This window comes from Corynebacterium sp. HMSC063G05 (genome assembly GCF_001810555.1).
GTDB lineage: Bacteria > Actinomycetota > Actinomycetes > Mycobacteriales > Mycobacteriaceae > Corynebacterium > Corynebacterium jeikeium_D.
The window spans coordinates 1-89,564 of record NZ_KV801843.1 but is presented as its reverse complement, the minus strand read 5'-3'; the positions used below and the strand labels follow the sequence as shown (position 1 = coordinate 89,564).

Annotated in this window: 87 protein-coding genes and 1 tRNA gene; 41 read left to right on the top strand and 47 right to left on the bottom strand. The window is 58.8% G+C overall.

Annotation, left to right across the window (positions count from 1 at the left end):
- The first annotated feature begins 254 nt into the window (after positions 1–254).
- Complete coding sequence (locus HMPREF2751_RS10690; RefSeq protein WP_016423247.1) at positions 255–650, top strand: DUF3887 domain-containing protein; 396 nt, start codon at positions 255–257, stop codon at positions 648–650.
- 28 nt (positions 651–678) lie between these two features.
- Here HMPREF2751_RS10690 and smpB read toward each other — a convergent pair whose 3' ends face one another.
- On the bottom strand, positions 679–1,182 hold the full coding sequence (gene smpB / locus HMPREF2751_RS02900; RefSeq protein WP_038626299.1) for an SsrA-binding protein SmpB: 504 nt from the start codon (positions 1,180–1,182) through the stop codon (positions 679–681).
- Between the two features lie 178 nt (positions 1,183–1,360).
- Between smpB and HMPREF2751_RS02895 the strand changes: the two genes are divergently transcribed.
- From HMPREF2751_RS02895 to HMPREF2751_RS02885, 3 genes are all read left to right on the top strand, one after another.
- Complete coding sequence (locus tag HMPREF2751_RS02895) at positions 1,361–3,004, top strand: AbgT family transporter (protein WP_083304396.1); 1,644 nt, start codon at positions 1,361–1,363, stop codon at positions 3,002–3,004.
- A gap of 163 nt (positions 3,005–3,167) precedes the next feature.
- Positions 3,168–3,935, top strand: a complete 768-nt coding sequence (locus tag HMPREF2751_RS02890; protein WP_048733555.1) for an alpha/beta hydrolase family protein — start codon at positions 3,168–3,170, stop codon at positions 3,933–3,935.
- Positions 3,936–3,955: 20 nt separating this feature from the next.
- Complete coding sequence (locus HMPREF2751_RS02885; RefSeq protein ID WP_016423250.1) at positions 3,956–4,930, top strand: cation diffusion facilitator family transporter; 975 nt, start codon at positions 3,956–3,958, stop codon at positions 4,928–4,930.
- Between the two features lie 29 nt (positions 4,931–4,959).
- Here the strand turns inward: HMPREF2751_RS02885 and HMPREF2751_RS02880 are convergent, their stop codons facing one another.
- The 6 genes from HMPREF2751_RS02880 to metG form a co-directional block, all read right to left on the bottom strand.
- Positions 4,960–6,789: an ABC-F family ATP-binding cassette domain-containing protein gene (locus HMPREF2751_RS02880; RefSeq protein WP_070595363.1), complete on the bottom strand. Its 1,830-nt coding sequence runs from the start codon at positions 6,787–6,789 to the stop codon at positions 4,960–4,962.
- Complete coding sequence (locus HMPREF2751_RS10580) at positions 6,773–7,288, bottom strand: NUDIX hydrolase (RefSeq protein WP_083304397.1); 516 nt, start codon at positions 7,286–7,288, stop codon at positions 6,773–6,775. Before HMPREF2751_RS10580 ends, HMPREF2751_RS02880 begins: the two co-directional genes overlap by 17 nt.
- A gap of 32 nt (positions 7,289–7,320) precedes the next feature.
- On the bottom strand, positions 7,321–8,226 hold the full coding sequence (gene rsmA / locus HMPREF2751_RS02875; protein WP_070595362.1) for a 16S rRNA (adenine(1518)-N(6)/adenine(1519)-N(6))-dimethyltransferase RsmA: 906 nt from the start codon (positions 8,224–8,226) through the stop codon (positions 7,321–7,323).
- A 65-nt stretch (positions 8,227–8,291) separates the two neighbouring features.
- Positions 8,292–9,443, bottom strand: coding sequence for a resuscitation-promoting factor (locus HMPREF2751_RS11005; RefSeq protein ID WP_287535645.1), 1,152 nt, complete (start codon positions 9,441–9,443; stop codon positions 8,292–8,294).
- A gap of 165 nt (positions 9,444–9,608) precedes the next feature.
- Positions 9,609–10,433: a TatD family hydrolase gene (locus HMPREF2751_RS02865; protein WP_070595358.1), complete on the bottom strand. Its 825-nt coding sequence runs from the start codon at positions 10,431–10,433 to the stop codon at positions 9,609–9,611.
- Positions 10,434–10,449: 16 nt separating this feature from the next.
- The gene (gene metG, locus HMPREF2751_RS02860; RefSeq protein WP_070595356.1) at positions 10,450–12,276 is read right to left on the bottom strand and encodes a methionine--tRNA ligase; all 1,827 of its coding nucleotides are present in this window, start codon (positions 12,274–12,276) and stop codon (positions 10,450–10,452) included.
- Between the two features lie 126 nt (positions 12,277–12,402).
- Here metG and HMPREF2751_RS02855 point away from each other — a divergent pair, with 126 nt between their 5' ends.
- Positions 12,403–13,668: an aminodeoxychorismate synthase component I gene (locus tag HMPREF2751_RS02855; RefSeq protein ID WP_070595353.1), complete on the top strand. Its 1,266-nt coding sequence runs from the start codon at positions 12,403–12,405 to the stop codon at positions 13,666–13,668.
- Here HMPREF2751_RS02855 and HMPREF2751_RS02850 read toward each other — a convergent pair.
- Positions 13,665–15,341: a BCCT family transporter gene (locus HMPREF2751_RS02850; RefSeq protein WP_083304395.1), complete on the bottom strand. Its 1,677-nt coding sequence runs from the start codon at positions 15,339–15,341 to the stop codon at positions 13,665–13,667. The two genes, HMPREF2751_RS02855 and HMPREF2751_RS02850, sit on opposite strands and share 4 nt — an antisense overlap.
- Positions 15,342–15,501: 160 nt before the next feature.
- Complete coding sequence (rsmI, locus tag HMPREF2751_RS02845; protein ID WP_187269939.1) at positions 15,502–16,356, bottom strand: 16S rRNA (cytidine(1402)-2'-O)-methyltransferase; 855 nt, start codon at positions 16,354–16,356, stop codon at positions 15,502–15,504.
- Positions 16,357–16,438: 82 nt separating this feature from the next.
- Between rsmI and HMPREF2751_RS02840 the strand changes: the two genes are divergently transcribed.
- Positions 16,439–17,995: a dolichyl-phosphate-mannose--protein mannosyltransferase gene (locus HMPREF2751_RS02840; RefSeq protein ID WP_070595350.1), complete on the top strand. Its 1,557-nt coding sequence runs from the start codon at positions 16,439–16,441 to the stop codon at positions 17,993–17,995.
- Here the strand turns inward: HMPREF2751_RS02840 and HMPREF2751_RS02835 are convergent.
- The 6 genes from HMPREF2751_RS02835 to HMPREF2751_RS02810 form a co-directional block, all read right to left on the bottom strand.
- Complete coding sequence (locus tag HMPREF2751_RS02835; protein WP_049193057.1) at positions 17,992–18,774, bottom strand: zf-HC2 domain-containing protein; 783 nt, start codon at positions 18,772–18,774, stop codon at positions 17,992–17,994. The two genes, HMPREF2751_RS02840 and HMPREF2751_RS02835, sit on opposite strands and share 4 nt — an antisense overlap.
- Before the next feature lie 51 nt (positions 18,775–18,825).
- Complete coding sequence (locus HMPREF2751_RS02830) at positions 18,826–19,230, bottom strand: DoxX family protein (RefSeq protein ID WP_038629133.1); 405 nt, start codon at positions 19,228–19,230, stop codon at positions 18,826–18,828.
- Positions 19,231–19,466: 236 nt separating this feature from the next.
- Complete coding sequence (glpR, locus tag HMPREF2751_RS02825; protein WP_070595348.1) at positions 19,467–20,759, bottom strand: divisome protein SepX/GlpR; 1,293 nt, start codon at positions 20,757–20,759, stop codon at positions 19,467–19,469.
- Positions 20,760–20,932: 173 nt separating this feature from the next.
- Positions 20,933–21,565, bottom strand: a complete 633-nt coding sequence (locus HMPREF2751_RS02820; protein ID WP_049171292.1) for a GNAT family N-acetyltransferase — start codon at positions 21,563–21,565, stop codon at positions 20,933–20,935.
- Between the two features lie 30 nt (positions 21,566–21,595).
- Positions 21,596–22,867, bottom strand: coding sequence for a molybdotransferase-like divisome protein Glp (gene glp / locus HMPREF2751_RS02815; RefSeq protein WP_005511382.1), 1,272 nt, complete (start codon positions 22,865–22,867; stop codon positions 21,596–21,598).
- Between the two features lie 78 nt (positions 22,868–22,945).
- Positions 22,946–23,920, bottom strand: a complete 975-nt coding sequence (locus tag HMPREF2751_RS02810; protein WP_070545940.1) for a UTP--glucose-1-phosphate uridylyltransferase — start codon at positions 23,918–23,920, stop codon at positions 22,946–22,948.
- A gap of 132 nt (positions 23,921–24,052) precedes the next feature.
- On the opposite strand from HMPREF2751_RS02810, the gene HMPREF2751_RS02805 reads away from it, so the two are divergent.
- The 3 genes from HMPREF2751_RS02805 to mscL all read left to right on the top strand — a co-directional run bounded on the left by HMPREF2751_RS02805 (position 24,053) and on the right by mscL (position 26,046).
- Entirely contained in the window at positions 24,053–24,727 is a 675-nt protein-coding gene (locus tag HMPREF2751_RS02805) for a 5-formyltetrahydrofolate cyclo-ligase (RefSeq protein WP_070595346.1), read from the top strand.
- Between the two features lie 189 nt (positions 24,728–24,916).
- The gene (locus tag HMPREF2751_RS02800) at positions 24,917–25,378 is read left to right on the top strand and encodes an SAF domain-containing protein (protein ID WP_241486314.1); all 462 of its coding nucleotides are present in this window, start codon (positions 24,917–24,919) and stop codon (positions 25,376–25,378) included.
- Positions 25,379–25,629: 251 nt separating this feature from the next.
- Entirely contained in the window at positions 25,630–26,046 is a 417-nt protein-coding gene (gene mscL, locus HMPREF2751_RS02795) for a large-conductance mechanosensitive channel protein MscL (RefSeq protein WP_049193054.1), read from the top strand.
- A 280-nt stretch (positions 26,047–26,326) separates the two neighbouring features.
- Here the strand turns inward: mscL and HMPREF2751_RS02790 are convergent, their stop codons facing one another.
- The 6 genes from HMPREF2751_RS02790 to HMPREF2751_RS02765 form a co-directional block, all read right to left on the bottom strand.
- Positions 26,327–26,872 (bottom strand): MogA/MoaB family molybdenum cofactor biosynthesis protein, encoded by a 546-nt coding sequence (locus HMPREF2751_RS02790; protein ID WP_040361719.1) that lies wholly within the window; start codon positions 26,870–26,872, stop codon positions 26,327–26,329.
- 96 nt (positions 26,873–26,968) lie between these two features.
- Positions 26,969–28,288, bottom strand: a complete 1,320-nt coding sequence (locus tag HMPREF2751_RS02785) for a S1C family serine protease (RefSeq protein WP_070549887.1) — start codon at positions 28,286–28,288, stop codon at positions 26,969–26,971.
- A gap of 158 nt (positions 28,289–28,446) precedes the next feature.
- Positions 28,447–30,003: a sensor histidine kinase gene (locus HMPREF2751_RS02780; RefSeq protein WP_016423272.1), complete on the bottom strand. Its 1,557-nt coding sequence runs from the start codon at positions 30,001–30,003 to the stop codon at positions 28,447–28,449.
- Entirely contained in the window at positions 30,003–30,695 is a 693-nt protein-coding gene (locus HMPREF2751_RS02775) for a response regulator transcription factor (protein WP_005511429.1), read from the bottom strand. Before HMPREF2751_RS02775 ends, HMPREF2751_RS02780 begins: the two co-directional genes overlap by 1 nt.
- A gap of 242 nt (positions 30,696–30,937) precedes the next feature.
- Positions 30,938–31,111, bottom strand: a complete 174-nt coding sequence (gene rpmF / locus HMPREF2751_RS02770; protein ID WP_005511439.1) for a 50S ribosomal protein L32 — start codon at positions 31,109–31,111, stop codon at positions 30,938–30,940.
- Between the two features lie 21 nt (positions 31,112–31,132).
- Positions 31,133–31,399, bottom strand: a complete 267-nt coding sequence (locus HMPREF2751_RS02765; protein WP_005511390.1) for a type B 50S ribosomal protein L31 — start codon at positions 31,397–31,399, stop codon at positions 31,133–31,135.
- A gap of 456 nt (positions 31,400–31,855) precedes the next feature.
- Between HMPREF2751_RS02765 and rpmB the strand changes: the two genes are divergently transcribed.
- The 7 genes from rpmB to HMPREF2751_RS02730 all read left to right on the top strand — a co-directional run bounded on the left by rpmB (position 31,856) and on the right by HMPREF2751_RS02730 (position 36,373).
- On the top strand, positions 31,856–32,092 hold the full coding sequence (rpmB, locus tag HMPREF2751_RS02760) for a 50S ribosomal protein L28 (protein WP_016423274.1): 237 nt from the start codon (positions 31,856–31,858) through the stop codon (positions 32,090–32,092).
- Between the two features lie 3 nt (positions 32,093–32,095).
- On the top strand, positions 32,096–32,260 hold the full coding sequence (rpmG, locus tag HMPREF2751_RS02755) for a 50S ribosomal protein L33 (RefSeq protein ID WP_005511413.1): 165 nt from the start codon (positions 32,096–32,098) through the stop codon (positions 32,258–32,260).
- 3 nt (positions 32,261–32,263) lie between these two features.
- Positions 32,264–32,569 (top strand): 30S ribosomal protein S14, encoded by a 306-nt coding sequence (gene rpsN / locus HMPREF2751_RS02750; RefSeq protein WP_005511414.1) that lies wholly within the window; start codon positions 32,264–32,266, stop codon positions 32,567–32,569.
- A 14-nt stretch (positions 32,570–32,583) separates the two neighbouring features.
- Positions 32,584–32,835 carry a 30S ribosomal protein S18 gene (gene rpsR, locus HMPREF2751_RS02745; protein WP_005511410.1) on the top strand — a complete coding sequence of 84 codons (252 nt, stop codon included), beginning with the start codon at positions 32,584–32,586 and terminating at the stop codon, positions 32,833–32,835.
- Between the two features lie 165 nt (positions 32,836–33,000).
- Complete coding sequence (locus tag HMPREF2751_RS02740; RefSeq protein WP_049189712.1) at positions 33,001–33,936, top strand: AEC family transporter; 936 nt, start codon at positions 33,001–33,003, stop codon at positions 33,934–33,936.
- Positions 33,937–33,983: 47 nt separating this feature from the next.
- On the top strand, positions 33,984–34,709 hold the full coding sequence (locus tag HMPREF2751_RS02735; RefSeq protein WP_049171307.1) for a TIGR03089 family protein: 726 nt from the start codon (positions 33,984–33,986) through the stop codon (positions 34,707–34,709).
- Between the two features lie 53 nt (positions 34,710–34,762).
- A complete protein-coding gene (locus tag HMPREF2751_RS02730; protein WP_070595344.1) occupies positions 34,763–36,373 on the top strand; it encodes an FMN-binding glutamate synthase family protein in 1,611 nt (536 codons plus the stop codon).
- A 20-nt stretch (positions 36,374–36,393) separates the two neighbouring features.
- Here HMPREF2751_RS02730 and purE read toward each other — a convergent pair whose 3' ends face one another.
- The 4 genes from purE to HMPREF2751_RS02710 all read right to left on the bottom strand — a co-directional run bounded on the left by purE (position 36,394) and on the right by HMPREF2751_RS02710 (position 39,633).
- On the bottom strand, positions 36,394–36,870 hold the full coding sequence (gene purE / locus HMPREF2751_RS02725) for a 5-(carboxyamino)imidazole ribonucleotide mutase (RefSeq protein WP_049171375.1): 477 nt from the start codon (positions 36,868–36,870) through the stop codon (positions 36,394–36,396).
- A 117-nt stretch (positions 36,871–36,987) separates the two neighbouring features.
- A complete protein-coding gene (locus tag HMPREF2751_RS02720) occupies positions 36,988–38,277 on the bottom strand; it encodes a 5-(carboxyamino)imidazole ribonucleotide synthase (protein ID WP_083304393.1) in 1,290 nt (429 codons plus the stop codon).
- A gap of 30 nt (positions 38,278–38,307) precedes the next feature.
- Complete coding sequence (locus tag HMPREF2751_RS02715; RefSeq protein WP_069359648.1) at positions 38,308–38,769, bottom strand: YdbT family protein; 462 nt, start codon at positions 38,767–38,769, stop codon at positions 38,308–38,310.
- A 6-nt stretch (positions 38,770–38,775) separates the two neighbouring features.
- Positions 38,776–39,633 (bottom strand): biotin--[acetyl-CoA-carboxylase] ligase, encoded by an 858-nt coding sequence (locus HMPREF2751_RS02710; RefSeq protein WP_048733626.1) that lies wholly within the window; start codon positions 39,631–39,633, stop codon positions 38,776–38,778.
- Positions 39,634–39,759: 126 nt separating this feature from the next.
- On the opposite strand from HMPREF2751_RS02710, the gene HMPREF2751_RS02705 reads away from it, so the two are divergent.
- The 3 genes from HMPREF2751_RS02705 (at position 39,760) to HMPREF2751_RS02695 (ending at position 43,391) form a co-directional block, all read left to right on the top strand.
- On the top strand, positions 39,760–41,400 hold the full coding sequence (locus HMPREF2751_RS02705) for an acyl-CoA carboxylase subunit beta (RefSeq protein ID WP_070595343.1): 1,641 nt from the start codon (positions 39,760–39,762) through the stop codon (positions 41,398–41,400).
- Between the two features lie 105 nt (positions 41,401–41,505).
- Complete coding sequence (locus tag HMPREF2751_RS02700; RefSeq protein WP_016423283.1) at positions 41,506–43,134, top strand: acyl-CoA carboxylase subunit beta; 1,629 nt, start codon at positions 41,506–41,508, stop codon at positions 43,132–43,134.
- Positions 43,131–43,391, top strand: coding sequence for an acyl-CoA carboxylase epsilon subunit (locus tag HMPREF2751_RS02695; protein ID WP_016423284.1), 261 nt, complete (start codon positions 43,131–43,133; stop codon positions 43,389–43,391). Before HMPREF2751_RS02700 ends, HMPREF2751_RS02695 begins: the two co-directional genes overlap by 4 nt.
- Before the next feature lie 136 nt (positions 43,392–43,527).
- Here the strand turns inward: HMPREF2751_RS02695 and HMPREF2751_RS02690 are convergent, their stop codons facing one another.
- Complete coding sequence (locus tag HMPREF2751_RS02690; RefSeq protein WP_049193052.1) at positions 43,528–44,070, bottom strand: hypothetical protein; 543 nt, start codon at positions 44,068–44,070, stop codon at positions 43,528–43,530.
- 2 nt (positions 44,071–44,072) lie between these two features.
- Positions 44,073–44,285, bottom strand: a complete 213-nt coding sequence (locus tag HMPREF2751_RS02685) for a helix-turn-helix transcriptional regulator (RefSeq protein WP_048733637.1) — start codon at positions 44,283–44,285, stop codon at positions 44,073–44,075.
- Positions 44,286–44,444: 159 nt separating this feature from the next.
- On the opposite strand from HMPREF2751_RS02685, the gene HMPREF2751_RS02680 reads away from it, so the two are divergent.
- Positions 44,445–45,047, top strand: coding sequence for a Maf family protein (locus tag HMPREF2751_RS02680; protein ID WP_016423286.1), 603 nt, complete (start codon positions 44,445–44,447; stop codon positions 45,045–45,047).
- Between the two features lie 66 nt (positions 45,048–45,113).
- Here HMPREF2751_RS02680 and HMPREF2751_RS02675 read toward each other — a convergent pair whose 3' ends face one another.
- Positions 45,114–46,172, bottom strand: coding sequence for a Cj0069 family protein (locus HMPREF2751_RS02675; RefSeq protein WP_070595342.1), 1,059 nt, complete (start codon positions 46,170–46,172; stop codon positions 45,114–45,116).
- Positions 46,173–46,535: 363 nt separating this feature from the next.
- Here HMPREF2751_RS02675 and HMPREF2751_RS02670 point away from each other — a divergent pair, with 363 nt between their 5' ends.
- From HMPREF2751_RS02670 to HMPREF2751_RS02660, 3 genes are all read left to right on the top strand, one after another.
- Positions 46,536–47,420, top strand: a complete 885-nt coding sequence (locus HMPREF2751_RS02670) for a sulfurtransferase (RefSeq protein WP_049189714.1) — start codon at positions 46,536–46,538, stop codon at positions 47,418–47,420.
- Between the two features lie 420 nt (positions 47,421–47,840).
- Entirely contained in the window at positions 47,841–49,628 is a 1,788-nt protein-coding gene (locus HMPREF2751_RS02665) for an acetyl/propionyl/methylcrotonyl-CoA carboxylase subunit alpha (RefSeq protein WP_042388874.1), read from the top strand.
- Positions 49,629–49,744: 116 nt separating this feature from the next.
- Positions 49,745–50,146 (top strand): hypothetical protein, encoded by a 402-nt coding sequence (locus HMPREF2751_RS02660; RefSeq protein ID WP_042388876.1) that lies wholly within the window; start codon positions 49,745–49,747, stop codon positions 50,144–50,146.
- A gap of 30 nt (positions 50,147–50,176) precedes the next feature.
- On the opposite strand, the gene cobF is transcribed toward HMPREF2751_RS02660, so the two are convergent.
- Together cobF and HMPREF2751_RS02650 are read right to left on the bottom strand one after the other, a co-directional pair.
- The gene (cobF, locus tag HMPREF2751_RS02655) at positions 50,177–51,025 is read right to left on the bottom strand and encodes a precorrin-6A synthase (deacetylating) (RefSeq protein WP_070595341.1); all 849 of its coding nucleotides are present in this window, start codon (positions 51,023–51,025) and stop codon (positions 50,177–50,179) included.
- A complete protein-coding gene (locus HMPREF2751_RS02650) occupies positions 50,976–51,257 on the bottom strand; it encodes a cg0963 family protein (RefSeq protein ID WP_016423292.1) in 282 nt (93 codons plus the stop codon). The genes cobF and HMPREF2751_RS02650 overlap by 50 nt, the downstream gene beginning before the upstream one ends.
- A 275-nt stretch (positions 51,258–51,532) precedes the next feature.
- Here HMPREF2751_RS02650 and HMPREF2751_RS02645 point away from each other — a divergent pair.
- Positions 51,533–51,605, top strand: a tRNA-Arg gene (locus HMPREF2751_RS02645).
- A 239-nt stretch (positions 51,606–51,844) separates the two neighbouring features.
- On the opposite strand, the gene HMPREF2751_RS02640 is transcribed toward HMPREF2751_RS02645, so the two are convergent.
- The 3 genes from HMPREF2751_RS02640 to HMPREF2751_RS02630 form a co-directional block, all read right to left on the bottom strand.
- Positions 51,845–53,800 (bottom strand): hypothetical protein, encoded by a 1,956-nt coding sequence (locus HMPREF2751_RS02640; protein ID WP_070595339.1) that lies wholly within the window; start codon positions 53,798–53,800, stop codon positions 51,845–51,847.
- Positions 53,801–53,899: 99 nt separating this feature from the next.
- Positions 53,900–54,883 (bottom strand): site-specific integrase, encoded by a 984-nt coding sequence (locus HMPREF2751_RS02635; protein WP_070595337.1) that lies wholly within the window; start codon positions 54,881–54,883, stop codon positions 53,900–53,902.
- Between the two features lie 185 nt (positions 54,884–55,068).
- Positions 55,069–56,412 (bottom strand): hypothetical protein, encoded by a 1,344-nt coding sequence (locus tag HMPREF2751_RS02630; protein ID WP_070595335.1) that lies wholly within the window; start codon positions 56,410–56,412, stop codon positions 55,069–55,071.
- Between the two features lie 86 nt (positions 56,413–56,498).
- Between HMPREF2751_RS02630 and HMPREF2751_RS02625 the strand changes: the two genes are divergently transcribed.
- From HMPREF2751_RS02625 to HMPREF2751_RS02595, 5 genes are all read left to right on the top strand, one after another.
- Positions 56,499–56,837: a helix-turn-helix domain-containing protein gene (locus HMPREF2751_RS02625; protein WP_070595333.1), complete on the top strand. Its 339-nt coding sequence runs from the start codon at positions 56,499–56,501 to the stop codon at positions 56,835–56,837.
- Between the two features lie 36 nt (positions 56,838–56,873).
- Positions 56,874–57,170 (top strand): helix-turn-helix domain-containing protein, encoded by a 297-nt coding sequence (locus HMPREF2751_RS02620; protein ID WP_083304392.1) that lies wholly within the window; start codon positions 56,874–56,876, stop codon positions 57,168–57,170.
- Positions 57,171–57,466: 296 nt separating this feature from the next.
- Positions 57,467–57,826: a VOC family protein gene (locus tag HMPREF2751_RS02615; RefSeq protein WP_070595330.1), complete on the top strand. Its 360-nt coding sequence runs from the start codon at positions 57,467–57,469 to the stop codon at positions 57,824–57,826.
- Between the two features lie 208 nt (positions 57,827–58,034).
- On the top strand, positions 58,035–58,802 hold the full coding sequence (locus tag HMPREF2751_RS02610) for a LuxR C-terminal-related transcriptional regulator (RefSeq protein ID WP_070595326.1): 768 nt from the start codon (positions 58,035–58,037) through the stop codon (positions 58,800–58,802).
- A gap of 1,108 nt (positions 58,803–59,910) precedes the next feature.
- Complete coding sequence (locus tag HMPREF2751_RS02595) at positions 59,911–60,771, top strand: siderophore-interacting protein (RefSeq protein WP_016423293.1); 861 nt, start codon at positions 59,911–59,913, stop codon at positions 60,769–60,771.
- A 14-nt stretch (positions 60,772–60,785) separates the two neighbouring features.
- Here the strand turns inward: HMPREF2751_RS02595 and HMPREF2751_RS02590 are convergent, their stop codons facing one another.
- A complete protein-coding gene (locus HMPREF2751_RS02590; RefSeq protein WP_016423294.1) occupies positions 60,786–61,361 on the bottom strand; it encodes an RDD family protein in 576 nt (191 codons plus the stop codon).
- Positions 61,362–61,642: 281 nt separating this feature from the next.
- Here HMPREF2751_RS02590 and HMPREF2751_RS02585 point away from each other — a divergent pair, with 281 nt between their 5' ends.
- Positions 61,643–62,278, top strand: coding sequence for a hypothetical protein (locus HMPREF2751_RS02585; protein ID WP_070595321.1), 636 nt, complete (start codon positions 61,643–61,645; stop codon positions 62,276–62,278).
- 185 nt (positions 62,279–62,463) lie between these two features.
- Here HMPREF2751_RS02585 and gcvT read toward each other — a convergent pair whose 3' ends face one another.
- The 6 genes from gcvT to HMPREF2751_RS02555 all read right to left on the bottom strand — a co-directional run bounded on the left by gcvT (position 62,464) and on the right by HMPREF2751_RS02555 (position 70,350).
- Positions 62,464–63,636, bottom strand: a complete 1,173-nt coding sequence (gene gcvT / locus HMPREF2751_RS02580) for a glycine cleavage system aminomethyltransferase GcvT (protein ID WP_016423296.1) — start codon at positions 63,634–63,636, stop codon at positions 62,464–62,466.
- Between the two features lie 279 nt (positions 63,637–63,915).
- Positions 63,916–65,568, bottom strand: a complete 1,653-nt coding sequence (locus tag HMPREF2751_RS02575) for a solute symporter family protein (RefSeq protein WP_070549884.1) — start codon at positions 65,566–65,568, stop codon at positions 63,916–63,918.
- 2 nt (positions 65,569–65,570) lie between these two features.
- On the bottom strand, positions 65,571–65,948 hold the full coding sequence (locus HMPREF2751_RS02570; protein WP_016423298.1) for a DUF485 domain-containing protein: 378 nt from the start codon (positions 65,946–65,948) through the stop codon (positions 65,571–65,573).
- A 226-nt stretch (positions 65,949–66,174) separates the two neighbouring features.
- The gene (locus tag HMPREF2751_RS02565) at positions 66,175–68,628 is read right to left on the bottom strand and encodes an HAD-IC family P-type ATPase (RefSeq protein WP_070595320.1); all 2,454 of its coding nucleotides are present in this window, start codon (positions 68,626–68,628) and stop codon (positions 66,175–66,177) included.
- 41 nt (positions 68,629–68,669) lie between these two features.
- Positions 68,670–69,422, bottom strand: a complete 753-nt coding sequence (locus HMPREF2751_RS02560; protein WP_016423300.1) for an enoyl-CoA hydratase — start codon at positions 69,420–69,422, stop codon at positions 68,670–68,672.
- Positions 69,423–69,483: 61 nt separating this feature from the next.
- Complete coding sequence (locus tag HMPREF2751_RS02555; RefSeq protein ID WP_016423301.1) at positions 69,484–70,350, bottom strand: aldo/keto reductase; 867 nt, start codon at positions 70,348–70,350, stop codon at positions 69,484–69,486.
- A gap of 133 nt (positions 70,351–70,483) precedes the next feature.
- Here HMPREF2751_RS02555 and HMPREF2751_RS02550 point away from each other — a divergent pair, with 133 nt between their 5' ends.
- From HMPREF2751_RS02550 to HMPREF2751_RS02535, 4 genes are read left to right on the top strand one after another with little or no spacing between them, the layout of a single operon-like run.
- Positions 70,484–70,747 (top strand): helix-turn-helix transcriptional regulator, encoded by a 264-nt coding sequence (locus HMPREF2751_RS02550; protein ID WP_042388879.1) that lies wholly within the window; start codon positions 70,484–70,486, stop codon positions 70,745–70,747.
- A gap of 2 nt (positions 70,748–70,749) precedes the next feature.
- Entirely contained in the window at positions 70,750–71,319 is a 570-nt protein-coding gene (locus tag HMPREF2751_RS02545; RefSeq protein ID WP_049189717.1) for a hypothetical protein, read from the top strand.
- A 59-nt stretch (positions 71,320–71,378) separates the two neighbouring features.
- Entirely contained in the window at positions 71,379–72,284 is a 906-nt protein-coding gene (locus tag HMPREF2751_RS02540) for an ABC transporter ATP-binding protein (protein ID WP_069359659.1), read from the top strand.
- Positions 72,281–73,546 (top strand): ABC transporter permease, encoded by a 1,266-nt coding sequence (locus tag HMPREF2751_RS02535; protein ID WP_070595318.1) that lies wholly within the window; start codon positions 72,281–72,283, stop codon positions 73,544–73,546. Before HMPREF2751_RS02540 ends, HMPREF2751_RS02535 begins: the two co-directional genes overlap by 4 nt.
- Before the next feature lie 113 nt (positions 73,547–73,659).
- On the opposite strand, the gene HMPREF2751_RS02530 is transcribed toward HMPREF2751_RS02535, so the two are convergent.
- Positions 73,660–74,646, bottom strand: a complete 987-nt coding sequence (locus tag HMPREF2751_RS02530) for a ribokinase (protein ID WP_070595316.1) — start codon at positions 74,644–74,646, stop codon at positions 73,660–73,662.
- Positions 74,647–74,755: 109 nt separating this feature from the next.
- Between HMPREF2751_RS02530 and HMPREF2751_RS02525 the strand changes: the two genes are divergently transcribed.
- Positions 74,756–76,237: a carboxyl transferase domain-containing protein gene (locus HMPREF2751_RS02525; RefSeq protein WP_070595314.1), complete on the top strand. Its 1,482-nt coding sequence runs from the start codon at positions 74,756–74,758 to the stop codon at positions 76,235–76,237.
- Positions 76,238–76,474: 237 nt separating this feature from the next.
- Here HMPREF2751_RS02525 and HMPREF2751_RS02520 read toward each other — a convergent pair whose 3' ends face one another.
- Together HMPREF2751_RS02520 and HMPREF2751_RS02515 are read right to left on the bottom strand one after the other, a co-directional pair.
- On the bottom strand, positions 76,475–76,834 hold the full coding sequence (locus HMPREF2751_RS02520) for an FKBP-type peptidyl-prolyl cis-trans isomerase (protein ID WP_005511805.1): 360 nt from the start codon (positions 76,832–76,834) through the stop codon (positions 76,475–76,477).
- Positions 76,835–77,049: 215 nt separating this feature from the next.
- Positions 77,050–78,345 carry a citrate synthase gene (locus tag HMPREF2751_RS02515; RefSeq protein ID WP_016423307.1) on the bottom strand — a complete coding sequence of 432 codons (1,296 nt, stop codon included), beginning with the start codon at positions 78,343–78,345 and terminating at the stop codon, positions 77,050–77,052.
- Positions 78,346–79,069: 724 nt separating this feature from the next.
- Between HMPREF2751_RS02515 and serC the strand changes: the two genes are divergently transcribed.
- The 3 genes from serC to HMPREF2751_RS02500 all read left to right on the top strand — a co-directional run bounded on the left by serC (position 79,070) and on the right by HMPREF2751_RS02500 (position 82,393).
- Positions 79,070–80,206 (top strand): phosphoserine transaminase, encoded by a 1,137-nt coding sequence (gene serC / locus HMPREF2751_RS02510; RefSeq protein WP_069359661.1) that lies wholly within the window; start codon positions 79,070–79,072, stop codon positions 80,204–80,206.
- Between the two features lie 141 nt (positions 80,207–80,347).
- Complete coding sequence (gene sepH / locus HMPREF2751_RS02505) at positions 80,348–81,472, top strand: septation protein SepH (RefSeq protein WP_083304391.1); 1,125 nt, start codon at positions 80,348–80,350, stop codon at positions 81,470–81,472.
- 15 nt (positions 81,473–81,487) lie between these two features.
- Complete coding sequence (locus HMPREF2751_RS02500; RefSeq protein WP_070595312.1) at positions 81,488–82,393, top strand: DUF6928 family protein; 906 nt, start codon at positions 81,488–81,490, stop codon at positions 82,391–82,393.
- Between the two features lie 3 nt (positions 82,394–82,396).
- Here the strand turns inward: HMPREF2751_RS02500 and HMPREF2751_RS02495 are convergent, their stop codons facing one another.
- From HMPREF2751_RS02495 to HMPREF2751_RS02485, 3 genes are all read right to left on the bottom strand, one after another.
- A complete protein-coding gene (locus HMPREF2751_RS02495; RefSeq protein WP_070595310.1) occupies positions 82,397–83,269 on the bottom strand; it encodes a TrmH family RNA methyltransferase in 873 nt (290 codons plus the stop codon).
- Positions 83,270–83,278: 9 nt separating this feature from the next.
- Entirely contained in the window at positions 83,279–84,793 is a 1,515-nt protein-coding gene (locus tag HMPREF2751_RS02490; RefSeq protein WP_016423312.1) for an NCS2 family permease, read from the bottom strand.
- A 158-nt stretch (positions 84,794–84,951) separates the two neighbouring features.
- Complete coding sequence (locus HMPREF2751_RS02485) at positions 84,952–85,644, bottom strand: DUF3027 domain-containing protein (RefSeq protein WP_224433761.1); 693 nt, start codon at positions 85,642–85,644, stop codon at positions 84,952–84,954.
- Between the two features lie 23 nt (positions 85,645–85,667).
- Between HMPREF2751_RS02485 and HMPREF2751_RS02480 the strand changes: the two genes are divergently transcribed.
- Both HMPREF2751_RS02480 and HMPREF2751_RS02475 read left to right on the top strand, forming a co-directional pair.
- Positions 85,668–86,828, top strand: coding sequence for a glutaminyl-peptide cyclotransferase (locus HMPREF2751_RS02480; protein ID WP_070549878.1), 1,161 nt, complete (start codon positions 85,668–85,670; stop codon positions 86,826–86,828).
- Positions 86,829–86,950: 122 nt separating this feature from the next.
- Positions 86,951–87,445, top strand: a complete 495-nt coding sequence (locus tag HMPREF2751_RS02475; protein WP_049193037.1) for a DUF2771 family protein — start codon at positions 86,951–86,953, stop codon at positions 87,443–87,445.
- Positions 87,446–87,517: 72 nt separating this feature from the next.
- Here HMPREF2751_RS02475 and HMPREF2751_RS02470 read toward each other — a convergent pair whose 3' ends face one another.
- Positions 87,518–87,949, bottom strand: a complete 432-nt coding sequence (locus HMPREF2751_RS02470; RefSeq protein ID WP_070545904.1) for a cold-shock protein — start codon at positions 87,947–87,949, stop codon at positions 87,518–87,520.
- Positions 87,950–88,819: 870 nt separating this feature from the next.
- Here HMPREF2751_RS02470 and HMPREF2751_RS02465 point away from each other — a divergent pair.
- Entirely contained in the window at positions 88,820–89,440 is a 621-nt protein-coding gene (locus tag HMPREF2751_RS02465) for a transglycosylase family protein (RefSeq protein ID WP_016423316.1), read from the top strand.
- Positions 89,441–89,564: the final 124 nt, after the last annotated feature.

Genomic DNA, 89,564 nt, shown 5'->3' with positions numbered 1-89,564 from the left:
CCCCCCCCCCCGAATGTCAACTCCGGGTTGACACTGACGTCAACCAATGGTTGACTGCAGTCATGGATCCATTGACGACAATCCGTCACCGACTGCAAGCAACGAACATTGCCGAACAAGAACTTGAAGATGCCGTGGCGCAGGCTCGCGCAGCGGGCCATTCATGGGCAGAGATTGGAAATGTACTCAATATCTCCCGGCAAGCGGCATTCAAGCGGTTCGGAAGTGTCCAAAACCCCGTTTCAGGAGAATTGATGACTGCCACAAAAACTACACATATCGCCGAGCTCGGCGAAAAATTCCTTCGCCACATCATCAACGGCGAAGAAGCAGAAACCGTAAGCATGATTTCCCCAAAGCTCCGGAAGGATCTCCCCTGGTCCACTATCTACTCTGTCTGGGAAGATGTTCTCACCGAGACTGGGGCGTTCGAATCTTTCGACGACACCCAAGTCACCAGCCTCGGGGGAACCAGGACTAAGGAACCGACCTCGCAGAAACTCCTGTCGAAGATTCTCGGCACAAGTCTCGTCATCACCACCCTCAAACATGAGGCTGGCGAATGGATGGCTCGAGTTGCCTTTGACCGTCACGAAAACGTCATTGGCCTACTCATCCTCCCAGTCGATGCGACTGAGTTCCCCTTCTAAAAAGGGTTTCTTCTAATGAAGACCTCTTTTACCCCTTGATGCCCTTCACACGACGGCCCAGCGCACGAGTAGCTTCGCGCTCCTCCGTGCGGCGCTTGATGTCCTGGCGCTTGTCATAATCCTGCTTACCGCGGGCGAGTGCGAGCTCGACCTTCAAGCGGCCGTCGGTGAAATACAGCTTCAGGGGTACAAGCGTGTTGTTGCCATCGCGGACCTTGCCCCACAGGGTGTCAATCTCCTTGCGGTGCAACAACAGCTTGCGCGAGCGACGCGGTGAGTGATTAGTCCACGAACCGTAGGAGTACTCCGGGATATGCAGCCCGCGGAGCCACACTTCGCCGTCGTCGATGGTCGCGAAGGCGTCATTAAGCGATGCTTTGCCCTCGCGCAGCGCCTTGACCTCAGTGCCCACGAGAACGACACCGCATTCGTAGGTGTCCAGAATGTTGTAGTCATGGCGGGCACGACGATTGGTGGCCACCACCGCGTTGTTGGCGCTGACCTTTTCTTTCTTCGACTTCTTCTTGCCCATAACCTGATTAACTCTAGTCGAAGAAGGTGCACTACAGCTATTCCCTAGCTATTCCCTTAACTTTCCCTTATGCGCCTGCTCGCACCCGACATACATATGCCTCTGGCCTTTTACGTTGTGACGCAACTTACTTTCCCCTAACCTTTTACCAACGTCTAACACAGAGGGATTTATATATATGGGACAGTCAAAAACGTTGGAACCGGACAAAGCGCCACCGAAGCCAAAGGGGTTCCTAGCAACACTGGAACGTATCGGCAACGCACTGCCAAATCCATTTTGGCTATTCGTGATTCTTGCCGGTGTAGTCATCGTTTCTTCGTGGCTCGGTGAGGCTGCGGGTATGCAGGCCAAGGATCCCGCGTCGGGTGACATCATCGAGGTGGAAAGCCTTGCTACCGCAGAGTACCTGCAAAAGATGGTCTCTGAGGCGGTAACGAACTTCACGGACTTCGCACCAGTTGGCCTGATTCTGGTGTGCATGCTCGGTGTCGCAATTGCGGAGTACTCCGGTTACATCGGCTCGGCAATCCGCGCGGCAATTTCCAAGGTGCACTCCCCTGTCCTGCTGACATTCATTGTTGCACTGGCCGGCGTGACTGGTTCAATCGCTTCTGATGCCGTCTACGTGATTCTCATTCCGCTGGGTGCCGCCTCATTCGCCGCAGTTGGTCGTAACCCTATTGTCGGTGCGATGGTCGCCTTTGCCGCCTCGTCGGCCGGGTTCAATTCGTCACTGGTGCTCAACATCACCGATGTGCTGCTGGCAGGTATCTCCACGCATGCAGCGCACTTCGTGGATCCGGAATACGTAGTTTCACCGCTGGCCAACTACTTCTTCACTATGGCCTCGTCGATTGTGCTGGCTCTGATTATTACCGCCGTTACTGAACTGTTTATTACCAAGCACGTGGAGAAGACCGTCCACGACGACCACATTGACCACGATGCCGCGGAATTCACCAAACCGGGCGCTTCGGAGGAAGCTACCGAGGAAAACGCCAAGAAGGAGGAGCGGAACACCGCATCTAGCAGCTCCAGCAATGGCCGCGACAAGCTAATCCTCAACGATGCCGAACGACGTGGCCTCCGCTACGGCAACATCGCCGCTGTCATCTTCCTGGCGCTTTGGTTCGCTGCCCTGTTCATCCCGGGTTCGCCTCTGCGCGGCGAAGGCGACGGCATCTTGAATTCCGTGCTGCTTACCGACGTCGTGGCGTCCATCGCCCTCTTCTTCGCAGTGGTCGGCATTGCGTACGGCATCGGTGCCAAAACCATCACCTCCTCAGCAGACGTGCCCGCCTTCATGGAACGCGGCCTGGGCACACTGACCACAATGATGGTGCTCTTCTTCGCCGTCTCGCAGTTCACGGCCTACTTCAAGTGGTCCAATATCGGCCAGTGGACCGCTATCAAGGGCTCCGAATTCCTGACCAAGGCGGATCTGCCGCCGCTGTTGCTCTTTGCTGCCTTCGTCCTGATGGTGGCTGTTCTCAACCTGCTGATTACCTCGGGCTCCGCACAGTGGGCTCTGATGGCGCCGGTCGTTGTGCCGATGCTGATGTACGTCAACGTCTCTCCAGAGGTCTCCCAGCAGCTATTCCGTATTGGTGACTCCCCGACCAACATCATTACGCCGATGTCGCCGTACTTTGCGCTGGCGCTGACTTTCCTGCAGAAGTACTACAAGCCTGCGGGTGTCGGCACGCTGATGTCGCTGGCTATCCCGTACTCGCTGTGCATGATGGTGGGCTGGTTCCTATTCTTCGTCCTCTGGTATCTCGCGGGCATTCCGCTGGGGCCGGGGGTTCCGGTGCGTTAACTCACAGCCACTAGGAGATTGAGGGATTGGTCGAATTTTTCGCCCAATCCCTCACTTATTTGTGGCACCCGGGCTTAATATTGCGTACGGTCGCCACCACAACGGGCGTCGTAAAGCGAAAACGTACACACATTGAGCACACACTGAGACGCGGATATAACCTATGCCAACAAAGCACCTAAAATTTACGGGATCGACCGGCGAGACTCTGGCTGCATCAATTGATTTGCCGGACGGTCAGCCACGCGCGTGGGCGCTATTTGGTCATTGCTTCACGTGTAATCGGATGGTGCCCGGCGCGTCACGCACCTGCAAGGCGCTGGCGAAGAAGGGCATTGCGGCATTCCGGTTCGACTTCACTGGCCTCGGGCAGTCCACTGGTGATTTCGGTGAGACGACGTTCCAGACCAACATCGATGACCTTAAGGCCGCCTACGAGTTCATGGAGGCAGAATTTGAGGCCCCCTCGCTACTGATTGGGCACTCGCTCGGTGGCGCAGCGGCGCTGAACGCCGGCCACGATATGCCGAAAATCAAGGCGGTAGCGACAATCGGTGCACCCTTCGATCCGGCACACTCGATTGTGCGCATCGCCGGTGACATTTCGACGGTCGATGAGCACGGCACGCAGGTTCTGCAGATTGAAGGTCGTGGCATTCCCATCTCCCGTGAGTTCTTGGAAGTGTTGGCGGACTACAACCCGGAGGTTTATCTCAGCCAGCTGCGCAAGCCACTGCTTATTCTGCACTCCCCGACCGACCAGACTGTTGGTATCGATAGCGCCCAGAAGATTTTCCAGGTCTCTCGCTATCCAAAATCCCTGATGAGCTTGGATCGCGCAGACCACTTGCTCACTCGCGCTAAGTCCGCCGCGCGCGCTGCTGACCTGATTTATGCGTGGGCGGATAGCTATCTTCCGGAGGCTGAATAGCCCTGTTATCATTAGGGGTTATGGACACAACTGAACACTCTGGCCACTCACACGGCCACGGTCATTCACACGGTCATTCACACGGCCATGACCACGCTCATATTGACCCCGCGAATACTCCTGCCCGTCGCCTGCTCGCAGCTGCGGGTCTAACTCTTGTCGTATTTCTCGCCGAGCTCATCGGCGGCTTGGTCTCGGGTTCACTGGCGCTGCTGGCAGATGCCGGCCATATGGTGACGGACTCCGCAGGCCTGCTTATGGCAGTTGCCGGTTTGGCTATCGCCCAGCGCGGAGCCAATCACCGCGCGACGTACGGGTACCGTCGTGTTGAGGTTCTGACTGCTCTCGTCAACGGTCTGACAGTTTTCATCATTGCCGCTGTGATTCTCTGGGGCGCAATCCGGCGATTCGGGTCAGTGGAGCAATCTGAGATTCAAACCACGTCGATGCTCATCATCGCAGTCATCGGCCTGCTCACCAATGTGATTGCGGCGTTTCTGCTCGCCGGCGCTGCCAAGGAAAGCGTCAACGTCCGCGGCGCGTATCTGCACGTGCTTGTCGACGCCGCTGGTTCGGTCGCCGTCATTATCTCCGCTATCGCTATCGCATACACCGGCTGGACTGCCATCGACTCGGTGGTCTCTATCGTGATTGCGCTCTTCATCGTCCCCCGAGCCGCCGTTCTGGTGCGCGACTGTCTCCACGTGTTGCTGGAGTACACCCCGAAGGGCGTCGACACTGAGAGAATCACTGCTGACCTGTCTGACTTGGACGGAGTGGTCGATGTCCACGATCTCCACGTCTGGTCCCTCAACGGCAGCGACCTACTGGCATCTGTCCATCTCGTGCGCTGCGACACGCTCCCCAACGGCGACGAGCACGCATTGCTCGACCGCGCGCAGGCACTGCTTCACGACGTCCACGGGATTGAACACGCCACGGTGCAAATTGAAAGAACCGGGCACGCTGACCACGAGTACCCGGCTCATACCTAAAATGTTCGGCTAGTAGCTGAAGTAAGATGCTAGCCCTCGAGCTGCTCCCCTAGCTCCAGCCACTCCATCTCCAGCTCTGCCTTCTGCTCAACCACCTCCGCAGCACGGCGATCGAGGTCCGCCAGCTTTTGTGTGTCCAAGTTGGCTACATCAGCACTCGCTTCCGCCATCTGCGCATGCAGTTCACTTTCTTGCTGGCTGAGCTTCGCCATCTTCCGCTCCAGAGCACTCATCTTCTTTTGCAGAGCATGAGCTTCCGCAGCCGAGAGCTTCGAGGTATCCTCCTCTGAAGCTGCGCCACGGGTCTGCGGACTACCGGCATTTGCTTGAGATGCACCACCACTAGCGGCCGAGTCAGCCAGCTGTGCGCGACGCTGGAGGTACTGACTAATCCCGCCTGGCAAGTTCGTCAGCTCGCCATCGCCGAAGAGGGCCCAGGTCGAGTCGGCAATACGCTCAATCAGGTAGCGGTCGTGCGAGATGACCACCAACGTGCCCGGCCAATTGTCCAGCAGGTCTTCCAATTCCTGCAGCGTGTCAATATCCAGGTCATTCGTCGGCTCGTCGAGCAGCAGGAAGTTCGGCTCACTCATCAACACGCGTGTGAGTTGCAAGCGGCGACGCTCACCGCCGGAGAGGTCTGCGATTGGGGTGCGCTGCCGCTTCGGGGAAAAACCCAGTCGCTCCGCCAGTTGCGAGGCGCTAATCTGCTTCTTGCCCAGGTCAATGTAGGTCGCCACGTCCTCCACAGCGTCGAGCACACGCATATCCAGCGGCAGATCATCGAGCTCCTGTCGCAGCCAACCCAGACGCACCGTCTTGCCCTCAATCCGCTTGCCATCGCTTAAGGGGTAGTCTCCCGCCAATGCGCGCAACAAAGTCGTCTTACCCGAGCCGTTGACACCGACCAGGCCAATGCGCTCGCCGGGGGCCAGACGCCACGTGACGGCGTTAAGCAATTCCCTACCATCGGGCGTTTCCAGGGACGCGTGTTCCAGTTCCACGACCACCTTGCCCTGACGGCGCTGCGAAAAGGCCATCAGCTCCACGGAATCACGCGGCGCCGGTACATCGGCGATGAGCGCCTCAGCTGCTTCGATACGATAGCGCGGCTTCGACGTGCGGGCCGGCGCCCCACGACGCAGCCAGGCGAGTTCCTTACGCGCAAGGTTCTGGCGACGCTGCTCGGCGGCATCAGCCTGGCGCGCACGCTCGGCACGCGCGAACGTCCAGTCGTTGTAACCACCATCGTAGAAATCGACGGTGCCGTCGTGGACTTCCCATGTCTTCGTGGCAACAGTGTCCAGGAACCAACGGTCGTGCGTGACGACGACCAGGGCTGCCCGGCGCGACAGGACATGATCGGCCAACCACTGCACACCCTCAATATCGAGGTGGTTCGTTGGCTCATCGAGAATGAGTAGATCCAGGTCACGGACTAGCGCAGCCGCCAGGTTAACTCGGCGCCGCTCACCACCGGAGAGATTAGCGACCTTGGTATCCATACCGAGGTCATTGATACCGATGCCATCGAGAACCTCGCGGATGGAGGCATTACCGGCCCATTCGTGTTCGGCGAGTCCCAGCGGTGCGATGACGCACTCAAACACGGTGGAGTTCGGGTCGAGCTCCGCGCCCTGGGTGACATGTGCCATAGCCATGTCATTAGCCCGCGAAATACGTCCGGAGTCCGCCGGCTCCACACCTGCCAAAATCTTCAGCAATGTGGATTTGCCACCACCGTTCAGGCCGACAACACCGATGCGGTCGCCCTCTTGAACACCGAGGCTAACGCCGTCGAGCAGAGTCTTGAGCCCGAAGGACTTAGAAATATTCTCGCAATTAATCAGATTCGCCATGATGAGTATTTATTGTGCCCCATTCGACGTTGCCAAGCACACGCCGAACATACCAAGCCACCGGCAGCTCCTCGAACTGCTCTCGGGTTACCCATTTAAACTCCGGATGCTCGCCGCTGAGCTGGACATTCTGCGTGTCGTCGGCCTCGCGCACTAGGAAGGTCACTGTGTGGAAACGGAAGTTCTCCCCGCCCAAATCAGGATTGGAATAATGCGCAAACTCGCTGACCTCCGCTGCGCGCAGACCGGCCTCTTCGCGCAGTTCGCGCACAGCGGCCTCTGACGGTTCTTCCCCGGCATCGAGTTTGCCGCCGGGCAAATCCCATTGGCCACCGAGGAATCCATCGTATTCACGCAGCAGAAGCAGCAGGCGACTACCTCGGAAAACTATGCAGTTGCATACCCAACCGTCGTCGTCAGGCCAGTACTTTGTGCACGCCAAACCGCGTGGTTCGCGCCGGCCGATCTCGGCCCTACTGGGGGTGTCATCACGGTGCATGGGGAAAGATCGCCTGTCCTTTATTAAAAGCGCTAGTCTCGTGAGACCTCAGCGAGGCGAACGAAATCGGCAATTTCGAGCTTCTCTCCTCGCTGCTTGGGGTCAATCCCCGCTGCCATAAGCGCTTCTTCGGCTGCGGCACCAGATCCGTAAATCCCCGATAAGGCCGCACGGAGGGTCTTGCGGCGTTGCGCAAAAGCAGCGTCGATAAGCGGGAAAAGGCGCGCGCGAAATTGCGGCGAAATCTCCCACGGAGCCTCGGGGGCATCGGCGGCATTGGGGTTCTCAGGAGCGTCGGAGCGGGCGTAGCAGTCAATGCGCACAAGCCCGGAATCAACCTTCGGGACCGGCCAAAAGACGTGCGGACCAATGGCACCGGCGCGACGCACTGTGCCGTAGTAGGCGGCCTTGACGCTGGGGACGCCGTAAATCTTGGAGCCCGGCTGAGCCGCCAGCCGGTCAGCGACCTCAGACTGCACCATCACGAGCACGCGGCGGATGGTGGGGAGCTCGGCAAGCATGTGCAGCAGCACCGGTACAGAAACGTTGTATGGCAGATTGGCCACCAGCGCATCTGGGGCGGTCCGAAAGTCCTCGCGACTGACTTTCAACGCATCTTTCTCAATGAGCTCTAGCGCGCAGCCGTCAGCGCGCTCAGCGACTGTCTGGGGCAAACGCTCCGCCAACCGAGAATCGATTTCAACAGCCGCGGCGCGGCCGCAGTGTTCGAGCAGCCCGAGGGTCAGCGAGCCCAAGCCGGGGCCGACCTCAACAGGGTAGGAATCCTCCGGCAAGTCCGCCGCAGCGACAATTCGACGCACGGTGTTGGCGTCGTGGACGAAGTTCTGCCCCAATTTCTTCGTCGGGACAATATCCAACTGCGCCGCCAAGTCGCGCACTTCGACCGGCCCCAGGAAAGAAACTTCTGCTTTAGTCACAGTTAGATACTACGGGGTCAAAAGACAAAATAGGTTTAGCTCGTTTTGGCTAGTCTGAACTAGCTTTAACGAAGCCCCATGGAAGCGGTGCAAGCGGGCCATGCACCCCAACCCTGACCAGCCTGGACGCGCTCGGCAACAGCGATCTGCTGCTCGCGGGAAGCCTGCGATGCACGCGGTGCATACTCAGTACCGCCGTAAGCTGCCCAGGTGGAATCGGTGAACTGTAGACCACCGGAGAAACCGTTACCGGTATCGATAGCCCAGTCGCCGCCGGACTCACACTGAGCCAGCTGATCCCACACACCGTAGCCAGCGGCCGGAGCTGCAATGCGAGACTTAGTGCCCTGGCGGATAGTGGAGATACCCGGAGCCTTTAGCTCCTTTTCTTCCAGGACCTCGCGTCCGAGCTCTTCGCCGTCGCGAGAGGTGACCTTGACCTGACGCTCTACCTGGCCCGGCTCACCCTCCTGCTCAACGATGCGCTCGTCTTCGAACATCGAATCATCTTCAATGATGTTCTCGTGAGCTGGAATTTCCTCAGTCTCGGTGATGGTCTTATCAATCAGACGAGACAGCGCGATGCGCATGCCTTCAGTGACCGGCGCATCCAGACCCGGCTCAACGGTGTCGTCTTCACGCAGCTCAATGCCACGCTGTGCCAGTACATCACCGACGGTCAAAGCCGGGACGGTCAGGTCGATGTCCTTGGCATCGTCGTGAAGCACAATATTCTTGGCACGAACGACGTCGAGTTCGACCCCCTTAGCGGAAATTTCGCCCTTTTCGACCTCGACCTTGTCCTTATCGGAGATGAGCCCCTGCTTCTTCAGACCTTCAATCAGCTCATCGGTAGTGATGGCATTGGTCTTGTGCTCCTGCGGCTTGCCATCGACAATCATCGTGACCGGCTTGGCAGAGCGGTAGACCAGCTTGCCGCCGTCCGTGAGGTCGCCCTGACGCTGAACCAGGTCTCCGCCGGTGGTTTCGACACCAGCCTTCTCTAGAATGGCCTTGTCATCCTTGGACCAGGTTGCAATTTGCTCGACCTTGCCGTCAATTTCGACGGTGATGGTGTCGTAGTTGGATGCCGCGACAGTGCCACCCAGAGCAACAGCAGCGACCAGACCGCCAGCAGCGATCTTGGACGAAGTGGAGACTCCGTCGTTAGCACGATTGAGATGACGCTTCTTCGCAGCACTCACGGGGTTCGTCACAGCCTTTCGGAGGATGGGCAGCTATCAGATGAAAGAAATACAGTTTGTAACAGTACGGTAAAGATTCAGTGTTGTCTAAAATATATCGATAAAAGTGACGGGAAATACAACAAACCGCCCCGGCTGCATTTCCACAGCTCAGGGCGGCAATACGCCGGCACGTGCTTAAATGCCGTACACCCGACGTGCGTTATCCGTCAAAATCTGCGCCATCTCCTCCGCCCCGATTTCTCGGGCCGCAGCCATCGCACGCGCCTGATGACCGATAAAAGTTGACTCATTGCGCGCACCTCGGAACGGCTCCGCGGTCATGTACGGAGCATCGGTTTCCACCAGCAGCTGCTCCGCCGGCGCCTCAGCCACAGCCTGCCGCAGGTAATCATTGCGTTTGAAGGTCACGTTTCCGGTAAAGCTCAGTAGGTAACCGCGCGCAATGGCCTCGCGGGCAACCTCAATGGGCGAGGAGAAGCAGTGCAAAATGACCGTATTGTCATAGCCGTCCAACGCCGCCATCAGATCTTTATCGGCATCGCGGTTATGAATCATCAACGGCTTGCCGACGGTTGCTGCGAGCTCCATATGCCACTGCAACGCAGCCAGCTGTTCGCTCTTCGACGCGCAGCCGTCGAGAGAATCCAGCCAGTACCAATCCAATCCCGTCTCCCCCACTGCCACAACCCTGGGGTCGGCAGCCATTTCGGTTAGACGGGCCTTGGCGTCGTCGTCAAGCTCGTGTGCGCGCGTCGGATGGATGGCGGCGGCGGCCCAGACGTTGGGGTGCGCGTGTGCGGCGGTAAAGGCCAGTTCGGTTTCCGGCATGCCATCGCCGACCGTGCAAACTCCGACGACGCCCGCTGCGGCGGCACGGTCCATGAGAACCGCAATCTCCTCCGGAGTTTGCGCCCCGCAGGACGCGAGATGCGTGTGGGCGTCAAACAGCGGAGTGAGATACTCCGCGGGTTCTGCAATTTTGCGTTTGCGCTTTCCCATTCTTCTACTGCGCCCCCTACTTCACCTGTGCCCACTCAGGGCCGTGCTCAGCCAGCTCAGAGTCGAGCTTGGAGAAAATCGGCTTCGGCTTGACAAGCTGCGTACCCGGCTCAATGTCGAAGCGATGCCAGGCGGCCTTCTGATTGACGTAGTCACCAGTGATGATTGGGTAGCTCCTGCCCTCTGCCGGCAGGTCTGCGCCGACCGGTTCGACCGGCATGTCGTCCTCGACTTCCTGGACTTCCGGCATTGCGGCCCAGATGCCCTCGCCGCCCAGGGTCTCGAAGACCTTCTGCGCGCTTTCCGGCAGGTACGGGGTCAGCAGGACATTGGCGTCGCTGACTACCTGCAGCGCTGTCCACAACACAGTGGCGAGACGCTCACGCTGGGACTCGTCCTTCGCCAGCTTCCACGGCTCCTGCGCCGCAATGTAGGCGTTCGCCTCTCCGACCAGGTGCATGGCGGCGGTGATACCGGCGCGGAAACGGGACAGTGCGAGTGCGTCGCCGACCTCGGCGAAAGAGCGCTCAGCCAAGTCGAGCAGTTCACGGTCAGCGTCGGTGAGCTCGCCCGGAGTTGGCACCTCACCGAAGTTCTTGAAAGCCATGGACACGGTGCGGTTGACCAGGTTGCCCCAGGAGTTGGCCAGCTCGTTATTCACGCGGCGGACGAACTCATCCCAGGTGAAGTCGGTGTCCTGGTTTTCCGGACCAGCCATGGCGATGAAGTAGCGCAGCGGATCCGGACCGAACTCCGCCAGGAAGTCCTTCACATAGATGACAACGCCCTTGGAAGAGGAGAACTTCGAGCCCGACATGGTCAGGTACTCCGAGGAGACGACCTCCGTCGGCAGGTTCAACTCACCGAGCTCCCCGACTTTGCCTCCGCGGGAGCCTTCGCCACGGTAGCCCAGCAGCTCAGCCGGCCAAATCTGGGAGTGGAAGGTGATGTTGTCCTTGCCCATGAAATAGTAGGACAGCGCCTCCGGGTCATTCCACCACTTGCGCCACGCTTCCGGGTCACCAATGCGCCAGGCCCACTCGATGGAAGCGGATAGGTAACCGACGACAGCGTCGAACCAAACGTAGAGTTTCTTGGTTCCGTTTTCCGACCAGCCCTCCAGCGGAATCGGAACACCCCAGTCAATGTCACGGCTCATTGCGCGTGGACGGATGTCCTTCAGGATGTTCAGGGAGAATTTCAGTACATTTGGGCGCCAGTCCTTGCGCTCCTGCAGCCACTCGGTCAAGGCCTCTGCCAGAGCCGGCAGGTCTAGCAGGAAGTGCTCAGTTTCAACGAACTTCGGGGTCTCGCCGTTGATTTTCGACACCGGATCAATCAGATCGGCCGGGTCAAGCTGGTTACCGCAGTTGTCGCACTGATCACCGCGGGCACCGGAAGCGCCACAAATTGGGCAGGTACCTTCGATGTAACGGTCCGGCAGGGTGCGACCGGTCGACGGGGAAATCGCACCCATCGTGGTCTGCTTGACCATATAGCCGTTTTCGTAGAGCCCACGGAAGAGCTCCTGGACAATCGCGTAGTGGTTGCGCGTGGTAGTGCGCGTAAACAGGTCGTAGGAAAGCCCCAGACCCGCGAGGTCCTGCACAATCTGGCGGTTGTAACGGTCGGCCAATTCCTGGACAGAAACGCCTTCCTTCTCCGCTTGCACAAGCAGCGGCGTGCCATGCTCATCAGTACCGGAGACCATCAGCACGTCATTGCCAATCATTCGCTGGTAGCGAGCGAAAACGTCCGAGGGGACTCCGAAACCTGCAACATGGCCGATATGTCGCGGACCGTTAGCGTACGGCCACGCAACTGCTGTGAAAATGCGAGACATATCTAACAGGGTAATAGATGACCTGCCATCGCGATGAACTGTGTCCCTTACGGAGTCCTCATGAAGTCCACATGAACTGTCCCCTACCATCATCGCACGCATGCGCAGTCACTACGCTTATGTCCTATGTCCACTCGGTCTACCTCCTCCGGCTCGGCTGCTGACTTCACTTCGCGTGCGACCACTGCGCTGGCGCGTCTTATCGCTGCCGGTCATCGTCCCGCCGCACTCATCGGCTCCTGGTTCGGTTATCGCGCGGTTCTCGCCGCCAACGTCGAGCTCGCTGCCTGCGATCCGGCAGAGCTTTTCTCCAGCCCCGACCCCGATGCGTGGATCTTTGGGTTCCGCCCCTACTCCGGCACCAGCGCGCACGGGGTCGCTACCTGCGTCGCGTTGCTTGCCGACGACGGCACGTGGCATTTCGACGGCCCTGGCACCGGTGACCCCTTCAATCCGGATTTCCAAGCCCTTCAGGAGGCCATCAACTACTCGCACGAAGACACGCGTGCCGACGCGCTCCCCGCGGCCACACCACTGGAGTGGGATCAGGGTGACCGAGAACACCACCAGCTTGCGGTGGAGAACTGTAAGGAGGCAATTGCCGCAGGCGAGGTGTACCAAACCTGCATTTCCACACGCTTTCACGCGGAGCTGAATGCGGAGTTGGCCCCGGACGTCGAAGTGGACAACGCTGCACTAGCCCACGCCGGCGCGTGGTTTTCCTCCCGCGTGGCGCGGTATCAACCGGCTCGAGCAGCATTCTTGCCCGGCAACCTCGATGTTGGAATTCCAATCCTGGCCTCGCTGAGTCCTGAGGAGTTCCTCATCCGCGCAGGCACAAGCGTGACTGAAACTCCCATCAAAGGCACGATTCCCGCTGACCGGCCCCCGAACGAGTTATTGCGCAGCGACAAGGACATCGCCGAGAACATCATGATTGTCGACCTGGTGCGCCATGACCTCGGTCAAGTTGCCAAGACCGGCACCGTGAAGGTCACAGACCTGCTCAGTGTGCGTCCGGCACCGGGCGTGTGGCACCTCTTTTCCACAGTCTCCGCGGAGCTTCCCGATCAGCTCAGCCACGCTGAGCTGATTGAAGCCTGCTTCCCACCGGCCTCGGTCACCGGTACACCAAAGCTGCGAGCAATTGAGCTTCTGCGCGAATGGGAGCCCGAGCCCCGTGGCGCTCACTGCGGCGCAATTGGTGCGGCCCACGGGGATGCACTTGAGCTCAATGTCGGTATTCGTACCGCTGAGTACACAAAAGACCCGAACTCGGGGAGAGTTCGGGTCGAAGCTGGCATCGGCGGTGGCATCACCATCGGGTCTACACCCGAGGGCGAATGGGCCGAGATTGAGGCCAAGGCCGCACCGCTGCTGTTGGAAAGCTAGTTGCGCAATTTACGAGCACGGCGGCGCTCGCGCTGCTCGGCCGCTTCCGCCAAGCGGCGCTCACGAGCCATTCGCAGGGCAAACTGACGCTGTTCCTTGTCATCGAGGTACATCGGATCGTCGGAAAGCCCCTTAACCAGCGACACCATCAGCGCCAAGATAACAATGACGAACGGGCTTGCCGCCAAAATGGTGATGTTCTGCAGGTTCGACAGGGCATCGCTGCCACCGGTGACCAATAGGACGATGGCAATCAGAGCGGTGAAAATACCCCACATAGCAGTGACCGTGCGCGACGCTGTGAGTCGACCGAACTGGCTCATGGTACCCATCACCGTGGAGGCGGAGTCCGCTGAGGTAATGAAGAAGGTAGCCAGCAGAATCATTGCGATAGTGGAAGTGATTGCGCCACCCGGCAGGGATTCCAGCAGATTGAACAGCTGGCTCTCGGCCGAACCGTCACCGTAGATGGACGCACCCTGCTGCTCGCGGGTAATGGCGGTGCCACCAAAGATGGAGAACCACACTGCAGAGACAATCGACGGAACGGCGACGACGGTGAAGACGAACTCACGGATAGTACGGCCGCGAGAAATACGTGCGATGAACATACCGACAAACGGCGACCATGAGATCCACCAGGCCCAGTAGAAAATTGTCCAGGAAGAGAGCCATTCACCGGCGGTGCCGTCAGCGGAAGCACTGGAGCGGGAGGCCATCTCAAAGAAGGAATCCAGGTAGCTGCCAATAGAGGTCGGAATCAGGTTCAGAATCACCACGGTAGGGCCGAGGACCAACACCAGCAGAGCCAGCAGACCTGCGGCAACCATGTTGAAGTTCGAGATGTACTGAATTCCCTTGCCCACGCCCGACAGTGCAGAGACCAAGAAGGCACAGCCCAGAACGAGAATAAGACCAATCCACAAAGGTGCGCCCTTGATGGCGTTGAACCCGTTGATTTCCAAACCGGCGGAAATCTGAAGTACGCCCACACCGAGAGAGGCTGCCGTACCGAAGACGGTGGCAAAAATCGCAAGCGCGTCGATAAGCTTGCCCAACCGCCCCTCAGCGCGACGCGCGCCGATGAGCGGGATGAACGCCGCCGAAATCAGCTGCTTTCGGCCGAGGCGGTAGGTCGAGTAAGCAATTGCGAGACCGACGATGGCGTAGAGCGACCACGGGTGCAGAGTCCAGTGGAACATCGTCGAAGCCATGGCGGTACCGACTTCCTTCGGCTGGTGGCCCGGCACGCCATCGCGATAGAAGGTCAGCGGCTCAGCGACACCGTAGAACATCAGACCGATGCCCATACCGGCGGCGAACATCATCGCAATCCAGCTAGGCGTGGAAAACTCTGGTTTCTCGTTGTCCTTGCCCAAGCGGATGTGACCGAACTTGGAAATCGCGATGGACACAATGAAGAAGACAAAGACGGTACTGGCCAAGATAAACAGCCAGCCGATGTTCTCCACGACCCAGTTCAGAGAACTAGATGCAAACGTGGAGAAACTGTCCGGCCACACCAGGCCCCAGACGATGATTGCCAGAATTGCGACAACGGCGGGGATGGTAACCCCGAGGTTCACGGGAGCGTGAGAATCGTCGGCCCTGACTTCGCCGACGACTGACTCCCCTACTTCTTGTTGTATTTCATGCTCTGGTGGATTCGTCATTCCTCCACCATGTCCACCATTGACCTGGGATTTCAACTCAGGATGTGGATTCTCTCAGGTTTTCCTCATTTCCCGTCTGAATTACAAAACTCCCAATAACAGCGTTTACCCTGTTCACTGGCGTGCGCTGGAACATTTTCTGGCACAAAGTAACAATCGGCTAACGATTTCCCTCACGAGCAGCCAAAACCGCCTGATAGAGATCACGGTGCTTTGTCATTCCAGCCTCTGCCGCAACCTGCTTCGCGGCATCCTTCAGCCGCATGCCATCAGCCACAAGCTCCTCCACGCGGTCAACCAAGTCCTCCGTGGATACCTCCGTCGCCTGCTGCCCCGCGCCCTCAATCACCACCGTAATTTCGCCGCGGACACCTTCCTCCGCCCACGCAGCCAGCTCTCCCAGCGTCGCACGGCGAGTCTCTTCAAAACGCTTGGTCAGCTCACGGCTTACCGACGCGCGCCGCTCCTCACCCAAAATCTCCGCGGCATCGGCCAACGTAACAGCCAACCGATGCGGCGACTCAAAGAAACAACAGGCCCGCTTCTCTGTCTTCAGTGATTCCAGCCAGATCCGGCGCGCCCCCTGTTTACGAGGTGCAAAACCATCGAAGCAAAAGTGGCCGACGCCCAACCCGCTGAGAGCCAATGCGGTAGTCACCGCGCTCGGCCCCGGTACGCAGGACACGGGCACGCCCGCGTCGTGAGCAGCCGCCACCACAGCCAGGCCAGGATCCGACACCACCGGCATCCCCGCATCGGTCACCACAATGACTTTCTGTCCCGCCTTCGCCGCCTGAATCAGCGACTCAGTGCGGCTCTCTTCGTTGTGATCGAAGTTTGAAACAAACTTCCCCTTGGGGGAAATGCCCAGCGCTGTGGCCAGGTTGCGTGCTCGCCTGGTGTCTTCCGCGGCGATGATATCGGCGTCGATAAGCGCACCGCGCAAGCGGTCGGAGGCATCGGCGATATTGCCCAGCGGCGTTGCCACCAGAGTGATGCCAGGGGCCAGCGTCATTGCCTCGCTAAGAGGCGCGTTCTCGTGCGGTTGGAAGTTCGATGCCGAATGCGTCATGATTCCATAGCTTAAACTGACATTCGTGACCGATGCCGCTTTAACCCCACCACCGGAAACCGAGCGCCGCGCGAAAAAGCGTTTCCTGCGCCCGATTCCCCCGGTGCCCTCGCTGCCGCCACTGCGGCGGTGGGACAAATGGGATACCGCCACTTTTGTGGTTCTCGGAATCGTCGCAGCGCTAACCCGTTTCATCGGGCTTGCTGCCAAGACCGACAATGGCACCCCGCTCTTCGATGAGAAGCACTATGTGCCGCAGGCATGGCAGATTCTGGAGTCCACGCGCGACCCCATCTCGTCTGGCATTGAGGACAATCCCGGCTACGGTCTGATTGTGCATCCGCCAGTGGCCAAGCAGGTCATCGCCTTGGGCGAGTGGATCTTCGGTTATTCACCAATGGGCTGGCGATTTATGTCGGCGGTGTGTGGCACGCTGGTTATCCTGCTGCTCATGGACATCGTCCGACGCATCTCTCGCGGCTCGCGGTTGGCGGTGGGTATTGCTGGTCTCTACGCGCTTGCCGACGGAGTGCTGTTTGTCTCCTCTCGGGTCGGCATGCTGGACATGATTCAGACCTTCTTCATCATCGCGGCCGCGTGGGCACTTCTCATTGACCAGGCCGATGCCCGCAAGCGCCTGGAATCCGCCACGGAGCTAGGTAGTTTCGGCCCCTATCTCAGTTATCGCTGGTGGCGACTGCTCGCCGGCATCATGCTGGGGCTTGCCACCGGGGTGAAGTGGTCCGGTCTGTACTACATGGCCGCATTCGGCCTGTGGTCCGTTTTCACGGATTTGGTGTCACGCAAGAATGCCGGTGCGGACAAGCCCGTGCTCGGCGCACTCGCCCGCGATACCGCCCCGGCGTTGCGTGATCTGGTGGTGGTTCCGCTGGGCGTTTACTTCTTAAGTTGGCGTTCTTGGTTCGCCGAAGAAACGTCGGTCTATCGCCATGTCTCGCCCGAAGACCGCGATACGGGACTCCCCGGCACCGGCTGGCTTCCCGAGGCCGTGCAGAACTACCTGCACTACCAGAACAGCGTGCTGAAGTTCCACGCCGAGCTGACCACCTCTAATGGCCACAAACACCCTTGGGAGTCCAAGCCCTGGGAGTGGCTGGTCAGCTGGCGGCCAATGCTCTACTACTCCACCGAAACCACCTGCAGTGGCGGCCAAGAGTGCAAGGGCTGGATGATGCTCTTTGGCACCCCGCCCATCTGGTGGTTGCTGGTCCCCGTGGTCCTGTGGGCCACATGGCGCTGGCTCGGCCGCCGCGACGGCCGCTACGCGCTGCCAGTCATCGGGTTCCTCGCCTCGTGGCTGCCGTGGGTCATCGGCTACGACCGTCAGATGTACTTCTTCTACGCCACCGCGCTGATTCCATTCGTACTCATCGCCTTTGCTCTGCTTGCCGACGATCTCTCACACTGGCGGCCCCGCGGTAAGCCGGTGGGGTTGGTAATCGTTGGCACGCACGCCGCACTAGTGGTGGCCGCGTTTGTGTTCTGGCTGCCGATTTTGACCGGCTACCCGCTGCCTCTCAACCACTTTGACTGGCGGTTCTGGTTGCCGTCCTGGAGCTAGTCCCGCTGTGGCGGCACGCCTGTGACCGGCAACCCCGAGGCGGCCCGCCATGCCTGTGCGATTGCCGTCGGCGTATAGCCACCCAGCCACACAACGGCCAGCGTCAAAGCGGAGACAAACATCAAGGCCAGACCAGCGATCTCTGATGCTCCCTGGGCACCGATGAGAATGTCACGAATACCAAAACCGATGCTGAACGTGGCGACGGCACCGTAGACCGGCGCCATGCCCATGGCAGCACGCGGCCGCCAAGCAGCCCAGAACAATCCCACTGCCAATGCAAGCCGAATTGCCGCGAGTTGAATGGCAAGGCGTGCTCCGAGCTCCATTGGGTCAACGGTGGCAGTGGAACCGTCGATAGGCGATCCCGTGCTTGTTGCGATTCCCGCACCGTCCTGCGGCTGTGTCGAGGAAAGTCCAAGCGTCATCATGTCGGAGGCGTCGACCAGCGTCGCAATCCCCCAGACCGCCCAGCAAAGTCCCAATGCGATGAGCACCCCGCGGGCTGTGCCGGCTATGAGCAGCCAAGCGCGCTCACGCCGGCGGCGCTCCGGTTCGATAGAGACCAAAATGCGCTCCGAGAGATCATCCGTGGAAATCTCCGGCATGCCATCGGCAGGCCCAACCGTAAGGGCGCGGTTCAGCCGCACCGCTCGCTCGTACCAAGCTCGGCACTCCTCGCAGGCCCCAAGATGGGCATCGATGACTTCATCGGCAATACTTGCCTGCTCGCCATCGAGGCGAGCGGACAATGCTGCGCGAATTTCCTCGCACTCCACGGGGAATCTCCTCCGCTTTTAACTCTTAAGGGGGTTGTACCTAATGAGGTCTTACCTGATGAATTGCCTGTCCAAGCTGAAACGGCCGGCTCCGAAAACGAAAATCATCACCAGCCCACCGATGAGTGACATCACGAGCTCCGCACCGTTGTCACGGATAAACAGGCCATTGCCCAGGTGCATCGACCACCAGGCACCAATCATCTCAATGATGAAGACCATCGCCACCGTCGGGGCCAAGAGCCCCAGAATCAGCAACGCGCCTCCGACCAGTTCGACTAGAGCGACAACCCAGACCGTCAAGTGCGCCTGCGGGATATTCGCAGCGACGAAGTAACCGGTCGTCTTGTCAATACCGGTGATAAAAATCTTGTCCCAGCCATGGCAGATGAAGATAATTCCGAGTATTAGGCGGAGAATCACGAGCGCGATATCGCGCATTACCGGTCGATCCATGAGGGACATGCTACCCGACGGCACGGTCAAAGCACGGTAGCACTGCGGCAGCGAAAGGCCAGCGACTTTAACATGCAAAAAGGCTTCTCCCAACCCCTCGGGAGAAGCCTTCCGCCAAACACACCCGGTGTGTCATGTCTTAGGTAGTGACATCGTAACAGGCCGAGTTTCTAACAAAAAATCGCGCTGACGTGCTCAGACAACTTTAAGGTTGTTCTACGGCTCAGCTCACAGGACTAGCTCACGCGAGCCTGCGGCATTTCGTCGTAATCGTCGTCATCAAAGCGGTAGTCAGCGTAGGCCAGATCTGCGAAATCCGGGTCCTCATCATCAAGCTCGACTACTACCGCGCCGGGACGGCGCAGTCGCTGTGGAATTCCCAGCTCATCATCCTCACGGTTACGTACACCGAGGCGGGCCATCTTCATACGGCGAATTCGGCGAGCCCGCAGTTCCTGCTCTGCACGCACGGTGCGGCGCAGGTTGACCAGGTACAGGGTCATCAAGCCGACGCCGACCAGTGGAATCCACCAGGTCCAACCACCGGCGAAAGCAGCGATGATGACCGTGACTGCGATGAACGCTGCCAACCCAGCAACAGAACGGCGGCGGCGAGCAAAGCGAGTCTCAGCGTACTGGGCATCCGAAATCGGATCGAACCCACCGCGACCACGGCGCTTCTCAGCGAACGCGTAATCATCTTCGGTCAAGGTGTCATCGACAGCGACTGCGTCATCGTTGGACTCGACAGCGTGGTCACTGTCGTTCTCGACGGTCGCATCGAGTTCTGCCTGCTCGTCTACGGTGTCTGCTGCCTCTTCAGTCTCAGACAAAGCGTCAGCAGACACAGCTTCTACGTCAGCAGACACAGTCTCGGCCGCCGCACCGGAATCAGGCTCGGCCTCAGATTCAGCGGCATCTTCGAACATCAAATCATCGGCGTCGACGAATTGACGGCGAACGTCAACGCTCACATCAGAAGAGGACTCATCTGCGCGAACCACATCACCTTCGGCGGAGGCGACGGCGGAATCAGATTCAGTCTCCTCGTCATCAACGACAGCCTGCAGCGACTGGTCTGCAGACTCATTATCGGACACGTCCATGTCAGAGCGGTCAGAAGACTCAGCAGTGGCTTCCTCGGTAGCGGAATCATCCGCCTGCGGGGTCTCCTCTTCTGCATCTGCCGCTTCCAGCTCGTAGACGATATCGCCGTCAACGACGGCCGGGTCGGCCGCCTCGTCCACGGTGTCGTCGATAAGCACGTCGCTGACATCGAAGTCATCGTCGACCTGCGCGTCAACGGTTTCGAGAGAATCGTCGACTTCTTCGGCTACGCGCACGTCCGACTCCTTAAAAGACGGACGGCGGCGCGTCGTGGCCAACTCCTCGCCACCACGATGCAGCACGCGGGTCTTACCTAGCGCATCGGAAGTACGACGAATCGGCTTGCGCGTATTGACCACCAGCGGGGCCAGCACAAACAGCCACAGTACAACGATGAGTATCAGCAACAGTGAAGTTGACATATTTTGTGTCTCCTTGCGATTTCGCCCGGGGTTTCGCCGTCTCTCCCCGGCCCAAATACGCCACCCACATGCCCTTCCACAGAGGCATTTGCGAAGGCAGTCAGCGTATCTAGAGCGAATTCGCCCAATAGTAGAGTTGTCATCACCCTATCGGCGTGTGTTACTCAGACTACTCAGGCGCGCCGTTGCGGTGGGTATTTCTCCGCCTCTTCATATTGCGCGCGACCACTCGCCACGATGAGGTCCACTGCACTGTCCTCCCCCACCCGCGCATAGGTCAGATGATCGCGCCACGCGCCATCCATATGGAAGGCTTCCCGCGCCACGCCTTCGTACTCGAACCCACAGTTTTCCAGCACGCGTATCGACGGGACATTGCTGTCCAACACAGTCGCTTCAATTCGGTGGACGCCAACTCTCTTGGCATAATCCGACGCCAACGCCACTGCCGCAGTGGCGACTCCTCCACATGTAAAGCCGCTGCCGACCCAGTAGCCAATCCATGCGTGAGCGACGGGGAAAGGTGTAATACCGCCGAGTGTGAGCATGCCAGCGAACTGGCCGTCTACTTCAATGGTGGAGACAATCATGTCTCCCGCAGCCTCTGAACGACGCCAACTGCGCAGGTTACGGCGGAAAACAGAAGCCCTGTGGGCATTATCCCAGTCGTCGGCGAGGGTTGGCTCCACGGGGCGCAAAATGGGCTCGTCGCGCAGCCGCAGTGCCCGCCATGCAGGGGCATCAGAGCGCTCTGGCACACGCAGGCGGACTCGGCCGCCACTGGTTACTAGACGAGAAGTACGCACGGCAACGATACTCGCGGTAGTTGGGTGCGGTTAGGCCTGGCGCGCCATGAACAGCACGTCAACTACATCTCCCGGACGCACGTGGAGCACGTCTTCCGGAATCACGATGAGGCTGTTGGCTTCCGACATACCGGCCAATAGGTGGGCTTGCGCACCGCCGGAACCTCCCAGCGGCTGCACCATGTATTCGCCGGTCTCACGGTCACGCATGAGCTGGCCACGGATATACCCGCGACGCTTCTCCGCCGACTCGATCGGGCCGACAGCACGAGCTGTGACAGCGCGGCGGCGGGGATTGCGCTTCCCCAACGCCAGTCGGATGAGGGGACGAACCATGACCTCAAAAACGACCAATGCGCCGACCGGATTCGACGGCAGGAGGAACGTTGGAATCTTGTCATCTCCCAGCAGACCAAAGCCCTGGACTGAACCAGGATGCATAGCGATGCGGGAAACATCAACCTCGCCCAATTCAGCCAGCACACGGCGAATCTGCTCACCCGCGGCACCGCCGACAGCCCCCGTGATGACCAAAAGCTCACTGCGAATGAGCTGGCCCTCGATGATTTCCCGAATGCGACGGGGCTCACCGGTGGCAATACCCACTCGGTGCACCTCGGCCCCAGCATCGCGGCCGGCTGCAGCCAGCGCGTAGGAGTTGACGTCGTAGACCTGACCGAGCCCCGGTGTGCGGTCAACATCGACCAACTCATTACCAATGGAAATCACGGACATACGCGGCTTGGGGTGCACCAAAACCTTCGAACGCCCCACTGCTGCCAACAATCCAACCTGCGACGGCGAAATCACCGAGTCCAAGGACACCGCCACGTCACCCGGCTGCACGTCGTCACCGACCTTGCGCACAAAGTCACCGGAGTAGACCGGATGGAGAACATTAACTCGACGGCCACCGCGGTCGGTCCAGTTTAGGGGCACGACGGCGTCGGCAAGCGATGGCAGCGGCGCACCAGTTTGTACGCGCACGGCCTGCTTCGGCTGGAGACGCATCGGGTGGTGAGAGCCGGCTGTCACCTCACCGACAACAGGCAGCTCGACCTCGCGAAAATCAACATCACTCTGACGCGCATCCGGAGGTAAAGAACCAGATTCGCCGACGATATCGACAGCGCGCACCGCATAACCATCAATCGCTGACTGCACGAATCCCGGCAACGGCTGCTCTGCGATGACATCTTCAGCGCACAGCATGCCGAGGGATTCCGAAATAGCAACGCGCACAGGATCAGGCATCACAGCGTGTGCGGTGATTGCCGCCAACTGTTCTTCCACAGAACGCATGTTTTACCTTCCTCGGCACCAACCCGCGGTGCGCTTTATGCTATTCAGCTTCTCAGTACAAGCCTCTATAAAAAGGCTTTAAGCCTGTTCATCCTGCGCCAGACGCTGCTGCATGTAGTCGCGCAGCCCCTCGCCGTAGTCCGGATGCCTGAGTCCAAAGTCTACGCAAGCACGAATGAAGCCACCAGGATTTCCCAGGTCATGGCGGAACCCCTTGTGAACGACCACATGAACCGGATGCCCCTCTTGAATCAGCAGCTCAATTGCATCGGTGAGCTGGTATTCGCCGCCCTTACCGCGCGGGATGCGGCGCAGCGCATCGAAGATGGCGCGATCGAGCAAGTAACGTCCGATTGCAACGAAGTTGGATGGAGCATCCGCAGGGTCCGGCTTTTCCACCATGCCCTTGACTCGCTTCACATCGTCCCAGGCATCAGCGTCGGCCGCGTCAGCACCGAGCTCACCAGACTCCGCCGGGGTGGCGTCCTCAATATCGAAGACACCGTAGTTGTAGACCTCTTCATGAGGAATTTCCAGCGCACACAGCACCGAACCACCAAAGCGCTCGCGCACTTCCGTCATCCGATCCATCACGCCCACTGGGAGCACGAGATCGTCGGGAAGCATGACAGCAACGCTGTCCTCATCGTCTTCGAGCAGCGGCTCTGCGACCAACACCGCATGCCCCAGGCCCAGCGGTCGATCTTGAACAACGGATTCCACGCGAATGACCTCGGTGGCGCGGCGTACCTTCGCTGCAATCTTGTCCTTGCCACGCTCGGCGAGAGTCTGCTCAAGGTCCGGGCGCGGGTCGAAGTGTCCCAGCACGCCGTCCTTACTCGGCGCCGTGACAATAGCCAGGCGTTGCGCACCAGTGGCGGCGGCCTCTTCAGCAATCATTTCGATGCCCGGCGTATCAACCACGGGCAGCAATTCTTTCGGCACTGTCTTGGTAGCAGGCAAGAATCGCGTACCCATGCCCGCGGCAGGAACGATGACAGTTCGAACCGGAGTAGTCATGTCCGAACCAGACTCTTTAGACGATGAGACCATAATGGCAACGATACCTATATAACTTCCATTTGCTCGGAGGCTGACCCCGCTTTTTTCAACGCGTTAATCAGAAATTTTCCCTGAGCTGACGACCGAGGTCGCTCCCCTCCCTGACAGAGTAGGTTTGCAGGTATGGCTCCGCTTCCCGAAACCACGTCCGATTTCAAGACCCGCACACGGCACGAGGTACTCGCCGCACGCGCCGCCAAGGGGCAGCGTGAACGCATGCTTGACGACGAAGCACTGGTACAACGGTTGCAAGAATGGTTATCCAATACCGTCGGTGACCTCACAAAACCCGTCATCGCCGCTTATGTCCCCGCTGGCGACGAGCCCGGTGCAAGCGTTTCTAGTTCGACTGATGGTGAGCCCGGCCAGGGCTTTGTGGAGGCTTTGGCCAACGCGGTTCCCGGAGCACGAATTCTGCTTCCCGTCTGCCCGCCCGGCCCACCTCAGCCGCTGCACTGGGGTTACTACACCGACTGCTTCAGCAAAGGGCGATTTGGACTCTTGGAACCCGTTTCGATGGAAAGCGCCGCCGGCCCGGAGGAGCTAGGTGTTGCCGACGCCATTATTCTGCCGGCAGTTGCGGCCGACCCCCAAACTGGGATGCGGTTAGGGCGTGGCGCTGGTTATTACGATCGCAGCTTGGTTTTCGCTCGACGCGACGGTGATACGGATGGGGCGAGAGCTGCTGTCATCGCGGTTGCGGTTTTCGACACCGAGTTGCGCACGGAGCTTACCTACGATGAGCACGACGTTCCCGCCGATTATGTGATCACGCCAGCGGGGATTTCACAGGTTTAATGGAACCGATTCCGGGTTTTTCGCGCCTAACCTAATATGAGCCCAAAACACTCGTCCCGGTTTCCGCGTCCATTCCGAAAGCCCCGCCCCGCAACTATTCGGCGAATAGTTGCAGTCACAGTTTTCCTATGTGCCGTCGGACTGGCGGCGGTGGAGTCATTGACACCTCGCAGCGGCCATATCCGGGTCATGATTAGCGCCAAATCCATTGCCGCTGGCGCATCGGTGGCAGAAGAAGATGTGGCTTTCAAGGACATTCCCCGGGATCTCGTTCCTGGCGGGGCCGTAACGGACATCGCTGCTGTGCGGGGACGCACCCTGGCCACCGGCATGTCACCAGGAGAGATACTTACAGAGCAGCGAATGGTCGGCCCGTCACTTGCCAAGTCGCTGACGGGGACGTCGGAAAGCAAAATTATTGCCATCACGTTGACTGATGTGGGCATCGTGTCCGCTCTTCGCACTGGTGACAGCGTGGATATTGTGTCGACCGCGGATGAGCGCGGGATGGCGGCACCGCTTGCACACGGAGCGAGAGTGGTCAACATCGTCGACGATGAGGTGGTTTTGGTTGCACTGCCCACCGGCGCCGCGGAGGTGGTGGCAGCGACATCGCTAACGTCCCCGCTCACACTGTTACTCGCGGGATAGTGACCAAAATCTCATTGATTACCAGATTTTATGCCCCTGAACAGTGCTTTTTGCAGAAAGTTGACTTGTCCCATAACTTAGCGAAGGGATACAATGGACAGGCAATTCAAAACTACGATGAGAGCTAAGAAGAGTGGCACTGCCAGACATCGCACTGCCCCGTCTCTGAAATCGTAGGGGCCTGCACTGAGCAACGCGATGACTCACAGGTCTCGTTTGGTTTGTTCCGTTTCTACAGAAGGAAATTTCCTATGCTTAAGGGCTTTAAAGAGTTCATCATGCGCGGCAACGTCATCGACCTGGCGGTCGGTGTTGTCATCGGTGCTGCGTTCACCGCAATCGTCACTGCTTTCACCGACAGCCTGCTCGAGCCGCTGCTGAACACCATCGGTGGCGCTGAGGTCACTGGCCTCGGCTTCGAAATCATCAAGGGCAACCCGTCGACCTACCTTGACTTCGCAGCTGTCATCACCGCAGTCATCAACTTCCTGCTGGTCGCAGCGGTTGTCTACTTCGTCATCGTTGCTCCGATGAACAAGTTCAACGAGATGCGTGAGGCTCGTCTGGAGACCTCCGCTGAGCCAGAGGTCACCGAGGCTGACCTGCTGACTGAGATTCGTGACCTGCTGGCAGAGCAGAACGGCAAGCCGAAGACGGAGCTGAACTAGCCTCTAGCTGCTAGTTGCAGGCTTCCGATAAGAAGCGAACTAACGCTTTTACACAGCGCTCATCCCCAATGGGGTGGGCGCTGTTTTATCCAATAGTCCACATCAAAATCACGAGCATCCTCCGGGGATTCATCGTGATAGTGCACTGTGCGCGCGGTTTTCGCACTGCGTGACTGGGCAAAGTTTTTCGCCGGTGCACCTGCGCGGCGGCGCTGCCTACGGCTTCCACTGCGCGGCGCAGCTTGCTCGGGCTGATTGGGCTGCTTAGCGTCGCCCATTCCTAAACGCTCCAGCGGCAGAGATCATCAAGCACATGTGAGACCAGCGGGAGAATTGTCGCCATGCCATCGCGCACTGCAGCGCGAGACTCCGCGAGATTGATAATCACTGTCTGACCGGACACACCGGCCAAACCGCGGGACAGACCGGCATCCAATGCGCCAGCTCCCATACCGGAGTTACGAATAGCCTGCTCGATGCCCTGCAGTCGCACATCGAGAACCTTGCGAGTGGCATCCGGGGTCTTCGCACGAGGCCCAACACCAACACCGCCCACCGTAACGACCAAATCTGCGCCACCGACAACAGCGGTATCTAGGGCCTTCCGGATCTCACGCTTCACTGCACCCGTACTGACCACAGCATCGACCGAGTAGCCGTCTTCTTCCAACAGCTCAACCATGAGCGAAGCCGCACCATCCGGGTTCTCAAAATGGTCGCCCACGAGGACAACAAACGCATTTCGAACCTGGCCGTCGTCGTTGATAAGACGCTCCATCTCAGCGAGGTTGACGTCACTTGGCTCAGTACTCACGGTTTCACTCATCTGCTCTATCTCGCTTTCTCCCACAGCTTTTCACTCGAAGTTTCACTCGAAAACTCTTCTACAGATGGTGAGGTACTAACTCCACCACGCTGCCTATCAATCCTGGGCTTCTACCAAGGTGACATCGACCGTTCGCTCGTTGCCGCCTCGCTCATCTGTAACTGTAAGTGTGACAGAATCCCCAATCCGATGCGACCGAATAGCCGCAATTAGTGCAACGCCGTTGTCAAGTGTGCGGTCATCAACCTTGGTAATCAGGTCACCATCTTTCAGTCCCGCCTTATCAGCTGGGCCGTCTGGCGTTACCTCTCGCACCAGTGCACCACGTGCAATCGGACGCGAATCAATCTGGGCACCAATGACAGGCATCCGCGCCTTACCGGAATCAATCAGGTCTTCCGCTATGCGACGAGCCTGATTAACCGGAATTGCGAAACCAAGGCCAATGCTGCCCGCCTGTTCCGATGCCTCACTGTTAGAGGCAATCACGCTGGGCACACCGATGAGGTTGCCTTCCATATCCACTAGCGCTCCGCCGGAGTTACCCGGATTAATCGCCGCGTCGGTCTGGATTGCATCAATGACCGAGGACTGACCGTCTTCACCAGCGGCGGTCACTGGACGGTTTTTAGCGGAGACAATGCCCTGCGTAACAGTGGAGGTCAGTCCCAGTGGCGAACCAACGGCCACCACTTCCTGGCCAACCTGGACCTGCGAGGAGTTACCCAGAGAGATTGGGCGCAGCCCGTTAACACCTTCAATTCGAATAACGGCAATATCAGTCGCTGCATCCCCTGCAACCAGAGTTGCCGGGTGCGTGGTGCCGTCGGAAAGCAGGACTTCCATATGTGCGTCCGGACCTGCGCCTGCGACGACGTGATTATTCGTCAGCACCAGGCCGTCGGACGACAGAATGGAACCTGAGCCCGACGCCGTGCCCCGCTCCGAGACAGTGGTGATGGAGACGACACTGGGAAGGACCTTCTGCGCGACCTTCTCCACGGACCCCTCAGCTGCTGCTACCTGACGGGTTTCCGCAGGCTTATCCAGCGCGTTGTCCGCGGGAGCCGACGACTGCGAGTTGTGAACTACCCATGCGCCGACACCGCCACCAATACCGGCCGAGCACAGCATCAGGGCAGCGACTGCCAGCGCCCCCATGCCCTTAGCCCCCTGGGCACCCTTGGTCTTCTGCTGATTGGCCGCAACATCCCACTCTGAACCGCCTCCGTAAGCGCCGTTCGGCTGAGACGGGATGGTGTTGTAGTGGGAATTCTCCCAGCCGCGCTCGTCGGCAGAAAACTGGTTTGTCTCACCAGCATTCCCCATGGCACGGTTCTCGCTGAAGTTGTGAGACTGCGAGGAGTAGTGTCCCCGCTCATCTCCTCGCGAGGAATCGTTGAAAGAGTTGCTCATACGTAATACCTTGCACTGTCTGTCTAACAATTGGCTGAGAGCAGTCTGCAGTCTCGCCGAAAATTCCCCGAATGAAACACCGAATCCCCGCCACGCACTTCCTTAAAAGGCTGCGCGCAGCGAGGATTACATCAGCTTTGACGTGGGGTTATGCGTTTCTAGCTAGGCTCTTGAGCGGAATCGGAGTCGTCACCTTTTCCGCTGTGCGGACTGCCCGGCAGCGTTACTCTCATCAAGGCACCGCCATCATCGGACTCATCGGCAGTAATCGTACCCCCGTGGCGGACGATGACCGACTTCACAATGGCCAAGCCCAGGCCGGATCCAGGCATCGACCGCGACTGAATGGAACGGTAGAAACGCTCGAAGACCTTGTCTCGATCTTCCTTCGGGATACCTGGCCCCGAGTCCGCCACCGTGAATTCAGCAACAACCTCGCTGAGCGGCGTCAGACGAACCCGCACGGTGCCATTTTCTGGCGACCACTTTGCAGCATTGTCCATCAAGTTCAAAACTGCGCGACCAAGACCCGCCGAATCCCCGTAGACATACCACGGAGCTGTCTGCACATCGAAAGTAATGTCCGGACGACGACGCTCAACACGCGCCAGCGACGTGGAAATGATTTCGTCGACATCGACATGCTCAATAACCTGTTGCGGGCCATCTTCGCGTGCCAGATCAACCAGGTCACCGACCAGCGTCGACAGCTCTTCCAGCTGTGCGATGACGTCAGCTTCCAGATCCGCGCGATCCTCATCCGAGATTGCCGCTCCCGAACGGGAGGCCATCATCAGCAGTTCAATATTTGTGCGTAACGACGTCAGCGGAGTCTTCAACTCATGACCAGCATCTGCAACCAGCTCCGCCTGCTTAATGCGCGACGCTTGAAGTGCAGCCAACATCTCATTGAAGCTGCGGGTGAAGCGCGCAAGCTCATCGTCGCCCTCCACAGGGATTGGGCGCAGCTCGTCGGTTTCCGTCACCCGCTCCGCAGCAATGCGCAGCCGAGTGACCGGGCGCAGACCCGTTGTTGCCACCGTAATACCTGATCCGATTGCGAAGAGGATTCCGATAGCAGAGATACTCAGCAGCACTGCACTGAGCGCTTTCAAGACCGACTGCGTCGAGCTCAGATCCTGCGAAAGGATCAGCGTCGCACCGTCTTCGGAGCGGACGGCGTATACACGACGGCCGTTGTACTCATCGGTGCGAATCGATTCCTGTCGATTCCCCCGCAACACCGCAAGTTCGGGGCCACCAATAGAGATTGAGCCACCGCCTTTGCCCGCCACACTGCCGTGGGCAAAGTACACCGCGTCCAGATCGGGGTTCAGAATCCTGTTCGAGTCCGCTTCAAAGGAGGGGCCAATGGCAAACTCCGAAGCGTACGGTGACATCAGCAGCTTTTCCGCCTGGTTACGGAGGTTACTGTCCACCTCGCGGTATAGCGCTGCCTGCACAGTAAAAAAAGCAGCCAGCGTCATCAGCCCCACCGACATCGCCACAATGAGCGCTGTCAGAATAGTCAGCCGCCAACGCAGCGAAGGGATACGCGAGCTCCGCGGCAGGCCGGGAAGCGATTCCCCTGCCATCGTCTCAGTATTCGCGGACTTCTCTTGCTTACCGACGGTACCTTGCCCCGGATTGGCCTCCGTGGCAGAACGCTGATTTGATTGCACGCCACCGCCGGTCGAACGACGACGGCGCAACATCACGGTGCGGTCTCCCGCATCACATAACCGACACCACGAACGGTGTGAATCAGACGCGGCTCTCCCTCTGCCTCCGTCTTGCGCCGCAGGTAGCCAATGTAGACCTCCAGCGCATTGCCGGACGTCGGGAAGTCATAGCCCCAGACATCCTCCAAGATGGCGGTACGGGAGAGTACACGCCGCGGGTTGCTCATCAGCAATTCCAGCAGCGCAAATTCTGTACGAGTGAGGCTAATGCGGCGTTCACCGCGGAAGACCTCACGAGTTTCCGGGTCCAGGGAGAGATCCTCAAACTGCAGAGTTGCGGCATCCTCCATCGCAGGCACTTCCAAAGCAGAACGACGAAGTAGCGAACGGACACGAGCGAGCAGCTCTTCCAATGCGAACGGCTTGGGCAGGTAGTCATCTGCGCCGGCATCAAGACCAGCTACGCGTTCGGAGACCGAATCACGTGCAGTCAACATCATGACCGGCAGATCATCGCCTTCGCTGCGCAGCCGACGGCAAACATCCAGGCCGTCCAGCTTCGGCATCATGACATCCAAAATAGCCAAATCCGGACGATCCTTGGCAATCTTTTCCAAGGCCTCTGCGCCATCCTCGGCGAGCTCGACCGTGTAGCCATTAAAAGTCAACGATCGCCGCAACGCTTCGCGTACCGCTTGATCGTCATCAACTACCAAAATCTTCATACTGCCCATTGTGCCTTGAAAATATAAGGTGAGTGTAAATGTGACACAGATTCTTCGTGAGAGTGCTCCCATAAAACCTGGCCATAGAACTGAAAAACCTCACCCCATCGCCGAGTACAAGCGATGGGGTGAGGTTTAAAAAGCTCTTTATCAACTGTTCCTTACGCACTGAACGCACTCTGGGCGCGCGAAGCGCTTCGCGGTTCAGCGAGGAACGTTGTCAGCATCCTAAAAGATGCGCGTTAGAACTTCTCGACGTCAACCAGGCCGAGCTGAACAGCCTTGGCGATGCGACGAGGAACGTTGTAGACGCGGCCGTTTACCTTGACTTCCTGGAGAGCGACGTTGTTGCTCTTCCACTGGGAACGGCGAGCGCGGGTGTTAGCACGCGACATGCGACGCTTTGGTACTGCCATTTTCTTATTCCCCTCCTATTCTTAGTTCTTCTTCGCGCGGCGAATGCGGTTACCGTAACGGCGCTGGAACTTCTCGACGCGACCAGCGGTGTCCATGACACGCTGAGCACCGGTCCAGAACGGGTGCGACTCGCTGGTGACGTCAACGACAATCAGCGGGTACTCGTTACCGTCTTCCCACTCGACAGTGCGGTCGGAGGTGGCGGTGGAACGGGTAAGGAAAGAGTGACCCGTGCCTGCGTCCTTGAAAACCACCGGGTGGTAATCAGGATGGATGTCCTTCTTCATTAATTCTCGTTTCCCTCAGGATTGAACTTCAGGTCGCTTTCCCCCAGCTAAGAGTGAGAGAATCGTGCCTGAGTTGGGTACGAACACGACTTACAATGACACGCACCGGGTCAATATTTCTATAAACCGGCATGTGACACTCGATGGAATATTACAGGCTCGAGCCCGAAAATTAAAAAAGGGCCCTGCACTAACGCCCGTCGACAAGCACGAACTCTATGACGACACTCGAGAGTCGCACCGAGAAAACCACAGTGGAACAGCGATTAGGTTATCCCGCAACTCGTGTGTAAACTGTTCTCTCGCTGTTGTCTAGTTATTCGTTTACGCGCTCAGCGTCGAGTGTCAGTGGGCAGCGCCCCGGAAAAGGCCAGGTGGATTCCTCGGTTATTCAATAGTCCGGCGTGGCGCACCAGTGATGTCGGCATTGGGCGGCAAGGAAGCAAAGGAATCCCTATGTCGGCGATTTGCCAGGTTACGGGACGCAAGCCGTCTTTCGGCAAGACCGTGTCCCACTCCCACCGGCGCACGTCGCGCCGTTGGAACCCCAACGTGCAGCGTAAGAAGTTCTACCTCGCCTCTGAGGGGCGTCACATCACTCTGAATGTGTCCCCGAAGGGTCTGAAGACCATCGACAAGTACGGTATCGAGGCTGTTGTTGCTCAGATTCGTGCACGTGGGGAGAAGATCTAAAAAATGGCACGTAATGACATTCGTCCAATCATCAAGCTGAAGTCCACTGCGGGCACCGGTTACACCTACGTGACCCGTAAGAACAAGCGCAATACCCCGGACCGTATCACCATTAAGAAGTACGATCCGGTTGTCCGCAAGCACGTCGAATTCCGCGAGGAGCGCTAATTCATGGCTAAGAAGTCCAAGATTGCCAAGAACGAGCAGCGCAAGGAAATCGTCGCTCGTTATGCAGAACGTCGCGCTGAACTGAAGCGCATCATCAAGTCCCCGCACTCCACTGACGAAGAGCGCATGGACGCACAGTACGAGCTGAACCGTCAGCCGCGTGACGCGTCCCCGATTCGCGTCCGCAACCGTGACGCTGCAGATGGTCGCCCGCGCGGCTACCTCCGCAAGTTCGGTCTGTCCCGTGTCCGCGTTCGTGAGATGGCCCACCGTGGCGAACTCCCGGGCGTCCGTAAGTCCAGCTGGTAAGTCGAGGAGCACCAATGAAGCGCAATCACTCTAACAAGAAGGCGCGGATGGAGCAGTCCCGCCGCCCGAAGAAGAACCCGCTCAAGGCCGCAGGCGTTGAGAAGGTTGATTACAAGGACATTAACCTGCTCCGCCAGTTCATCTCTGACCGTGGCAAGATTCGTTCCCGCCGCGTCACCGGTCTGACTCCGCAGCAGCAGCGCCAGGTCGCTACCGCTGTGAAGAACGCCCGCGAGATGGCACTCCTGCCGTTCACCAGCCGCTAAAGATGGCTGGTCGGCGGGAGCCGATCATTCGAATACCCGCCGAAAGGCCTTATTTACGCGCTGGCCGCATGACGATACATGCGATAACAGCGTAAAACGGACTCAGTCCTTCCCCACCAAGGGGATTGGATTGGGTCCGTTTTTTATTGTCTAAAATATGCACTTATGCCCGCTCTCACCGAAATATTCACCGGCTTTGGTTCCGTCGCAGTACTGATCATTGTTGGCTGGTTGTTTGGGCGCAGTGAGATCGTCGATAAGCGGGCATCTTTTACCCTGAATATGGTCGTGTTCTGGATTGCGATGCCGTGCATGCTCGCGCACACGCTCGCGACGGCGGATTCGGCGAGCATCTTCGGTTCGGCGTTTGGCGTCGCGGCACTGTCGGCGCTTGGCACGGCGGCGTTTTACCGGATCTTTGTGGCACCCATGTTCAAACAGCGCGGCGCCGATGCTGTGGTCGGCGCGATGTCGTCGAGTTACAACAACGTCGCTAATCTCGGCGTGCCCATCGCTGTCGCAGTGCTTCACGACGCTACCGCCGTCGTCCCAGCCCTTATCTTTCAGATTGCCTTCTATGCGCCCGCTTCCATGACCGTGCTGGAAATCCTCACTAACCGCGGCCATTTCCGACCGCGCAATGTCATCATGGCACCGCTGAAGAACCCGATCTTTCTGGCGGCGATGGTGGGACTTGCGGTTAATGCGTTTGCTATCAAACTACCTCAGTTCGTAGCGCATCCAGTGGGGCTATTGGGGCAGGCCGCGGTGCCAATGGCACTTTTGGCCTTCGGTATTAGTTTGCATGGCATGCCGTTTATGGAAGCCGGCCGCTCCCCTCGTCGCGCCGTCGTGGTGGCGTCTACGCTGAAGCTTTTCCTGCACCCCGCGCTGGCTCTCCTGTTCGGCCATTTTGTCTTTGGTCTCAGCGGGCATGCGCTGCTGGCAGCTGTGATTATCGCCGGCCTGCCGACAGCCCAGAACGTCTACACCTTCGCCTCCCGTTTCGGCCGGAACCTTGAACAGGCGCGCGATTGTGGCGTGATTACGACAATCGCCTGCTTGCCGACGGTCCTTTTGTTCACCCTGCTGTTGAGTTAGGGGACTCTTCCCGACGGCCTGGAGAGAATCTCGTTACCCTTGGAGGCGTGGAGATTCTGAAGACACTTCTCGAGGCCGACCCGTCCGTGCCTCGTTTGACCTGTTATGACGAAACTACCGGCGGTCGTACTGATCTATCGGCCCAAACTCTGGACAACTGGGCCAGCAAGATCGCCAACATGCTGCACGATGAGTTCGACCTCGTCGCCGGAGACCAAGTATGGATTGACTTGCCGTTGATTTGGCAGTCCGCCTGCATCATCCTGGGCTGCGAGCGTGCTGGCGTCACCGTTAGCGATGAGGAGCCGCTGGTCGTATTCACCACTGTCAGCAACGTCAGCACGTGGGAAGAGAAGTTCCCAGATGCCTACCTCGCAGTGCTTACCGACGATCCCTTTGGCCGCGGTGTCGTGGAATGCGGTGATGATATTCCACCGGGAGTCATTGACTTTGGTCCGGAAGTTCGTTTCCACCCAGACGCATATCTAGGCGCAGGCCCGGACTCCGACCAAACCCCCGTTATTGGGGAAAAGTCGGCTGCAGAACTGCTTTCATCTGCTGGCGATTATGCGGACGAGATGCAGCTCACGCCCGGTTCCCGCGTCGTTTCCGACGGCTGGCTGGTGCCTGATTCTTCACAGGTCACCGCAGATAAATGGGCATGTAATGTGCTGTCGGCTTGGGTTCGTGGAGGTGCTGCCGTCGTCGTGCGCGGTGGCGATAGCGAGCGTGTCACTGCTATTTCTACGGCCGAAAAAGCCCGTGTGATTTAGTCGCAGCTGTCCCGTCGAGAAGCGCTCTAAGTAGTCGCGATAACCTGGAAACCGTGATTACCCGACCATATATTCTTGCGATTCTCGCCCTCATCAACGTCTTGGGCGCACTGGCTGTATGGGATCTGAGCCCATGGTGGTGGATTCTGATGGCCTTCATCCTCTTCCTGGATGTTGTGGCTATCTATGACATGCTTCAGAGGAAGCACTCCATCTTGCGGAACTTCCCGGTCATCGGCCATCTGCGCTACATGGGTGAGACCATTCGCCCTGAGATGCAGCAGTACTTCATCGAACGCAACTTCGACGGCGCTCCATTCGACCGCGATACCCGTACCGTGGTCTACGAGCGTGCGAAGGGGCTGTCCTCGAAGAAGTCATTCGGTACTGAGCGAAAGATTAATGCGCCCGGCTACGAGTACGTCCGCCACTCGATGGCGCCGAGCCAGCACGTCATCGAGGATCCGCGCGTAGATATTGGCGGTCCGGACTGCGCCCAGCCGTACTCAGCGTCTATCTTCAACATCTCAGCCATGAGTTTCGGCTCTCTGTCCCCTAACGCTGTCATGGCAATGAATAAGGGCGCGAAGCTGGGCAGCTTCGTACAGGACACCGGCGAGGGCGCTATCAGCCCTTACCATTTGAAGTATGGTGCCGACCTCTATTGGCAGCTGGGTTCCGGTTACTTCGGTGCGCGTACCGAGGATGGCGACTTCGATCCGGAGCTCTTCCGCGAAAAGGCTAAGATTCCGCAGGTCAAGGCAACCTATCTGAAGGTTAGCCAGGGCGCAAAGCCTGGACTCGGCGGCATGCTGCCAGGTCACAAGGTCAATGAGGAAATCGCGGCTACTCGCCACGTACCAGTTGGCAAGGGTGTGATGAGCCCGCCGTACCACCGCGTCTACTCCACCCCGCGTGAACTTGTTCGGTTTATGGGCACCATGCGCGAGCTCAACGGTGGCAAGCCGGTCGGTTTCAAGCTGTGTGTTGGCTCCCAGCTTGAGTTCCTCGCCGTGTGCAAGGCCATGCTGGAAGAGAACATCACCCCGGACTTCATCATCGTCGACGGCGCTGAAGGCGGCACCGGCGCTGCACCGCTGGAATACTCCGACCGCGTTGGCCTGCCGCTTACCGACGGCCTGATTCTCGTCCATAACGCGCTCGTAGGTGCCGGTCTGCGAGATCGCATTAAGCTCGGTGCGTCCGGCAAGGTCATTACTGGCTTCGATATTGTGAAGCGCATGTGCATCGGTGCTGACTTTGTGAACTCGGCTCGCGGCATGATGATGGCCACCGGCTGTATCCAATCTCAGCTATGTCATACAAACACCTGCCCGGTGGGTGTGGCTACCCAGGATCCGAGCCTGTGGAAGGCCCTGGATGTCGACGACAAGGGTCAGCGTGTGGCCAACTATCACAATGCCACGGTCGCGGAAGCAGCTAGCCTATTGGCATCGATGGGCCTGAATAGCTTCTCTGAGCTGGGGCCGTCCCACCTGCTGCGGCGCACCAATGAGCAGGTCGGTGAGACCTACGCGGAGCTCTACAACTGGCTGCAGCCAGGCGAGCTGCTGAGCGGAACTCGCTTCCACAACTGGGCCGAAGCCTGGGAGACCGCCGACCCGGACACGTTCCACTACCCCGCAGTTCATATGCGCGGGTAGTTCGGGGCTGGTTGCGCGCCCTACTCACCCATCAGCTTCTTGCGCAGACGCTCGTCCTTTTCCAGGACCTGATCGCGCATGTTGGCCTGGTAGTTCTCCATCGCCACAATGAGCTCCGGGTAACCGGCCGAGAGAATACGCACAGCCAGCAGGCCAGCGTTCTTAGCGCCGCCCACACCGACGGTTGCCACCGGAACGCCGCCCGGCATCTGAACGATTGACAGCAGGGAATCGACACCCTCCAGGTTCTCCAACGCGCGTGGCACGCCGATAACCGGCAGCGGAGTGGCCGACGCAACCATGCCCGGCAGGTGTGCTGCACCACCGGCGCCAGCGATAATGCAGCGCAGCCCCTTGTCAGCGGCGGACTTTGCGTAGTCAATCATGCGTTCCGGAGTGCGGTGTGCAGAGACCACACCTACCTCAAAGGGAATTCCGAACTCAGCCAAGACCTCCGCTGCGGGCTCCATGGTCGGCCAATCCGAGTCCGACCCCATAATCAGACCGACCAGCGGACCGGTTACGTTGGCCAACTTCGGGCTTGCCACCTGGTTTGCTTCAGCCAATGTTGTCTCCTTGAGATAGCAATCTAATTCTTATACAGCGCCAGCCACCTATGCGGTGTAGCCGTCTGCCCACACGCCATCGACGATGTAGCCAGCAGCGAGGTTGGCAACCCGCCGGGTCTCCGCGATGCCTTCCGGGCTTGCGTCGTAGCCGCACAGGTTGACGTGCCCCAGCTTACGTCCAGGGCGCCAATCCTTCCCGTACCAGTGAATCTTCGCTGATGGGAAACGACGCCATACCTCAGCAAAACGCTGTGAAATAGGTACATCCGAGGCCTCATCGCCACCGAGCGTATTGACCATTACCGTCACCGGCGCAGTCGGGCGAGTGGAACCCAGTGGCATGTCAGCAACTGCACGCAGGTGCTGCTCAAACTGGCTGGTCTCACAGCCGTCCTGCGACCAGTGACCAGTGTTGTGTGGCCGCATGGCCAACTCGTTGACAAAAATCTCCGGATTGCCGTCAGCATCGACGGTTTCGAACAGCTCAACTGCCAGCGCGCCGGTTACTCCCAGCTCGGAAGCGATGGTCACACTGAGCTTTTCGGCCGCTCTCGCAAGGTCGTCGGCAAGCCCTGGCGCCGGGCAGATTGCCTCAACACAGATGCCGTCACGCTGCACAGACTCGAGGACCGGCCAGGCCTTGACCTCACCCGACGGTGTGCGCGCACACATGGCTGACAACTCACGAACCAGCGCGACCTTCCGCTCGGCCATCAGCGGCACATCTTTGCCCAGCAGTTCGTCGACAAGCGCGCGCAGATCCTCGCGGTCCTTCGGGAACCACACGCCGTGACCGTCGTAACCGCCACGTCGGGCCTTCAGGCAGACGGCACCGTCAACGCGGTCGAAGAATGCTTCGGCATCCTCGGCGGACTCAATTGCAGCGTAGGCAGGTACTGGAGCGCCCAGTTCCTCCAGGCGCTGGCGCATCAGCAGCTTATCCTGCGCGTACAGCAACGCCGACGGCTGAGGCTGAACCGAGTAGCCCATCTCGGTCAGCTTGTTGAGGAATTCGGTGGGAACGTGCTCATGGTCGAAAGTCACGGCCTGCGCACCGGCGACAGCGCGTTCAACATCTTCCCAGACGTGGTAGTCGCCGATGATAACGTCCGCACACACCTGCGCCGCGGAAGCATCCGGCGAACCGGCGAGCAAACGGATGGACTGTCCCAGCTCAATGGCCTCAGTCTGCATCATACGAGCCAGCTGACCGTCACCAATCACCGCTACAACCGGCACGCCATCAGCATGCGCGGGATGCTGCGCAGCAGTTAGCGCTGCAGCGGAATCAGAAGTGGAATTAGTGGGGTTTTCAGGGGTATCCGAAGCAATCACACCCCTGATTGTAGGTTATGACCCAAAATTCTAAGTCAACCGGGAGACCAACTTAGCCACCTTACGAGAGCTGGGAATATCTTCCACAGCCAGCGGCGGGCCGAAACTGCGGGTGTGCAGATACAGCACGCCGCCCTTGCGATTGACCGCACGCACCGAACGCAAATCAATCGAGACCACCTGCGGGCGCAGAATGCCACGGCGCAGAATAATTCGCCTATCAGTCAGTACAAACCGCTCCCCCAGCCAACTTAGTACCGGACGAACGACGCGCCAGAGAATAAGCCCCAGCCACGCGAAGAGCAGCAGCTGACGCACACCTTGCAAATCTCCCGGAGCAATCGCAGGGCCGTCGATAAACCCAATCAGTAACCAGCAGACGCCGGTGATAACCATGAGTTCCAAGAGCGGCCACACCAGCCGACCAAAAGTTGGATTGGTGTCCAGCAGAATTGCCTCGCGCGTGTCCAACTCATCATCGGGAAAGGCCATACAGCACTACCCCCGCTCCGAATCAGCCTGCGGGGACGCATAGCCGCCGTCAGTGGCGCGAACATGGAACACGTCACCGGCCGCAACAAAGTGACTTGTGCCAGCTTCGTCGGTGACGATCAATTCGCCGTCGGCACGCACGCCAACCGCCTTGCCCACCAGCACGCGGTCTCCCGGCAACTCCACGCGCACGTTCGATCCGATGGTCGCGCACACCGCCTCGTAGTCCCGCAGCAGCTCAGCATCGCCCTTTCGCCACTGTGCTTGACGACGTCCCAGCGCCCGCAGCACACCAGCGGAGATGTCATCGCGGTCGAGGTTTTCCGCTCCCGCCAGGTATAGCGAAATGGCGTGTGGCACCGGCAACTCATCTTCCTGCAGGGAAACGTTGATGCCGATTCCCGGAATGAGAATTGGCGGTGTCAGCGACGCGGCCTCCACCAGAATTCCGCAGAGCTTACGACCGTCAACCAGGACATCATTCGGCCACTTCAGGGAAACGCGCTCAGGCGCAAGACCCGCAACTTCCACCACAGTATCGACGACTGCGAGGCCCGCGACTAACGGCAACAGACCCAGTTGCTCGGGTGCGAGCCCTTCCGGGCGCAGCACTGCGCTGAGTGCAATGGACGCACCCTTCGGGGCCGTCCAACTACGGCTCAGTCGACCGCGACCTGCGGTCTGTTCCGAGGCGATAAGCGCACTGAGATCTGCCGCCTGCCCCAGTGCCGCCTGTTGCCGAAGATCGGCATTGGTCGAACCAGTGGTTTCGACAACCTCAATGGAACTCCAGCCCGGCGCGGCTGCGCGCACACGCGTGGCGTCAAGAGGCTTGCGGGAAGCAACAATTCTGGGGTCGGTCATGCACAGCAGTCTAGCGTCATGGCCGGATTCACTGAGTCGTGGCCTTTCTCAAGAGCTCGACAGCGTGAGAATCATCACAGCTCGCCTGCTTTACTATTTTCCTTCCCAAACACTACATTCCATAACATGACTATTTCCTCACGTTTGGCGGCGGAGCAACACACCACCGCTTTTCTCAATGAAGACCTTTTACGCCGACGCACTGCTGCACTGACTCCGATGGGGTCGCGAGGCTACGACAAGCTCAAACTGACTGAGCGAATGAATGCCCGCGAGCGCATTGACTACCTGCTGGACGAAGGGTCTTTTGTCGAATTCGATGCACTAGCCCGCCACCGCACTACCGCATTTGGAATGGAAGCCAAACGCCCCGTGACCGACGGAATCATCACCGGCTGGGGAACCATAGACGGCCGTGAGGTCTGCATCTTCTCTCAGGACGGCACAATCTTCGGTGGTGCACTCGGAGAGGTCTACGGCGAAAAGATGGTCAAGATTCAGGAACTTGCCATCACTACCGGCCGCCCCCTTATTGGCATGTACGAAGGCGCCGGCGCCCGTATCCAAGATGGCGCAGTCTCACTTGACTTTATTGCCCAGACGTTCCACCACAACGTTCGCGCCAGCGGCGTCATTCCGCAGATTTCAGTCATTTTTGGTGCCTGTGCGGGCGGAAATGCCTACTCCCCAGCACTGACGGACTTCGTTGTCATGGTGGAGGAAAACTCCCGTATGTTCGTCACCGGCCCTGACGTAATCGAAACAGTCACTGGCGAAAAAATCAGCCAACACGAGCTCGGCGGCGCCGACACCCATATGGAGATCGCCGGAAACTCCCACTACACCGCCACTAGCGAGCAGGATGGACTCGACTGGGTCTGCGATTTGCTGGACTACCTCCCCAACAACACAACCTCCCCCGCGCCCAGCTGGGATTCCGATGCCAGTGACGAAATCACCGACCTCGATCGCACCCTCGACAGTCTCATTCCCGACAGCCCATCCACGCCGTACGACGTGCATGAAGTCATCTACGCGCTTTGCGACGATGCGGAGTTCCTGGAAATCCAGGAAAACCGGGCAGCCAATGTCGTGATTGGCCTTGGCCGTCTCAACGGTCAATCTGTTGGGTTTGTCGCTAATCAGCCCATGGAATTCGCGGGCTGCCTAGATATCGATGCAGCGGAGAAGGCCGCGCGATTCGTCCGAACCTGCGATTGTTTCAACATTCCACTCGTCTTTCTCGTAGACGTACCCGGCTTTCTCCCCGGTTCAAATCAAGAACACCAGGGAATTCTGCGCCGTGGCGCTAAATTGCTCTATGCGTATGCAGAAGCAACCGTTCCTAAAATCACCGTCACCATGCGCAAAGCCTATGGCGGCGCGTATTGCGTGATGGGATCAAAGGGGCTCGGCGCGGATGTAAATCTGGCTTGGCCGACGGCACAGATCGCCGTGATGGGCGCCTCTGGCGCAGTACGCTTCCTCCATCGTGCCGAGATTCGAACCGCCACCGAAGCAGCTCTCGCAGCAGACCCAGCGGCCGATAGATTTGGCACTCCCGAGAGTGTGAAAGAACTCATTGCTGAACTGGAAATGGGATACGAGCAACACATGCTCACGCCTTATCGCGCCGCCGAACGGGGGTTAATTGATGAAGTCATCCTCCCCTCCGAGACACGAACTCGGGTGATAAAAAATCTGCGCCTTCTAACTTCAAAGAAAGTACCGTGGCCTGCGCGCAAGCACGGCAATATTCCACTGTAAGAGCAGGCTTTTTGCTGTACAACGAGCTAGTCATTACCCCTACTTTTGTTAACAGCGATTGCCCCCAACTACCTCCCCCCGTTTTCGAAACGTAAACTAGTTGGTATGACGACTGCCGCAAATACATCAACCGGTGAAACCCCGGATTTGACCACTACTGCTGGAAAGCTGGCCGATCTGCGAGCCCGTCTCGCAGAGACCCAGGCTCCAATGGGCCAGGCCAGCATTGACCGCGTCCACGACAAGGGCAAGATGACCGCTCGTGAGCGCATCGAGTTCCTCTTGGACGAGGGCTCGTTCGTGGAGGTTGACGCTCTCGCACGTCACCGCTCCAAGAACTTCGGCCTCGATGCCAAGCGCCCTGTCACTGACGGTGTTGTGACAGGCTACGGCACCATCGATGGCCGCCAGGTCTGTGTCTTCTCGCAGGACGGCGCCATCTTCGGTGGCGCGCTCGGTGAAGTCTACGGTGAAAAGATTGTCAAGATCATGGATTTGGCCATCAAGACCGGTGTCCCAATTATCGGCATCAACGAGGGTGCTGGTGCCCGCATCCAAGAGGGCGTTGTTTCCCTCGGCCTCTACTCCCAGATCTTCTTCCGAAACACCCAGGCTTCTGGTGTTATCCCACAGATTTCCCTGATCATGGGCGCCTGCGCTGGTGGCCACGTCTACTCCCCGGCTCTGACCGACTTCATTGTCATGGTCGATGGCACTTCCAAGATGTTCATCACCGGCCCGGACGTTATTAAGACCGTCACTGGCGAAGAGGTCACACAGGAAGAGCTGGGTGGCGCTGGTACTCACATGAGCACCTCCGGTACTTCGCACTACACCGCCGCTGATGACGAAGACGCTCTGACTTTCGTTCAGGAATTGGTCAGCTACCTGCCGTCCAACAACCGCGCTGAGGCTCCTCGCATGGAGGCTGAGCCGTTCGAGGGCTCCATCGCTGACAACATCACTGAGACTGACCTCGAGCTCGACACGCTGATTCCGGACTCCCCAAACCAGCCGTACGACATCAAGGACGTCATCACCCGTCTGGTCGACGACGAGGACTTCCTGGAAATTCAGGAGGACTACGCACAGAACGTGGTCATCGGCTTCGGTCGCGTGGAAGGTCGCTCGGTCGGTTTCGTCGCCAACCAGCCGATTCAGTTCGCTGGCTGCCTCGACATCAAGGCATCCGAGAAGGCGGCTCGCTTCGTCCGCACCTGTGACGCCTTCAACATTCCGATCATCATGCTGGTTGACGTTCCAGGCTTCCTGCCGGGCACCAACCAAGAGTTCGACGGCATCATCCGCCGTGGCGCCAAGCTGCTGTACGCATATGCTGAGGCCACCGTCCCGAAGATTACCGTCATCACCCGTAAGGCCTACGGCGGAGCTTACTGTGTGATGGGCTCCAAGGACATGGGCGCTGACATCAACCTGGCATGGCCGACCGCTCAGATTGCGGTCATGGGTGCTTCCGGCGCTGTCGGCTTCATCTACCGCAAGGAGCTCAAGGCTGCTGCAGCCGAGGGCAAGGACGTCGTCGCACTGCAGAAGGAGTACGAGGCAGAGTACGAGGCCACCCTGGTCAACCCGTACATGGCTGCTGAGCGCGGCTTCATCGACGCCGTTATCCCGCCGAGCGAGACCCGCGGTCAGATCATCGAGGGTCTGCGTCTGCTGGATCGCAAGGTTGTTAACGTACCCGCCAAGAAGCATGGGAACATTCCGCTGTGACCGATTCCAAAAACACCCCAGCAACCGAAGACAAGGACGCCGCTACAGCCCCGGCTGCACCGTTCATGTCCGTCCTCAAGGGCAACCCGTCAGACGCTGAAACCGCCACGCTCGCGCTTTTGTTCGCAGGTATGGCAGCAGCCGGCGGTGCCCCAGAGGACCGCGGCCCGCGCAACAACTGGGGTCGGCTGGAAGAGGGTTTCCACCAGCCGCACCAGCACGTACCGGGCACGTTCCGCAACGTCCATTTCTACTAGTACAGCTACCGCTTACCGCGTAGTCGTTACCGCACGCTAGCTGCGTCGATTCGCTAGCACAAAGCGCCACCATCGGGTTTTCCGATGGTGGCGCTTTGGTTTTTGTTACTGCCTTAGCCTTGACCACTGCTTATTACTAGCGCTGTTCACCCAGCGACTCGCCATCAAACTCGTCATCGAGCTCCCGGTCCAGCCGACGCTGATCACGGTTGCGAGCTACCGGCCACACCACCTTGAACAGGAAATACACAAACGCCAGACCGATGGCAGCACCCACCACAGCGCCGGCAATGAATCCCCACGATTCCGATAGTGCCCCACCAGCGCTTGCCTCAGAGAGCATTTGCACTCTGATAAAACCAATCAGCCACAGCCCAATGACGGCTACGAGTGCTGCAATCTCGCCTTTTGTAAGACCATTAATCTTCGGCATTGGCACTTGACGTCGCAACCACCGCTGCGAAAACAGGAGTCCAACCAGCGGCATCAAGATGATTGCCACTGTCACGCCCACCATCTTTGGCTCTGGAATGAGCCAAATCAGTACCGTTGCAAGCACGTAATTAGCCCACATCATCATTGTGAACCCGTACGTGTAGGACTTATGCAGCAACATCTGCTGATACTCATCGTCCACCGTGGCGCTGTTGCGTTCAATTACGACATCCGCATAGGACATTGTCAGTATCCTTCCTCACCAAAAATTTCTTCGACTGTTTTTCCCAGTACCTTGCAGATACGCAACGCCAAATACACCGAAGGCGAGTAATTTCCCCGCTCGATATTTGCAATGGTTTGCCGCGAGACCTCCACCTTCGCGGCTAAATCCGCTTGGCTCAGCTCCAACCAGCGTCGGTATCTCCTGACCTGGTTCGAACGTTCTTCCCCACTCATCTGTGTACTTTCTTTAACTTGATGTCCACTTTACTTTACATCACTAGAAGGCAGCTGCCATCTAAAAAAATCTGCCTGTTCTTACAATCGGGCCAACCCCACGCATGTTTGCCACAAAAATTAGGCTTTACGATTCCGCCCTCACTAAAATCACTAACTATGAGCAGCCCCCGAATCGTCTTGGCTTCCACTTCCCCTTCGCGACTGCACATTCTGCGCTCTGCAGGCATCGAGCCCATCACAGTAGCGCCCAACGTCGACGAGGATGCCGTAATCACAGCCCTTCCGGACGCATCGCCGGTACGCATCGTCGAGGAACTCGCGCAGGCCAAGGCACACGCTGCCTCTCCGGCCTACCCCAATGACATTGTCATTGGAGGGGATTCAATGCTGCTTCTCGACGGGCAGTTGCAGGGCAAGCCCCACACGGAAGAAAAGACCATTGAGCGTTGGCACCAACAGAGTGGCCGGACGGCTGAGCTGATTACTGGTCACTGTGTCGTGACACCAAAGGGCGAGCACCTTGAGGTAGCGATTACTTCCCTCGATTTCGCCGAAGTCCCAGAAGAGGACATCCGTGCCTACGCTGCGACGGGCGAGCCACTGAAGTGCGCTGGCGCGTTTACCTTGGAGGCTCTAGGCGGCTGGTTTGTCGATGGCATCAATGGCGACTCATCCAGTGTGATCGGACTGTCGCTACCTGTCGTGCGCCGAGCTCTGTATCGCTACGGCTATTCGGTCTCCCAGTTCTGGAATAGGTAGGCATCGCAAGGACGTCGTAAAGCAAAAAACCGCACCAAATTGGTGCGGTTTTCCTAGCTGTTGAGACTACTTGTTAGCAGCCTCAACGCGCTTGATGGCCTCCTGAGCAACAAGCTCCTGGATACCCATATCCAGCTCGGAGGTGAAGCCAACACAGGAGCAGTTGATCTCGCCGAGAACGTAGGTGTCCTCGCCGTTCTCGCCGTCTGCCAGCATGAAATCAGCGGTCCAGATCAGCGGGATATTGTCGCCACCGAGGTTCTCGGCAATGACCGGGCGAGCCTCAGCAAACATGTCGATGAGGTCCTGCCACTCTTCCGGCTTGTTGTAGGTGTACTTCGCGCCAGAGAACAAGGTTGCGGAGAAAGCGTCGCCGCCCTCGGCCGGCTTCTTGTGAACCACGAAGACCGGGTGCGGGCCGACCAGCAGAATGCGAATTTCGCCTTCGGTGATGCGCGGCATGAAGCGCATGTCCACAAGCATGCCGTTATCGCCGATGATGTACTGGTCGCAGAAATCCATGAACTCGCCGAGCTCACGAGTCTCAGTGTGATTGTCCACGGCCTCGGTGCACTTCAGCTTGGTGTTTAGCGGCAGCGGGGTGCCCGGCTCAACGTTCTTAGCAACCTCTTCGTCAGCGATGCGCACGCGCCAGATGCCGGATCCGGTGGAGCCACGGTTCTGCTTAAGGACGCGCTCGCCGTAGGACAGGGAGGTCGGGAAAGTGCTGTGGAATGCCTCGACGTCGTAGTAAGCAGCGGTGTCAGACGGAACCAGGTCAGTATCCTTGAGCTTGACCAGTGCGTCCTTTGCGCCGTAGGCCATCATCTCGCCCGGGGTGGACATACCAACCAAACCAGCGACCGAGAGACTGGTCAGAAGCTCGAAGTAGCCCCTCTCACCACCCGGGATGTTGCCCGGGTTTACGCGGGAGATGTAGCCGTCGAAGTTCTGGGAGACGTAGTCGTACAGGTCGTCGTTCCACTCCGGTCGGTAGTAGACGACCTCAGCGGACCAACCGGCTTCGCGGATAGCGTTGACGATTGGCATGGTGTCCTTGCGGTGTCCGTCGAAGTACTTGTCCGAGCCGCCCTCGATCTCGAATACAACAATGTTCTTGTGCACAGGCACTCCTTTTAAGAAAATACATGGACTTCCGGCACTCAATTGTCTCCGTAACGCAGCGAATACCCAGGCAGATAGCCCATTTCAGCCCATTTTCCAGTGATACGAATCAACACAGTTTTTGCGCTAACTCTCAGCTAAATTTTAGGGCACTACCTGGACTCCAAGCGCGCTGAAAACACTGCTTTTACCCCCAACTGTGAGGCGTATCCCAGGGTGGCCGCGGACGCAATTGTTGCCGTCGGAAAGCGCTCACACTGGGGACTATTCCGCCGTTCGCCACGCGACCCGTAAACTAGATATGCAATTGACGATAAACGTCAGAAAGTCCCACCCACCCAACTTGCGCCAAGGGAGTATCCGATGGCTGTTCCGCACGACCCGCACCCCCAGTTCCAGCAGTACGCCCACCCTGAGCGCCTCGTCTCTAGCTCCTGGCTTGCTGCCCGACTGGGCTCTCCCGGTCTGCGCGTTGTTGAATCCGACGAGGACTCACTGCTTTACGACATTGGACATATTCCGGGCGCGGTTCGCATCGACTGGCATCACGACCTCAACGATCCTGTGCGCCGCGACTATATCGACGCCGAAGGCTTTGCCGAGCTCATGCGCGAGAAGGGTATCTCGCGCGATGACACCGTCGTAATCTACGGCGACAAGTCCAACTGGTGGGCCGCCTACACACTCTGGGTCTTCGAGCTTTTTGGGCATCCCGACGTGCGCCTGCTTAACGGTGGCCGCGATGCCTGGATGACTGAAGAACGAGACACGAGCTTCGAGGTCCCCAATTACCCACGCACTGACTACCCTGTCGTCGAGCGCGACGACAAGACACTGCGCGCCTACTTCAGCGATACACGTGAGCTCATTGGAAAGGCTCCGATTATCGACGTACGCACTCCGGAGGAGTATGCCGGTGCGCGAACCCACATGGTCGATTACCCGCAAGAAGGTGTCCTGCGTGGTGGCCATATTCCAACCGCGGTAAACATTCCATGGAATCAGTCCGTTCACCCGAACTCGCGTTTCCGCGATCGCGAAGAGCTCGAGCAGATTTACGCGCACGTCCAATTTGAAGATGAGGCGATTGTCTACTGCCGCATCGGCGAGCGCTCCGCGCACACCTGGTTTGTACTGCACCACCTGCTCGGCCACGAGAATGTTCGCAATTACGACGGCTCGTGGGTTGAGTGGGGCAACATGATTGGCATGCCCATTGCCCACGGTTCGGAGCCGGGAAGCCTGTAGGCGATCGATGCAACCGGTGGGCGCTTCCCCCACCGTTTTTCCAGCGTCAGTGGCTGACGCTACATCGGAGATTTAGTTTCCCCCTGCCGCCCCCAATCAAGGGGGCGGCAGTTGCACTCTTGGGTGATAATTTTAACCACAAACCTAGGTTTTTGGGCGGAAAATAGCCACTTCAGCTGCCCCCATGACCACTTGAATGCTGCTCAAGACCACAATCCCTACCCCCTTATGTAGCGAGCAAAAAGAGGTTGCTTACCGCACCTGTGACACAATGGAGACATTGGGTCACACGCTGTTAGCTACCGCGTGGTTAACCGCATTGCGGTTCACCGCTCAGTTAACTGCAGTGCTGCTTGTGATTCCTACAAATGACTGTCGCAACCTTGCCCCGAGGGCCAATTCTCGGGGTGCCCACGAAAAATGGAGGATTTCGTGTCCGAGCAGACCACTGAAAAAATCACGAAGGTTCTCGTCGCCAACCGTGGCGAGATTGCCGTTCGCGTTATTCGCGCTGCGAAGGACGCAGGCATTCCTTCCGTCGCCGTTTACGCTGAGCCGGATGCGGACGCTCCTTTCGTGACCATGGCGGATGAGGCTTTTGCTCTCGGTGGCACCACTTCCGCTGAGTCGTACCTAGTCTTCGACAAGATTCTGGACGCCGCAAAGAAGTCTGGCGCTAATGCCATCCACCCGGGCTACGGCTTCCTGTCGGAGAACGGAGACTTCGCTGAGGCTGTTGAGAACGCTGGCCTGATCTGGATTGGCCCGTCACCAGAGTCCATCCGCGCCCTGGGCGACAAGGTCACCGCTCGTCACATCGCGCTGAAGGCTGACGCTCCAATGGCTCCAGGCACCAAGGAGCCAGTTAAGGATGCAGACGAGGTCGTCGCGTTCGCCAAGGAGCACGGTCTGCCAATCGCCATTAAGGCCGCTTTCGGTGGCGGTGGCCGCGGCATGAAGGTCGCACACAAGATGGAAGAGGTCGCTGACCTCTACGAGTCCGCTACCCGTGAGGCCGTTGCCGCCTTCGGTCGCGGTGAGTGCTTCGTCGAGCGCTACCTGGACAAGGCACGCCACGTCGAGTGCCAGGTTCTCGCTGATAAGCACGGCAACGTCGTTGTCGCCTCCACCCGTGACTGCTCGCTACAGCGTCGTTTCCAGAAGCTCGTCGAGGAAGCACCTGCTCCGTTCCTGACCCCGGAGCAGGATGAGCGCCTGCGCCAGTCCGCTAAGGACATCTGCCGCGAGGCTGGCTACTACGGTGCGGGCACCGTTGAGTACCTGGTTGGCGCTGACGGTCTGATTAACTTCCTCGAGGTCAACACTCGTCTACAGGTGGAGCACCCGGTCACCGAGGAAATTACCGGCCTCGATCTGGTCCGCGAGCAGTTCCGCATTGCTGAAGGCAAGGAACTGTCCATCAAGGAAGACCCGGAGATGCGCGGTCACGCTTTCGAGTTCCGCATCAACGGCGAGGACGCCGGCAGCAACTTCATGCCGGCTCCGGGCACCATCACCAAGTACGTCGAACCGTCCGGCCCGGGTGTCCGCATGGACACCGGCATCAAGGAGGGCGACGTCATCGGCGGCCAGTTCGACTCCATGCTGGCCAAGCTGATTGTTTGGGGCGAGACCCGCGAAGAGGCCCTACGCCGCTCCGCTCGTGCTCTGTCCGAGTACCAGGTTGAGGGCCTGGCAACGGTCATTCCGTTCCACCGCCACATTGTGGAGAACCCGGCGTTTGTCGGCGATGGCGAGAAGTTTGACGTCTACACCAAGTGGATTGAAGAGGAATGGGACAACCCGATTGCTCCGTACGACGGTGACTCCGACGCTGACACCGACACCGTTCCGGCTCAGAAGGTTGTCGTCGAGATCGACGGTCGCCGCGTCGAGGTAGCCCTGCCGGGCGACCTGGCTCTGGGCGGCGGCAACGCTGGTGCCAAGAAGAAGAGCAAGAAGAAGCGCGCTGGCGGTTCCAAGAAGGCCGCTTCCGGTGACGCTGTGGTTGCTCCGATGCAGGGCACCGTCATCAAGGTCAACGTCGAAGAGGGCCAGGAAGTCTCCGAGGGTGACACCGTGGTTGTCCTTGAGGCCATGAAGATGGAAAACCCAGTCAAGGCTCACAAGGACGGCGTTGTCACGGGTCTGGCTACCGAGGCTGGCTCAGGTGTCGGCAAGGGCGATGTCCTGATGGAACTGAAGTAGTTCTAAAGCTCTAAGCGGGGCTGGTTGCGATGGGATTCGCAGCCAGCCCCGCTTGATTCTTTTCAGCCCCTCCCCGGCGCCCTTAAACACTGTTCAGGACGTCTAGAGTGGACGGTATGGAACCCATGGAAGTAAATGCCGGCCGCTTCTACTGCCGTCCGCTGCGCCACGATTCCCGCGTCGATGACGCCCCGGTCGCAACCCAATTACTCACAGAATTGGCCCCTGACTCCGTCGCCGAGTTCCTTCGGAACTCCACCACCGAGTGGGAAAACGACACCGCCTACCGCTTTGCGGTTGCTGAGCAGACGAACGTCGAGATGCTCGCACTAGCAACCGTCGAGGTCATCAATGCCGACCACGTCAGCATCACCGTCCGTCCCGCAGGCGATCCCGCACGCGTGTTGCCTAACGACGATCAGGTCCTCACCAAGGTAACCGTCGCCGACGGCGTCGAAGCCGCCGAAAAAGCCCTCCACCGATGGGCAGAGGGCTTCTTGGGCAAGAAGGTCAGCTAGCCGAGCTGGCACGGCTGCGACTGCTCAGTCCTAGGCGCCGGAACGCAGCAGGTAGATATCCATAATCCAACCGTGCTCCGCGCGTAGCTTCTTTTTCAGCTCTGCAATCTCTTCGCCGATGTCACCAACGCGGCCGCGGCGGAGCGTCTCCAGCTCCGTTCCCAGGAATGCACCCCAGAGAATCTCTTCCTCCGGGTCCGCGTGCTCGAGCCAGGCTGCACCGCCATCGAGCATCACCACCGCATCCATGCCAGGCGCACGCTCCCCCAGGCGCCGACCAGTGGTAATCAATACCGGTTTACCAATCTGGTTCAGGCACTCTCCATGTGCTGCGGTCAGCGCGGAAATCGCCGTCACACTGGGGATAACTCGCGATCGCACGTCCAGCCCAAGGTCGCGGACGCGCTGCAAAATCCGCAATGTTGAGTCGTACAAGGAGGGGTCACCCCAGACCAAGAACGCACCGCGGCGCTTGCCCTCTCGTCCGAGGTGAGCGACGAAGGCGTCGGCAAGCAGCTCTGCACGGCGCTGATGCCAGCCACGGACGACTGCGCCGTAGTTATCGGGCGTGCGGTCACGTGGCGGGTCGGGAACGGTAACGAGTTCGACATGCGGCGCATGCTTATCGACGATCGCCTGTCGCGCAGCCAACAAGTCCGCTTTGGCATCACCCTTGTCGAGAGCAAAAACTACGTCGACATCAGCAAGAGCGCCGATAGCCTCGAGCGTAATGTGGCTCGGACTACCGGCGCCGATTCCGATGACGTCTACATCGACATATCCGCTGTATACAGGGCTCTCGGCCTGAGTGCGGGCGGCGTCGTTTCGACTAGTGATTGGTCGGATCTCCCTCGTAACCGAACTGTTCAGCCATCTCATCTGGAGACAGGCCAGCCATCGAACCCTGGAGGTTAGCCGAAGCGGCCTGCTTCAAGTAAATCTCGCAAGCGTTGGCCATGTACTTGGAGTCGTACACGTTCATCTCCAGAATCGGAGTCAAAGAGCCATCATCTTCCATGCGCGAAACCAAAAGGTGCGGCTTGTCCGAGTCCGTGGTCATGGAGCACTTAATCTTGACACCGTTGACATCCGTGAAAGTTGGCTTAATCATATTGTCATCCTCCTCCAAAACAGCGACCGGAAAATAAGTAGCGCTGTTGCGACCGCAAGCGCAAGAAAGTCGCTCGTTATAAACCATGTTAGCCAGATTCCGGGCGGCACCGCCGAGCACAAAAGCACATGGGGGTAATAGCGAGCTTCCTGCATGTTTGCGTGTCAGGTCGAGGACCCAATTGCCACTAGAGCTCGCAGATGCGTTAAAGTGATGAAGTAATTTTCCGGCCGCCGAGAATGTGTTTTCACGGCTGTTTTACCCGGAAGATGATTGCCCTAGTAGCTCAGTGGATAGAGCACGGCTCTCCTAAAGCCGGTGTCGGAGGTTCGATTCCTCTCTGGGGCACAAATACCCTCGGGGGTTTCGGAAAACTATTTGAAAGTGTTCAGAAAACTCCCGCGGTGTCAGAGCCGGAGCCTCCTTTCGAGGTTCCGGCTCCCACTTTCTACCGAAACCGGCTGCTTTCCCAAGAAAATGAGCCCCGGAGCGAGTCTTTCGCGACCAATTCCGGGGCTTTTGAGGTTTCCGAACATGACTGTTGGACCGGAGGGTCTTCGTTCATTGAAGCCCTGCGGTCTAGCGGGTTATGCGGCCACCGGTGGCGCGTTCGGGAAGGTACCGGCCAGGGTGTTCGCGCTGTATGCACGGTCTTGGGTGTAGCGGGTGGTGTGGCGCTTCGGCTCGTCCGGCTCATGGTCGAACCACTCGGAGTCGGACGCGAGGAGGAGCACATTAACCGCGACACAACTCACTGCGGACGCGAGCAATTGGCCGGCCCAGCCGCGCATGAGTCGGTTGGTCTGGTCGCCAAGACCCACACCACGGGCGTTTTTGAGTTTGTCGTTACGCGACTCAATGGTGTTTCGCTGGCCGTAGACCTCTTCCCACTCTGGGGTCTTGTAAGCGGGTCCATCCTGGCGGAACTTGGCACCGTCGGCAGCGGTGTTGTTAATGGTAATAGAAGCCTGGCGGCACACCTTTGGCGCTCGTTCCTTGGACGGTACTTCCTTCACCGCGAGCGGAATCTGCACCTTGGCAGTCGAGCCCTCTTTGGATCGCGGCACGAGCGGGCAGGCTAGCGAGGTGCCGTTGGCGCGGACAGGGCACATACGGCGTTCAACGCCGGCATTTGTAGTGCCCTTGTGAGGAAGTTCGAAACGCTTGCGGAACTCAAGTCGGTGGAGGTAGACCTCGCGGTTCTTGGTTGCTTTGTACTCTTCATGCGGGTTGACGAGGTCCGGGAACGCCTTAATTCCTGGCGAGTAGTATCTGCCGTCAATGAGGACCGCGCCGTTGGCGAGTTCGCGCTGGAAACCGACTTTCTTGTCCTTGTAGTCGAAAACGAGTCCGTATCCCTCTTCACGCAGGGGAATGTGCAGGTTCTCCGGTTTCTGTTCTGGGTAAAGCCGGTCGAAAGTCATGTAGCCGCGGGGAACTTCGGGGCGCTCGGTGAGGTTTTGAATTGACTCCCAGAGGCGCGCCGACGGGTTGACAGCAGGGCGGTCGAAGCCGAGTCCGAGAATAAGCCCGGGGTGACCACCATGCTTGGCGAAGCCCTCGCCTGACATGGCGGACAGTGTCAGTTCGAAGCCCCAGGAGTACTTACCGCGGTCACCGTCGAATTCTTCGCCATCGTGCGAGAAAGAGTCCTTGTGATGCCAACCGGCAGTAGGCGTCGAGGCCAGGAAAGCGTCAAGGGGCAAGTCTTTGCTGGTGAGCTTCTTCTTCGACGGGTTGCCACGGTTCGTTACCTTTAGCGCAGTGCCGTCGACTACAACGGTGCCGTCCCACTCAGCGAAGACCTCCGGGTCCATGAGCTGAATGCTCGCCCAAATAAGACGGTTAGCAAACTCAATACCGCGGCTCTTGCGGACCTCGCGCCACGCCTTCTTCTCTTCGTCGTCATCAACGTCGAGCACGCCTCCGGGGACGAGGTCGAACCACTCGCCGACCGTGTAGCGCTTCTTGAGGCGAATTTCGGGGTACGGCTCCATTGTTTGACGCACGACCCACAGGGTTTCCCAGACGCGCGAGGACCACTTCTTGCGGACTTTGCGTCGCTGACGCTTGGAACGCGGGTCGAAAGGAATCTCTTTGAGACTAAACATGTCCCACATGGCAGGGGTAAGCCCAAACGCGAGAATTCGTCCCATTTCCTGGAAGTGCTGGGACTTCCGGCGCATAGCGAGCAGCACCCACAGGGTAAGTGCAACGTGAATAGACACAATGCGCTTGCGTCCGCCCTTGTTAGTGCGCAGACCGTCCTCGACGCGCCAGCGCTGGACCAAGTCCACAACGCCGGAGGTTTCCACCAGTTTCCAGGCTCGCCGGACAACGCTGAACACCTCTTTGGGGGACTCTAGGTAGACGAAGTCGCGGTCGTCGGCCTCCTTTTCGCGCTGCTTCTTCTCTTCGGGGGTCAGCTCGGTAAGAGCCTCGTCCCACTCCTTCTTTGAGCGGGTGGTTTTCGCGTCGCCGTCCTTCTCGCCACGCTTGGCGAGATACTCGCGGTACCAGTTGGAGTCGAGGTGGTCAGACATGGTGGTTCACCTCCTTTCGTCGTTGTTTTTGGCAGTAGAAGACTCACTCCAGGTGTTCACCTGGGCGTTTGACGTGTCGGTTGTTGGGGGTCTGAGGGCTTAAGCCCCGCCGCGGATCACCGTTAACTGGCCTCGTCCCGTAAGCCGGTTCGGACCGCCGTGCAGCAAGGAACGTGCTTCGCGAGCGGTGGTGTGTTCGTTCGACAGCAAGAACGCTCTGTAGTGCTGGAGGTCAGCTAATCCTGCTGCTTCGCAAACCGCGGACTCCGGAACGCCCTTCGCAACCTGGTTGACAACCCAGGTTGTTCGGGCACGCCCAAGGTCAACTGCGTTCGCGGGGTGGGCGGATCGCTTGGTGAACAGCGAGATAACCCCTGTTGTCGCACTCGTCCGGCGCGGGCGGAACAGCCAGGACCCGGAAGTCTTCGCGCTACGAACGGCTCGCATGATGGCCTCGCTCCATTCGGTTTCGACGGGGACGAAGCGCTTGCTTGCTCCGCGGTACCCGGACGGGTGCAGCACGACACCGTGCTCGTCGACTTCGACGTCCTGGTCAGTAAGGGTGGCAACCTCACAGGCCCGCAAACCGGCGCCGAGACCGAATGCGAGCAGCAGTTCGGCTTGGTCGCGCCGCTCTTGGGTGGTTTCACCCGCGGCCCATTGCCGCAGTGCTGCTACGTCCTGCGGTGTGTAGGGCGCGAGTTTCTTGTCGGTGCCGTACTCCGGGGTGTTTCTTGGCCCGTCGAAGTCGGGGTTCACCGCTTTCGCTACTGCCCGCAACGTTGCTCGGGCTGAGCCTTTGACGTGGGTGGTGTAGTCGAGTTCGTGGTGGACGAACGCGGTGACGAGAGAATCAATGAACACGCTCTCCACGGTCAGTAGGCGTCCTGTGATGGACGCATAGTCAACGAACCGGGTCACGATTCGCAGTGCGTTGCGGGTCTGGTCGGGTGTCCAGTTTGGGTCAGCGGCGGATGTGACCTGTTCGCGCACGAACGGTGCAATTGTCTGCCAACGGTCTTTGGAAATGACGGTGGGTCGGTAAGCCGCGATGACTTCATTGGGCGTTTTGGCGGAGCTCATAACGAGTCTTCCTTGTCCGCCCACGTTCATGGTGGTGGTTGCGTGGGCTATCTCTGTGGTGGAAAGAGTTAGCCCAATTGTTGGTCGTCGACGACTATTTGTCCAGGCGCTTGTTGGTCGCAAACGACCAGCAGAGAGCGTCTTGATCGCCTGTGCTACAGCGCGACAAACAGCGATTGAAAAGGTCATTTGCAACCCCCTTTACCACCTTTTTGGGGTCGCGAATCGTACTTCTGGGTACGGTTGTCGGCCAGGCTATTTTGGGGGCGTCGAGTTTGATTCTCTGCCCCATCGCTGCGCTCGCCGGTTCGTTCTTCCGGGTCGGGAACTGCATGTAGCGCCGGGCTCTCCTCACTCGGGCGGGTAGTCGACTCCGCCCCGTTGCCGCCTTGCAGCGCGGTTAAAGCCCGTTGCATGGGAGAGATGTCCGCATCCGGCCCGTCTTCTGACTTCGGCTCGCCGCCCCATTCGGCTACCGCTTTCGACATTGGGGTTTCTTCCTCAGCGTCATCGTCAATACCGACGCGAATAGAGACCTCTTTCGCGTTGCGGGCTGCAAAGGCCGGCCAGTCACCGAAGGGGTCGAGCAAGAGGTCGAGATGGCCGTCAAGTGGGGTGTACTTGTCGCGTTCGCGCTTTTTCAGGCTCTCAACGAAGCGTGGAAAGCTCTTTTTGCCGAGCGCGGACGAAGCGACCAAGAAGGGTGCTTTGTCGATAATCTCGACGGCCCAGGTTGCCCTGAGTCGAGAGGCGTTGACGTGGAAGGATTGGCCTTTGTTGAGGTAGCCGGTGGCGTAGTCCTTTCGGGTGGCGTAGCCGAGAAGTGGCTCGTCGGTGTGACGCGACTTCTTGTCCACAATGGACATGAAGTCTTTCGCGAAGGTGCGAGCCATTGGCACCTTTGGCGCGAAGTAGGGCCCGCGGAAGTGCTCGACGTTTAACCACACAACACCGTTGTCATCGACCTCTACGTCGCGTGCTCTTACCAGCGCAGCGTCGTTTCCGAGGCCTGCACCCATGCACATAGCCACAAGCAGCATGGCCCGTTCCCGCCGTAGTTGGGTCGGTTGCGTGACCAGCCAACCCCAGAGGGCATCGAAGTCTTTCTGCTCGTAAGGTTCTCGGATCGCGTATTCAAGCTCTTTGCCTGGCACGTCGGGGCGCACGCCGAGGATGATGTCGCTGGCGGCCGTAAGGAAGAAGCGGACAGAGGCTCGTGTTCCGCCTTTGAGCTGCTCTAGCGTGATCAGAATGTTCGCGTCTGAGAGCACCTCTTCCGGCGTGACGTCGCGCCCGGAATGCAGCGCCGTTACCGCTGCCGTTGTGAACGCCCGCATGACCCGGTCAGGGCCGCGGTGAGGACCGTCTTTGAGTGAGAAGACTGTTTCGTCGCGGTATTCGAAGCACTCAGCGGTAGCCCACCGGACGAAGGGTCCCACCTGCGCCCAGTCGTTGTTGGAGACCATTACCGGGTTGTAGTTGTCGATAGAGAAGTCGAGCTTCGCTCGTTGTTCAGGCGTGAGGCTCATCAAGCGCCCCACTTTCGAGCGAGGGATCTACCCCCGCAGCGTTGCACGTCTCGGAAAGTACTTCGATAAGCGATACGGTTACGCTCGTGAGCACTCTTGACCCGCCGGCCACCGCCTACCCCGAGTGGCCGAATGTTGACCCCGAAGAGTTGCCCGCAACCTACAAGAAGGCGTGGTTGATGAGGCAGTCGCTCGCACAGGAGATCGAGCACTATATCGAGCGGGGTTGGGCAAGCTCGCAGAGTGACTTCGCGGTGCGCTCGGGTATAGGGCATGCGGTCCTTCGCCGGTGGCTGGCCGGCACGTCGTGGCCGAGCACTGAGACAGTGGCAAGTGCGGAGTCGGTGTTGGAGTTGCCGTTGTGGCCGCACCAAAACGCTCGCAAACCCCACTTGCGGTCCAAAGGCGGCTACGACTACCCCTAGCAGTACGTTCAATGTCCCCGGCGCTACGGTTAAGGCATGGTGAGACCGAAGCCCGGTAGCCCCGCCAGCCTTTACCCCGGCTGGCCTGACAGCCTGGACGTGAGCGCGCCTGAACACCAGATGATCCAGGCCATGGTGATTAACCTCCGCCGCGAGCGGAACCGCTATCGAAGCGTCAAGGGGGTCGCTGAGAAGTCCGACGTCGCCGCATCGACTATCTCGGACATCCTCAATGGAAACACTTGGCCGTCGCTGGAGACCATGGCCAGACTCGAAGTCGGCCTCGGGGTTCGCCTGTGGCCGGGGGTAAAGATCGCCCACGGAAATACGTAGTTCGTTTTGCATACCTCCACCGTGTCGTGGGGAGAAGCAAACACCAGCAGAAAATAGTGGGGGTGATTCACTGTGCCGTAATGAGACGACATGTCGTCTCGAAACGGTAAAATGGAATAATCCGATACACCGTTACCCAGTTTTGTGCAGCCGTGAATGAACTTGTGCTGCTCAGTCCGACTTCCTCAGAACGGATTGGGGCGCCGATGGTATACTGATGTCCGAAACGCAGGTTCCTATGGGTCCACCGACGGCCCAGGTAACGTGGACAGAGCAATCTTGAGTTTGGAGGAAGAATGAACCGCGAATTGGTTTTCATCGTCTACGTCAGCGACATCCAGAAATCGGTTGACTTCTACAGGGCTTTGCTCGAAATCGAAACGACTTTTGAAACACCGCGTTACGTCACGTTCGGGTTAGCGGAAGGTGTTGCCCTGGCCTTGTGGACGGGAGAGTCATCAACTCTGGTGGGCGAACCAGTACGTACTTCGGAAGTTTGTCTGAATGTCACGGCAGAGCAGGTGCAGGAAACTTACGACGCCTGGGTGGCGAAGGGTGTTCGCATCATCGAAGAGCCGCACGAGGACGTATTTGGCACGACTTTCGTCGTTGCTGATCCTGACGGGAATCGCGTTCGGGTCGCGCCAATCGACTAGTCATTCATAAGCCAGGTGAGCCTAGAGGTCCACGAAACGACCGTTACTTGTAGTCGTACCCCGCCATTTTCTCTCCTATTGGACAGTTCTTCACGTTGCACGTTTCGAAGAAACCCTATCTGCCCGGGCTTCTTTAGATCCGCGACGTAGTCCTAGCCAGGGGGCTATCCAGCAGATAAACTCTGCTTCAAGAACGTTAGGGAGGGTCGTGAGCGACCTAGACAGGTTTCGCAACGCAGGACGGCGCAAGCGCAAGACCACCGCTGCATGGGTGAAGTCCACTAAGCCGAGGGAAGAATCAGAGCGCCTTGCGGGCGACCGAGAGCTCTATGAAATTCTACGAGAGCAAGGCTTCCAAGGCAGGGACTACGACGATTTCGAGATCGAACTCATGGGGTACGGGTTCGCTTGTATCAGGAAGTGGATTCTGACGAAAGAACTGCTTTCCAAATGCCGCGAGAAACTGAAATTCGTCCCCAAGGACGAGGATGTCCGTTTAGACCTCCTTACCCCAGATGAAGCAGAGGAGATTGCGCAAGACATCGTCGTGCAATCTGTCCTGGGGTTTCGGGAAGACGCGCTTGTTGGAGGAAAGTGGTCACCGACTGGCGGGGCAAGTTTGAAAACTTTCTTCGTCGGCAGGTGCCTCAAGGAGGCATGCAAGGTGCTGGAACAACGCGCCAGAGCACTCAAGAGGGCTGCACGCTATATCCAAGAGGTAGAGGAAGATGAATTACTCAAACTGCCTTCTCGCGACATGCCGTTGGAGGCTCAGTTTGAACTCGATGACGAACTGCGCCGTGTAGCCGGGTTGCTCTCGGACAAAGAGTTGGAAGTAGCGCGCCTGCATGCCGAAGGGCTTTCAGCGAAGGAAATTGCGAACAGGCTCGGGACGTTTCCCAACAGTGTAAACAAAGCACTGGAACGGGTGCGAGCGAAGGCGCGAAAACATAGGAACGAAGGAGGCGTGGCATGACGAACCGTTACAAGGAGGCATTGGGGCGCTCTTCGTTTGGTACCCAAGAGGTACGACAAATGCGGGCCAACGTGTCGAAGGAGCAGACGGCAACAATGGCGCGGAAACTTGCCGAAAAACGTGCGTCTACCAGTAAAAAGGGGAAATACTCACGTTAGCCCCCTAAGACTGAGTAACGGGGCCGAGTTGGCGCTCGACCCCGTTGAGACGAGAGGTTAGTCTCAGTCACCACTTGGACGTGATACACCGAGTCTAACTGAGTTGACAGCGTTTCAAGCACGAAACGCGCTCACTCTCGTCAGACTCCGAAGGAGGACGTCGACAATGGCTCGACGCACTGTTAACCGGTCTGCAAAGACCGGCAAGTTCGTTTCCAACGCGGCTAAGGGTCGGTGGCCTAACAAGACCACGACCGAAAGGGTTGGAAAGGGAACTAGCAACAATCGCACCGTGACCCGCTCCGCAACGACGGGTCGCTTCGTTACGACACGTTGGGGCGACGAGAACCCTGGCGGAACTATCCGCCAGCGGGTTTAGTCGAAAAGGCCGGCTCCTGACGGAGTCGGCTGGCTAGAAGACCCCATTCATGCTGATTGAGTTCGGCGTGAATGGGGCCTTCGCGTTGTAGTGCAAAGTTCGCGAAGATCCCCAGCGAAGCTTGTCCGTGGCCGACTTGCTCGGAATGCAGGGCGATGTGCCCGTTTTGCCGGTGTTTGCTTGCCTTTTCGAGGGGCGCACTGACGATCCTGGCGCGGTTCCGCGACGGTTGGCGAAACGGGGGGGATCGGAGCGGGTGCCGAAGCGGGGCGTGGTTTGCCCGGTGGGCGCGGTGACGTGGAACATTCTGGGCGAGGCCGTGGAACACTGGTGACAAGGGTGTGGGGTTGGTGCTGGTGGAGGAGTTTTCTGAAACCCTCCCCTCGTGACCTTTTACATATAGGGCGCGAGGGTTCTTTGTTTTTCTCACGACCGGCCACTACGCCCCCTCCTGAGAACGCATCACCCAGCAATTTCCAGAAACACTTGTGTTAGGCTTACCTAATCACGTGGCGTGTAGACTTCCGCCAGTACAAAACAGCCCAAGACTTGTTGAAGGACAGTGACAACTATGGCTGGCCTAGCTAAAGCAGCAGCACCGAAGCGTAAGCCCCGTAAGGCACACGAGGCAACAGTTACTGGACGTCGCCAGATTTCCCCAGACCTTGTTCGTTTGAGCATGAACTCGCCTGCATTTGTGGGCAAGGAGCTGGAGTTTACCGACCATTACATCAAATTATTGTTTGTGCCAGAGGACGCTGATTACTCCTGGCCGTTCGATATTGCGAAAATTCGCGCCGAACAGCCGCGAGACAAACTGCCAATCACCCGCACCTACACTCTGATTAATGTGGACTCCGAAACCGGCGACTTTGACGTCGACTTCGTCACCCACGGCGATTCCGGCCTGGCTGGACCGTGGGCACGCGTAGCCGAAATCGGAGACAAGCGTGGCTTCTTAGGGCCAGGAGGCGCATGGGGACCTGCAGCAGAATATGAACACTTTGTACTCGCCGGAGACGAGTCCGCAGCGCCAGCTATCAGCGCCGGACTGAAGCACCTCCCAGCAGGCACGACCGCAACCGCATACATCGAAATCGAGTCCGAAGATCGGAAGTTTGAGCTCCCAACCCGAGAGGGTGTGGAAGTCCATTGGGTCCTCCGCAACGGCGCAACCCACGGCACAGAGCTATCCCGCGCAGTGCGCGAGGCGGGCATTCCAGAAGGTAAGAAAACTAGCTGGTTCATCCACGGTGTCGCCGAGATGATCAAGGAATTGCGCCGCTTCCTCTTCGTCGAATCTGAGATCCCGAAGAAAGACGTTTCCATTTCTGGCTACTGGCGTATCGGTATGACCGAAGACCAGTGGCAGTCTTCTAAACGAGAATTCAACGCTGAGGTTGAGGCCGAGGAGGAAAGAGCCAGGGCCTGACGCTTGCTCGAACGTTAGCGCTCGCTACGCCTTTCAACAACGACGCGTTTTCCTGCCAACCAGTCGAATGGGTGCCAGCGGCAAACAGCAACCCAAATCATCAGGACACCAAAAAACAGTTCAACGTTTGGCTCAAAACCCGTAGGCAAGAAAATCAGCGACAATAGGTAACAATTACGTACCGCTGCCCGCCAACCTCTGTGCCAAGAATCGTCTCCTGATTCGAGCTCCGATGTTCCCTCTGGCTGAGCGACTTCGAACGGAGTTGCCCCAGAGTCTGCTTTCCGCGCTGGAACAACGTGTAGCAAAAATGCGCTTTTACCAAACGTCTGTTCACCGCGAGCCTCTGCAACCACGCGCACAAAGAAAAAGACAGCTGGGAATATGACACCATACAAAATCCTGAACTCTGGCGGACTCGGCAGCGCCCAGTTCGCCATGGCTGCTTCCCACGCAAGTTTGCCAAGTGCCACAATGATGGCAACAAAGATTCCTACAAGGAACGAATCCAGTATCCACGCGCCACTGCGCCGAGCGAACAAATCCGCATTACTCTTTACGGGGAATCGATTCGGGGTGCGCCGATACATGGAACACACGCTATCAAAACCACTTATGACTTCACAGACGAATTGCCTTTCCCTACCGCACCCGTTCTGCCACGATTAGAAGCATCCAGTATGCAAATCGAAAAGTTGACTGTATAGTTGCCGGTTGAATCAACCTATCTATTGGGTGTCAGCAACTACCTTGCCAATAACTTGGCAAGTTCCCCTATAGCTGGCACCCCCAGTGGTTTTTCAGGAGACGCCGCCCCAGAAAGCCGAGAATTAAACCACGCGACGCAGGCCCGAGAAGCCCAGAAAGTGAGATGGATGTGAATACGCGAACTCAGCTGTCAGCCGTACAGCACCCTAAACTCACTGCCGTCCGGCGCAAGAACCGCCGGCAGCTGGCGCTGGCCTGCTGCTTCCTCACCTTCGCAGCCACGGCCACCAGCTGTGCCAACAGCGAAAGCGAGGAGGTTGCCGCGACGCAAACCTCGTCGTCAAGCCAACTTACTACGGTGTCGACGACGAGTTCGCCGACGACGACCGGACCAAAGGTTCGAGAAGGCGGTACGCCGCGCATCGGGCAGCTGTGCCCGAACCAGACCGGCGAAATACGAATGAGCGCCAACGGCCAGAATCTTGAATGCGCACAAGTCGGCAAGCAGGAAGTGTGGACGGTGCTGCAGCAAACCCCCGCGAACCCGACATCGCAGCAAATGTGGATCTCCACTACTCCGACGACCACTGAGCCACTGCCTCAGGAACCTGAGCCGACGACTCCGAGCGAGAGCACAACGGAGACAAGTGAAACGGAGAGCTCGACGACCTCTGATACTTCCACGCCGCCCGATACTTCAACGACTCCGACAACCTCCGGCGAGCCGACAGAATCGGAATCGGAGCAGGAAGAGCAGCCAAGCGAAGATAATCATGGGCTCACCGGCCTGTTCCGCTAGGTTCGTCTCGGGCTGCGAGGTTCGTCGGCTCGGGGCTCCGTTAGGTAAGGTGCGCTAGCTCGCCCTAAAAACCAAAATCCGCTGCAACAATACTGCAGCGGATTTTTTATTTACCCAACAGATACGAAGAGACGAACCTGAACAGATCTGAGCCCGCCACAATGCGGCGGAGCACCCGCGCTCCCCTACTTGCGGTGACGGCGGTTGTAGAACGGCGTCGGCACGACGGTGGCGGTAATGTCGGCGCCTTCAACGGTCAGCTCAGTGCCAGTGGAGGACTGCCAACGCTGAACGTATGCAAAACCGATTGGGTGGCCCAAAGTCGGCGACACCTTGGCGGAAGTCAGCACACCAACCTCGTTACCTTCCGCATCAATGAGCTTGGTGCCACGCTTGGGAGCTTCATCACCGGAGAAACGCAGACCAACCAGCAGCTCCTTCGACTGAGGACGGTTAATCAGGGCATTGCGACCAATAAACTGCCCCTTGGTCGGCCCCATGATGGACTTCAAGCCGGCCTCCAGCGGAGTGCGGTCTCGAGTCAGCTCGTAGCCATAGAGCGGCATACCGGCCTCAAGACGCAGGGTGTCGCGGCAGGCCAGACCACACGGCAGCAGGCCGAGGTCAGCGCCGTTGTCAGCCGGATCCTCCGGGTTTTCCACCTTGCCACCTGCTGCAATGATTGCACGCCAGACCTCGACGGCGCGGTCAGCCGGCGGGAAGATCTCGAAGCCGTCCTCACCGGTGTAGCCGGTTCGGGCAACAATCATTTCCACACCTGCGACCTCGAGCAGAGTGCAAGAGTAGTAGTTCATGCCATCGAGAGTCGCGTGCAGATCCTGTGGCAACAGACGGCGCAGAAGCTTCGCAGCCTTCGGCCCTTGAATGGCCAGGAGCACATTCTTGTCATTCATGCGCTCAACCTCGACGTTGTAGCCACCAACGCGCTCGCGCAGCGTCGAGTACACATCTTCAGCGGCTGCGGCATTCTGCACCAGCATGAATTCGTGACTACCGAGGCGGTAAATGATGAGGTCATCAATAATGCCGCCGTCTTCCTGCACAATCATGGTGTACTTGGCACGACCCAACGCCAGCGGCTTGATTGCCGAAATCAGGGAGTGTGCAAGGAACGCCGCCGCATCCTCACCAGTGACGCGGATGATACCCATCAGCGACAGGTCGAAAACACCAACGGCCTCACGCACTGCGTTGTGCTCTGCAATTTCCGAAGAGTAGCGGAACGGCACTTCGTAGCCACCAACATTGCGCATTTCTGCGCCAAGGCTTACGTGCTCATCATGCAGGGCGCTACGGAAAGAATTGTTGTTCTCAGAAGCGCCAGAATTGTCAGTCATACACACTCCAATTATTGCGGTGGGGCAAACCAGATTGTTACCTTCCCACCTTATATCTAAGACTCCGCGCTCGCTTCCGCGAGCCCCTGCGGAGCCAGGGCAACAGGCCCGTCCATTAACTATCATGCACTGATTCGCACATGCTTGACGACGACCCCGCGCCCACCACAAAGGCCCCGCTACCAGTGACGATAACGGGGCTTTTGCATTTGTCTATTCAGTTAATTGAGTTTGGCCGAGCTGTTCGGGCAGCGTTGCCAGCCAAAGGCTCAGTGGTTATTAGTGATCAACCGCAGCCTCGGTACCAACACCGGTCAGGGAGCGAACTTCCATCTCAGCTGCCAGGTCATCGAAGTTATCCGGCTTACCCATGTAGGTGGCGATGATGCCAGCCAGGAACGCCAGCGGGATTGCGAGCAGACCCGGCGAGGTCAGCGGGAACCAGGAGAAGTCAACGGACGGAATCATCGAGGACTCAGCGCCGGAGACTGCCGGGGAGAAGATAATCAGAACCAGCGAGGCGATGACACCGGTGTACATGGAGGCAACTGCGCCTGCGGTGTTGAAGCGCTTCCAGAACAGGGACATCAGGATGGTCGGCACGTTTGCGGATGCTGCCACTGCGAAGGCCAGCGACACCAGGAAGGCGACGTTCTGCCCCATGGCCAGGATGCCGAGGATAATGGCGACAACACCCAGCACGATAACGGTAATGCGGGAGACACGAACCTGCTCGGCTTCCGTGGCCTGTCCCTTGCGAATCACGGCCTGGTAGAGGTCCTGGCCGACAGACGCGGAAGCGGTAATTGCCAGACCAGCGACCACGGCCAGCACGGTAGCGAACGCCACTGCGGAAATCACAGCCATGAAGATGGAGCCACCGATTTCGAAGGCCAGCAGCGGAGCTGCAGCGTTGGCCCCGCCCGGCGCGGCCATGATGCGGTCCGGGCCGACGAGTGCAGCAGCACCGTAGCCGAGCACCAGGGTCAGCAGGTAGAAACCACCGATGAGGATGATTGCCCAAGTCACGGACTTACGAGCTTCCTTTGCGGTCGGCACCGTGTAGAAGCGCATGAGCACGTGTGGCAGACCAGCAACACCGAGGACCAGTGCCAGGCCCAGAGAGATGAAGTCCAGCTGCTGGACGAAGGAGCCGCCGTACTTCAGACCCGGCTCAAGAATGGCGGAGGCTTCGTAGCCCTTCTCGGCGATGTAATCCGAGCTTGCGTGCATGTCCACTGCGTCCTGCAGGAGCTGGGAGAAGTTGCCCTTAACGCCAACCAGGATGATCAGGGTCATGATGATGACAGCACCGACCAGCAGGACGGCCTTAATCATCTGCACGTAAGTCGTGCCCTTCATACCACCGATGAGGACGTAGGCAACCATGATGATGCCGACGACTGCGACAACGATGGACTGCTGAGTGGAGTCGTGGATGTTGAGCAGCACGGCGACCAGGGAACCTGCACCGGCCATCTGCGCGATGAGGTAGAACAGGGTCACCGCGAGGGTCGAGATAGCAGCCGCAGTACGTACCGGGCGCTGCTTAAGACGGAAGGACAGCACGTCGGCCATGGTGAACTTACCGACGTTTCGCAGCGGCTCTGCAACCAACAGCAGCGCGACCAGCCAGGCTACGAAGAAGCCGATGGAGTAAAGGAATCCGTCGTAACCAGTCAGCGCGATGGCGCCGACGATACCGAGGAAGGAAGCCGCCGAGAGGTAGTCACCCGCAATGGCAAGACCGTTTTGGGTACCGGAGAACTGTGCGCCACCGGTGTAAAAGTCTGATGCTCCCTTGTTTCCGCCCTTGCCCACTCGAGTAACGATGAACATGGTCGCAACAATGAAGGCGACGAAGACCGCGATGTTGAGAATCGGGTTACCTGCTGCTGCAGTGTCATCTGCAGCAAAGAAACTAGTCAGCATGCCTATGCCTCCTTCTTTGCGACGATTTCAGCGATTTCTCCGCTTTCCAGTGCCTCGCGCAGCTCTGCCTGCATCGGCTCGAGCTTCTTGTTGGCGAAGTTGATGTACACCCAGGTGATGGCGAAGGTGGTCACGAACTGAAGCAGACCAAGGACGATGCCCAGGTTGATATTGCCTAGTACGGGAGTCGCCATGAGGTCTGGCGCGAACGTCGCAAACAGAACGAATGCGATGTACCACACCAGACCTGCGACGGTCATCGGGATGGCGAAAGAACGGAATGTAGAGCGGAGCTCTTGGAACTGCGCTGAGTTTTGCACGTAGCGGTACTCGGCCGCCTGTGGCTTATGCCGGTCTGCCGGCAAGGGAGTTGCGGACACGGGCTAATCCTTTCCAGGAAGTTATGCAGGTGTTCGTAATGAGGTCCAGCACAGCCACCCCGAGGGTGTGCCATGCACCACATTTTTCATTATGTGTGGAAACAAAGTTACCTGGAACACAGTTAGCAAAGAAGTTAAATGCGGCTAACTACTTCTCAGCGAGCCTTAAGGCACCCCCAAAAACGCCATTACCTGCATACTTAGGCGCCGTTTTTACTACCCCCATTTACGCCGTTGTACTCGTGTTCTCCGCTTCTTCCGGCAATGGCTTACTCTGACGCCACCACCACAGCGCTTCGATAATGCCCGCACCGATGGCTCCCACAATCAGCGCGGGAATCAACAGCTCCCGCCCTACCCAGTACAGATTAAGCACTGTGGCCACTGAACGAACCGAGAAGATGAACAGGTAGGCTCCTGCCGATACCGCCAGCAACAGAACCTTCCACCAGGTGTATGGCCTAGCCACGACCACCAAAACCCAAAATGCCGAAACAATCAGCACAATGAGGGTCGCAGTAGACGCCTCCCCTCGTGCCGCATCGCTGGCGTCGACTCCCGGGTTTGCCCACAACCAAAACATGAAGGTCAACAACCCCACCGTGATGCCCGCCGGTATCGCTAAGCGCAACACGCGCCGTACGAAACCATCGCGCGCACGCTCCAAGTTAGGAGCCAACGACAGCACGAAGGCCGGGATTCCAATCGTGAACCATCCCGTAATGGTCACATGAATCGGCTCGAATGGATAATCCATCCCCCACAGCCCCACAGCCAGCGCCAGCACCACCGAGTAGATGGTCTTCGTCAAAAAGAGGTTGGCCACGCGCTCGATATTGCCAATGACGCGACGCCCCTCCGCCACAATCATCGGCATCACGGCGAAGCGATTATCCAACAGCACCAACTGCGCAACCGAACGTGTCGCCGGCGCCCCATCGCCCATAGCCACGCCCAGGTTCGCCGCTTTTAGCGCCAGCACATCATTGACACCATCACCGGTCATCGCCACATGATGCCCCCGCGACTGCAGCGCATGAACCATATCGCGCTTATTCTCGGCCGTGACACGGCCGAAGATCTGCCGCGACTCCACAATGTCTGCGAACTCGTTGCGGATCTCGGTGGGCTTGGCTTCGCTATTCTCATCGCGGCTGACCGGAAGCTCAGACGCATCGACAGGATTGTTAGCCCCCTCCATTTCCAGCTCACGTGCAACAGCCCCCACGGAGCGGTCATTGTCACCAGAAATGACCTTGACCTCGACGCCTTCTTCATAGAAGTAGGCCACCGTGTCCGCCGCATCTGAACGCACCTTCTGCCCCAGCACGACAAGTGCGACTGGCTCCAACTCCACCTCGCCACTCTTCCGCAGCGCACCGCCGGGCAGGTCATCTGCCCCAACTGATGTCCGCGCGAGCAGGAGCACACGAAGTCCTTCCTCCATAAGCTGCCGAGCTTTCTGCATGCCGACCGCGGAGTCGTCGACAAGCACATCGGGCGCGCCGAAAACCCACGTCGCACCGCCGTGATACGTCAGCGCCGACCACTTATTCGCCGAGGCAAAGGGGCGGGTTCTGGCTTGTTCATGCTTTACGACGTCCCCTGCGTCCGCAAGCCCATCGAGCAGTGCACGAGCCGTTGCGTTGGGACGATCGTCGAGCTTGCACAGATCGATGAGTGCGGAGTCGACCTCATCGCGGGAGGTACCGTCACCCGATACGATGTCGACTTCCACTAGCTGCATCGCATTTTCGGTGAGCGTGCCAGTTTTGTCGACACACACGGTGTCGACACGCGCGAGACCTTCGATGGCGGGCAACTCATTGACCAGCACTCGATGTCGCCCCAAGCGCACCACCCCAAGGGCAAATGCGATGGTGGTCATGAGGACAAGCCCCTCAGGGACCATGGGCACCAGCGTGGCGACCATCCCCAGCAGCGCATCGTTGAAATCATCGCCGGCGACAAAGAGCTGCGTATAGATTGCCAGGGCGCCGACGGGAATGAGAATCCAGGAAATGTAGGTCAGGATCTTGTTGATGCCGCGGAAGAGCTGGGAATCAGTCAGCGTGAATTTGTTGGCCTCAGCTGCGAGCTTGGCGGCGTAAGCCTCCTTGCCCACTTTGGTGGCCTGATATCGCGCCGACCCCACCACGACCGAGGAACCCGAGTAGACCATGTCCCCAACGCTCTTATCGACGGCATCGGATTCACCGGTGAGAGAGGACTCATCGACAGCCACGTCAGAGGCGTAGCGGAGAATACCGTCAACGACGATTTGGTCACCGGGACCAACCTCGATGAGATCGTCGAGGACGACGGACTCGCGGTCGATCTCGCGAGCAGGCTCCCCGTCGCGAATGACCATGGGTTTTGCACGGCCGACAATGGAAAGCTTGTCCAGTGTGCGCTTGGCACGCAGTTCTTGGATGATGCCGACGATAGAGTTGGCGATAATCAGCAGACCAAAGGCACCGTTGACGATTGAGCCGGTATAGAGCACGACTGCGACTAAAACAGCGAGAATACCGTTAATCCGGGTAAACACATTGGCACGGATAATGTCCCACACACTGCGCCCGGATGTTGGCGGCAGCTCGTTGACGTGCCCCAACTCGATGCGTTGCTGGACCTGCTGTTGAGTAAGACCACTGTCGGGAGTTTTCCACGAGCCCATGCCTGCCTACCCTATTCGCCTAATTGCTGAACCTATTCGACCTATTTGCCAATGAAATTTGGTTCGCGCTTTTCGGCTCGCGCCTTCGATGCCTCCGCAGCATCCTCGGAAGCCCACACCGTGTTGTAGAGCTCCTGCTGGTAGTCCTTCAACGGGCTATGCGTCTCATCGTCGTTGAGCACTGCCTTGTGGTAGGCCAGCGACAGGGGCGCGTAGGTGGCGATACGAAGCGCTACCTCCTCCGCCTTGTCCGGACCACCGAGGTAGGAAGCCAGACCGCAACCGCGGGCGGCTTCCTGATCCATGCGCTCGGCCGCCAACAGAATAGTGCGGGCACGGGCACCGCCGACGAGGACGCGCACGCGGCGAATTGTCCAGGCATCGACAGCGATACCGAGCTTGACCGGCGGAATCATAAACCAGCCGCGCTCACCCACGACGCGCAAATCGGCCGCCATCGCCAGCTGCATCCCAGCGCCGACAGCCGGCCCCTGCACATCCGCTATAACCACCAGACGGCTGGCCTCGATTGTGCGCAGCATTCGACGGAGCTGTTCGTGGAAGGAATCTTCATGGTGCTGGCCACTCAGGTCGGCGCCCGCACAGAAAGCGCGGCCTTCGCCGCGCAGCAGGATAACGCGCTGCTCTGGAACCTCAGCGGCAGCTTCCACCGCATCGGCGATGTCACGACACACGTCGGCAGTCAGGGAGTTGCGCTTATGATCTCGGTCGATGGTGATAGTGACAATTGCGCCGTCGGCTTCGACGCGGATTTCAGATGCTGGGTTCGTCATAGCATTTAGGCTACCCGCGAAACACCAATAGTGATGGGGCTATAAGCAAATCTAAATTCGCTTATTCGTTGCCGAATACCCGCGGGTCGCCGCTCAGGCGCCCGTCGGCACGCGCCATCGACGCAATCGTTTCCATGTCCTCGTCGGTGAGTTCAAAGTCGGTGACCTGAAAGTTCTCCTTGATGCGCGACGGCGTGCCCGACTTCGGGATGGCCACGATGCCACGCTGAAGGTGCCAGCGGATAGCAACTTGGGCGGGAGTTTTACCCAGGCGATCTGCGATTTCAGCAATCGGCGAGCCCTCAAAGTACTTCGCGCGCCCCAACGGCGACCAAGCCTGCGTGACAATACCGCGACGACGATCGTCTTCAACCTGCTCATTCTGCGGGAACTGCGGATGCAGCTCAATCTGGTTGACCACCGGAGTCTCCGAGAGCTGGTCGAGCACCTCTGGGTAAAAGTTCGCCACACCAACCGAGTGAATCAGCCCCTCACGCTTGAGCTCCAGCAGCGTATCGAAACACTGCCCAAACGTCCCCTGCTTCTCCACCGGCCAGTGCACAAGCACCAGGTCAACGTAGTCAAGGCTGAGCCGTTCTAAAGATGCCCGCACGGACTCGCGCGTCGCCGCCGACCCCTGCGCATCGTTCCAGACCTTCGTGGTCACGAAGATATCTTCACGCTTTACGACGTTCGCAGCGACCGCATCAGCAATACCCTGCCCAACCCCTCGCTCATTGCGATAGAGCGATGCGGTGTCGATGTGGCGGTAGCCGATTTCCAGGGCGTAGCGCACGGATTCGCGCGCCTGCTCATCGTCAAGCTTGTAGGTACCGAACCCCAGAATCGGGATGGCGTTGCCATCGACCATTTCCACGTTGGCAATTCCGGTTGTCGCTGCATCGTACTTCAGATTGAGTGTGGTCATGCCAACCGAGTGTACGGACTGAATATTTTTTAGATTTTTTCTACCCCGCTGACCTGCGGTTTAGAAAGGTGAGTGCGCTTCATTTTGTTGCGAACAGTTGACGTAGCGTTGTGTTTATATAACACTTTGGAGTGTGTCCCCAAAGATTAAACCCAAAGAACCGATATTCAACAGAATTTCAGTGCTGCGGGCAGAACACGGACTCAGCCGAGCCGAACTAGCCAAACAAGTAGAGGTCAATCCTCAAACGATTGGCGCGTTGGAGCGAGGTGACCACTACCCCAGCTTGGATCTGGCATTTCGCATCTGCGCGGTGTTCGATCTCCCCGTTGAGGCGGTGTTTTCTCGCGAGGAATTCAAGCCCATGTCCTCTGCCCTATACCGAAAGGAAAGCTAACGATGCCAGCTATTCGGACTGAAGACGCAACACCGAACTTTTTCGAAAAGCTAGAAGCCCGGCGCGAAGCGAAGTACACAAAGCGTGTCGAGCAGATGTCGAGCTGGTTGCCCAAGTGGCGCAACCAGGCGGCGCGGCGGAAGCTGGTCATCGCATTCGAGGTGTGCCTTGTGCTGATGCTGCTGAGCGGCATCGCGCTTCTCGGTAGCCTGACCGATATTTTCCCGGGATGGCTTTCTCTGCTCTGGCCAGTGATTTCCCTCATTATGGTCGTCGTCTGGACCAGCCTCAACATCACAGTCGACATGGTTGACAGCGCACCGACCTCGCTACTGGACGAATACCAGCAGGAACAGATTCTGAACCTGCGGGGGCTGACATATCGCTGCTTCACCTACTTCGGCTTGGTGGCCTTCCTTGCTCTCGTTCTGGTGGGCACCTATGTCCTGAACGCGCAACCTGACTGGGGACGCTACATTCCGTACAGCTTCGGAATCTTCGGAATTATCGCTTTCCTCTACATTTCCACGCTGCCCACCGTCGTCTACGCCTGGAATCTGCGCGACGACTAGTACGGGCTCAAAAACTCATATCCCTCCTCTGCCCTTCACTCCTCAATCTAAGGATCACCATGAACAGCCTCATTATTGACGGGCTTGAGAAGTCCTACGGAGACCTGCAGGTTCTCCGTGGCATGAGCTTCCAAGTTCACCCTGGAGAAATCTACGGCTTCGTCGGCTCTAACGGTGCCGGCAAGACCACCACTATGCGCATTGCCCTGGGCGTGCTGGCCACCGATAAAGGCGAGGTGCGCATCGGCGATACCCCGATGAATGACTCGCTGCGCCGCACGATTGGCTACATGCCAGAAGAACGCGGCCTCTACCCCAAGGCTGAAGTCCGCAAGCAGCTGATTTACTTTGCTCGCCTACACGGTGTGCCCACCAAGCGCGCGGAATCCAATGCCGACAACTTGTTGGAGCGCCTCGGTCTCACCGAGCGTGCCAACGACAAGGTCGACACGCTCTCGCTCGGCAATCAGCAGCGCGTGCAGCTGGCAGCCTCCCTCGTCCACGACCCAGAAATACTAGTCCTCGACGAGCCCTTCTCTGGTCTCGACCCAGTTGCGGTCAAGGTGATGAGCTCCGTACTCAAGGAGTACGCCGACCGCGGCACCCCGATTGTGTTCTCTTCCCACCAGCTCGACCTTGTCGAGCGCATGTGTGACCGCGTCGGCATCATCCGCGACGGCCGCATGCTCGTGGAAGGCACTGTTGATGAGCTGCGAGCACGGGGCCCACGGGCTTTCGTCGTCAAGCTCGATGGTGCGCCCCAGGATTGGGCGACCTCCGTCGAGGGCGTGACAAGCGTGGAGCGTGATACCCATGGTGCCACCGTCGTTCACCTCGATTCCAACGCCCCCGCCGACACCGACCAGAAGCTGCTACACAGCGCGATGGCAGCGGGAACGGTCCGTTCGTTTGGACCTCTGCAAATTCCACTTACCGAGCTCTACCAGGAGGCCGTACAGCAATGAGCACCAACACTTACAACGCCTCAACGGCCGTCAAGACTGTTTTCGTCCGCGAACTCCGCGAGCATCTGCTGAAGAAAAGCTCGCTAATCACGCTCATCATCATGGCAGTGGCGGCCGTCGGCGGTATCTTCGTTGCCGACTACATGACCTCCAAGTCCGATAATGACACCGTAAAAATCGCGGTCGTCGGAGAAGCGCCGTTCGCGGACTCTCTCGCCGACGCTACCGCCGAAATAAAGGATGCTGAAGGCGCGGATGCCGCAGCCGGCGCATTTGCCACAGCATCGCTCTCACCGTTGGAGATTACGTCCGCGGCAGACGACAAGGCCGCTCGCGCTGCCGTCACCGACGGCGACGCCGACGCCGCTCTCGTCCCCGACACCGCAGAAGGCAAGGAGGGCTCGTGGAAGCTGCTTGCCGACGACGCCCCATCCTGGCTGGCCCCAATGCTGCAGGAATCGCTGCAGAAACAAAATGAAGCCATGCTGCTCAGCGAAAACGGAATCAACCCCAGCGAGTTTTTCTCCAAGACTCAAAGCGCAGCCGTGTCGGTGGAGTCGCTGGATGAAGCCAAAGACGAGAAGATGCCCGCAGTGGTCATCACACTGATTGGTGTGATGGTCATGATGACCGCCATCCTCGTCTTCGGCGGCGCGGTGGCCACCAGCGTCATCGAGGAGAAGTCCTCCCGCGTCATCGAGATCATTCTCTCGACCGTTCGCCCGGCGCACCTGCTGGCTGGCAAGATCCTCGGCGCCGGTCTGGCTGGCATCATCATGATGAGCGTGCTGACCGCCAGCGCCGCAGTTGCCCTCATGATTACCGGATTGGCGGAGAGCTTCGATGTGCCGTGGTCCGCAGTCTGGCTGCTGGTCCCGTGCTTCATCCTCGGTTACTTCTTCTTCGCCGCGCTGTATGCAGCCTCCGCATCCTTGGTCAGCCGTATGGAAGATTTCCAGGGCGCACAGATTTCGGTACTGGTGTTCTCGCTGATCACGATGTATGTTCCGCTGTTTGGCTGGAGCAAGCTGGACTCTACCGTCATGCAGATTGCAGCGTGGATTCCACCGGTTTCCATCACCACTGCCCCGATGCAGTACGCCGTTGGCAACTTCTCCGCACTCCAGTTGGCGGCTTCGCTGCTAATCATGGTTGTGGGAGTAGCCGCAGTCATCGCACTCGCCGCCTGGATCTACCCGCGCAATGTCCTGCGCACCGGTGCCGCGGTCAGCTGGAAGAAGGCTCTGACAGCCAAGAGCTAGCCCCAGCCCTGCCCAAAAGAGCGTGACTCCTTCGGCCACGGTCACCTAAAACCGAATAATCGTCAATCGCGTAGTTTGCTCAGCGCACCTTATAGGCCTTTGCGCAGCGCACCTTATAGACCATGGTCCGCCGCAAACTTCGCGATTTTTCCTATCTCGCCATAGGAGGTCTGCGCCCCCACGCCTGTCGCCGCATGAGCCGAGACCACCGCCGCAAGACGAGCTGCCGTCACCACATCATCGCCCGCGGCCAACGCGGTGAGGACCGTACCCATGTACGCATCACCGCAGCCCGTGGTGTCCACGACCTCGATGGGCAGCGCTGGAATGCGAGTGACTGCCACCTCGCTTTCCGACGTCCTCAAGACCGCAGACCCCTCCCCGCCAAGTGTGACAATGGCCGTGGAAATCCCGTGTTCGTCGGCAAGCACGCGCCCAACCGCATCCCACTGACCGTGCTCGCAACCGGCGACCGCGCGCTCGGAGCCGATGATGGCTGCGAGTTCGTGCTCGTTGACAATGAGGACATCGACCAGCGCGAGCAGATCCTCACTGACCGCCCGAATCGGCGACAGGTTGAACACCACCGGCACACCCGCATCGTGGGCAATCTGTGCGGCGGCCAGGACAGCCTCATCACAAATCTCCAGACACAGACCGAGGCACCCAGCCCGCTGAATCTTGTCCGCATGACTGCGCACCATCTCAGCATCGACTTCACCATTGGCGCCAGCGGAGATGACAATGAAATTCTCCGCCGCATCATCAACGACAATCATGGCTGTACCAGTGGCGGAGTCGACGGTCTCAACTGCAGAGATGTCCACGTGAGCGTCGGTAAGCGCGTCGCGCAGCAACTGCGCATTGGGATCCGAACCGACCGCGCCGACCAGTTCCACGGCCGCGCCTAGTCTTCCAGCCGTCGCCGCCTGATTCGCCGACTTACCGCCCGGCAGAATGCGCAGAGGACTGCCCTCGATAGTCTCGCCACCATGCGGCAGGCGCTTCACGGTGACGGTCAGGTCTGCGTTGATGGAACCGACGACACATACGTTTGGCCTCTGTTCAGCCAGCTCGGTGAGGCGCTCAGTAATCGGCATTGGTTCGACTCCTCGGTAGTGCGGACACGTTTTTTTCCGACAATAGCGCTACCCCTTTCCGCCCACCATCAACTAAGCCGGTTTACCCCTTGTTTACTACCGTGGAGGTATGGCTAGAATCAGCGCCCAACAAGTAATAGATACCGTCCTCGACCACGGAAGTTTCACCTCCTGGGACGGCGCGCCCGAGCATGGCAACATCGACGAGTCCTACCGCGGCACACTGTCCCGAGCCTCTGAGAAGACCGGTCTCGATGAGGCCGTTATCACCGGTGAAGGCACCGTCGGCGGCAAGCGCGTCGCCGTCATCTGTTCTGAGTTCGGCTTCCTCGGCGGTTCTATCGGCGCCGCAACCGCTCGTCGTATTATTCGCAGCATCGAGCGCGCGACTGCGGAGCAGCTGCCACTGTTGCTCTCCCCGACCTCGGGTGGCACTCGCATGCAGGAGGGCACTGCGGCGTTCGCGCTCATGATCTCTATTACCACCGCAGTGGCGCGCCACAAGGATTCTCACTTGCCATTCCTGGTGTACCTGCGCAATCCCACCACCGGTGGTGTCATGGCGTCGTGGGGGTCGGCAGGCCACTTCACCTTCGCAGAGCCCGGCGCGCTTCTCGGCTTCCTCGGCCCGCGCGTCGTCGAGCTCGCTACCGGCGAACCCATGCCCGAAGGCGTTCAGACCTCCGAGAACCTGTTCAAGCAGGGCATTATCGACGGCATCATTCCGCTCGAAGGTCTGCGCGGCGCTGTCCGCCGCACCATCGACGTGCTTGCCGACGGAGACGCCAGCGAACCCACCCCACCGCCAGCAGCAGCCATTGATGGTCGCGATACCTGGGAAGCTATCCTGCGCACCCGCGATACTTCTCGTCCAGGTGGCGGCGATATTATCGATGCCCTTGTCGACTGCTCCGTGCCGATTTCCGGCACTGGCGATGGCCACAAGTCGCTGTCGGTTCGGGCTCGCCTGGCGCGGATTGGTGAGCGGCCGGTGATTCTGGTCGCCCAGGATCGCCATAACCAGCCGCCGCTGGGCACGCATCCAATGGGGCCGGGCTCACTGCGTTTTGCCCGCCGTGCGATGCGCATCGCGGAAAGCCTGAACATTCCGCTGGTCACGGTCATTGACACCCCAGGCGCTGAGTTGACCAAGGACGCCGAGGAAAATGCCATGGCCGGCGAGATTGCCCGCACCTTGACCACGCTGGTGAACTTGAAGGTTCCGACCGTGTCACTCATTCTCGGCCAGGGCTGCGGTGGCGGTGCGCTGGCCATGCTGCCCTCTGACCGCGTGCTGGCAATGCACGATGCCTGGATGTCTCCGTTGCCGCCGGAGGGTGCTTCGGCGATTATCTACCGAGACACCGAGCATGCCCCGGAAATGATGGAGGAGCAGGGCGTTGGCGCCGAGGCCATGCTGAAGACCGGGGTCATCGACGAGATTGTGGCCGAACCTGAGAATCCGGCCGAACTGCCCCGCCGTGCTCTGAGTGCTATCGAGCACGCCCTCTGGGAGCTGGAGAAGAATCCGGCTCGCGTTGGCCGTGAGCAGCGTTTCGACCACTACCGTCGCTTCGCGCTGGGTGAGTAAGGGGTCTGGGCCTGGTGTGGGGCTGGTGTGGGGCTGGTTTGGGCCTTCAGCCCCCACCCCAACCTCAGAAAGCAAGAAAGTGACTGAGTTTATGACACTTTTGGGCAATTTTTCACGCCTGAAGTGTCATAAACGCAGTCACTTTCTTCGCCGGAAATCCTGCAAACCGCCGACGGAGGGATGGGCAGGAACCGCGAAGCGAAGCTCAGCCGACCAACAGAGCTAGCATGCGGACTTTTACTTAACGTCCAACAGGTCGATGACGAAGACCAGGGTCTTACCAGACAGGAAGTGTCCTGCACCAGCCGGGCCGTAAGCTTTCTCCGGCGGGCAAATCAGCTCGCGACGACCGCCGACCTTCATGCCCGGAATGCCTTCCTGCCAACCGGCAATCAGGCCGTTCAGCGGGAACTCGATGGACTGGCCACGGTTCCAGGAAGAGTCGAACTCTTCACCGGTTTCGTAGTCAACACCCACGTAGTGGACCTCGACACGAGCACCCGGGGTGGCCTCCTTGCCGTCACCGACAGTGAGGTCGTTGATGACGAGTTCCGTCGGAGCCGGACCGGACTTAGCAGTGAGTTCTGGCTTGGACAAGACAATCTCCTATCACAGTTGGCTTTTTCACAGTTGGTATTCAGCCCAACGTAAATGGACCCAACTTAAATGGGGTTTCTTAGAATTCTAGGAAAAATAAAAGGCGCGTACCAACCTTTCGAAGGCTAGTACGCGCCTTTTCGCGTTTTCAACGCTGGACTTTTCTATGCTGAGTTACCTGCGAGGAACCCCCTACGCAGTAATCGCTAGAAACCTTAGCGCTGGTCGCGCGGAACGAAGTCACGCTCGGTCTCGCCGGTGTAAATCTGGCGAGGGCGGTTGATCTTCGATGCCGGGTCAGTGACCTGCTCGTTGAACTGAGCAATCCAGCCCGGGAGGCGGCCGATGGCGAACAGGACGGTGAAGAAGTCCGTCGGGAAGCCCATGGCGCGGTAAATCAGACCGGTGTAGAAGTCAACGTTCGGGTAGAGCTTGCGGGAGACGAAGTAGTCATCAGCCAGTGCAATCTCTTCCAGCTTCATAGCCAGATCCAGCAGCTCGTCGCCGCCGAGGTGCTGGAGCACCTCGTGAGCGGTCTTCTTAGCGATAGCTGCACGCGGGTCGTAGGACTTGTAGACGCGGTGACCGAAGCCCATCAGTCGGACGCCCGGCTCCTTGTTCTTCACGCGGTTCATGAACTCGGTTGCGTCGCCACCGTGGTTCTGCTGGATGTCCTCGAGCATCTCCAGAACAGCCTGGTTAGCGCCACCGTGCAGCGGGCCAGACAGAGCGTTGATACCAGCAGCGATGGAGACGAACATGGAAGCGCCGGAGGAAGCGACCATGCGGACGGTGGAGGTGGAGCAGTTCTGCTCGTGGTCAGCGTGCAGGATGAGCAGCTTGTCCAGAGCATCAACCACTACCGGATCAACCTCGTAGTCAGCGGTCGGGTAACCGAACATCATGCGCAGGAAGTTCTCGCGAGCGTTCAGGTTGTTGTCCGGGTACATGTACGGCTCACCCTTGGATGCGCGGTAAGCGTATGCAGCCAGCATCGGGACCTTAGCCATCAGGCGAACCGCAGCCAGGTTGCGCTGCTCTTCGTTCAGCGGATCCAGCTCGTCCTGGTAGTAGGAAGCCAGGATGTTGACCGAGGAAGCCAGGGTCTGCATCGGGTGTGCGCCACGCGGGAAGATGCTGAATGCGCGACGGAAGTCCTCGTCCAGCAGGGTGTGGTGACGAATGTCGTGGTTGAACTGCGCAAGCTCTTCCTCAGACGGAAGGTGGCCGTGAATCAGTAGGTAGGAAACCTCGTTGAAGGTAGCCTTCTCAGCCAGCTGCTCAATCGGGTAACCGCGGTAGCGCAGGATGCCGTTACCGCCGTCGATGTAAGTGATCTTGGACTCGGTAGAACCGGTGGCGGTGTAGCCCGGGTCAAAGGTGGTCAGTCCAGTTTCCTGGAGCATCTTGCCCAGTGCAATACCGTCGTTACCCTCGGTTGCCTTGACGATGTCCATCTCGAACTCGCCGCCCGGGTAGTGGAGTACAGCCTTGCCGTCTTTAGTAGCCACAACTTCCCTTTCACAGAAAAATTTTTCTTAACGACTCCAGAGTGCGGGGGAAGCAGGCACAGCGGAAAACAGCATGCTGCCTCCCAACTCCACGCCACCCCTTCGGGGTCGCATTGTTTTCAATGATTCAATTATGCGCGACATTTGCGTTCCATTGCATCTTGCCCAGTGAAAAAAGTTTGCTTAGTTCACATCGACCGTGTCGTAACCATAAAGAACCGACACCTGCAGTGGATTAGAACACACAATATCAAAGAGTGTGAGCAGTGCAACACCCTCTACCCCATTCGGGCAGCCTGGGCTTACCCAATCTTGACCCCTCTTTACCCCGAAATGCAAATGGAAAAACGGGTTTATTACGTTGTCACTGCTTATTTACTAATCAGGAGGTCAGGAGCACATTCAACAGCCAATGTCTTTAAAAGTTCAAAAGCCATCGAGTCGACACCCGAAAACACATCGACTAAATCCACAATAATTCACCCCTCGCCGCCCGCCCGAGGCCCCACACCGCCAAGTTTTCAGCACCAACAAAACTGGAAAAAATTCTTCGCAAACTTTGCAAATACGCCAATCCACCCTGTTTTGTTATGCAAAGTACGGAAGCGGGGGCAATTGAACCCCACCCTTTTGCTATAAGTACCCCCGATTACCGCTAGAGTTTGAAGACAACGGCTGTATATCAAGCTTCACTTTGAATGCACTTTGAAAGGTTGCGCCTCATATGAGCGATCAATTCCCAGTCCTCCCTGAAGAGTTCCAGCCCGGCGACGGCCGCTTTGGTTGCGGTCCGTCGAAGGTTCGCCCGGCACAGATTCAGGCAATCGTTGACGGCGGTACCTCTATCATGGGTACCTCCCACCGTCAGCCGGCAGTGAAGAACGTTGTTGGTGAGGTTCGCGAGGGTCTGGCTGAGCTCTTCCAGCTTCCGGACGGCTACGAGATTGTCCTGTCCCTCGGCGGCGCAACCGCTTTCTGGGATGCTGCCACCTTTGGGCTCATCGAGAAGAAGTCCGCTCACCTGACTTACGGTGAGTTCTCCTCCAAGTTTGCCAAGGCCTCCAAGATGGCTCCGTGGCTCGACGCTCCGCAGATCATCGAAGCAGAGCCGGGTTCCGCACCTGAGGTTGTCGCTGGCGAAGAGGGCGTTGACCTTATTGGTTGGGCTCACAACGAGACCTCCACCGGCACCATGGTTCCGGTCACCCGCCCGGCAGGCTCCGAGGGCCAGCTCGTGGCTATCGATGCCACCTCCGGTGCCGGCGGCCTCCCGGTCGACATGTCCCAGGCTGACGTCTACTACTTCTCCCCGCAGAAGTGCTTCGCTTCTGACGGCGGCATCTGGTTGGCTGCAATGTCCCCGGCTACCATCGAGCGTATTGAGAAGATCAATTCTTCCGACCGCTTCATCCCGGCTTTCCTGAACCTGCAGACTGCCGTTGATAACTCCCGCAAGAACCAGACCTACAACACCCCGGCCGTCGGCACTTTGCTGATGCTGGCTGATCAGGTCAAGTGGATGAACGCCAGCGGCGGCCTCGACGGCATGGTTGCCCGCACCACCGAGTCCTCCTCCCACCTCTACAACTGGGCTGAGAACCGCGCGGAGGCAACTCCGTTCGTCACCGATGCTGCAAAGCGCTCGCTGGTCGTCGGCACCATCGACTTCGAGGACAACATCGACGCCGCACAGATCGCCAAGGTTCTGCGCGCCAACGGCATCCTCGACATCGAGCCTTACCGCAAGCTGGGCCGCAACCAGCTGCGCATCGGTATGTTCCCGGCCATCGACCCGGAGGACATCCGTCGTCTGACTGGCGCTATCGACTGGGTTCTGGACAACGGCTACGCTGCAAAGTAACAGCCAAATACCGGCCTCAGCCGCATAACTCCCGCGCCACGCGCAAGGGCATTGCCCCATTTGTCCGTGACGCGGGAGTTTTGTCGTTTACCATGATTAGTGAGCATTACTTATAACGTCGACCAACAAGGAGGTTCTCGCATGAGGGAGCTGAAGCCCGTTCTGGACGGCGATGTGACCGATTCACTGATTCTCGTTCCCGCCGATATCACCGAGCAGGAACGGCAGGAGGGACTTCGCTTCACGCTGCCTCTCGACGAGAACCTGCGCACTTTCCTGGTCGAGAACTTCGAGCTCGCCGATGCCGCCGGTTCCCCTGCTGCAGCTGATTCCGCATCGCTTGCCGACGGATCCAGCGCCGCCACCGCCACTGCCGGCGGTAGCTCTGAGGAGAGTGCTACCGCAGAGAGCGGTTCCACCGACGGAAGTTCCACTAGTGACAGCACAGCGGAAGCCACCACCGCAAGCGGCGACGCGGCCGAAGGCAGCGAGGCGGCCGGCAACTCCGCTACGGCAGGCGGGGCACCGAAGAAGACTCCAACGGCACCGAAGCCAGTTCTGGAAGAGCCCCGCGTAGTTTTGTCGCCGCGCGAAATCCAGGATCGCATTCGCAGCGGCCAGACGGTGGAGGAGCTCATTGAGTACAGCGGCATGCAGCCGCGCAAGATTGAGTCCTTCGCCTACCCGGTGCTTGCGGAGCGCGCACGTATTGCGGAGCTCGGCAAGCAGTCGAAGCCACGTCGCATTGATGGCCCGGCCAAGTTGTCCCTGTGGGAGATTCTCGCCACCGCTTTTGCCGCCCGTGGCCAGGAACTCGCCGATGCCTCGTGGGACGCCTACCGCGACCCGAGTGGACAGTGGATTGTGACGGTTACTTGGAATGTCGGCCACACCACCAACGTAGCTGAGTGGAGTTACCAGGCGGAGGGACTTTCCGCGCTCACCATTGCTCGCAATGAGCTGGCAGCAGAGCTGATTGACCCCGACTTTGCCCGCCGCAACCGAGACTTGGCTCCGCAGGCCAATCGAGCTGCTGATACCGCGGATACCTCTGAGATGCCAGCCGCATGGCAGTCTTCGGCGGAGCCGCAGCGAGGCCACGGGGAGCAGGATGTTCCGTCGCAAAGCGACGTCGACGACGATGTTGACGAGGCGGAGTTCTTGCAGCACCCGGACGCGGAGCAGCCGAAGCGCAAGAAGAAGACTGTCATGCCGTCGTGGGAGGATGTGCTACTCGGCGTACGTCCGAACGGCCCGAAGAAGTAGGAGTTTCCCTCGACAATGAGCTCCATGAACAGTGGCAACGCTTCTGATTTCGAATTCTCCGCGATTCGCCGCGGTGTAGTCACGATTTGGTTTATCAGCACCAATGACCCTGCTGCGACCCTGGAGACAGGTGTTCAGCATGACCGCGGTTTCGGGCGTCGTTTCCTAGCTCTCTATGACTCGACGTTGCCGGTAACACCGATTGGTGATTTCCCGCTCAACCGCTCGGCGGAAACCGGTGACGGTGAATACTACATCGGTGGATTTGAGGGCGTTGCCGTACTGCAGACGGTTCTCGATGATGTCTCGCAGCTGTCCAAGCTGTCGCCTCGTCTGCGCCAGGAGATTGCCGCCACGGACGTCTACGCGAGTGTGTCGAATAAATCCACGGGCTTCGGTGCCTTTGCGCATTGGCACGATGGTGAGCTCAAGCGTGCTTTCTCCGCTACTCGCTACCGCACACTGGAAGACATCGGTCTTCCCTGCCCCGCAGAGGGCAGCTTCTGGGCGGGCAAGCACCGCCCGCTGCCCGATGCTTTCGAAGGTACGGGTTCACGTCCACGCGAGGGGGTCGGTTTGCCGTTCGTTCCGGCAGAGCTTGCCGACGCCGTCATCACCGACTGGCTCGGATTCGACCCGCATTCGCCCGCTACCGATATCCCTGTTAGTGGTTTTGCGGTGGATGGCCGTCGTGCGGCTCCCGGGGCTTCGTATTCGACGTCTCGTAGTCCACGCGGGCTAATGGGTGAGCCGGGTTCGTCCGAGTCTGGCGCAGAGCTTGACCGCGCCTACGACGACTACGAAGTTCACAACGCAGAGCCGAACCGAGACTTTCTGGAGGAGCTCAGTCGCTTTGGGGCTAAGGCCAAGAACTTCGCTGGCCGCACCTGGCAGCGGGCGCGAGGCAAGTTCGGGAAATAGTTTCTACCGCCCTGCGCGCTGCGACTGAACGCGCAGTCGCTCGTAGAACGCGATCGCCGCGGAGGTAGCCACATTCAGGCTGTCAGTTCCCGGTGACATGGGAATGCGAGCACGCACATCGGTGGCTGCCATCGCGTGCTCGGTAAGCCCCTGCCCCTCAGCGCCAACGAGAATCGCGACCTTGTCCGTGTCCATGGCATCCCACAGGTCCACCGTGCCCGCAGGGGTCATCGACACCACGCGGAAGCCCTGCTCTTTGAGCTGGTCCAGGCTTCGCTGCCAGGTGGTCGTAGTACCGGGCAGAGTCGCAAATGAGACTGTCAGCACATGCCCCATGGAAACGCGCACGCTGCGGCGATACAGCGGATCGGCGCAGGCCGCGCCGAAGACGACCCCATCCACGCCCATGCCCGCCGCGTTACGGAACAGGGCTCCGATGTTCTCGTGGTCACCGACTCCCTCCATCACGGCCAAGGTGGTGGCTCCGCTCAGAACTTGGTCCACCGATAGCTCCGGCGCGCGGTCAGCGGTGGCCAGAAGGCCGCGGTGAAGATCAAATCCGGCCGCTGCGGCCAGAACCTCGCGGTCGAGTTCAAACCAGGGCACCGTTTCCGCAATAGCGGCCTCGCTCGCGGTCAGTCCGTCGGCAAGCGATGCGAGCTTCTGGCGAGTACCAAAGACTGCGCGGAGCGGAAAGCGTGAGCGCACTAACCGCGGCACAATGAGCGTGCCTTCGGCGATGACCAGCCCCTTCCCACCGGGCAAATCGGGGCGGGAATCGGACTTGTTGAGGTTGCGGATGTCATCGAGACGGCTGTCGGCGGGATCGTCGACGACGATGGGCGCAAAGCGTTCGAGGGATGTGGTGGTACTCATGGAAACTCTTTAGCCGCCCAGCAGAGCGGTGAACGGATCGGCGGCGAAGTAGATGATGAACAGGCCGGAGACAATCCACATCAGCGGATGTACGGACTTGGCACGACCCGAGAAGATAGCCATCGCAGCAAAGGTGATGAAACCGATGCCGATACCATTTGCAATCGAGTAGGTAAACGGCATGGTGACAATAGTCAAAAATGCCGGCAGTGCGATGTCGAAACGGGTGAAATCAATCTCGGTAATCTGCCCGATCATCATGGCACCGACGATGACCAGCACTGGCGCGGCAGCCTCGATGGGCACGATTTCATAGAGCGGGGTGAAAAACATCGCTGCCAGAAAGAGGATGCCGGTGACAATGTTGGCAAGGCCAGTGCGTGCACCATCGGCGATGCCCGCTGCGGAGTCCACAAAGACGGTGTTCGACGAGGAGCTGACTGCACCACCGACAATGGCACCGGTGCCTTCGACAACCAGTGCGCGCTTCATGTCCGGCAGCACACCGTCTTCATCGACAAGTGCGGCCTGCTTGCCCAGACCAGTCATCGTGCCCATGGCATCGAAGAAGTTCGCCAGGACCAAGGTAAACAGCAGCATGGTGGCGCTGAGGGCACCGACGCGGGCAAAGGATCCGAAAAGATCCACAGCTCCAACGAGGGACAAGTCCGGCATGCCGCCTACGCGGTCCGGCAGAGTCGGTACCGCAAGATTCCAACCGGTCGGCACTGGCTTGCCATCAGCGAAGGAGGGGCCCGCATCCGTCAAGGCCTCGACTGCGAGCGCAATGATGGTATTCAGCACGATGCCGATGAACAGGCCACCTGGAATATTGCGGACAACCATGATGCCGCAGATAATCAGCCCGAGGACGAACACGGCGGTCGGCCACGAGGCAATCTGACCATTGATGCCGAGCTGCACCGGAACAGTCGTGTCAGCGGCATCGGGAATACGGCGAACCAGGCCACCGTCGACCAGACCAATCATGGCAATGAATAGGCCGATACCCACACTCATCGCGGCCTTCATATCGGACGGAATCGCGTGGAAGACAGCTGTGCGGAATCCGGTCAGCGCCAGCAGCACGATAATCACGCCGTCCAGCACGACCAGGCCCATCGCTTCTTCCCAGGCCAGCCCCTCGTTAGCAACGAATGTCACGGCAACCAGGGTGTTGATGCCCAGGCCCGTCGCAATGCCGAAGGGGTACTTGGCAAAGAGACCAAAAGTAATGGTCATGACACCCGCGGCGAGCGCGGTGACAGCGGCGACCTGTGGTATCCCCAGGCTATTGCCGTTGACATCCTCGATATTGCCGAGGATCAGCGGGTTGAGCAGAATGATGTAGGCCATCGCGAAGAAGGTCACTACGCCACCGCGAATCTCGGTCACGGTCGTCGAACCGCGCTCCGTGATGTGAAAATAGCGGTCCACTGCCGAAAGATGGCTCCCCTTCCGTGCAGGCTTGGAGTCCTTCGCCTCATCTGAGGATGTTGCAGAGGTGGACGTACCTTTGTCCATTTTTTATGCCTCTCTAGAGTCTCTTTACTATCCGTGTCACGTGTTTATCCGTGTCAGAGCGGAATTTTTGTGCCGAAAACCGTAACGGTGCAGTCTCTGGGGCCACGGTGGCGTCGAAACTGCACCTTCTTCGTCATCGCGTTTGCCTAGGTGGAAAGCTACAGGTGGGAATCCTGGTAGGGTTCCGCCACCGGTGCACCCTGCCCCGTTACTTCCGGGATAGCTGAGTGAGCACCGCAGCCGTGGTCAAAGCTTACGGCCGTGGCATCGAATGTCCATTCGTTAACGCACACGCCCCAGTTCTTACCGAGCGGCCCGGTCAGCGGGACCATAAAGGCGCAGGTTCGGCAACGGTGCAATGCTTCCCGAGCAAAGTCACTCTCGGGGCCGGTATCGCCCTCTTCCCAACGCTGCTCGGTGTCTTCCACACCACGCGCCGACAAGGTGCGGGTCTGCAAGTCATCGCCGTCGAGTCGCTCATCTCCCACTGCAGCCGGCAACAAATCGCGTGGACCGAGGTCACCGGGGCGCAGCCGCTCCTCGTAGGGCACCCATTCAGGCGCCTGCAGCGCGGTTTCGCCAGGGACAAGAGCCACTTCACTGACCGTCGCCTGTTGAGTGCCCGGCGCGCACGCGACCACCACATGCCACTCCCAGCCCCTGTATCCGGGCAGGTCAGCCGCAAAACGATGCACCGCAACGCCCTCGCCTACGACACTTACACCGGTGTGCGCGCCGGCAGGCCCCTCCCCGAGCTCTTCAATAGCGGTACGGGCAGTGTCGACCGCCTGGTGATTCATCACCTTCCCCCGTCGGCGGCTGTTTCGGGAACGTCGTCGATTTTCAGTCACGTTTCCTATCCTAGAGTGAAGCTATGGACAGATTCCCGTCGGGCGATGCAAAACTCGCCCGCCCTTTCCACTCATCACGCTTTACGACGGTCCGAGCTGCCATCCTCTCCGTGGCAACTGCCGCCCTATTGGCCGGCTGTGCGGCTGAAACTGGTTCAGGTGGCGATCCCTCAGGCGAGGCCCCTTCTAGTGGAGCTAGTGCGGACTCGAACTCCGGCACCGCCCCAAGGTCGACTTCGGCATCGGTTAATCCCTCCGAGCTGGTCGGTGCCGATAAGGTGCCGGGGCTCGGTGACGTTCCGACACTGAAACTGGCCATCGAGCAGTCCTATCCTGTCTTGGCTCCACCACTTCCCACGGAGAAGAATGTCGCTGCGCCTTTTGTCCAGGGCCTTGAGTTCGAACCCGATGGTTCTTTGTTGATGGGCACCGGCCTCTACGGTGAGTCCCAGATTTACCGATTACCGCAGTGGCTCGACAACTCTGCAGCCGAGCCGACCAACGTGGAAGATTTACAGCCTGAACTCTTCGGCGAGGGGATTACCCGTCATGGAGATACCGTGTGGCAGCTGACGTGGAAGGAAGGACGCGCCATTGAACGCGACGCGGCTACTCTCAAGCAGCGTCGCGAGGTTCCCTTCGACACCGAAGGCTGGGGCGCGTGCTCCTTCGAGGACACCATCGTGACCTCCGACGGCAGTGGCACCCTCACTTTCCGCGCCCCCGATGACCTCTCTTCCCAGCGTCAACTGCCCGTCACTGCAGCAGGTACAGAGACAACGTGGCTCAACGAACTCGAGTGCGTCACTGTCGACACCGACATAGCCCCGGACGCAGCTCCGGACGAAGCACCAGCGGACACGAGCGATTCAAACAACCAGAGCAACGCGGACGGACCAAACTCCCCGCAATCGCACCGCGAGATTTGGGCCAACGTCTGGCAGAGTCCATTCATCTACCGCATCAACCCGGAAGACGGAAAGGTCACAGGCATCGTCGATGCCACCGAGCTCTTCCGCGACTTGTACGCGCAGCTCTCCCCGGCAGAGCAAAACAGTATTGATGTGCTCAACGGCATTGCTCTATTGCCGGATTCTTCCTCTACCTCCCCCAATGGCCCCCGCCAGTTCCTGCTCACAGGGAAGAAATGGCCCACGGCCTACCGTGTTACCGTGAGTGAATAGCAGTATCTAGCCCGAGAACGGCTAGTGTGACTGAACGTAGCTTCAATTCCGTTACGAATGTCGGGAAGTGAGAGTTGATGGGATCGAGTAGGCGCCGCTGGCAACAGAATAGTAAGGCGTTCATGGTTGTCGGCGCTATTGTCGTGGTGGGTCTTGTCGTCACCGGCATTGTCCTTGCCGTCAATAAGTGGACCAACCAGGCAATCGACGACCCGCACGCGCTGTCCATCGAGGTCATTCAGGACGGCGAAACCACAGAGGTTCTTCCCTACCGTGTCTGCGACCTCTTTGAGAAGAATGCCTGCACCACGACTGAGGCCAACGCCGCCAAGATCTCCCTGGGCGAGCAGGAGACAGCTGAGGTTAACGTCGGCTCCACTGTTGGCTCTAACTCTTGGACTCTGCAGCGTTTCTTCTCCGACGATGCGGTCAACTCCACCTCTCGCAAGGATCCGGGCGAAGCCACGACCGAGACCATCGCCGGCTCCGCAGCTGTTGCCGGCAAACGCACCCCACTCGGGGTCGTGGAGGTTTCCACCGCGCTCATCGGAAAGAACTCCGAGGGTGAAGAGACCACCTACGGTATTACTTGGTCGATCGTCAACGAACAGTCGTAAAGCACAGCAAAACGCCCGCTCACTGAGGTTATCCACCTTCGTGAGCGGGCGTTTTTCACATCTTCTACCGACTTACGAGTCCAGCTCGCGCGCGACCGCACGCAGGACTTCAGCCATCTGGTGGCCGTCCTTACGCTCCGGGTAACGCCCGGCGCGCAGGTCACGCTGCACCGTCGACTCCAGCATGGAAATCATGTCCGAAATCATGCCGTTGAGATCGCTGGGGCTGTGCTTCTTTGCTTGACGACGGGCTCCTGCGCCCCCACCTGCCCCGCCACGGCGGTGACGGGCACCGCGCGGTCCCTCGTCGAGCACCTTGATCCGGAGAGCCTGCGGGCCTGGGCGGCCGTCAGCGTAGTCGTACTCCAGGCGCTGACCAGTTACGAGTTCTTCCACGCCTTTCGGCAGCACGTTCCTGCCGATGTAGACATCTTCACCGTCCGGATTCGAAACGAAGCCAAAACCGCGATCCTTGTCGTACCACCTGACCTTACCGATGGGCACTTTCCACCTAACCTTCCCGTGCCCTGTGACTGGGGGCACTCAACCTCGTTCCCCTTGTGCAGCGGTGACTGCCCTTCGGGGTCTTCGGATCGGAGATGCAATTCTTCCGCATTTGCCACCGTCCTCGCACGCACAAATGGCCAGAGTTAGAGGCTCGCTCGGGGCGAGCTTGGCCAGACAGGACCGCGAGGATATGCCAGGCCGGGTGCTGTCTTAATGGTGTTCCTTTAATTAAGGTGCGACCAAAACAGGACGCACTCCAACCGGGAACACATTATTTATTACTGCTTACTAGTGCGAAGTGGCGGCAGCGGTAGCGGCGTGCATGTGCACGTCACCTCCGATTACCTAAAGAACTCAATTATACCCATAGATGGGGACATAAAGGGAAGACGGATCTGTGTGAAGCGAGCACTCTCGCGGATTGACGCACCGAGACGGCAACTAACTGCCAGCGTTGGTTCTTTATGGCTATCTCTTATGGCCATCCTTCTCAGTGCATGCGGCGCGCCAAAACCGGAAAAATAACAAGACGATAACGTGAGCTTTATCACATTTTGAAGTTTTAACTTACACAACACCAATAACAGTCACGTCTTTTACCTGCAGTTTCACCTACTTTTATGTATATTTCCCACCTGCGCTCAAAATTAAGAATCCGGCGATTCGCGTGACTATTTCGTTATCAACCGCTACGGTGTGCAATCGACGCGTTTAACGGACGAAGTCGCATAGATCGCCTTCATCTCACTCCAGTGCGATGACATCGGCCCGTTATCAATAACGTGAAGAACTTTCCATAAGAGTGAGATGGGGTTGCATTAGCCCCACTGGCGCCACAAAGAAAATCGACGAAAAGGAAATTTTCATATGGCTCGCCACGCAGCTAAGACCAACACCTTCGCTTCCACTTCGGCAAAGGTTGCACTGACCGGCGCAATCCTCGGTGCCGGTGCCGCTATCTTCGCACCGACCGCTTCTGCAGCTCCGGACTCCGACTGGGACCGCCTGGCACAGTGTGAGTCCGGTGGCAACTGGCACATCAACACCGGAAACGGCTACTACGGCGGTCTGCAGTTCTCCGCAAGCACCTGGAACGCTTTCGGTGGTAACGAGTTCGCTTCGACCGCTGATCAGGCTTCCCGCGAGCAGCAGATCTACGTTGCTGAGAAGGTCCTGGCTCAGCAGGGTTGGGGCGCATGGCCGGCTTGCTCCGCAAGCCTGGGTCTCTCCTCCGGCCCGACCGATCGTCCGCACCCGAGCCAGGGCTCCGCTCCTGTTCGCGCACAGGCCGCTCCGGCAGCTGCTGCTTCCGACTCCAAGACCGACCTGGTTCAGCAGTTCGCTGACCGCCTGTCCAACGTCGACAGCCTGTCCGACGCTCAGGCACTCATCGCTGAGTTCCGTGCACTGACCGGCGAGGTTGAGCTCCCGCAGGAACTGGTCGCAGCCATTCCGTTCGACCTGTCGAAGCTGCAGGGTCTGATCTAAGACTTTCGAGCTAGCCAGCTCATCACAGTAGCCCCGAGGGTAATCCCCTCGGGGCTACTTTTTGCCTTCCGCAGATTGGCGGTGCCGACCCGGGTTAAGTAAAGAAAAGTGTGTCTTTTCCGGG

Excerpts from the sequence above, each read along its gene's own strand:
- HMPREF2751_RS02705 (WP_070595343.1), top strand. The coding sequence starts at position 39,760 with ATGACTATTTCCTCACGTTTGGCGGCGGAGCAACACACCACCGCTTTT.
- rpsR (WP_005511410.1), top strand. The coding sequence starts at position 32,584 with ATGAAGCGCAATCACTCTAACAAGAAGGCGCGGATGGAGCAGTCCCGC.
- HMPREF2751_RS02495 (WP_070595310.1), bottom strand. The coding sequence starts at position 83,269 with ATGAGTACCACCACATCCCTCGAACGCTTTGCGCCCATCGTCGTCGAC.
- HMPREF2751_RS02535 (WP_070595318.1), top strand. The coding sequence starts at position 72,281 with ATGAGCACCAACACTTACAACGCCTCAACGGCCGTCAAGACTGTTTTC.
- smpB (WP_038626299.1), bottom strand. The coding sequence starts at position 1,182 with ATGGGCAAGAAGAAGTCGAAGAAAGAAAAGGTCAGCGCCAACAACGCG.
- HMPREF2751_RS02700 (WP_016423283.1), top strand. The coding sequence starts at position 41,506 with ATGACGACTGCCGCAAATACATCAACCGGTGAAACCCCGGATTTGACC.
- rsmI (WP_187269939.1), bottom strand. The coding sequence starts at position 16,356 with ATGACGCTGGCCCCTGGCATCACTCTGGTGGCAACGCCGCTGGGCAAT.
- HMPREF2751_RS02660 (WP_042388876.1), top strand. The coding sequence starts at position 49,745 with ATGGAACCCATGGAAGTAAATGCCGGCCGCTTCTACTGCCGTCCGCTG.
- HMPREF2751_RS02865 (WP_070595358.1), bottom strand. The coding sequence starts at position 10,433 with ATGGGAAAGCGCAAACGCAAAATTGCAGAACCCGCGGAGTATCTCACT.
- glp (WP_005511382.1), bottom strand. The coding sequence starts at position 22,867 with ATGCGTTCTGTGGAAGAACAGTTGGCGGCAATCACCGCACACGCTGTG.
- HMPREF2751_RS02540 (WP_069359659.1), top strand. The coding sequence starts at position 71,379 with ATGAACAGCCTCATTATTGACGGGCTTGAGAAGTCCTACGGAGACCTG.
- HMPREF2751_RS02480 (WP_070549878.1), top strand. The coding sequence starts at position 85,668 with ATGGACAGATTCCCGTCGGGCGATGCAAAACTCGCCCGCCCTTTCCAC.
- HMPREF2751_RS02560 (WP_016423300.1), bottom strand. The coding sequence starts at position 69,422 with ATGACGAACCCAGCATCTGAAATCCGCGTCGAAGCCGACGGCGCAATT.
- glpR (WP_070595348.1), bottom strand. The coding sequence starts at position 20,759 with ATGTCAACTTCACTGTTGCTGATACTCATCGTTGTACTGTGGCTGTTT.
- cobF (WP_070595341.1), bottom strand. The coding sequence starts at position 51,025 with ATGAGATGGCTGAACAGTTCGGTTACGAGGGAGATCCGACCAATCACT.
- HMPREF2751_RS02590 (WP_016423294.1), bottom strand. The coding sequence starts at position 61,361 with ATGTATCGGCGCACCCCGAATCGATTCCCCGTAAAGAGTAATGCGGAT.
- HMPREF2751_RS02595 (WP_016423293.1), top strand. The coding sequence starts at position 59,911 with ATGGCTGGCCTAGCTAAAGCAGCAGCACCGAAGCGTAAGCCCCGTAAG.
- HMPREF2751_RS02715 (WP_069359648.1), bottom strand. The coding sequence starts at position 38,769 with ATGGCCTTTCCCGATGATGAGTTGGACACGCGCGAGGCAATTCTGCTG.
- HMPREF2751_RS02810 (WP_070545940.1), bottom strand. The coding sequence starts at position 23,920 with ATGGTCTCATCGTCTAAAGAGTCTGGTTCGGACATGACTACTCCGGTT.
- HMPREF2751_RS02545 (WP_049189717.1), top strand. The coding sequence starts at position 70,750 with ATGCCAGCTATTCGGACTGAAGACGCAACACCGAACTTTTTCGAAAAG.
- HMPREF2751_RS02615 (WP_070595330.1), top strand. The coding sequence starts at position 57,467 with ATGAACCGCGAATTGGTTTTCATCGTCTACGTCAGCGACATCCAGAAA.
- HMPREF2751_RS02635 (WP_070595337.1), bottom strand. The coding sequence starts at position 54,883 with ATGAGCTCCGCCAAAACGCCCAATGAAGTCATCGCGGCTTACCGACCC.
- sepH (WP_083304391.1), top strand. The coding sequence starts at position 80,348 with ATGAGGGAGCTGAAGCCCGTTCTGGACGGCGATGTGACCGATTCACTG.
- HMPREF2751_RS02555 (WP_016423301.1), bottom strand. The coding sequence starts at position 70,350 with ATGACCACACTCAATCTGAAGTACGATGCAGCGACAACCGGAATTGCC.
- HMPREF2751_RS02620 (WP_083304392.1), top strand. The coding sequence starts at position 56,874 with ATGGTGAGACCGAAGCCCGGTAGCCCCGCCAGCCTTTACCCCGGCTGG.
- HMPREF2751_RS02885 (WP_016423250.1), top strand. The coding sequence starts at position 3,956 with ATGGACACAACTGAACACTCTGGCCACTCACACGGCCACGGTCATTCA.
- HMPREF2751_RS02785 (WP_070549887.1), bottom strand. The coding sequence starts at position 28,288 with ATGAGCAACTCTTTCAACGATTCCTCGCGAGGAGATGAGCGGGGACAC.
- HMPREF2751_RS02740 (WP_049189712.1), top strand. The coding sequence starts at position 33,001 with ATGCCCGCTCTCACCGAAATATTCACCGGCTTTGGTTCCGTCGCAGTA.
- HMPREF2751_RS02465 (WP_016423316.1), top strand. The coding sequence starts at position 88,820 with ATGGCTCGCCACGCAGCTAAGACCAACACCTTCGCTTCCACTTCGGCA.
- HMPREF2751_RS02780 (WP_016423272.1), bottom strand. The coding sequence starts at position 30,003 with ATGTTGCGCCGTCGTCGTTCGACCGGCGGTGGCGTGCAATCAAATCAG.
- rpsN (WP_005511414.1), top strand. The coding sequence starts at position 32,264 with ATGGCTAAGAAGTCCAAGATTGCCAAGAACGAGCAGCGCAAGGAAATC.
- HMPREF2751_RS02585 (WP_070595321.1), top strand. The coding sequence starts at position 61,643 with ATGGATGTGAATACGCGAACTCAGCTGTCAGCCGTACAGCACCCTAAA.
- HMPREF2751_RS02475 (WP_049193037.1), top strand. The coding sequence starts at position 86,951 with ATGGTTGTCGGCGCTATTGTCGTGGTGGGTCTTGTCGTCACCGGCATT.
- HMPREF2751_RS02565 (WP_070595320.1), bottom strand. The coding sequence starts at position 68,628 with ATGGGCTCGTGGAAAACTCCCGACAGTGGTCTTACTCAACAGCAGGTC.
- HMPREF2751_RS02680 (WP_016423286.1), top strand. The coding sequence starts at position 44,445 with ATGAGCAGCCCCCGAATCGTCTTGGCTTCCACTTCCCCTTCGCGACTG.
- metG (WP_070595356.1), bottom strand. The coding sequence starts at position 12,276 with ATGTCTCGCATTTTCACAGCAGTTGCGTGGCCGTACGCTAACGGTCCG.
- HMPREF2751_RS02790 (WP_040361719.1), bottom strand. The coding sequence starts at position 26,872 with ATGAGTGAAACCGTGAGTACTGAGCCAAGTGACGTCAACCTCGCTGAG.
- HMPREF2751_RS02490 (WP_016423312.1), bottom strand. The coding sequence starts at position 84,793 with ATGGACAAAGGTACGTCCACCTCTGCAACATCCTCAGATGAGGCGAAG.
- mscL (WP_049193054.1), top strand. The coding sequence starts at position 25,630 with ATGCTTAAGGGCTTTAAAGAGTTCATCATGCGCGGCAACGTCATCGAC.
- HMPREF2751_RS02575 (WP_070549884.1), bottom strand. The coding sequence starts at position 65,568 with ATGCTGACTAGTTTCTTTGCTGCAGATGACACTGCAGCAGCAGGTAAC.
- HMPREF2751_RS02890 (WP_048733555.1), top strand. The coding sequence starts at position 3,168 with ATGCCAACAAAGCACCTAAAATTTACGGGATCGACCGGCGAGACTCTG.
- HMPREF2751_RS02670 (WP_049189714.1), top strand. The coding sequence starts at position 46,536 with ATGGCTGTTCCGCACGACCCGCACCCCCAGTTCCAGCAGTACGCCCAC.
- HMPREF2751_RS02710 (WP_048733626.1), bottom strand. The coding sequence starts at position 39,633 with ATGACCGACCCCAGAATTGTTGCTTCCCGCAAGCCTCTTGACGCCACG.
- HMPREF2751_RS02895 (WP_083304396.1), top strand. The coding sequence starts at position 1,361 with ATGGGACAGTCAAAAACGTTGGAACCGGACAAAGCGCCACCGAAGCCA.
- HMPREF2751_RS02525 (WP_070595314.1), top strand. The coding sequence starts at position 74,756 with ATGGCTAGAATCAGCGCCCAACAAGTAATAGATACCGTCCTCGACCAC.
- HMPREF2751_RS02850 (WP_083304395.1), bottom strand. The coding sequence starts at position 15,341 with ATGACGAATCCACCAGAGCATGAAATACAACAAGAAGTAGGGGAGTCA.
- serC (WP_069359661.1), top strand. The coding sequence starts at position 79,070 with ATGAGCGATCAATTCCCAGTCCTCCCTGAAGAGTTCCAGCCCGGCGAC.
- rpmF (WP_005511439.1), bottom strand. The coding sequence starts at position 31,111 with ATGGCAGTACCAAAGCGTCGCATGTCGCGTGCTAACACCCGCGCTCGC.
- gcvT (WP_016423296.1), bottom strand. The coding sequence starts at position 63,636 with ATGACTGACAATTCTGGCGCTTCTGAGAACAACAATTCTTTCCGTAGC.
- purE (WP_049171375.1), bottom strand. The coding sequence starts at position 36,870 with ATGGGGTCGGACTCGGATTGGCCGACCATGGAGCCCGCAGCGGAGGTC.
- HMPREF2751_RS10580 (WP_083304397.1), bottom strand. The coding sequence starts at position 7,288 with ATGCACCGTGATGACACCCCCAGTAGGGCCGAGATCGGCCGGCGCGAA.
- HMPREF2751_RS02800 (WP_241486314.1), top strand. The coding sequence starts at position 24,917 with ATGATTAGCGCCAAATCCATTGCCGCTGGCGCATCGGTGGCAGAAGAA.
- HMPREF2751_RS02530 (WP_070595316.1), bottom strand. The coding sequence starts at position 74,646 with ATGCCGATTACTGAGCGCCTCACCGAGCTGGCTGAACAGAGGCCAAAC.
- HMPREF2751_RS02665 (WP_042388874.1), top strand. The coding sequence starts at position 47,841 with ATGGAGGATTTCGTGTCCGAGCAGACCACTGAAAAAATCACGAAGGTT.
- HMPREF2751_RS02690 (WP_049193052.1), bottom strand. The coding sequence starts at position 44,070 with ATGTCCTATGCGGATGTCGTAATTGAACGCAACAGCGCCACGGTGGAC.
- HMPREF2751_RS02630 (WP_070595335.1), bottom strand. The coding sequence starts at position 56,412 with ATGAGCCTCACGCCTGAACAACGAGCGAAGCTCGACTTCTCTATCGAC.
- HMPREF2751_RS02775 (WP_005511429.1), bottom strand. The coding sequence starts at position 30,695 with ATGAAGATTTTGGTAGTTGATGACGATCAAGCGGTACGCGAAGCGTTG.
- HMPREF2751_RS02650 (WP_016423292.1), bottom strand. The coding sequence starts at position 51,257 with ATGATTAAGCCAACTTTCACGGATGTCAACGGTGTCAAGATTAAGTGC.
- HMPREF2751_RS02500 (WP_070595312.1), top strand. The coding sequence starts at position 81,488 with ATGAGCTCCATGAACAGTGGCAACGCTTCTGATTTCGAATTCTCCGCG.
- HMPREF2751_RS02685 (WP_048733637.1), bottom strand. The coding sequence starts at position 44,285 with ATGAGTGGGGAAGAACGTTCGAACCAGGTCAGGAGATACCGACGCTGG.
- rpmG (WP_005511413.1), top strand. The coding sequence starts at position 32,096 with ATGGCACGTAATGACATTCGTCCAATCATCAAGCTGAAGTCCACTGCG.
- HMPREF2751_RS02880 (WP_070595363.1), bottom strand. The coding sequence starts at position 6,789 with ATGGCGAATCTGATTAATTGCGAGAATATTTCTAAGTCCTTCGGGCTC.
- HMPREF2751_RS02765 (WP_005511390.1), bottom strand. The coding sequence starts at position 31,399 with ATGAAGAAGGACATCCATCCTGATTACCACCCGGTGGTTTTCAAGGAC.
- HMPREF2751_RS10690 (WP_016423247.1), top strand. The coding sequence starts at position 255 with ATGACTGCCACAAAAACTACACATATCGCCGAGCTCGGCGAAAAATTC.
- HMPREF2751_RS02805 (WP_070595346.1), top strand. The coding sequence starts at position 24,053 with ATGGCTCCGCTTCCCGAAACCACGTCCGATTTCAAGACCCGCACACGG.
- rpmB (WP_016423274.1), top strand. The coding sequence starts at position 31,856 with ATGTCGGCGATTTGCCAGGTTACGGGACGCAAGCCGTCTTTCGGCAAG.
- HMPREF2751_RS02830 (WP_038629133.1), bottom strand. The coding sequence starts at position 19,230 with ATGGATCGACCGGTAATGCGCGATATCGCGCTCGTGATTCTCCGCCTA.
- HMPREF2751_RS02640 (WP_070595339.1), bottom strand. The coding sequence starts at position 53,800 with ATGTCTGACCACCTCGACTCCAACTGGTACCGCGAGTATCTCGCCAAG.
- HMPREF2751_RS02855 (WP_070595353.1), top strand. The coding sequence starts at position 12,403 with ATGTCCACTCGGTCTACCTCCTCCGGCTCGGCTGCTGACTTCACTTCG.